The 114,028-nt window shown below is 50.9% G+C and carries 114 protein-coding genes, 1 tRNA gene and 1 pseudogene (2 of these 116 cut by a window edge); 64 read left to right on the top strand and 52 right to left on the bottom strand.

What is annotated here, in order from left to right; genetic code table 11:
* The 5 genes from AZF00_RS17545 to AZF00_RS17530 form a co-directional block, all read left to right on the top strand.
* A protein-coding gene (locus AZF00_RS17545) for a hypothetical protein (protein WP_197465683.1) crosses the window boundary here: on the top strand, window positions 1-542 show its 3' portion. Its footprint begins 490 nt before the window's first position; the window shows 542 of its 1,032 coding nt (coding positions 491-1,032); its start codon lies beyond the left edge, outside the window; its stop codon occupies window positions 540-542.
* Window positions 543-656: 114 nt separating this feature from the next.
* Window positions 657-965 (top strand): hypothetical protein, encoded by a 309-nt coding sequence (locus AZF00_RS19385; protein WP_156474875.1) that lies wholly within the window; start codon window positions 657-659, stop codon window positions 963-965.
* Window positions 966-1,094: 129 nt separating this feature from the next.
* Entirely contained in the window at window positions 1,095-1,493 is a 399-nt protein-coding gene (locus AZF00_RS17540; protein WP_062384459.1) for a DUF1398 family protein, read from the top strand.
* A gap of 75 nt (window positions 1,494-1,568) precedes the next feature.
* The gene (locus AZF00_RS17535; protein WP_062384455.1) at window positions 1,569-1,934 is read left to right on the top strand and encodes an MmcQ/YjbR family DNA-binding protein; all 366 of its coding nucleotides are present in this window, start codon (window positions 1,569-1,571) and stop codon (window positions 1,932-1,934) included.
* A 169-nt stretch (window positions 1,935-2,103) separates the two neighbouring features.
* Window positions 2,104-2,499: a septal ring lytic transglycosylase RlpA family protein gene (locus AZF00_RS17530; RefSeq protein WP_062384451.1), complete on the top strand. Its 396-nt coding sequence runs from the start codon at window positions 2,104-2,106 to the stop codon at window positions 2,497-2,499.
* Between the two features lie 114 nt (window positions 2,500-2,613).
* Here AZF00_RS17530 and argH read toward each other — a convergent pair whose 3' ends face one another.
* Window positions 2,614-4,014, bottom strand: coding sequence for an argininosuccinate lyase (gene argH, locus AZF00_RS17525; RefSeq protein ID WP_062384448.1), 1,401 nt, complete (start codon window positions 4,012-4,014; stop codon window positions 2,614-2,616).
* 196 nt (window positions 4,015-4,210) lie between these two features.
* Between argH and AZF00_RS17520 the strand changes: the two genes are divergently transcribed.
* From AZF00_RS17520 to tmpT, 11 genes are all read left to right on the top strand, one after another.
* The gene (locus AZF00_RS17520; protein WP_062384447.1) at window positions 4,211-5,845 is read left to right on the top strand and encodes a beta-helix domain-containing protein; all 1,635 of its coding nucleotides are present in this window, start codon (window positions 4,211-4,213) and stop codon (window positions 5,843-5,845) included.
* Between the two features lie 92 nt (window positions 5,846-5,937).
* Window positions 5,938-7,017 (top strand): sensor histidine kinase, encoded by a 1,080-nt coding sequence (locus AZF00_RS17515; protein WP_008252681.1) that lies wholly within the window; start codon window positions 5,938-5,940, stop codon window positions 7,015-7,017.
* Window positions 7,014-7,760 (top strand): LytR/AlgR family response regulator transcription factor, encoded by a 747-nt coding sequence (locus tag AZF00_RS17510; RefSeq protein WP_062384444.1) that lies wholly within the window; start codon window positions 7,014-7,016, stop codon window positions 7,758-7,760. Before AZF00_RS17515 ends, AZF00_RS17510 begins: the two co-directional genes overlap by 4 nt.
* 103 nt (window positions 7,761-7,863) lie before the next feature.
* Window positions 7,864-8,814 carry a hydroxymethylbilane synthase gene (hemC, locus tag AZF00_RS17505; RefSeq protein WP_062384442.1) on the top strand — a complete coding sequence of 317 codons (951 nt, stop codon included), beginning with the start codon at window positions 7,864-7,866 and terminating at the stop codon, window positions 8,812-8,814.
* Window positions 8,792-9,583: a uroporphyrinogen-III synthase gene (locus AZF00_RS17500; protein ID WP_062384439.1), complete on the top strand. Its 792-nt coding sequence runs from the start codon at window positions 8,792-8,794 to the stop codon at window positions 9,581-9,583. The genes hemC and AZF00_RS17500 overlap by 23 nt, the downstream gene beginning before the upstream one ends.
* Window positions 9,584-9,633: 50 nt before the next feature.
* Window positions 9,634-10,806: a uroporphyrinogen-III C-methyltransferase gene (locus AZF00_RS17495; RefSeq protein WP_062384436.1), complete on the top strand. Its 1,173-nt coding sequence runs from the start codon at window positions 9,634-9,636 to the stop codon at window positions 10,804-10,806.
* Window positions 10,803-12,029, top strand: a complete 1,227-nt coding sequence (locus AZF00_RS17490) for a heme biosynthesis HemY N-terminal domain-containing protein (protein ID WP_062384433.1) — start codon at window positions 10,803-10,805, stop codon at window positions 12,027-12,029. The genes AZF00_RS17495 and AZF00_RS17490 overlap by 4 nt, the downstream gene beginning before the upstream one ends.
* Before the next feature lie 9 nt (window positions 12,030-12,038).
* Window positions 12,039-12,359, top strand: coding sequence for a tetratricopeptide repeat protein (locus AZF00_RS17485; RefSeq protein WP_082793689.1), 321 nt, complete (start codon window positions 12,039-12,041; stop codon window positions 12,357-12,359).
* A gap of 41 nt (window positions 12,360-12,400) precedes the next feature.
* Window positions 12,401-12,949, top strand: coding sequence for a glycoside hydrolase family 108 protein (locus AZF00_RS17480; protein ID WP_008252644.1), 549 nt, complete (start codon window positions 12,401-12,403; stop codon window positions 12,947-12,949).
* A gap of 78 nt (window positions 12,950-13,027) precedes the next feature.
* Window positions 13,028-13,705 carry a YoaK family protein gene (locus tag AZF00_RS17475; RefSeq protein ID WP_062384430.1) on the top strand — a complete coding sequence of 226 codons (678 nt, stop codon included), beginning with the start codon at window positions 13,028-13,030 and terminating at the stop codon, window positions 13,703-13,705.
* Between the two features lie 39 nt (window positions 13,706-13,744).
* Window positions 13,745-14,383, top strand: a complete 639-nt coding sequence (tmpT, locus tag AZF00_RS17470; protein ID WP_062384427.1) for a thiopurine S-methyltransferase — start codon at window positions 13,745-13,747, stop codon at window positions 14,381-14,383.
* 983 nt (window positions 14,384-15,366) lie between these two features.
* On the opposite strand, the gene AZF00_RS17465 is transcribed toward tmpT, so the two are convergent.
* The 5 genes from AZF00_RS17465 to AZF00_RS17445 all read right to left on the bottom strand — a co-directional run bounded on the left by AZF00_RS17465 (window position 15,367) and on the right by AZF00_RS17445 (window position 20,870).
* Window positions 15,367-16,563: a multidrug effflux MFS transporter gene (locus AZF00_RS17465; protein ID WP_062384425.1), complete on the bottom strand. Its 1,197-nt coding sequence runs from the start codon at window positions 16,561-16,563 to the stop codon at window positions 15,367-15,369.
* Between the two features lie 53 nt (window positions 16,564-16,616).
* Complete coding sequence (locus tag AZF00_RS17460) at window positions 16,617-17,204, bottom strand: thermostable hemolysin (protein ID WP_062384422.1); 588 nt, start codon at window positions 17,202-17,204, stop codon at window positions 16,617-16,619.
* An 11-nt stretch (window positions 17,205-17,215) separates the two neighbouring features.
* Window positions 17,216-18,700, bottom strand: a complete 1,485-nt coding sequence (locus AZF00_RS17455; RefSeq protein WP_197465682.1) for an AMP-binding protein — start codon at window positions 18,698-18,700, stop codon at window positions 17,216-17,218.
* The gene (locus AZF00_RS17450; protein ID WP_062384419.1) at window positions 18,697-19,620 is read right to left on the bottom strand and encodes a TauD/TfdA family dioxygenase; all 924 of its coding nucleotides are present in this window, start codon (window positions 19,618-19,620) and stop codon (window positions 18,697-18,699) included. Before AZF00_RS17450 ends, AZF00_RS17455 begins: the two co-directional genes overlap by 4 nt.
* A gap of 302 nt (window positions 19,621-19,922) precedes the next feature.
* Entirely contained in the window at window positions 19,923-20,870 is a 948-nt protein-coding gene (locus AZF00_RS17445; protein WP_062384416.1) for a LysR family transcriptional regulator, read from the bottom strand.
* Window positions 20,871-21,093: 223 nt separating this feature from the next.
* On the opposite strand from AZF00_RS17445, the pseudogene AZF00_RS19835 reads away from it, so the two are divergent.
* Both AZF00_RS19835 and AZF00_RS17440 read left to right on the top strand, forming a co-directional pair.
* Window positions 21,094-21,350 (top strand): annotated as a pseudogene (locus tag AZF00_RS19835) (IS3 family transposase); the annotation flags it as partial.
* 618 nt (window positions 21,351-21,968) lie between these two features.
* Window positions 21,969-22,367: a hypothetical protein gene (locus tag AZF00_RS17440; protein ID WP_197465681.1), complete on the top strand. Its 399-nt coding sequence runs from the start codon at window positions 21,969-21,971 to the stop codon at window positions 22,365-22,367.
* A 113-nt stretch (window positions 22,368-22,480) separates the two neighbouring features.
* Here the strand turns inward: AZF00_RS17440 and AZF00_RS17435 are convergent, their stop codons facing one another.
* The 10 genes from AZF00_RS17435 to AZF00_RS17390 form a co-directional block, all read right to left on the bottom strand.
* Window positions 22,481-24,118 (bottom strand): TIGR03545 family protein, encoded by a 1,638-nt coding sequence (locus tag AZF00_RS17435; protein ID WP_062384413.1) that lies wholly within the window; start codon window positions 24,116-24,118, stop codon window positions 22,481-22,483.
* Window positions 24,119-24,256: 138 nt separating this feature from the next.
* Entirely contained in the window at window positions 24,257-24,922 is a 666-nt protein-coding gene (locus AZF00_RS17430) for a 2Fe-2S iron-sulfur cluster-binding protein (protein WP_062384410.1), read from the bottom strand.
* Window positions 24,922-25,533 carry an RdgB/HAM1 family non-canonical purine NTP pyrophosphatase gene (rdgB, locus tag AZF00_RS17425; RefSeq protein ID WP_008252635.1) on the bottom strand — a complete coding sequence of 204 codons (612 nt, stop codon included), beginning with the start codon at window positions 25,531-25,533 and terminating at the stop codon, window positions 24,922-24,924. Before rdgB ends, AZF00_RS17430 begins: the two co-directional genes overlap by 1 nt.
* A gap of 13 nt (window positions 25,534-25,546) precedes the next feature.
* Window positions 25,547-26,014: a DUF4426 domain-containing protein gene (locus AZF00_RS17420; RefSeq protein ID WP_062384407.1), complete on the bottom strand. Its 468-nt coding sequence runs from the start codon at window positions 26,012-26,014 to the stop codon at window positions 25,547-25,549.
* 22 nt (window positions 26,015-26,036) lie between these two features.
* On the bottom strand, window positions 26,037-26,627 hold the full coding sequence (gene metW / locus AZF00_RS17415) for a methionine biosynthesis protein MetW (protein ID WP_008252630.1): 591 nt from the start codon (window positions 26,625-26,627) through the stop codon (window positions 26,037-26,039).
* Entirely contained in the window at window positions 26,617-27,780 is a 1,164-nt protein-coding gene (metX, locus tag AZF00_RS17410) for a homoserine O-succinyltransferase MetX (RefSeq protein WP_062384405.1), read from the bottom strand. The genes metW and metX overlap by 11 nt, the downstream gene beginning before the upstream one ends.
* A gap of 49 nt (window positions 27,781-27,829) precedes the next feature.
* Window positions 27,830-28,129, bottom strand: a complete 300-nt coding sequence (locus AZF00_RS17405; protein WP_008252625.1) for a DUF167 family protein — start codon at window positions 28,127-28,129, stop codon at window positions 27,830-27,832.
* A gap of 12 nt (window positions 28,130-28,141) precedes the next feature.
* Window positions 28,142-28,729 (bottom strand): YggT family protein, encoded by a 588-nt coding sequence (locus AZF00_RS17400; protein ID WP_008252623.1) that lies wholly within the window; start codon window positions 28,727-28,729, stop codon window positions 28,142-28,144.
* A 5-nt stretch (window positions 28,730-28,734) separates the two neighbouring features.
* Window positions 28,735-29,553 (bottom strand): pyrroline-5-carboxylate reductase, encoded by an 819-nt coding sequence (gene proC / locus AZF00_RS17395; RefSeq protein WP_197465774.1) that lies wholly within the window; start codon window positions 29,551-29,553, stop codon window positions 28,735-28,737.
* A 121-nt stretch (window positions 29,554-29,674) separates the two neighbouring features.
* A complete protein-coding gene (locus AZF00_RS17390; protein WP_062384402.1) occupies window positions 29,675-30,388 on the bottom strand; it encodes a YggS family pyridoxal phosphate-dependent enzyme in 714 nt (237 codons plus the stop codon).
* Window positions 30,389-30,552: 164 nt separating this feature from the next.
* Between AZF00_RS17390 and AZF00_RS17385 the strand changes: the two genes are divergently transcribed.
* Together AZF00_RS17385 and AZF00_RS17380 are read left to right on the top strand one after the other, a co-directional pair.
* On the top strand, window positions 30,553-31,587 hold the full coding sequence (locus AZF00_RS17385) for a type IV pilus twitching motility protein PilT (protein ID WP_008252620.1): 1,035 nt from the start codon (window positions 30,553-30,555) through the stop codon (window positions 31,585-31,587).
* Window positions 31,588-31,624: 37 nt separating this feature from the next.
* Entirely contained in the window at window positions 31,625-32,788 is a 1,164-nt protein-coding gene (locus AZF00_RS17380) for a PilT/PilU family type 4a pilus ATPase (protein ID WP_008252619.1), read from the top strand.
* Here AZF00_RS17380 and ruvX read toward each other — a convergent pair.
* The 4 genes from ruvX to gshB are packed head-to-tail and all read right to left on the bottom strand — an operon-like array spanning window position 32,785 to window position 35,717.
* Window positions 32,785-33,204: a Holliday junction resolvase RuvX gene (gene ruvX / locus AZF00_RS17375; protein ID WP_008252618.1), complete on the bottom strand. Its 420-nt coding sequence runs from the start codon at window positions 33,202-33,204 to the stop codon at window positions 32,785-32,787. The genes AZF00_RS17380 and ruvX overlap by 4 nt on opposite strands.
* A gap of 57 nt (window positions 33,205-33,261) precedes the next feature.
* The gene (locus tag AZF00_RS17370; protein ID WP_008252617.1) at window positions 33,262-33,831 is read right to left on the bottom strand and encodes a YqgE/AlgH family protein; all 570 of its coding nucleotides are present in this window, start codon (window positions 33,829-33,831) and stop codon (window positions 33,262-33,264) included.
* A gap of 46 nt (window positions 33,832-33,877) precedes the next feature.
* Complete coding sequence (locus tag AZF00_RS17365; protein ID WP_008252615.1) at window positions 33,878-34,756, bottom strand: energy transducer TonB; 879 nt, start codon at window positions 34,754-34,756, stop codon at window positions 33,878-33,880.
* Complete coding sequence (gshB, locus tag AZF00_RS17360; RefSeq protein WP_062384399.1) at window positions 34,749-35,717, bottom strand: glutathione synthase; 969 nt, start codon at window positions 35,715-35,717, stop codon at window positions 34,749-34,751. The genes AZF00_RS17365 and gshB overlap by 8 nt, the downstream gene beginning before the upstream one ends.
* A gap of 245 nt (window positions 35,718-35,962) precedes the next feature.
* Between gshB and pilG the strand changes: the two genes are divergently transcribed.
* The 6 genes from pilG to AZF00_RS17330 all read left to right on the top strand — a co-directional run bounded on the left by pilG (window position 35,963) and on the right by AZF00_RS17330 (window position 45,346).
* Complete coding sequence (pilG, locus tag AZF00_RS17355) at window positions 35,963-36,358, top strand: twitching motility response regulator PilG (RefSeq protein WP_008252610.1); 396 nt, start codon at window positions 35,963-35,965, stop codon at window positions 36,356-36,358.
* 91 nt (window positions 36,359-36,449) lie between these two features.
* Window positions 36,450-36,812 carry a twitching motility response regulator PilH gene (pilH, locus tag AZF00_RS17350; protein WP_008252608.1) on the top strand — a complete coding sequence of 121 codons (363 nt, stop codon included), beginning with the start codon at window positions 36,450-36,452 and terminating at the stop codon, window positions 36,810-36,812.
* A gap of 29 nt (window positions 36,813-36,841) precedes the next feature.
* Window positions 36,842-37,381: a chemotaxis protein CheW gene (locus tag AZF00_RS17345; RefSeq protein ID WP_008252606.1), complete on the top strand. Its 540-nt coding sequence runs from the start codon at window positions 36,842-36,844 to the stop codon at window positions 37,379-37,381.
* Between the two features lie 48 nt (window positions 37,382-37,429).
* Window positions 37,430-39,463, top strand: a complete 2,034-nt coding sequence (locus AZF00_RS17340; RefSeq protein WP_008252603.1) for a methyl-accepting chemotaxis protein — start codon at window positions 37,430-37,432, stop codon at window positions 39,461-39,463.
* Window positions 39,464-39,503: 40 nt separating this feature from the next.
* A complete protein-coding gene (locus AZF00_RS17335; protein ID WP_008252600.1) occupies window positions 39,504-44,879 on the top strand; it encodes an Hpt domain-containing protein in 5,376 nt (1,791 codons plus the stop codon).
* Window positions 44,876-45,346 carry a hypothetical protein gene (locus tag AZF00_RS17330; protein WP_008252598.1) on the top strand — a complete coding sequence of 157 codons (471 nt, stop codon included), beginning with the start codon at window positions 44,876-44,878 and terminating at the stop codon, window positions 45,344-45,346. Before AZF00_RS17335 ends, AZF00_RS17330 begins: the two co-directional genes overlap by 4 nt.
* On the opposite strand, the gene AZF00_RS17325 is transcribed toward AZF00_RS17330, so the two are convergent.
* On the bottom strand, window positions 45,343-46,068 hold the full coding sequence (locus AZF00_RS17325; protein WP_062384396.1) for a 16S rRNA (uracil(1498)-N(3))-methyltransferase: 726 nt from the start codon (window positions 46,066-46,068) through the stop codon (window positions 45,343-45,345). The genes AZF00_RS17330 and AZF00_RS17325 overlap by 4 nt on opposite strands.
* Before the next feature lies 1 nt (window position 46,069).
* Window positions 46,070-47,380 (bottom strand): amino-acid N-acetyltransferase, encoded by a 1,311-nt coding sequence (gene argA, locus AZF00_RS17320; RefSeq protein WP_008252594.1) that lies wholly within the window; start codon window positions 47,378-47,380, stop codon window positions 46,070-46,072.
* Between the two features lie 210 nt (window positions 47,381-47,590).
* On the opposite strand from argA, the gene AZF00_RS17315 reads away from it, so the two are divergent.
* The gene (locus AZF00_RS17315) at window positions 47,591-48,259 is read left to right on the top strand and encodes a 2OG-Fe(II) oxygenase (RefSeq protein ID WP_050985245.1); all 669 of its coding nucleotides are present in this window, start codon (window positions 47,591-47,593) and stop codon (window positions 48,257-48,259) included.
* 69 nt (window positions 48,260-48,328) lie between these two features.
* Here AZF00_RS17315 and AZF00_RS17310 read toward each other — a convergent pair whose 3' ends face one another.
* Window positions 48,329-48,946, bottom strand: coding sequence for a class I SAM-dependent methyltransferase (locus tag AZF00_RS17310; protein ID WP_008252589.1), 618 nt, complete (start codon window positions 48,944-48,946; stop codon window positions 48,329-48,331).
* A gap of 201 nt (window positions 48,947-49,147) precedes the next feature.
* On the opposite strand from AZF00_RS17310, the gene AZF00_RS17305 reads away from it, so the two are divergent.
* Window positions 49,148-49,810 carry a glutathione S-transferase family protein gene (locus AZF00_RS17305; RefSeq protein WP_008252588.1) on the top strand — a complete coding sequence of 221 codons (663 nt, stop codon included), beginning with the start codon at window positions 49,148-49,150 and terminating at the stop codon, window positions 49,808-49,810.
* 16 nt (window positions 49,811-49,826) lie between these two features.
* Here AZF00_RS17305 and AZF00_RS17300 read toward each other — a convergent pair whose 3' ends face one another.
* Window positions 49,827-51,710, bottom strand: coding sequence for an ATP-binding cassette domain-containing protein (locus AZF00_RS17300; protein WP_008252586.1), 1,884 nt, complete (start codon window positions 51,708-51,710; stop codon window positions 49,827-49,829).
* Between the two features lie 33 nt (window positions 51,711-51,743).
* Here AZF00_RS17300 and AZF00_RS17295 point away from each other — a divergent pair, with 33 nt between their 5' ends.
* Complete coding sequence (locus tag AZF00_RS17295; RefSeq protein WP_008252584.1) at window positions 51,744-52,265, top strand: TIGR02444 family protein; 522 nt, start codon at window positions 51,744-51,746, stop codon at window positions 52,263-52,265.
* Here AZF00_RS17295 and AZF00_RS17290 read toward each other — a convergent pair.
* Window positions 52,262-53,026 (bottom strand): hypothetical protein, encoded by a 765-nt coding sequence (locus AZF00_RS17290; protein ID WP_143829477.1) that lies wholly within the window; start codon window positions 53,024-53,026, stop codon window positions 52,262-52,264. The genes AZF00_RS17295 and AZF00_RS17290 overlap by 4 nt on opposite strands.
* A gap of 206 nt (window positions 53,027-53,232) precedes the next feature.
* Between AZF00_RS17290 and AZF00_RS17285 the strand changes: the two genes are divergently transcribed.
* On the top strand, window positions 53,233-53,934 hold the full coding sequence (locus tag AZF00_RS17285; protein ID WP_008252580.1) for an FKBP-type peptidyl-prolyl cis-trans isomerase: 702 nt from the start codon (window positions 53,233-53,235) through the stop codon (window positions 53,932-53,934).
* 157 nt (window positions 53,935-54,091) lie between these two features.
* Here AZF00_RS17285 and AZF00_RS17280 read toward each other — a convergent pair whose 3' ends face one another.
* Window positions 54,092-55,561, bottom strand: coding sequence for an SDR family NAD(P)-dependent oxidoreductase (locus tag AZF00_RS17280; RefSeq protein ID WP_062384393.1), 1,470 nt, complete (start codon window positions 55,559-55,561; stop codon window positions 54,092-54,094).
* Window positions 55,562-55,796: 235 nt separating this feature from the next.
* On the bottom strand, window positions 55,797-55,919 hold the full coding sequence (locus tag AZF00_RS19715; RefSeq protein ID WP_257722005.1) for a hypothetical protein: 123 nt from the start codon (window positions 55,917-55,919) through the stop codon (window positions 55,797-55,799).
* Between the two features lie 361 nt (window positions 55,920-56,280).
* On the opposite strand from AZF00_RS19715, the gene AZF00_RS17275 reads away from it, so the two are divergent.
* On the top strand, window positions 56,281-56,679 hold the full coding sequence (locus tag AZF00_RS17275) for a hypothetical protein (protein WP_156474874.1): 399 nt from the start codon (window positions 56,281-56,283) through the stop codon (window positions 56,677-56,679).
* Here the strand turns inward: AZF00_RS17275 and AZF00_RS17270 are convergent.
* The 4 genes from AZF00_RS17270 to AZF00_RS17255 all read right to left on the bottom strand — a co-directional run bounded on the left by AZF00_RS17270 (window position 56,655) and on the right by AZF00_RS17255 (window position 64,069).
* A complete protein-coding gene (locus AZF00_RS17270) occupies window positions 56,655-57,806 on the bottom strand; it encodes an IS4 family transposase (protein WP_062383042.1) in 1,152 nt (383 codons plus the stop codon). The two genes, AZF00_RS17275 and AZF00_RS17270, sit on opposite strands and share 25 nt — an antisense overlap.
* A gap of 249 nt (window positions 57,807-58,055) precedes the next feature.
* Window positions 58,056-60,428: a TonB-dependent receptor gene (locus AZF00_RS17265; protein WP_008252574.1), complete on the bottom strand. Its 2,373-nt coding sequence runs from the start codon at window positions 60,426-60,428 to the stop codon at window positions 58,056-58,058.
* Between the two features lie 159 nt (window positions 60,429-60,587).
* Entirely contained in the window at window positions 60,588-63,374 is a 2,787-nt protein-coding gene (locus AZF00_RS17260) for a CehA/McbA family metallohydrolase domain-containing protein (RefSeq protein ID WP_008252571.1), read from the bottom strand.
* 227 nt (window positions 63,375-63,601) lie between these two features.
* Entirely contained in the window at window positions 63,602-64,069 is a 468-nt protein-coding gene (locus AZF00_RS17255) for a riboflavin biosynthesis intermediates N-glycosidase (protein WP_008252569.1), read from the bottom strand.
* A gap of 240 nt (window positions 64,070-64,309) precedes the next feature.
* Here AZF00_RS17255 and AZF00_RS17250 point away from each other — a divergent pair, with 240 nt between their 5' ends.
* Both AZF00_RS17250 and AZF00_RS17245 read left to right on the top strand, forming a co-directional pair.
* Entirely contained in the window at window positions 64,310-64,969 is a 660-nt protein-coding gene (locus AZF00_RS17250) for an alpha/beta hydrolase (RefSeq protein WP_008252565.1), read from the top strand.
* Between the two features lie 132 nt (window positions 64,970-65,101).
* Window positions 65,102-65,178 (top strand) — tRNA-Arg (locus AZF00_RS17245).
* Between the two features lie 432 nt (window positions 65,179-65,610).
* Here AZF00_RS17245 and AZF00_RS17240 read toward each other — a convergent pair.
* Window positions 65,611-66,801 (bottom strand): ISL3 family transposase, encoded by a 1,191-nt coding sequence (locus AZF00_RS17240; RefSeq protein WP_062382734.1) that lies wholly within the window; start codon window positions 66,799-66,801, stop codon window positions 65,611-65,613.
* A 45-nt stretch (window positions 66,802-66,846) separates the two neighbouring features.
* On the opposite strand from AZF00_RS17240, the gene AZF00_RS17235 reads away from it, so the two are divergent.
* Window positions 66,847-69,147 (top strand): TonB-dependent receptor, encoded by a 2,301-nt coding sequence (locus tag AZF00_RS17235; protein WP_082793688.1) that lies wholly within the window; start codon window positions 66,847-66,849, stop codon window positions 69,145-69,147.
* 145 nt (window positions 69,148-69,292) lie between these two features.
* Here the strand turns inward: AZF00_RS17235 and AZF00_RS17230 are convergent, their stop codons facing one another.
* Window positions 69,293-71,341, bottom strand: coding sequence for an NADPH-dependent 2,4-dienoyl-CoA reductase (locus tag AZF00_RS17230; protein WP_062384382.1), 2,049 nt, complete (start codon window positions 71,339-71,341; stop codon window positions 69,293-69,295).
* Between the two features lie 154 nt (window positions 71,342-71,495).
* Entirely contained in the window at window positions 71,496-73,091 is a 1,596-nt protein-coding gene (locus tag AZF00_RS17225) for an ABC-F family ATPase (RefSeq protein WP_040804026.1), read from the bottom strand.
* Between the two features lie 227 nt (window positions 73,092-73,318).
* Here AZF00_RS17225 and AZF00_RS17220 point away from each other — a divergent pair, with 227 nt between their 5' ends.
* The 12 genes from AZF00_RS17220 to AZF00_RS17165 all read left to right on the top strand — a co-directional run bounded on the left by AZF00_RS17220 (window position 73,319) and on the right by AZF00_RS17165 (window position 81,919).
* Window positions 73,319-73,573, top strand: coding sequence for a hypothetical protein (locus AZF00_RS17220; RefSeq protein ID WP_008252556.1), 255 nt, complete (start codon window positions 73,319-73,321; stop codon window positions 73,571-73,573).
* A gap of 43 nt (window positions 73,574-73,616) precedes the next feature.
* Window positions 73,617-74,366 (top strand): pteridine reductase, encoded by a 750-nt coding sequence (locus AZF00_RS17215; protein WP_008252554.1) that lies wholly within the window; start codon window positions 73,617-73,619, stop codon window positions 74,364-74,366.
* Window positions 74,367-74,481: 115 nt separating this feature from the next.
* The gene (locus AZF00_RS17210) at window positions 74,482-74,997 is read left to right on the top strand and encodes a DUF1993 domain-containing protein (protein WP_008252552.1); all 516 of its coding nucleotides are present in this window, start codon (window positions 74,482-74,484) and stop codon (window positions 74,995-74,997) included.
* A 175-nt stretch (window positions 74,998-75,172) separates the two neighbouring features.
* Entirely contained in the window at window positions 75,173-75,742 is a 570-nt protein-coding gene (gene ahpC / locus AZF00_RS17205; protein WP_008252550.1) for an alkyl hydroperoxide reductase subunit C, read from the top strand.
* An 87-nt stretch (window positions 75,743-75,829) separates the two neighbouring features.
* On the top strand, window positions 75,830-77,425 hold the full coding sequence (gene ahpF / locus AZF00_RS17200) for an alkyl hydroperoxide reductase subunit F (protein ID WP_008252549.1): 1,596 nt from the start codon (window positions 75,830-75,832) through the stop codon (window positions 77,423-77,425).
* A gap of 164 nt (window positions 77,426-77,589) precedes the next feature.
* Window positions 77,590-79,017 carry a vWA domain-containing protein gene (locus tag AZF00_RS17195; RefSeq protein ID WP_008252547.1) on the top strand — a complete coding sequence of 476 codons (1,428 nt, stop codon included), beginning with the start codon at window positions 77,590-77,592 and terminating at the stop codon, window positions 79,015-79,017.
* Window positions 79,014-79,835, top strand: coding sequence for a hypothetical protein (locus AZF00_RS17190; protein ID WP_008252545.1), 822 nt, complete (start codon window positions 79,014-79,016; stop codon window positions 79,833-79,835). The genes AZF00_RS17195 and AZF00_RS17190 overlap by 4 nt, the downstream gene beginning before the upstream one ends.
* The gene (locus AZF00_RS17185) at window positions 79,828-80,379 is read left to right on the top strand and encodes an RNA polymerase sigma factor (RefSeq protein WP_008252543.1); all 552 of its coding nucleotides are present in this window, start codon (window positions 79,828-79,830) and stop codon (window positions 80,377-80,379) included. The genes AZF00_RS17190 and AZF00_RS17185 overlap by 8 nt, the downstream gene beginning before the upstream one ends.
* A 241-nt stretch (window positions 80,380-80,620) precedes the next feature.
* Entirely contained in the window at window positions 80,621-80,875 is a 255-nt protein-coding gene (locus tag AZF00_RS17180; protein ID WP_008252542.1) for a type II toxin-antitoxin system ParD family antitoxin, read from the top strand.
* Window positions 80,875-81,171 (top strand): type II toxin-antitoxin system RelE/ParE family toxin, encoded by a 297-nt coding sequence (locus tag AZF00_RS17175; RefSeq protein ID WP_008252541.1) that lies wholly within the window; start codon window positions 80,875-80,877, stop codon window positions 81,169-81,171. Before AZF00_RS17180 ends, AZF00_RS17175 begins: the two co-directional genes overlap by 1 nt.
* A 245-nt stretch (window positions 81,172-81,416) precedes the next feature.
* A complete protein-coding gene (locus AZF00_RS17170) occupies window positions 81,417-81,659 on the top strand; it encodes a type II toxin-antitoxin system Phd/YefM family antitoxin (RefSeq protein ID WP_008252540.1) in 243 nt (80 codons plus the stop codon).
* Window positions 81,656-81,919, top strand: a complete 264-nt coding sequence (locus AZF00_RS17165; protein ID WP_008252539.1) for a Txe/YoeB family addiction module toxin — start codon at window positions 81,656-81,658, stop codon at window positions 81,917-81,919. The genes AZF00_RS17170 and AZF00_RS17165 overlap by 4 nt, the downstream gene beginning before the upstream one ends.
* Before the next feature lie 175 nt (window positions 81,920-82,094).
* Here AZF00_RS17165 and AZF00_RS17160 read toward each other — a convergent pair whose 3' ends face one another.
* A complete protein-coding gene (locus tag AZF00_RS17160) occupies window positions 82,095-82,769 on the bottom strand; it encodes an integron integrase (protein ID WP_008252537.1) in 675 nt (224 codons plus the stop codon).
* Complete coding sequence (locus AZF00_RS19670; RefSeq protein WP_008252536.1) at window positions 82,759-83,094, bottom strand: site-specific integrase; 336 nt, start codon at window positions 83,092-83,094, stop codon at window positions 82,759-82,761. Before AZF00_RS19670 ends, AZF00_RS17160 begins: the two co-directional genes overlap by 11 nt.
* Before the next feature lie 326 nt (window positions 83,095-83,420).
* Between AZF00_RS19670 and AZF00_RS17155 the strand changes: the two genes are divergently transcribed.
* Window positions 83,421-84,119, top strand: coding sequence for a hypothetical protein (locus tag AZF00_RS17155; RefSeq protein ID WP_008252535.1), 699 nt, complete (start codon window positions 83,421-83,423; stop codon window positions 84,117-84,119).
* Between the two features lie 81 nt (window positions 84,120-84,200).
* Window positions 84,201-84,608 (top strand): PaaI family thioesterase, encoded by a 408-nt coding sequence (locus AZF00_RS17150; protein WP_008252534.1) that lies wholly within the window; start codon window positions 84,201-84,203, stop codon window positions 84,606-84,608.
* A gap of 295 nt (window positions 84,609-84,903) precedes the next feature.
* On the opposite strand, the gene AZF00_RS17145 is transcribed toward AZF00_RS17150, so the two are convergent.
* Window positions 84,904-85,197, bottom strand: a complete 294-nt coding sequence (locus AZF00_RS17145; RefSeq protein WP_008252533.1) for a hypothetical protein — start codon at window positions 85,195-85,197, stop codon at window positions 84,904-84,906.
* 138 nt (window positions 85,198-85,335) lie between these two features.
* Here AZF00_RS17145 and AZF00_RS17140 point away from each other — a divergent pair, with 138 nt between their 5' ends.
* Entirely contained in the window at window positions 85,336-86,223 is an 888-nt protein-coding gene (locus AZF00_RS17140; protein ID WP_197465680.1) for a LysR family transcriptional regulator, read from the top strand.
* A gap of 22 nt (window positions 86,224-86,245) precedes the next feature.
* On the opposite strand, the gene AZF00_RS17135 is transcribed toward AZF00_RS17140, so the two are convergent.
* The 5 genes from AZF00_RS17135 to AZF00_RS17115 all read right to left on the bottom strand — a co-directional run bounded on the left by AZF00_RS17135 (window position 86,246) and on the right by AZF00_RS17115 (window position 92,266).
* Window positions 86,246-87,364 (bottom strand): helix-turn-helix transcriptional regulator, encoded by a 1,119-nt coding sequence (locus AZF00_RS17135; protein ID WP_008252531.1) that lies wholly within the window; start codon window positions 87,362-87,364, stop codon window positions 86,246-86,248.
* 769 nt (window positions 87,365-88,133) lie between these two features.
* Window positions 88,134-89,198, bottom strand: coding sequence for a succinylglutamate desuccinylase/aspartoacylase family protein (locus AZF00_RS17130; RefSeq protein ID WP_008252530.1), 1,065 nt, complete (start codon window positions 89,196-89,198; stop codon window positions 88,134-88,136).
* 9 nt (window positions 89,199-89,207) lie between these two features.
* Window positions 89,208-90,113: a 30S ribosomal protein S6--L-glutamate ligase gene (gene rimK / locus AZF00_RS17125; RefSeq protein WP_008252529.1), complete on the bottom strand. Its 906-nt coding sequence runs from the start codon at window positions 90,111-90,113 to the stop codon at window positions 89,208-89,210.
* Between the two features lie 85 nt (window positions 90,114-90,198).
* A complete protein-coding gene (locus AZF00_RS17120; protein ID WP_050985224.1) occupies window positions 90,199-90,660 on the bottom strand; it encodes an ATP-dependent zinc protease family protein in 462 nt (153 codons plus the stop codon).
* Between the two features lie 148 nt (window positions 90,661-90,808).
* On the bottom strand, window positions 90,809-92,266 hold the full coding sequence (locus tag AZF00_RS17115; RefSeq protein ID WP_008252522.1) for a coniferyl aldehyde dehydrogenase: 1,458 nt from the start codon (window positions 92,264-92,266) through the stop codon (window positions 90,809-90,811).
* A gap of 83 nt (window positions 92,267-92,349) precedes the next feature.
* Between AZF00_RS17115 and AZF00_RS17110 the strand changes: the two genes are divergently transcribed.
* A complete protein-coding gene (locus AZF00_RS17110) occupies window positions 92,350-93,063 on the top strand; it encodes an SIMPL domain-containing protein (RefSeq protein ID WP_081482725.1) in 714 nt (237 codons plus the stop codon).
* Between the two features lie 191 nt (window positions 93,064-93,254).
* Here the strand turns inward: AZF00_RS17110 and AZF00_RS17105 are convergent, their stop codons facing one another.
* On the bottom strand, window positions 93,255-94,037 hold the full coding sequence (locus tag AZF00_RS17105) for a DUF2889 domain-containing protein (RefSeq protein WP_008252518.1): 783 nt from the start codon (window positions 94,035-94,037) through the stop codon (window positions 93,255-93,257).
* 122 nt (window positions 94,038-94,159) lie between these two features.
* Here AZF00_RS17105 and AZF00_RS17100 point away from each other — a divergent pair, with 122 nt between their 5' ends.
* The 4 genes from AZF00_RS17100 to AZF00_RS17085 all read left to right on the top strand — a co-directional run bounded on the left by AZF00_RS17100 (window position 94,160) and on the right by AZF00_RS17085 (window position 98,072).
* Entirely contained in the window at window positions 94,160-94,549 is a 390-nt protein-coding gene (locus tag AZF00_RS17100) for a DUF4345 family protein (RefSeq protein ID WP_197465679.1), read from the top strand.
* Window positions 94,542-95,333 carry a DUF4126 family protein gene (locus AZF00_RS17095; RefSeq protein WP_008252514.1) on the top strand — a complete coding sequence of 264 codons (792 nt, stop codon included), beginning with the start codon at window positions 94,542-94,544 and terminating at the stop codon, window positions 95,331-95,333. Before AZF00_RS17100 ends, AZF00_RS17095 begins: the two co-directional genes overlap by 8 nt.
* A 180-nt stretch (window positions 95,334-95,513) precedes the next feature.
* Entirely contained in the window at window positions 95,514-96,353 is an 840-nt protein-coding gene (locus AZF00_RS17090) for an OmpA family protein (protein ID WP_008252512.1), read from the top strand.
* Window positions 96,354-96,437: 84 nt separating this feature from the next.
* Window positions 96,438-98,072: a ShlB/FhaC/HecB family protein gene (locus AZF00_RS17085; protein ID WP_008252510.1), complete on the top strand. Its 1,635-nt coding sequence runs from the start codon at window positions 96,438-96,440 to the stop codon at window positions 98,070-98,072.
* A gap of 9 nt (window positions 98,073-98,081) precedes the next feature.
* Here the strand turns inward: AZF00_RS17085 and AZF00_RS17080 are convergent, their stop codons facing one another.
* Window positions 98,082-98,570, bottom strand: a complete 489-nt coding sequence (locus AZF00_RS17080; protein ID WP_008252507.1) for a MarR family winged helix-turn-helix transcriptional regulator — start codon at window positions 98,568-98,570, stop codon at window positions 98,082-98,084.
* A gap of 131 nt (window positions 98,571-98,701) precedes the next feature.
* Between AZF00_RS17080 and AZF00_RS17075 the strand changes: the two genes are divergently transcribed.
* Window positions 98,702-99,892, top strand: a complete 1,191-nt coding sequence (locus AZF00_RS17075; protein ID WP_008252505.1) for a multidrug effflux MFS transporter — start codon at window positions 98,702-98,704, stop codon at window positions 99,890-99,892.
* Here AZF00_RS17075 and AZF00_RS17070 read toward each other — a convergent pair.
* Window positions 99,875-100,753 carry a LysR family transcriptional regulator gene (locus AZF00_RS17070; protein WP_040804333.1) on the bottom strand — a complete coding sequence of 293 codons (879 nt, stop codon included), beginning with the start codon at window positions 100,751-100,753 and terminating at the stop codon, window positions 99,875-99,877. The genes AZF00_RS17075 and AZF00_RS17070 overlap by 18 nt on opposite strands.
* A gap of 121 nt (window positions 100,754-100,874) precedes the next feature.
* Here AZF00_RS17070 and AZF00_RS17065 point away from each other — a divergent pair, with 121 nt between their 5' ends.
* The 6 genes from AZF00_RS17065 (at window position 100,875) to AZF00_RS17040 (ending at window position 107,576) form a co-directional block, all read left to right on the top strand.
* A complete protein-coding gene (locus AZF00_RS17065; protein ID WP_008252501.1) occupies window positions 100,875-101,648 on the top strand; it encodes a ferredoxin--NADP reductase in 774 nt (257 codons plus the stop codon).
* Between the two features lie 173 nt (window positions 101,649-101,821).
* A complete protein-coding gene (locus tag AZF00_RS17060) occupies window positions 101,822-102,961 on the top strand; it encodes an alpha/beta hydrolase family protein (protein WP_062384377.1) in 1,140 nt (379 codons plus the stop codon).
* Window positions 102,962-103,070: 109 nt separating this feature from the next.
* Entirely contained in the window at window positions 103,071-103,457 is a 387-nt protein-coding gene (locus AZF00_RS17055; RefSeq protein WP_008252497.1) for an MAPEG family protein, read from the top strand.
* A 7-nt stretch (window positions 103,458-103,464) separates the two neighbouring features.
* Window positions 103,465-106,209 (top strand): CehA/McbA family metallohydrolase, encoded by a 2,745-nt coding sequence (locus AZF00_RS17050; protein WP_008252495.1) that lies wholly within the window; start codon window positions 103,465-103,467, stop codon window positions 106,207-106,209.
* A 154-nt stretch (window positions 106,210-106,363) separates the two neighbouring features.
* A complete protein-coding gene (locus AZF00_RS17045; protein WP_008252493.1) occupies window positions 106,364-107,032 on the top strand; it encodes a YiaD family glycine zipper/OmpA-like lipoprotein in 669 nt (222 codons plus the stop codon).
* A 79-nt stretch (window positions 107,033-107,111) separates the two neighbouring features.
* Window positions 107,112-107,576, top strand: a complete 465-nt coding sequence (locus AZF00_RS17040) for an LEA/WHy family protein (RefSeq protein WP_008252491.1) — start codon at window positions 107,112-107,114, stop codon at window positions 107,574-107,576.
* Between the two features lie 20 nt (window positions 107,577-107,596).
* On the opposite strand, the gene AZF00_RS17035 is transcribed toward AZF00_RS17040, so the two are convergent.
* Both AZF00_RS17035 and AZF00_RS17030 read right to left on the bottom strand, forming a co-directional pair.
* Window positions 107,597-108,394 (bottom strand): ParA family protein, encoded by a 798-nt coding sequence (locus AZF00_RS17035; protein WP_008252489.1) that lies wholly within the window; start codon window positions 108,392-108,394, stop codon window positions 107,597-107,599.
* 139 nt (window positions 108,395-108,533) lie between these two features.
* Window positions 108,534-108,788 (bottom strand): DUF1145 domain-containing protein, encoded by a 255-nt coding sequence (locus AZF00_RS17030; protein ID WP_008252487.1) that lies wholly within the window; start codon window positions 108,786-108,788, stop codon window positions 108,534-108,536.
* A gap of 108 nt (window positions 108,789-108,896) precedes the next feature.
* Here AZF00_RS17030 and AZF00_RS17025 point away from each other — a divergent pair, with 108 nt between their 5' ends.
* Entirely contained in the window at window positions 108,897-109,517 is a 621-nt protein-coding gene (locus AZF00_RS17025; RefSeq protein ID WP_008252486.1) for a riboflavin synthase, read from the top strand.
* Between the two features lie 53 nt (window positions 109,518-109,570).
* Here the strand turns inward: AZF00_RS17025 and AZF00_RS17020 are convergent, their stop codons facing one another.
* Window positions 109,571-110,698: a nitronate monooxygenase gene (locus AZF00_RS17020; protein ID WP_008252484.1), complete on the bottom strand. Its 1,128-nt coding sequence runs from the start codon at window positions 110,696-110,698 to the stop codon at window positions 109,571-109,573.
* A 229-nt stretch (window positions 110,699-110,927) separates the two neighbouring features.
* Between AZF00_RS17020 and AZF00_RS17015 the strand changes: the two genes are divergently transcribed.
* A complete protein-coding gene (locus AZF00_RS17015; RefSeq protein WP_143829475.1) occupies window positions 110,928-111,128 on the top strand; it encodes a YdcH family protein in 201 nt (66 codons plus the stop codon).
* A 267-nt stretch (window positions 111,129-111,395) separates the two neighbouring features.
* Window positions 111,396-112,175, top strand: a complete 780-nt coding sequence (locus tag AZF00_RS17010) for a methyltransferase domain-containing protein (RefSeq protein ID WP_008252473.1) — start codon at window positions 111,396-111,398, stop codon at window positions 112,173-112,175.
* A 13-nt stretch (window positions 112,176-112,188) separates the two neighbouring features.
* Here the strand turns inward: AZF00_RS17010 and AZF00_RS17005 are convergent, their stop codons facing one another.
* The 4 genes from AZF00_RS17005 to AZF00_RS16995 all read right to left on the bottom strand — a co-directional run.
* Complete coding sequence (locus AZF00_RS17005; protein WP_008252471.1) at window positions 112,189-112,650, bottom strand: Mpo1 family 2-hydroxy fatty acid dioxygenase; 462 nt, start codon at window positions 112,648-112,650, stop codon at window positions 112,189-112,191.
* A 130-nt stretch (window positions 112,651-112,780) separates the two neighbouring features.
* Window positions 112,781-113,149, bottom strand: a complete 369-nt coding sequence (locus tag AZF00_RS17000) for a PPOX class F420-dependent oxidoreductase (protein ID WP_008252469.1) — start codon at window positions 113,147-113,149, stop codon at window positions 112,781-112,783.
* A gap of 328 nt (window positions 113,150-113,477) precedes the next feature.
* Window positions 113,478-113,603, bottom strand: a complete 126-nt coding sequence (locus AZF00_RS19710; RefSeq protein ID WP_257722004.1) for a hypothetical protein — start codon at window positions 113,601-113,603, stop codon at window positions 113,478-113,480.
* A 277-nt stretch (window positions 113,604-113,880) separates the two neighbouring features.
* A protein-coding gene (locus AZF00_RS16995; RefSeq protein WP_008252465.1) for a glycerophosphodiester phosphodiesterase family protein crosses the window boundary here: on the bottom strand, window positions 113,881-114,028 show its end. Its footprint extends 611 nt past the window's final position; 148 of the gene's 759 nt are visible here — the last part of the coding sequence; the start codon falls outside the window, past its right edge; it ends in the stop codon at window positions 113,881-113,883.

The following is a 114,028-nucleotide window of genomic DNA, read 5'->3' as shown; positions in this document are numbered from 1 at the left end:
CCGATGTGATGGTATATGACTTGCTCTATGTCGGCATAGCTAAAAAAGGCGATAGCTATGATCGCCTAATTGCAAAAGGCCATCACGCTCGTCAGGAGATACTGTCCAATGAACCTCAGCGATATCCTGGTGCTAGGGTTACAGACGAAATATTTCTTTTCCTATTTCGACCTGAACCCTTGTTTGTCACTTCATTTGGCGCAGATAGCGAAATAGATTTAGATTTTGGCTACGATCACAAGAAGATTGTCGCTGATGCTGAAAAAGCATTTGTAAGCTTGCTTCAACCAAACTACAACACGGTTAGGTTCAAGCAGTATCCAAGGGGAGCCGACGGGTTATATAGCTCTAAACTTGACAGGTATGGTTACTCTATAGGAGAAGCCATTACCTTTAACACTCCTCATGGTCAGATCAAAGGTGGTCGGAACGGGGATCTAGGTGGACTAAGCAATAAGGCGGATTTTATATCTGTGGATAAAGAGTCGGCCAAGCTCTTTATTTCTGGCGTTGATTTTCCCAATGATGAACCCAATGCCTAACAAACGGCTGCACCGGACAAATTTCCGCTGTCACCTTTTTTGCGCTTCGCAGCAAAAAAAGCCGCCATCAAAAATTAGCTCGGTGAGCCGGGCGTTATATTTTCCGAGTGAATTATGGATAATTGTAAAGGTTGTGGAGAAAAATATGACTATACAGATCGTGAAAACCTTGTTTCATTTGGAATAGTAAGCAATACCACAAGATGCCCTAATTGTGGTCATGAACATAGAACAGATTACTTATCCGCAGTAATAGTGGCAGCGTCTTTTGGTTTAATAGTTTATGCACTGTTCTTGCTAATAAGCACTGGCGGTGGTGATATTTATAAAAATACAAAGGAGTTATCAATACTTGCTATAGGCGTTATAGGTGTGTTTTTGGGGTTTAAATCAATAAAGTTAATAAGTAGCAATGAAACATAACAAAGCCATCAACCACCGCCACTTCGTGGCTGGATAGCCTAATGCCTGCTTCGCATAGGGCCGCCTCAAATGCGAGCGTTATGCGTTTTGCCCAATGGAAGATATCCATCATTTAATACGGAGAATTAAATGAACGCAGATATTATTACGAGTGCCGCACATGCTAGTCATGCAGGCCACGTATCGTTTCCAGAGTTTGTAGGAGTACTTATTGAGCAAGGCGTAGAGTATTACTACGTTAATTTCATTGCTTTGAAAACTTCTTTTTACAGTAGCGAAGGGAGTGCCGTTTCTGTGCCATTACCATTCGAGAGTTTGCCAGCTGTTTCGGCAGACTTTGATGCACGTGGTTTGAAGGCTGCTATTGTAGATAGTCAGAATAATAGCCAGTCTTACCGGCAGTTTTCGGAGCGTGCTATGCAATCTGGCGTACTAGGCTATTTTGCATTTTTACGTGGTAAGCGTGTTATATACATTGGTCGTCAAGGTGATCAGCACATTGAGTGGTTTCCTGGTGCAAACCCATAAAGCACCTAACAAACTGCTGCACGCGAATATTTTACTTTGTGGCAATATAGCGGAGCCAAATGCGGGTAAAAAGTAATGAGCTACGACGACTTTAATGATTTTTGTCGTGGGTTGCCAGCCAGTACCTACAGCCTTCAGTGGGGTGGTTCTCATGTGTGGAAAGTGGGGGCAAAGGTGTTTGCTGTTGGTGGCTGGCAAAAATCGGGACAAATGGGCTTCACGTTTAAAGCGTCAGACAATAATTATGAAATATTAAAAGAAGAACCGGGATACCGACCCGCGCCGTACTTGGCCTCTCGGGGGCTGAAATGGATACAGCAATGCGAGGTGTTTGAAAACTCAGAAGAGCAATTAAAATACTATTTAGCTGAGTCTCACCGCATTGTGTCTTTAGGCTTGAGTAAAAAAATGCAGCGAGAGCTGGGGCTTAATCAGGATTAGTCCTCGTTTCTGCATTGCGTCCGATTTGCCCTTATTTCTTTGGGTGGTCTAACAAATAGCGATTGTTATTGTCTTAAAATTGCTTTCTTTGGCCGTTTTCTCGCCGTCGTCTACATCACTAGTCGCGAGTTGTTGTGTTGATATCATTAAATTCTTGAGTAGCTAGCACATGGTCGTTTTATTGACGCGTATCACAATTATTGGTTTGTTCATGCTTGCGGTGGGCTGTACTACGGTTCAGCAAAACGACAGTAGTCATTGGCTTGGGTTTACGGAGTCTGGTGTGGCGTCTTTTTATGCTGATAAATATCAAAGTCGTAAAACAGCGAGTGGTGAACCGTATAAGCACGAGCTTAACACCGCGGCGCATAGAACATTGCCCTTTGGGTCCAATGTGAAAGTCACCAATATCAGTAATAGTAAAAGCGTGGTGGTTAGAATTAATGATCGTGGGCCTTTTGTGAAAGGCCGTATTGTTGATCTTTCAAAGTCGGCCTTTGACGCGATAGGCAATACGTATTCTGGTTTGATTGAGGTCGAGATTGAAGTGATACCATCGCGTTAATGTAGGGCGGTAACTGTTGGGCGAGTGCGATGCGTGCCAGGGTATTACGGTGAGTTTAGAGCAGGCAACCACCGAGAGACGTGTTTAATGTCAGTATCTCGGTGGTTATCTATATTAGCCGCGCAAATTAAGCCGCGCTAGCGCGCGCTCAGCCGCAGCCAGTACTTGCTTAGGTGCGGTGCCGCCAATGTGATCTCGGGCATTCACAGAGCCTTCTAGGGTCAGCACATCAAACACGTCGTGTTCAATATCGGTGCTAAAGGTCTGCAATTCCGCGAGGCTCATTTCTGAGAGGTCTTTGTTCTCAGCAATGCCGTAAGCGACTGATTTACCAACGACTTCGTGGGCGTCGCGGAAGGGCAGGCCCTTGCGCACCAAGTAGTCGGCGAGGTCGGTGGCGGTAGAGAAGCCGCGCATGGCTGCTTCGCGGGTTACGTCGCCGTTGACGGTTATTGCAGGCACCATATCGGCGTAAGCTTTTAGGCAGTCTTTCACGGTGTCGATAATATCGAACAAGGGTTCTTTGTCTTCTTGGTTGTCTTTGTTGTAGGCCAGCGGCTGTGACTTCATTAGGGTTAACAAACTGACCAAATGACCGTTCACGCGGCCGACTTTGCCGCGAATGAGTTCGGGCACGTCGGGGTTTTTCTTCTGGGGCATTATTGAAGAGCCGGTGCAGAAGCGGTCGGGCAGTTCAATAAACTTGAACTGAGCTGAGGTCCACAGCACCAGCTCTTCGCTGAAGCGCGACATGTGGGTCATCAACAGGCTGGCAGCGGCGGCGAATTCAATGGCAAAGTCACGGTCGCTTACTGAATCTAGCGAGTTTTCGGTGGGGCGGTCAAAACCCAGTAACTCGGCGCTGTAGTGGCGGTCGATGGGGTAGGTGGTGCCGGCCAGTGCTGCGGCGCCCAGCGGGCATTGGTTGAGACGCGCTGCGCAGTCTTGAAAACGGCTGTAGTCGCGCTCTAGCATTTCATTCCACGCCAGCATGTGGTGGCCAAAGGTAACGGGCTGGGCGGTTTGCAGGTGGGTGAAACCCGGCATAATGGTGTGCGCTTCGCGGGTGGCGAGGGTAATTAAACCCTGCTGCAGGCGGCTGAGCTCGGTTACGATTAAGGCTAATTCGTCGCGCAAATACAGACGAATATCGGTGGCAACTTGGTCGTTGCGCGAGCGGCCGGTGTGCAGCTTTTTGCCGGTGATGCCGATTTTGTCGGTGAGCCGCGCTTCAATATTCATGTGCACGTCTTCAAGGCTTACTGACCACTCAAAGCGACCACTGAGGATTTCAGCGCGAATCTCTTCTAAGCCTTCTTGAATTTTGCTGAGTTCGTCGGTGGTGAGTACGCCGACTTTGGCGAGCATGGCCGCGTGGGCTAGCGAGCCGTTGATGTCGTGGTGGTAAAGGCGCTGATCGAAGCTGACAGAGGCCGTAAAACGCTCTACGAACTGGTCAGTTGCCTCGGTAAAGCGGCCGCCCCAGGGTTTGATGCTTGGATCTTTGTCACTCATTGCGCAGTTGTTCCTGTATTGCTTGGCTGTAGGGCTTGCTCCCGTTGACGTGAACAGGTGATCTACAGACGCCTATAAAGGCGCCATTATAGCAGTTTTGCGTCTGACCGCCTGCGATCGAGCTTGTAATAAAATTGTCATATCCCGTCGCCATACTGTTTTTCCGTAAAATTGAGCCATTACGCAAGGAAGAACAATGAACGACGTCAGTTCCCCCCGCGCCAAATTAGTGGAAATGCTTTGGCAGTTAAAGCTGAGCTATGACAAGCAGGGCGATAAGGGCGTGCGTTATATCCATTTTAATACCTTGTTAAACGATCCGGCTTACCGCAAAGAGTTAATTGAGCAGGCGGCGGTGAGCAGCAATGCCGAAATTCGTGAGCTGGGTCTTGGCCTGCGCCGAATCAACATCAATACCGCATTAACTCAGGGGCGTCACGATCGTCGAGTGGCCGCCATGAATCCAGATATTGCTGAAACCATTGGCTTTAAGCAGCTTGGCGCGCCCGCAAAACCCCTGCGCAAATGGTTGTTGATTGCAGGGGTGCTTTTGCTTGGCGGCGTAGTCGGTGCGGCTTTATTTAGTGACGACTTAAAAAGCGTGTATAGCGGCAGCAAAGTAGTGAGTGGCTCTCTGCATGGGGAGCAGCTTTGGACGAGTGATAAAACCTGGGTGCTAGAAGGTATTGTGTATGTTGAGGCCGGTGCGCGGCTGGTGATTGAAGCCGGCACAGTGGTAAAAGGGCGGGAGGGCAGTGCCTTATTGATTACCCGCGACGCCTCTATTCTTGCGCGCGGCACAGCAGCTAAGCCAATTGTCTTCACGAGTGCGGTAGCGGCAGGTAAACGCCGCGCTGGCGACTGGGGCGGTCTGGTGATGTTGGGTAATGCGCCGGTCAATACCGCTGACGCGCAAATTGAAGGTCTCGATGCTGGCGACACGCGGGGCATGTTTGGCGGCGTCGACGCCAGTGACAATTGCGGGGTGCTGGAATATGCCCGTATTGAGTTTGCCGGTTACGAGGTTTACGCCAATAACGAATTAAATGGTTTGACCTTGGGCGGTTGCGGCAGCAAGACCATTGTCCGCAATGTGCAGGTGCACCGCGCCTTAGACGACGGCATCGAGATCTTTGGTGGCAACGTAGACCTTCGCCATATTTTGATTACCGGCGCCGCCGATGACTCCCTAGACTGGGATATGGGCTGGACGGGCCGCGTGCAGTTTTTGCAAGTTCAGCAATACCCCAGCGTGGGCGATAACGCCTTTGAGGCAGATAACGATGAAATTAATCACGAGGCTGGGCCGGTGTCGCAGCCCACGTTTTACAATGTCACCTTGCAGAGTATGAAGAGCAGTGAGCGTCATCAGCGCGCCATGACGTTGCGCCGTGGCACGGGCGGGCATTTTTACAATATGGTGATCGACGGCTTTTCAGGCGAGGCCATTGATATTAAAGACCGCAGCACGGTGGCACGCATCGAGCAGGGACTACTGAGCTTTGGCGGTTTGTTTATTGCCGATATTGGCCAAGGTGGCCGCAGTTATTTTGCCGCTGAGGCTGGCGATCAAGATGACGACGGTGGCTTTGATGAGGCCGCGTATTTTGCGAAGACTGCTGAACTGGGTAATAGCCCCCAATTTGTTCAACGCTTGCGCAGCGAGACCGACCACGACTTCAGTCTTGCGGCCAGCTCGCCAGCCCGAAACCATGCACAGGCAATTCCTCAGGGCGAATTTTGGGACGAAGCGGCAAACTATCGCGGCGCATTTCGACCAGGGGTGAATGTGATGTGGACCGATGGTTGGACTGACTACCCAATTAACTGATTGTATACGCACTCTTTTTTGAATATGCGCTCCGCGTTTTGCCTGCTATGCTCAGAGCTTACTAAGCTTAATTTTTGACATAGGCAGGCACTGTGCAACGACGCGAAGCGGATAAACCACTGGATTACCGAATTAGCCGAATTTCTTTTATTGGCGACCTTCTTAGCCCCCAAGCGCTATTGCTGATTGTATTGTTAGCGGTGCTATTGTCTCTTTCTTTGACCATTCTCAAATCGGGTTTGCAGCATTTTGACTGGTATCTGCTGGGCATGTCTGGCATGTATATTATTTGGTGTTTGCTGGGTGCGGCGACGATTTTGACCTGGTGCAAGCCGCTGTTTCAGCGCACCAGCACGGCATATACGGCGGGCATCAGTTTTGTTATTGGTCTTTGCTGGGTGGTAATTGTGACGGTGGTCGCGCAGTGGTTGGCCAGTGGCGTGATGCAAGGCGAAGCTTGGAATATCAATTTTTGGCAGATTGCCGACACCCTGGCGGTGGCGAGCCTATTGCTTGGCGTGGGTATGCGTTACGCCTACCTCAGCCTGCAATTTCGATTGCGTGAACAAAGTATTTTACATGCCCGACTCGACGCCCTGCACTCGCGGATTCGCCCGCATTTTCTGTTCAATACTCTTAATAGCATTAGTAGCCTGATTAGTACTGAGCCGGTGAAGGCCGAGCAGGCGGTCGAAGATTTAGCGGCATTGTTTAGGGCGAATCTACAGGGCGGCATGAGTATGGTGCCCTGGGTAGAAGAGCGCGATTTGTGTGAGCGCTATTTGCGCATTGAAAATGCAAGATTGGGTGACCGGCTAAAAGTAGATTGGCAGCAAGCGGAGCTTGGCGACAAAGTACTGGTACCCTCACTGCTTTTACAACCGTTGTTAGAGAACGCCATTTTGCATGGCGTGCAGCAGTTACCTGCCGGTGGCACGGTAGTGGTGCGCGCTAGTTTAAAAGGCGAAATGGTGGAAATTGATATTAGCAATCCATTGCCCACCAATGCGGATGCGCCAGTGGGCAATGGCATGGCGAATGAAAATATACGACTGCGCTTGCAAACCCTGTTTGGCGACCGCGCAAAATTTGGCGCCAGTCGAGACGGCGGTCAATATCGGGCCCACGCGTCATTTCCTTTAGCTTATGAGCGCAGGGCGATGGCGCGGTGAGAGTTCTGCTGGTTGATGACGAGCCCTTGGCACGCCAGCGTGCCGCCCGCTTATTGGCTGAATTAGACGATATTGTGGTGGTTGGTGAAGCCGCAAATGCCGAGCAAGCACTCAGTGAATTTGAGCGCTGTAGTCCAGATGTGCTGTTGCTCGATATCTCGATGCCGGGCATGAGCGGTATTGAGTTAGCCAAGAGGCTCGGTAAATATGAGCCCGCCCCCGCTGTGGTGTTTTGTACCGCCTACGACGAGTACGCGGTGGCGGCCTTTGAAACACATGCCTTGGGTTATTTACTTAAACCAATACAGCGCGACAAGCTCGCCGCCGTGTTTTCTCGCTTGTCACGCTTAAATCAAGCGCAGCTGTCGGCTTTGGCAACAATGACTGCTGAGGATCATGATCGCGGCCCGCGTCAGCAACTTTGTGTTAATAGCGCCCAAGGTATGAGCCTGTTGCCCGTGTCTGCCGTGCGCTATTTTTATGCGGACAATAAATACGTCAGTGCGGTTCACCCTGAGGGCGAGTTGTTGTTAGATGAAAGCCTCAAGGAACTCGAAGACGAATTTAGTGAGCAGTTTGTGCGCGTACACCGCAATGCCTTGGTCTCGCTGACGTATTTACAGGGTATTGAGCGGGTCGGCGTTGCCGCCTATCGAGTGCGCTTACAGGGCATGGCGGAAGGCCCGCAGATTAGCCGTCGCCATTTGCCTGCGCTGCGAGCGCGCCTAAATAAAAAATCCTAGGTTTCTATTATTGCCGTCGCCGCCGGGTCTGGCGGCCTTAATGGTTTTGTCAGCGCCGTCGCTGGCGTATCATGGTGGTCTACTTTGTCTTACGGAATGACTTATGTCCGATAATATTATCCGCATCGCCACCCGCGAGAGTTTGCTGGCCTTATGGCAGGCGGAATTCATTAAAGCTGAACTACAGGCCGCCCATCCCGGTTTACAGGTTGAATTATTGGGAATGACCACCCGTGGCGACCAATTGCTGGATTCGCCGCTATCAAAAATTGGTGGTAAAGCGCTGTTTGTGAAGGAGCTTGAGCAAGCTTTGCTCGAAGGTCGCGCCGACATTGCCGTGCATTCTATGAAAGATGTGCCAATGGAGTTCCCCGCAGGTTTGGGTCTGGCCATTATTTGCGAGCGCGAAGACCCACGGGATGCCTTTGTCAGCAACCATTTTAGCGCGGTTGAAGCTTTGCCCCAGGGTGCCCGAGTGGGGACGTCGAGTTTGCGCCGGGAGTGCCAACTGCGAGCTCAGCGCCCAGATTTACAGATTTCTAGTTTGCGCGGTAATGTGCAAACGCGTTTGCGCAAGCTTGATGAAGGCGAGTTCGATGCCATTGTTTTGGCGTCGGCCGGTTTAATTAGGCTGAAATTAGAGGCCCGAATTGCCTCGTATATGTCGGTGGAAACCAGCTTGCCAGCCTGCGGCCAGGGCGCAGTGGGTGTCGAAACCCGTATTGATGACGATCGCGTGAACGCGCTATTAAAGCCCTTGCACAACAGTGTTAGTGCAACGCAAGTTATGGCAGAAAGAGCCATGAATCGGCGCCTAGAAGGTGGCTGCCAAGTGCCGATTGCGGGCTATGCCATCGCCGATCCAGGCAACCCCGATCAACTTTGGTTGCGGGCCTTGGTGGGTGAGCCCAGCGGCGGAAAAATTCTTACCGCAGAGGCGCGGGGACCCCGGAGCCAAGCTGAAGCGCTCGGCGTGGCCGTTGCTGAAGACTTGCTGGCTCAAGGCGCGGGCGCTATTTTGCAGGCGGTGTATGGCAACAGCAAGCCAGCCTGATCTTGCCAGTTTGCGGGTTTTAGTAACGCGTCCGGTAGAGCGCAGCGCTGAATTGGTCGCTGCGCTAACGGCGGCTGGAGCCAAGGTCTTAACCCAGCCCTTGCTTAATATTGCGCCGCTCACCGCGCCGCGCCACGAGGCAGAGTTGCAGCGCAGCCGACAGCTGTTTATGAACTTAGATTGCTATCAACATCTAATCTTTATCAGCGTGAACGCGGTGAGCTACGGAATAGAGGCAATCGAGCAGTTTTGGCCCCAGTGGCCCGTTGGCGTGAAGGTTCACGCCATAGGTGCAGCTACTGCGGCGGCCTTAGCTGCGCGGCAGATCGACGTTGACACAGTTGATAACGTTGCGATGAACAGTGAAAGCTTGTTGGCTACGCCAGTCTTACAGCGTCTACAAGGCCAGAAAGTACTTATAGTCAGAGGCCTTGGTGGCCGTGAGTATTTGGCAGAGCAGCTTGCGGCACGAGGCGCCCAGGTAGACTATGCTGAATGTTATCAGCGCCTTAGTCCGGAGCTAGATCGCGAGCAATTCCATACGTTACTGCGCAGGCAGGACATTAATATTGTTTGCGTAAACAGTGGCGAAACCTTGCACTATTTTCATTCCTTGTTGCAAGACGCGGCATTGAGCTACAGGGTGTTAGTGCCCGGCGAACGGGTAGCGAGTTTGGCTGTAGCGTTGGGTTTTACCCAAGTAATACAAGCCGAAAATGCCGGTACAGCAGCAACCTTGGCCGCTTTAAGGGGCTTTGTGAACAAATAAATTGACCGTGAGCATGCTATTAATCAGTGAATTTGAGCAGAGAGAAAATAATGAGCGGTGACAAACCGGAAGATAAAAAAGACGTAAATTCCGAATCGGCCTCAGCGGTGCCAGTGCCACCTGAACCTTCGGTGAGCAAGAGCCAAGATGCCAAATCGGCCCCGCCGCCAGCACCCTCTAAATCAAACTCGCCAAAAGATAAAGCAGCTAAACCCAAACGCTCTGGTGTGGTTATTGCCTTGCTCGCCTTACTGATTGCGATACTGGCCTTGGCGCTGACGGCGTGGCAATACCAGCAGGAATATCTGCTGGCGAAAACCGAGGCCTCGGCAACCAGCGACTTAAAAGCCGAGCTGCAAACCTTAAGCGCCTCTCAGACTGAGCTAGTGGCAAGCTTCGCCGCACAGCGCGAAGCCTTGGCACAATTACGGCTAGACAATAGCAGCCAATTGAACGCGCTCAGCCGCCGCAGTCAGGAGCTGGAAACCAAAATGCAGTCGCTGACCACCGTCGACCGCCAAGATTGGTTGCTTGCCGAAGTCGAGTATTTACTCCGCCTAGCGAATCAGCGTGCGCAATTGAGTCACGACCCTCGGGCGGCGGCGCAATTACTTAGTAATGCCGACTCCATATTGCGGGAGCTTGACGACGCCGCCTTACACCCAGTGCGCGCTGAGCTAGCCAAAGAAATTAGCGCCTTGCAAAACAGTGCAGACGTCGACATTGAGGGGGTGTATTTGACCCTGCAGGGCCTAGCCACTGAAGCTGGGAAACTGAAGTTATATCAGGCGCCAAGTTACAGCGCCGAAGAAGTAGAAGAGACATCTGAAGAGTGGCAGCAGCGGCTTCAGAGTGGCTTAGACAATGCTTGGGCCAAGTTGCGCAGCTATATCCGCATTCGTCACCACGACCAAAACTTTAAAGCCCAGTTGGCTCCCGAGCAAGAAGCGGCGTTGCGGGCGAGTTTGCGCTTAATGTTTGAGCAAGCGCAGTTGGCGCTGCTGGCGAACCGACCGGTTCTATACCAGCGGGCGCTGGATAAGGCTGCGGCGTGGTTGCAAGAGTATTATCAGCTCGACGACCACCGCGACGGCTTATTAAAGCAAATTAGCACGGTGCGAGCGATGCCCGTCAGCCCAGAGATGGCTGATATCTCTGGTTCACTGCGTAGCTTAAAAGTGTATTTAAAGAGCCACCGTTGGCAGCAAGAGGCGCGTAAATGAAAATTTTCATTGCGGTGCTGCTGGCCCTTGCCCTCTCGGCGGGCTTGGCGGCGGCGATACAGCAGGATTCGGGCTATATTCTGATCGCGTATGGCCAAACCACCGTCGAAATGACCATTTGGGTTGGTGTCGCGGTGTTAACGGTATTTCTGATATTGGTGATACTGATTTTTATGAGTTTGCGGCGCGGCGCCAAAGTCTCAGACAGCATTGGTTCCTTTTGGACTGTGCGGCGCGCGGTGCGCGGACGCAGTCATACCACCTTGGGTATGATCGCCTTCATCGAGGGCAATTGGGCCAAGGCGCGCAAATTACTCACCGATTCGGCCAAAGACACCGAAACGCCTCTCATCAATTACTTGCTTGCCGCTCGGGCCAGTCATGCCCTAGGGGATGCGCCAGGCAGCCGTCATTATTTGGGACTGGCCGAGCAAACCAGCAATAAGGCAAGTATTGCGGTGGCCTTAACACAGGCTGAAATGCAGGTAGAAAATGGTCGTCTTGAAGAGGCGCTCGCGACCTTAACGCGGGCCCGCCGCAACGCCGAACGCCATCCCTCGGTGCTGACGCTGCTGAAAAAAGTGTATATCGGCCTGCGCGACTGGAACTCGCTCTTGGCTCTAATTCCGGATTTGCGCAAGCACGGCGGTATTAGCGAGGAACGCTTGGCAGAGTTAGAACGTGAAGCCTTAATGGGGCAGCTGGAACACACCGCGCAGCAGGGTGATGCGGCGGCATTACAACAGTGGTGGAAACACGTGCCACGCACTTGGCATCGCGATAACGGTCTGTTGTTAAGTTATTGTCGCGTACTCGTTGCGGCGGGAGATTCTGCCAGCGCTGAAAAATTACTTCGCCAGTCTATAAAGCTTAGCTGGCACAGTGACTTAGTGAAACTATATGGTCTGATCGCCGGTAGCGATGTAGCGCGCCAACTCAGTGCGGCGGAGTCGTGGCGTAAAGACCATGGCGATGATGCGGTCTTGTTACTGACGCTTGGGCGTTTATCGCTGCGCAATGAGTTGTGGGGTAAAGCCAGAGAGTATTTTGAGCAGGCTTACCAGCTGAGCCCTAATAGCGAAGTGTGTTTTGAGTTGGGGCGACTCATGGTTAATTTAGATGAGCCTGCTGCGGCAGAGCGTTTTACGCAAGAAGCCCTGCAGCTGCAAGGACAGTCGCTGCCGAGTTTACCGCAGCCCTCGTTAAGCAAGTTAAAGGAGTAGACGCGCGCAGTGAATATCGCCGCACTAGAAAAAATGTTGGCCAAAGGCAATGACAGCGCAATATTGCGCTTTGGCCTCGGCAAGGCGTATCTTGATGATGACAATGTGGAACAAGCCATTGAGCATTTCCAGCAGTGCGTCAGTATCGACCCGAGCTATTCCGCGGCCTGGAAGTTGCTCGGTAAAGCCCTGCACAATATTGGTGAACCCGAGAAAGCAAAGGCGGCCTGGCAACAGGGTTTAGTCAGCGCCCAGGAAAAAGGCGATAAGCAGACCGAGCGAGAAGTCACCGTGTTTTTAAAGAAATTGAGTAAGGTGGTAAAGGAGTAAAACCACCAGATCTACGGTATTTGTTTACAGGGAGTAAGCTGATGTCTGATATAGAAAAAATGATTACAGCGGTCATCCGCCGGGAAGGCGGCTACGTCAACCACCCCGCAGATCGCGGCGGCCCCACCAACTACGGAATCAGTCAAAACGCCCTGTCACACCACCTTGGCCGATCTGCGAGTCAAAGTGATGTTGAACAGCTTGACCAGGCTGTTGCCCGTGAGATTTATAGGCAGACTTACTACCTTGCACCAGGCCTAGATCAGTTGCCTGAGCTTATACAAGAGTTTGCTTTCGACAGTGCAGTTAATCATGGCCCAAAACAAGCCGTGCTGTTTGTGCAGCGCAGTTGCAATTTACTGGGCGCTAAACCGCCACTGCGAGAAGATGGTTTAATGGGCGATAACACGCGACGCGCCGCCAAAACCGCAGCGCAGCGATTTTCAGCTCGTCTAGTCAGAACTCTGCTCGCCGAGCGTCGTAATTTTTATTTTAAATTGGTTGAAGCAAAGCCGTCCCAGCAAGTGTTTTTAAAAGGTTGGTTAAATCGACTCGCAGAATTCGACGACGGCGATACACGCATAGTGTGAATAGCATTAGTGTGTTAGAAATAGAGTTTGCGCGGCACTCTAAATTGGATTGCGCGGTATTTGTTGTGAGATGTGCTAATGATTTCCAAGCTACCTCGGTGGGTGGAGTACGGGGCTTTTGTTCTGGCGTTTGTCGCCGGAAATGTGAATGCCGTCGGCCTTATGGGGTTTCAGCACCAGTCAATTTCCCATCTTTCTGGAACGGCAACATTGCTCGGCACGGGTTTAGTCAGCGGCACTTTAAACAATGCCATGCACTTGCTTGGGGTCCTGCTCAGCTTTCTTTGTGGCGCTGCTATTTCTGGTGTTTTTCTGTCTAGCGGCGCCCTCAAATTGGGTCGGCATTACGACTCCTTGCTGGCGCTAGAGGGAGGCTTGCTACTGCTCTCAATTTATTTTCTTAACAACGGTTCATTGCTGGGCCATTATACGGCGTCTGCCGCGTGTGGTTTGCAAAATGCGTTAGTTTCAACCTATAGCGGTGCGGTGGTACGAACAACCCACGTCACGGGGATTTTTACCGACTTAGGATTGATGTTAGGCGCGAAGTTGCGAGGCGCCGGTTTCGATCGACGCAAGGCACTACTTTTTATCTTAATTATCTTCGGTTTTATTCTCGGCGGCTCACTCGGCGCTTATTTGTTCAGTCAGTGGCAGTTTTTCGCCCTCGGTTTACCGGCAGGGATGTGTTTAATTCTGGCTCTTGGCTATCGAGTTTATCGTGTTGCTGCGCTCCAAAAATTACGTGCATCATAAGCCGAATATTAGTGGCATTAAAGAAACAGCGGGAAGAATATGGACGAGCAGTTTTGGCACAAGAAATGGGAAAGCAAAGACATTGCATTTCACGCGGCGACGCCAAATCCCTTATTACTAAGCTATTTTGATCAGCTGGGTCTCGCGAATAATGCGAGGGTGTTTTTACCGCTGTGCGGGAAAACGCTGGATATCGGCTGGCTGCTGAGCCAGGGCTATCGCGTGGCGGGTGCCGAGCTAAGCACCATCGCCGCCGAAGAATTATTTTCTGAGCTGGGTTTTACGCCCATGCGATCTGAACTTGGCGCAGTGCAGCGTTATCAGGCCCACCATTTGGATATCTTTGTTGGCGATATTTTTGCGCTAACTTCAGAATTACTTGCTCCGGTAGACACCATCTACGACCGCGCAGCTTTAGTGGCCTTGCCAGACACCCTGCGGGCGGCCTATACCGCGCTGCTAAAAGAAATAACGCACACCGCGCCTCAGCTATTAATTAATTATGACTACGACCAAACCGCACAGGCAGGGCCACCGTTTTCAATTAGCGACGCGGAATTGGCAAGCCATTATCAAGCGGCGTATCACGTGCAATTACTCAGTAGCGACGCTGTGGCCGGTGGATTGAAAGGCAAGTGCCCAGCCTTAGAGAAGGTTTGGCTGCTTCGGGCTCGGTAACTATCCTTGAATATGTGCCCACCTCTCCGGTAGGCACTGACAATTCCTTTGTTTCTATCATTTGCTGACCAGGCATGTTCATCTAGGGGTTTCAGTATCTGTCGAAGCTGAGATGATGGAGTTTCGCGCAGTGCTTTACTAACCCCTATCAGCCACAGCTGTATCCAAAGAACTGCTTCGTTTATGTGAACTTGATTTTCCAAGAATTGCCGTGGCGACGGCTGCAGCCTCCCCCTGGAAAAATTGATTTAGCGCAGTTTTTCGGCGACTAAAATTATCCAATAGCATGTTAAGCAGTCCCTTGCAGTACGGACCATGCCCGCCCATGTACCGGATTGCGCACGATGTATCGGGATATTTCCACCAGATATAGTCCCTTTTTAAAGAGAATAGCTTAGTAGCGACCATGAAAAATATGTCCTACTCGACGATGAACGCGATTATAGGTTTGTGTATAAGCAACATTGAGTTGGCGCAATCCTATGGAGAAGTCTGTACATTTGAGCCACAATTTTGATGAGATAATTGAGGGCTGCGCCACGAAATGAATTTTGTATTGCATGCTAAAAATTATTTTGAAAAATATTCGTAGCTACGACAGATTTGTACGTGATTTTCCATTTCTCCTGCGGGTTATTTGATGAATTTATTCATGCATCGCAGTAAAAGAGAATTTGTAAGAAAAATAAGGCTTAAACGAATGAGTTTGGTAGATCCCTATGCGCCCCATACACAAAAGCTACCGTCGACCTATATGATACCGGACAACAATATTACATATTCGGCGATGTTACCTATAATTTCGACGAATAAAATTAACTAACAAGTAAATAATTCTTTCAAAAAAATCTGATGCAAATGTAACGCCACTAAATGTACACGAACTATTTAGGGGCGTTACATATTGTTTCGGCTGGAAGAATTCCAGCAGTGGATTCTCATCTTTAGGCTTTACTGCCATTTACAGAGTCGTTTAGAGCCAACTAAGCCTTTCTACTGACCGAAGATAGCAAAAAGGTTAGCCTTAGTATGGCTGACAATGATACGACCATTAGGAAGAGGAAAAAAGATGCGATTCGTATATTCTCGTCGAGGGGAAGGTAGCTGGCTAGAGCTGATGCTAAAGCGCCGCAGATTAGCATTAGGCAACCTTGTAAACTTGCAGCCACGCCGGCGCGATCCGGAAATAGCGACATGGAGATGGCAAGTGCATTTGAAAAAATGAACCCTTGTCCGAGCGCAACCACCATTATACCCGCAAGCAATGAAACTAAAGAAAGGTGAAATGCAGATAGTGACATTATTACGACGCCGGCAAGAGATATAGATCCACCAAGCCACATTAAGGTTGACGGCGAATATCGTTTAACTACCACTCGATTTAGTAGCGTTCCAACAAAATAGCACAAACCTACTGCAAGCGCTGTTTTGCCAAAATAGTCAGCAGTATGCCCAAGTCGTTCTTGTATGATATATGGCCCAATCACATTCCAAATAAGAAATGCTGAGAAGCTAGTGCCTAGTATAATGACGGAGCATCTATATCTTGAATCTTTCAATATCGTTGAATAGCTAGAAATAGTATCAACAGGTTTTATTGTATTTTCTGCCGGTAATGATTCTTTTAACCCAGGGCAAATAAAGGCTAGTACTATTGCACCATAAATCGCATACAGGACAAAGTTATAACGCCAGCCAAGATTGACTTCAATAACCCCGCCAATATATGGAGCAACAATAGGCCCTATACCAAACGCTAGACTTAGATAAATGATGGCAACCCTGAATCGGTCTCCTTTTACATTATCTACAAGGATTGCCCGGGCAACGACTTGGCATGCACCTATAGCGAAGCCTTGTATGCCGCGGGCCACTAATAGTATTTCTATTGAGGTAGCTGTTGTGGCGAGTACACTACCAATAATAAACAGCAACATCCCAAATAATATCGATGATCGCCGACCTTTCGAATCAGCCATGATTCCAAAAAATAATTGTCCAATTGCGTAGCACACGAGGGTAATAGTGATTGTGTTCTTCATCAACATAGGGCTAGCGTCAAGCTCTAGACCAATTGAAGGAATGCTTGGTGCATAAAGGTCTATCGCGATGCCCGCAACGCTATTGATCAGCGGTGCGAGAAACACGATATAGTTTTCATAGCGCTTCGTAATATTCATCGTTCTGCCTATTAAATGAGATAAACCGTCTTTTTCTTTAATTAACTAAGCCCTTATGCGGTTGATAGGACTGGTAGCGCTTTCGGGACTGTAGAGCTATTCCAAACTTTTTCATTTCGAAGCCGAAATACAACTACTCTTGGATCATGGTTGTAATAGGTACCCCAATTTGTATTTGGGTCTTCCACGCGCTCTATTGTCGCAGCACCAAGATCGGTTACTTCAGCCACGATGGAGTGTAATATTGCTCTAACCTGTTTGGTCGCCGTAAGCACAACAAGGTCATAATTGTGTAAAGTAAGTGTTTTTATAATCAGATCTAAGAGATATTTCCCGGCACCTATGCCGCGTGTGAATGAAGAAAAGGCACCAATTTCTGCAATTTTAGATCGTTCAATTGAGTATATTTCATCAAGTTTCTTGTCAATATAGTACTCGCTAAATAGTTTTCCGGTATCTCCGAAAGTGACTCCCGCGCATGCATGTCCAGGACCCTCTACTAAGGTGTTTGTCAAAGAATAAAATAAGTCGGGTTTCGGGTTAGGCGTTGCTCCATAGTGACTGCTGTAGTGTAAACAGACCGATCTTTGAAGGTATGTGTATTTAGGTACTTCCTTGCAATAGATTCGCACGATATACATACGTCCATCCTTTATGAATACAACAATTCAATGTATTTAGATTCAATAACGCCACGACGAGGACGTCCAGTTACGGTATAGAAATCATGCCTGAATGTTGGTATATCAGAGATCTGAATATACTTGCGAATACGTGCAAAATTAGCTAGCCGGCTTTCAATGCGAGTTAGCTCAGCCCGAATAAGATCGGGATCGGATTCCGATAGGATGATGGCTGACGGCTCATCTTGGCCCTCACCCATAACGATGATGTCGTCAATGTAAGGGCTTTCTTTGTAAATGCTTTCAACCCACTCTGGAGAAATATTGCGTGAGGTTGATAAAATTATGACGTTCTTTTTCCTCCCTGTGATGTATAAATACCCGTCGCGAATCTCGGCAATATCGCCAGTGTGCAAAAATCCATCAGTCATTTCGCACGAAGTATCATCTGAGCTGTAATAACCTGCACATAAAGTTGGGGTGTTGATTAATAATTCACCATCAACAAACTTTGGAACTATTCCTTCAAGTAAAGTGCCTGACGAACCAATTACACGCTGCTCTACTGAGTTCATGCTGATGATCGATGAATTTTCACTTAAACCATAAGCTTCGAAAATATTGATACCCTGCGCGTCCAATGCTTCGAGTATCTTCATCGGTACCTTTGCACCTCCAGTAATAATATGTGGGTTATCATTGCCGAGGATTTGTGAACATGTCTTTGTTTGTAGTAACTGATTTGCCTCTTCTAATAGTTTTGGTGGTAGATACAGAAAGTTAGGGTTATTAGGGGCAATTAAATTAAAATACTCTACAGCGTTACCGCTTGCAGAGCCGTACTCAGTCATCATTGACGGCATAAAGGTTAGTGTTCCGCCAGAGAGAATTGGTATAAAGATCCCCAAGACTTGCTCAATAAGTAAGCTCATTGGGACTATGGATACGTAATTTAAAGGTTTTGCAGGCAGGCGATTCATAACATTACACACCAACAAGCCGACGGCCTCATCACGGATCATTACACCCTTCGGCTTCGAGGTCGTTCCTGAGGTATGTATGATCCCTGTTATGTCGCCCTCAATTCGCTCTCCTAATAGGCCCGTGTATGGGCCAAAAGGTGTTTGTCGCACAAGCTCGGGTGTGAGGCATAATTTGCCAGGAAGAATGGTGCTAATTCTTTGTTCGAGATTTTTATTCTGGACAAATATCGCTGTGGCTTTTGCCAGCAGGCTATTAATCTGGTCATCTGAGAATTCAATTGGCACCGGGAGAAGTACAGCATCTACCTTTTGTATTGCCAGCAATGTAGCTACCCATTCGTAACTGGATCTCATGGCAACGCCAAAAACCAGACCGTGGCAATTCCCAAACTGTCCTTTAAGACCGATAGCCATTTTATTAATATCATCTAGCAATTGAGAAATTAAGTATGAGCGGCCATCCATCTCGTGCATTACTACGCGATCAGGTGTGCTATTCAGATAATTGATCATTAAGTTACGAATACTCATATTGAACCTCCAGCTTTGTAGCTTTGGGCGCCGAATATTCTTCTATTTGTATCTTCCAGACGGCAACGTCCATGCATCACTCTAGTGTTGTCAATAACGACAATATCGCCCCTTCGCCAGAAATGCTTATACGTATATCTTGAGGTGACGTCCTTAACCTCGTCCCAAATATAGAAGGGTATTTCTTCACCATCTTCCCATGTAATATGTGGCGGATCATAATTGAAGCTGGGGCCTAATAGGGAATTGCAGAAGCTACGCTTGTTTGAAAATCGACTTACTTCTAAAGCAGAAATCACTAGCTCTGAATATATGAGATTTTTATCTAATCGATGGTATTTTTGGCCCGGAATATCTTGCATGACCTGATGCATATGCTCATCGGATATGGACTCGAGCTGAAGCTCAATACTGAGAAATCTCTTCACATTGTCCCAAGGTATCCTTCGGGAGTATTTGATTTTCCTGTTGATAAATTGGTTTCTAGTTTTGGGAGATAGGTCAAAAAAAACGCGTTGGCCGTCGCACATCGTTGTTTGTGATCCTATAGCCGCGGGCTCTAAACAGAAAAACCACTGGATGTCGGGATGGAACGGCAGGTTGCCATTCTCTCTGTGTAGCCCCATCTCATATATGCCAGCATTAATCTCTGCAGTATTAGATGTGGCAGAAAGGCGAGCTGGGTCAAAGGTCACTTTTGACGAGCATATGCTAACAAGTTCGTCGAAATCGTTTAGGGAATCGCTAAAACCTTGGTATATGATGACTCCGCTATGAGAAAGATCAGAATATAGCTCATCACAAGTAAAGGTAGACAGAACCTTTCTGTCTGGGATGATGGATTGAATGCACTCAAAGCCATAGCCGGGTACGGGGTTGCGAAGAAACGGTTGCTCATTACAGATTGCTTGGGATTGCATTGTATTCCTCCTTGATTTGATAAGACACTGTTGGGTGCCATATCAATATAGAAGGAAAAGGTGCTTAGTAAGTTTTAAAATTTAACTAAGGCATATTAATATTTGAATAACTGAATGAGAATATTGGTTTGTCAGTGTATTGATTGCCCCATGAAGAGCAGGCTCAATAGAATTTGTTAAGTGACAATTAAAGTGCAGCAACAGATAGCAAAAGGGGGGTGGTTAGTAAAGCCTGATTATTACGCTGCAATTTTTTCTATATGAGTAATTGTGAGCTTTTGGTATGAGATTTTAGTAGCATTTCATGCATCCAATTGATCATCAATCACATGCTTGGCGGACATCCGTATTAGGTCCTTAAGTTTAGTTAGCTCGTTGCTATTAGATTTTTCACTAGCCCAAATTATATCTAGAGAAAAGCTAGGAAATCCGTGTGGCGGCTGACAAATTTTTACGTTATCTGGAATTTTTAGTAACTTAATTAGTGTTTTTGGTAACGCCAATGTTGCCGGGACTTTATCCAGAATGTTTATTGCCGCCTGGTATGTATTAGCATTCGCCAATACATTACGTGACTTGCCAATCTTATCCAGCCAGCTATCAACCATATTTTTTTCAGACAACCATGGTGTAGGATAGACATTTGGAATGGAACAAAACTCATCGATGCTAAATGGGGCTGTATAGTCATACCTGTGGCAGCTAGTCAAGCAGATAAAAGTGTCAGTGAGTATGGATTCCCACTCTAAGTCTGGGTGCAACTGGTGGTAGCCAGGGCCGAATCCAATAGCGAGATCAATATCACCGCTGATCAATTTATCAACGGGTATTTGGCGCATTAATTTCTCGAGATTCAGTATCACTTTGGGGCTTTGCTTAACTATGTTGTATAAAGCAAAAGGCAGAATGCTTAATTCAAAGTATTCTGGTGCACATATATGCCAAGCTTTAGCCACCGACCCTGTATTACTTTCCGAGTCATATTCGGCACAACGATTTATAGAATCTACTACATTTCTCAGGTATGGAACTATTGCTTCAGCCTTTGCTGTAGGCACCAATGCACCTTGGGAAGAAGTAAACAATCGGTCATCGAAGCAGCTTCTTAATCGTTTCAGGCAGTAACTTACGGTTGGCTGACTAATGTTCATTGTTTCAGCAGTTTTACGAGCACTCAGTTGCTCGTACATATTCAAAAAAATAACAATGTCTTGCAGGTCGAGTTGCTTTAGATAGTTACTACTCAGCATATAATTTCCATTTCACTGCGGCATGTCGAGATTGCCATAGTGCTTCTTAATTTCGTAAGATTATATCAGATTTAATCTGCTGGAAAGGCTACGCGACTATCTAATACCGAAATGGACTTCTCTGGGAAAATAGATAGTGCAGTGCTATTCTTGGGGCTCAGGAGAAAGGCGTATGAGTAGTTGACACTATACACCAGAATTTAAAGACAAAGCCGATCTACATGTGGAGCGGGTTATTCTGTCGCTGAAGTATCAGAGCGTTTTGGTGTCTCTGCCTACAATTTTTATAATTTGGTTAATGTAGTTAAACCTGGTTAATCGGGAGTTCACGCTAATGAACTTCGAGAAGCCAAAACTGAAGTTCCTGAATCGCGCGCCCTGCTCCTTCGTATTAAGGAAAAGCGAGATATGCTAAAAATGGCTGTAGATTCAAGTAATCATCGCATGGTACTTTCTGAACCAGCCAGAGTGAAGTTCCAATGAGTTAGTGTCAAATCTCCGGTGGCAAGTATTGGAAAGTGACTTCTGTTTTGTTTTTCCTATAAAATCTTGTTGCCAAGGAACAGGAAATTAACATATATTCTCTAGCATTATAGATATTTTTTTGTCGCCGCTTGCGAGACGTTTGATTTTTAAGTTAGCAAGGTTGCTAGGTTAATACTAATCACTAGGATGTGAGATGTGAAATTTAAGTCCCTTCCAATAGTATATTTTTCATAAATTTATTTTGATAACTGATCGTCTGTTCGGCTAAGCGATAGAGTTGGATATTAGACGTTGATTCCTATAAGCCTAACAATATTTTTTTGCTTTTAGATATGAGTAATGACAAGGAGAAAAGATGAAAAGGAATTTAATTTTAGCATCAGGATTGGTTTTTTTGATCGCGGGGGTGCGGCACAGTCAATAATGCTCTTGTAGAAAAAAAAGAAGACGGTAGAGTATTACCGAATATTCGATATTAAAACCAATGCGGATAGGTACAGTGTAGCTGATGCCGCAAGCGCAGGTTTAGGGCGGAATGTAAATAATGCTACTGAAGCTAGGCCGATTCCTAACTCCTCTGAGGTGCCGCAGCAGCCTGGTCGATTCAATTTAGTGAACCCCTTTGAAGGCTCTAAGCTTGCCGCATTGGCAGCGTCAGGAGGTAGTATTGGGTTTAAAATAGCGACATGTGAAGGTGCATCATGGACTGCTAATGCAAATAGAAACACTCCTGGCTCGTCAGATTTAAGGCTGACTGCCTGCCTTTTTCCTTATAGCGAGGGCTATCATTTAGATTTGTATGCAACCTTTGTTAAAAAGGAAGGAGGCATTTTGGAGTTAAGTCGTGCGGCGGCTGGCGTCATGGTCGGAACTCCAGAGGAGTGGACGGAGAAAACCTTCTTAGATATTGTGAGGCAGATCGTAAAAGAAACAAATTCAAAGGCGAGCTATATTGAAGGCTATCCTAAATTAGAAGGTACCCCGTGGCTAGATTCTGGGCAGGCGATTTGAGCCACCATAGATTGATGAATAGATAGCCCAGGAAGAGGTTGTTAAGGCCTTCAATCGCGCGCGAGAGAAAGTCAGGGCGCCCCTCTTATGATGGGCGCCTTCCTTTACAAAATTTAAATCATTTCCTTCATCAAGGCCTGCAAGGCCGCTTCGCGATTGCCCAGCAATTCTTGATACTCGCCAAGTATGTTTTGCTTTTCTTTCAGTTTGGCCATTTGCGGGCCATAGTCGCTGCTGAGTTTGGTTTTTAGTTCGTCTTCGACTTCGCTGAGCTTGGCTTTGATTTCAGCGCCAAGCACGCCGCCTAAAATACTGTCGAGGTTGGATTTGAGTTTGATCGCGGGCTCATTCACTGTGCCGTTAACACTCAAATCCATGACGAGCTTGCTGACGTCTTCCAGCGCGGCAGCCAATAGTTGCGCGTTTTTGTTGTCTGCGGCGGCGTTGGCAACCAACAGTTTGGCTTGATTTATAAGGCCTTTGGCTGAGCCTTTTAAGGTATCGCCGTCTATGCCGAAGTTAGCGCTAATATTGGCAATGCCTTTTTCCAATTGCAGCGGCAGCTCTGGGCTTTGGGACAGGGAAACACCAGATAGCGCCAGCTCCTTTAATGCCATATTGAAAACGCTTTTTAAGGTGTTGTTGCGCTGGTCAAATATGCCGTCAATCACGAGTTGGGATTTCTGGTCCATGCCGCCACGCAGGGCCATGGTGATGGGTTTGTTCCAGTAGTCTTGCTGGTCGGTGACGTCGTTGATTTCACCTGAGTAGGCCAGTTTTTCACCGCCAATGACTTGGTAGCCGTCGATCAGGATTTGGCGGATGAGCAGTTTCACTGGCAATTCGGTTGGTGCTTCGGCGGGAGCGCTTTCTTTTGCCGCCATATTGCCCATGGTTTCTTGGTAGAGGCTTAGGCCGCGCTGTACAAAGGTATTTACTTCGTCGCCAAGCAGGAAGCGCAGCATGCCTTCGCTGCCTTGGTCTAATCCGTATTTGGAGAGCATGCGCTTAGACTGATCGGCGGGCAGATTGGCGGCCCGCAGCGTCAGGCTCTTCACTTCGGCAGAATCAGTTTTGATGTCTTCGTTTAAGGTTTTAAATTGTTTGAGATCGCTTTTAATGTCGTCGCGCAATTGCTTGGCACCTGCGATACGCTCGATCATGTTTTTCTTTTTAAGCTCATTCCAGCGGGTTTGGTAGGCTTCTATTTTGGCCTGCTCGGGCAGCTCGGTGGTTTTGGTTTCCCAGCGATTTTGGATAGTGCTAAAGCCGTTTTGAATTGCGTCGACCTCGGCTTGAATGGTGGCCTGCTCCTCGGCGAGTAGCGCGCTGGGGTCAGGCATGGTGATGCCGGGCAAACTGCTTTCGCTTTCAGGTTTTGCTGGCGGTAGCTTGCCGTCTAAGGTGCCGGGTGTGCTGCGCTCGGTGTACATTTGCAGGCCAGACAGCACAACTTGGTCGGCAATAAACTGCATTTTTAACAAGGCCTTGGTGTCGACATCGGCAGACACTTTGGCGCTTTGCAGTAAATTACGCATGGGTTCTTGGGGGTTGGCGACGGTGAGGCCATTTAGCGCGACATGGGTGGGATAGAGCTTAATATCGACGCTGTCGACATCGACCCGCGCGCCAACTTGCTTGCTGCCCTCGTGCTCAATCATAAATTTGGCGATGGGTTCCAGCGCGAACACCACGCCAATAACGGTAACGGCCAGCAGGGCGATAACGCCGCGAAGAATCCATTTGAACATACCAGTTTGTCTCCAGGTTTATCGTTGGTGCATAAGATTGTAGCGCTGAGCACGCTACTTGGGATTTTTTATACTTGATTAGAAAGTCTCAGACCAGAATAGTGTTGAAAAGTGCAATTAGCTATACAAATTAAAGGCTTACTGTGAATTTAGCTTGCGCAATTGGTAGTCGTCACTATTGTTGGCATGGCGGTAGGCGGCCTGAGCGGCGAGGCCGGTCGCCTGATTAATACCTCGCCAGAGCAGCTGCGTGTGCTCATTGCTATTACCATGACACCATAACGCGAAGTCGCCATGGTGTTCACGGTCTATGTTGAGCAAGCCAATACTAAGCTGCTTGTTTTTGTGCTGTTCAATGTCTGGGCAAGGGGCTTGTAGGGTGATGATTCGGCCTGCAAGCGCCTCCACGCTATTGATCAATACGCTATTACGCAGTAGTAGCGCGACCATATCTCCGCGCTGGGGTGGGCTTTGTCGTCCGGCGGGTAGCTGCAATTGGCGGAGGTTCAAACCCTCACAGCGCCAGTGCTGGGCGATGCTGTTAAGCGGCATTTTTGCGATGCGCAGGTCACTGCGGGCGTGGCTGATACACAGTGCAATTGTTGCGGGCGCGGTGATGACCTTGCCATTGCGCAGGGCCACCGTGCCGGATTCAAGCTGGCAGTCACAGCGGCCGCAATTGCCGTTGCGGCAGCTGCGGGCTACTGGTAATGCTGCAGCGAGGCATTGCTTTAGAAGATCGTCGCTGTCGTTGATATTTAGGCTAAGCGCGGTGTCAGCCACCGTTAAGCACAAACTCGCCATTAGCCTTTGGTCAGGTATTCGGCATGCAGGCGAGGTAATAATTGCTGCAGCGCCAGCGCGCGGTGACTGATTTGGTTTTTTTCGGCCTTATTGAGCTCCGCCGAACTTTTAGCGAGTTCGGCAATAAAAAACAGCGGGTCGTAGCCAAAGCCATTGTCGCCGCGTGGCTGTTCAAGAATAGTGCCCCGCCACTGACCTTCGCAGACGATAGGGGCGGGGTCGTCGGCGTGGCGGACAAAGGCCAGCGCACAGTGGAAGTGAGCGCGACGTTGGGTGTTGCCAGTGAGCGCGAGCAAAAGCTTGGCATTATTGCTGGCGTCGTCGGCGTTAGTTCCGGCGAAGCGCGCGGAGTAGATTCCCGGTGCACCGTCGAGGGCGTCGACACACAGGCCAGAGTCGTCGGCCAGCGCAGCACAGCCACTTTGGCGGGCAGCATTGCGGGCTTTTAAAATGGCATTTTCGATAAAACTGAGGCCGGTTTCCTCCGCCTCTTCCACCTTGTAGTCGGCTTGGCTGCGCAGTTCAATACCAAGTCCGCTCAGAAGGTCATTCAGTTCCTGGAGTTTACCTCGGTTGCCGCTGGCGAGAACGACGATGTGCTTGGTTGTCACGTTGTTACTCCGCCTATTTGTCTACGTATAGCATTTTAATGAATTGAACGTCGTAGCTGGGCTTGTCGTCGACATTGACTTGGAGACGAAAATCTCGGCGCTCGTCATTGCTAATGGCGAACTCGGCAATATAGTAGATGGCGTCCTGTTCTATGACTTCACGAAAATCTAATGGGGTCCGGTGGATTAGATCCGACTGAGTGCCGTTGATGGTGGCGCGCAGGGCAATATTGTCAGGGCCACTCTGGCGGCGCACCGACACGTTGATCAGGAATTTGTTTTTACCGCGCACAATGCCATAGCTGCGGGCGACCTGGGGCGTGAGGAAGCTGGTGTTCAGCACGCTGAAATGGACAGTGTCATTGCCAAACTGCTTGCTGGTTGCCGTCACCGGTGGGGTTTCTTGGGCTTGGCTGGCTGCACTAAAGCAGAGTAGCAAGCCAAGACTGATGGCGGAGAAAACGCGATATGCAAAATTCATAATGAATACTCTATTGGCCGGTTCATTTACTGATGTGATAGACCGCGGTAACGCCAAGCAAGTTCGGGAAGCGGTCGGCGAGTGAGCTTTGATTATTGTCGGCGCCGATCACTGCGCTATTTAGCACGCGGATCTGCTTGTCGGCACACAGTGCTTCAAAATCTTTTACGGTACAAAAGTGAATATTGGGGGTGTCGTACCAAGTATAGGGTAAGAATTTTGATACTGGCATTTTGCCGCGCTGGCTTAAATACCAGCGGCTGCGCCAGTGGCCAAAATTAGGGAAGGTGACAATACATTCACGGCCGACACGGAGCATTTCGTCGATGACCAAGTGCGGGTAGCGCAGGGTTTGCAGGGCGAGGGTCATCACCACCATGTCAAAACTATTGTCGCGGAAATTGCCGAGCCCAAGGTTAAGGTCGTGCTCAATGACATTCACACCTTGCGCCAGTGACTGGGTAATATTCTCAGGGTCGATTTCAAGACCAACCCCAGACACATTTTTTTGCTTGGCGAGGGTTGCTAGCAGCGTGCCGTCGCCACAGCCCAGGTCGAGCACGCGACTACCTTCATTAATCCACGGCTGAATCAGGGTAAGGTCAAAGCGCATGGCCAAGCTCCTGTTTGAGGCGTTTCATATAAGCGTGGAAGACATCCATATAACGCGGGATCGGGATTAAAAACGCATCGTGGCCGTGGTCGGCTTCGATTTGGGCGTAGCTCACTGGTTTATTAGCAGCGACCAGCGCGTCGACGATTTCTCGCGAGCGGGCCGGGGCAAAGCGCCAGTCGGTGGTGAAGGAGATCACCATAAACGAACACTTGGCGTGGCTAAAGGCCTCGGCGGGATCGTCGTTATATTCCCGAGCCAGGTCGTAGTAGTCCAATGCCTTGGTCATCAGCAGGTAAGTATTGGCGTCAAAGCTGCCGGAAAAGGCCTCGCCCTGATAGCGCAGATAACTCTCTACCTCAAATTCTACATCGCTGTCTGAGCCGGAGCCGAGCGTCAGGTTGCCGGTTTTTAATTCCCGGCCAAACTTTTGCTTCATGCCATCTTCAGACAAGTAGGTGATATGGCCAACCATGCGGGCCAGCGCCAAACCCTGACGAGGCAGGGTGTTGTGTTCTAGGTAGCGGCCCTCAAAGAAATTGGGGTCCGAGGTAATGGCCCTTCGAGCAATTTCGTTAAAGGCGATATTTTGGGCTGACAATTTCATGGCCGAGGCAATCACAATGCAGTGGCGCAGGGCATCGGGATGCTCCAGCGCCCAACGCATGGCCTGCATGCCGCCGAGGCTGCCACCGATTATCGCCGCCCACTGAGTGATGCCAAAGTGCTGCATCATTAGGTATTGGCTCTCTACCCAGTCGCGACAGCGCAGCGGTGGAAAGTCTGGCCCCCAGGGCTTGCCGGTCTCCGGATTGATGGCTGTTGGGCCGGTTGAGCCATTGCAGCCGCCAATATTATTAATGCTCAGAACAAAGAACACATTGGTGTCGATGGGTTTACCGGGGCCAATACAGCTGTCCCACCAACCCGGTTTGCGGTCGTCGGGATGGTGAATGCCCGCTGCGTGATGATGACCGCTGAGGGCGTGGCAGATGAGTATGCCATTGGATTTGTCGGCGTTGAGCTGGCCGTAGGTCTCGTAAACAATATCGTGTTCGGGCAGTGCACGCCCACAAGCCAAGGTCAGGGGCGTATCGAAATGCAGGGTTTGCGGCACCACAATGCCGACGCTGCCATTTTGTTCCTGTGTCATCTAGACCGTTTTCCTTATAGTGCTTGGGCTTGGTACTGGATTGCGCCGTTTATTTTACGGTGTCGGCTAGGGCTTCGGGAATACTCGTCGGCGCCTGAATTTTCAGTGTTTTTTGACGGCTTTGGCTGCCCGCGCTGAGGCTTACACGCTGCTTGCTTACGCCAAAGGCGGCGGCAACAAATGCGATCAAACCGGCATTGGCTTTGCCGTCTGTTGCCGCTGCGGTAATTCTGATTTTGAGCCGATCACCGTGTTGCCCCGCGAATTCATTGGCGCTGGCCTTGGGCTGAATATGGCAGAATAAAACTAAATCGCCATCCTGCCATTGGTAGTACTGCGCGCTGACCACCGTGTTGCTGCTTTATAGCCCCATAACCAGTGCCGGGTGCAAGCCGGCACTGGCCGCCATATGCCGCAGTAGCACCTCTAGCACATTGATAATTAAAAACACAAATATTGGCGATAGATCGAGACCGCCCATCGGTGGCACGAGTTTACGAAATGGCGCCATGACCGGTTCGGTGATTTGAAAGAGCAGGCGTGCGGCGGGGTTGCTGCCGCCTTGGGCAACCCAACTCATAATGATATTGCCGATAATGGCGAAGAAATAGAGGTTGAGCAGGGCACTGCAAATGCCAAGTACCGACCAAATAAGCAATTGGCCTATATTGGGCAGGCGGCCGCCGTAAATCTGAAACAGGATGGCAATACCAACCGCTTGCACCAGCAGGGCTAAAAGTAAGGAGGCGGTGTCGACCTTGCCGACACTGGGAATAATTTTTCGCAGCGGCAGTACCAAGGGGTTACTGACTTTCACCACAAACTGCGAAATAGGGTTGTAATAGTCTGCCTTCACTAACTGTAAAATCATGCGTATCAAAAATAAGGCGATACCAAGGCTGACCACGGTATTGAGTAGCAGTGTCGTAATTTCGTTAACAGCACTCATTAAAACTATTCTCCATCCAGTTCAAGGGCGAGTTCTTCGGCGCGAAGGCGAGCGCCTTCTAAGGCTTGGTCGAATAATCCCTCCAAACCGCCGTCTTGCAGCAGCTTAATTGCACGTTCAGTTGTGCCTTTGGGTGAGGTCACTCGACGGCGTAATTCAGCGGCGTCGACATCGCTGCTTATGGCCATTTGCGCGGCGCCTAGCGCGGTTTGCTGGGTGAGCTGCTTGGCAACCTCGGGGCTAAGCCCCATTGCCACGCCTTTGGCCTGCATGGCTTCCATCACTAAAAAGAAATACGCCGGGCCGCTGCCAGACAGGGCGGTAACCGCGTCTAATTGGGCTTCATCGTCTACCCAAAGGGCCAGTCCTACCGCTTGCAGAATTTGCTCCGCTTGTTCGCGCTGGACGGGGTCTACCTTGGTGTTGGCAAATAAACCGGTGGCACCGCTGCGCACAAGCGCAGGGGTGTTGGGCATGCAACGCACAATAGCGGTATTGCCACCTAACCAGTTGTTTAAACTGCTGCTGGTAACACCGGCGGCAATGGTGATGATCAGCGGTTGCTGCTTTTGCACGCTGGCGGCGATGTCGCCAGCGACGATTTTCATGATCTGGGGTTTCACTGCCAAAATGACAATATCAACCGCCGCAATTAAAGCGTGATTGTCGCTGCCGGTGTGCACGGGTGCGACATCGCGGAGTTTATCTAAGCTTTCGGTATTTGGGTCACTGGCCCAGATTTGCTCGGCAGCAAAGCCGCTGGCCACAAGGCCGCCAATGATACTGGCGGCCATATTGCCGCCACCGATAAAGCCAATACGCATTGTACTCACCACGTTAATCCTTGTTTTCTGATGCCCGCTGCCACACCGCTTAAGGGTGACGCGGGGAATTTGCCGACGGCAGTATATCAGCCCTGTTTTGATACTGGCAGTGAATGCGCCTTCAATCGGGCTTTGCCGCTGCGCGCGGGCCAAAAATATCACTGCCAATGCGCAGTATGGTTGCGCCTTCGGCAATGGCCGCTTCCATGTCCCCAGACATGCCCATCGACAGCGTATCGAGCTGTGCTCTCGGAAAACGCTGGCGCAGGGTATGAAGCAGTTCGCGCACGGCGGCAAAATTGCGGCGTTGCTGCGCCGGATCGCGGGTATTGGCGGGAATCGCCATTAAGCCGCGTAAACGCAGGCGGGGCTGGTTTAGGACTAATTCGGCCAGCGCCGGAATCTCTTCAATGGTGGCGCCCGCTTTACTTGCCTCGTCGTTAATATTGACCTGCAGGCAAATATTGAGCGGTGCGAGCTGCGATGGCCGCTGATCGTTAAGGCGGGAGATGATTTTGGCGCGATCAACGCTATGTACCCAGCTGAAGTGCTCGGCAATATCGCGGGTTTTATTGCTTTGTACGGGGCCAATGAAGTGCCAACAGATGGCGTTGTTTTGGAGTTCCGCTTGTTTGGCCAAGGCCTCTTGCAAATAATTTTCGCCGATATGTTGGATGCCCGCGCTCAGTGCAAGCTGGATTTCCTTAGCGCTGCGGGTTTTGCTAACGGCCATCAGGGTGGCTTGCGGTGCGCTGGGGCAGAAAAGATAATGAGCTGCCGCGATCCTCGCCTGAATCGCTGCTATATTACTTACTATGGTATTGGTTGCTGTCATTGGGAGATTATGCCCGATCTCTGTCTAAGCGTCGCTTTTGAGGACCTTGGACGGCAAAATAAAAACATTGTGCTGTACGCCACCGCCGTCGCATTATAAGGTTTTGAATCTGTTGCTGCCTGCGCAGGCGGTGCTGTGCGGTTTTGATGTGCTTGAGGAATTTCATGGATATTACCGAATTATTGGCTTTCAGTGCGAAACAAAATGCATCTGACTTGCACCTTTCGGCGGGTTTGCCGCCGATGATCCGGGTAGACGGCGATGTCCGTCGTATCAATTTGCCGCCCCTTGAGCACCGTGAAGTTCACAGCCTGATTTACGAAATAATGAATGACCGGCAGCGTCGGGATTTTGAAGAATTTTTGGAAACAGACTTTTCCTTTGATGTGCCTGGTGTGGCCCGTTTCCGGGTAAACGCTTTTAATCACAATCGTGGTGCCGGTGGCGTATTTCGGACGATTCCGTCCAAGGTTTTGTCTATGGACGACCTTGGCATGGGACAGGTTTTTAAAGATGTCTCGATGTTGCCTCGAGGCTTGGTATTGGTTACCGGGCCAACGGGTTCCGGTAAGTCGACAACCTTGGCGGCGATGATTGATTATATCAATGACAATAAATTCGACCATATTTTGACCATTGAAGACCCAATTGAATTTGTGCATGAATCCAAAAAATGCCTGATTAACCAGCGTGAAGTGCACCGCGATACTCACGGCTTTAATGAGGCCTTGCGCTCGGCGCTGCGCGAAGACCCCGACATTATTCTGGTTGGCGAATTGCGTGATTTGGAAACTATTCGCTTGGCCCTGACTGCCGCAGAAACGGGTCACTTGGTGTTTGGCACCTTGCACACCACCTCCGCAGCCAAGACTATTGACCGGGTTGTTGATGTGTTCCCTGGTGATGAAAAATCCATGGTGCGTTCCATGCTGTCGGAATCTTTACAGGCGGTTATTTCGCAAACCTTGTTGAAGCGGCCAGAGGGCGGTCGAATAGCCGCGCATGAAATCATGATTGGTACGCCGGCAATTCGTAATCTGATTCGGGAAGACAAAGTGGCGCAGATGTACTCGGCAATTCAGTCTGGTGCAGCGCTGGGTATGCAGACCATGGATCAGTGTTTAAAAGAACTATTGGCCAAGCGCAAGATCAACCGCGATGCCGCCCGCCTGAAAGCGCGTTTCCCGGAAAACTTCTAATGGCGCGAATAAAACGACGTAGCCTGGGGATGGCAAAGTGGAAATAGAAAAACTGCTAAAGATTATGCAGGATAAAGGTGCCTCGGATTTATTTATTTCGGCGGGGGTGGCGCCATCGATTAAAATTAATGGCCAAATGATCCCCATGAGCAGCAATGCTTTGAGTCCCGAGCAAGCGCGAGAAGTCGTGCTGGGGGTGATGAACGATCAACAGCGCCGGGAGTTTGTGCGGGACAAAGAATGTAATTTTGCCATTAGCTCTCGGGGCATTGGTCGCTTCCGGGTTAGCGCATTCTACCAGCGCAATTTGGTGGGGATGGTGCTGCGGCGTATCGAGACCAAGATACCCACAAGCGATGAGTTGGGCTTGCCAGAGATTGTTAAAGAGCTGGCAATGACCAAGCGCGGTTTGATTATTTTTGTTGGCGCCACCGGCACTGGTAAGTCGACGTCACTGGCGTCAATGATTGGTCACCGCAACGAGAACTCGCGGGGGCATATTATTACGGTAGAAGACCCTATTGAGTTTGTGCACCAGCATCACGGCTGTATTGTAACTCAGCGCGAAGTGGGTATTGATACCGAGTCTTTTGAAGTTGCCTTGAAAAATATGCTGCGCCAAGCGCCCGATGTCATCATGATCGGCGAAGTTCGAACCCGAGAAGCGATGGAGCAGGCGATCACCTTTGCTGAAACCGGCCACCTCTGTCTGTGTACCCTGCACGCCAATAATGCCAACCAGGCCTTAGACCGAATTATTCACTTCTTTCCCGCCGACCGTCACCCTCAGTTGTGGATGGATTTGTCGCTAAACCTCAAAGCAATGATCGCCCAGCAGTTGGTCCCAACCCGTGATGGTCAGGGCCGCCGAGCCTGTGTTGAGGTGCTGCTGAATACACCGCTGGCCTCCGACTTGATTCGTAAGGGCGATGTGACGGGCATTAAAGACTTAATGCGCAATTCTACCGAACAGGGCATGCAAACCTTTGATCAAGCCCTCTACGACCTCTATCTGGCGGGCGAAATCACCTATCAGGATGCGATTGCCCATGCTGACTCGGCCAATGATTTGCGCTTATTGATTAAACTTGGAGCCGACAATGACCCAGAAAAAATGAGGTCGATGGCCGGTGGTTTAAGCATGCAGGAAGACGAAAACGACAACCGTCCGAGCTCGGGCAATAATGTTAGGCGGCGTTAGCCCCGCATCCAGCTTTCTAAAATAATCACCGCGCTGCGACTGTCGACGCCTTGTCCTTTGAAGTCGCGGGAGCCGCTGTCGGCAATAATATCGCCTTTGGCTTCGAAGCTGGACAGGCGTTCATCGGCAAAGTGCACGGGCAAACCGAAGCGGCCGTGAAGGCGGTTGCCAAATTTGCGGGCGCGGTGAGACATCTCTGATTTGCTGCCATCCATATTCAGCGGTAGGCCGACTACGATGGCATTGGGTTGCCAAGTTGCAAATAAGTTGTCGATGTCTTCCCAGCGCGGTATGCCGTCTTTGGCGGTGACCGCGCCCTGTGGTGAGGCGGTGCCTGTCAGGGTTTGACCCACCGCGCAGCCGATCCAGCGTAGGCCGAAATCGAAACCGATCAGGGTTTGGGGTTTTGCTGTCATGAAGCTGTTCCTGGCGAGGGTGGCGTTTTGGCCATATTTCGGTGGTGAAAATACCTGCTACGCGTGACCACTATCTGAGCCGAGCTGGCTGAAGGTGATTCCGAGTACCGCCAGCGCCGCGTCTATTTTCTGATCTGAGGGCACATTAAACAGTACTTCTTCACTGGCAGGTAGGGTCAGCCAGGTATTGCTTTGAATTTCCTCTTCTAGCTGGCCAGCGTCCCAGCCGGCGTAGCCAAGCGCAATTAGGCATTGGCTGGGGCCACGGTTAAGGGCAATGGCCTCAAGAATATCCAGTGAGGTCGTCAGGGCAACGGTGTCGGTAACTTCTATACTTGCCTGCCACTGGTGGTGGTCGCGACGGTGAAGGACAAATCCCCGATCAGTGTGCACCGGACCACCGGCGAATACGGGGTCGCGATGTTCAAAAATTTGACCGTCGATCTCTAGTTGCTCAAGTATTTCGTCTACCTCCATGCCGAGGGGGTGGTTGATGACAATTCCCATGGCGCCTTGGTCGTCGTGTTCGCAAAGATAGGTAATACTGTGGGTAAAGATGCCATCCCTCAAGCCGGGAAGGGCAATAAGGAAGTGGTTTTTTAATGACGGGAAGGCGCTTTGATTCATGTTACTGAGTATGGTTTAAGTTGTGGTAAACACAAGAATAAAGCCCTTAGTTCAGGCTGGCCTTTAGTCCTTGGCGCTCAAAACGCCAGGTGCGAACGATGCCGAGGCGGTTTTTACCATCTAACACCTCTGCGGGAATCGCCTCATAAGGCGCGGCTTTACGGACAATACGATGGGCCGCTTGGTCGAGTACCGCACTGCCTGAGCTACTGAGAATCCGCACTTCGTCGATTCGGCCGTCCGGCATAAGCATTAGCAATACGCGCAATTCGCCCTCTATACCCTTGCGCCGCGCTTCCTCCGGATAATTGGCGTTGCCAATGCCTTCTATTCGCTGTTCCCAGCGGTTTAGGTAGAGCGCGTCCGGTGAGCCTTTGGTGGCTACTGAGGTAATGAATTTTGGCCTCGGCATACGTGCATAAGACTGATTAAGCTTGTCGAGTTGAGCCTCTAGGGAGGCAATATTGTCGCTTAACTCTGTGCTGTCGTCGCTGCCCTGCCATTGCTGCTGTTGCAGAACCATACGGGTATTGCGCTCGGTGCTACTGCGGGTGTTGTTCGCGGTGCTCGTTAGCTCCGGCGACGGTGAGTGCTGCGGGGTGTTTTTGGCAAGTTTAAGTGCATTTTCGCTCGCGGTGACGTCGTGAAAAGCGCTGTCAGACATGCTGCGGAGCTCTGCTTTTTGGTCGAGGCTGCCGCTGCCGATTTGATCGTATTGGGCAAGATAATCGGCTTCAACAGGCGCGTCTTTGCTGCGGTACTGCGCTAAGGTGATCTCCAAGCTGGGTAGTTTTATGCGGGCGTCTGCCGGGGCGAAATTTAAGCCCAGAATGACGGCCAAATGCATGGCGGTGGCGACGACAATGATAAAACCAAGCCGCTCTGGCGGCGGCTGATCTTCAATAAAAACAAGCTCATTACCCATGCGTTGGGGCCGACGCAGCTAATTTGGCGGCGATGCAATCCATAAGCTGGCCCGCGATATCGGTGCCGAATTGATCGTCAATTTCCCGGATACAGGTGGGGCTGGTGACATTAATTTCGGTAAGATACTCGCCAATCACGTCTAAACCAACAAACAGCAAACCTTTTGCCTTGGCAATGGGGCCGACTTCAGCCGCAATGCGGCGATCGCTGTCACTTAATGGCTGTGCGCGGCCGGTGCCGCCGGCGGCCAAGTTGCCACGGGTTTCGCCCTTGGCTGGAATGCGGGCTAGGCAATAGGGCACGGGCTCGCCGTCAATTAAAAGAATACGTTTGTCGCCCTCTTTTATTTCGGGCACATAGACTTGGGCCATAATGGTGGTTTGGCCGTGATTGGTGAGGGTTTCCAGTATCACCCCGACATTGGCGTCGTCAGCGCGGAGCCGGAAAATAGAACTGCCACCCATGCCGTCCAAGGGTTTCATGATCACATCGCCATGTTCGGCATGAAACGCGCGTAGGCGTTTTTGATCTCGGCTAACCAAGTGGATCGGTCCGAGCTGCGGAAACTGCAGGGCAAACAGTTTTTCGTTGCAGTCGCGCAGGCTCTGGGGCTTGTTTACCACCCAGGCACCCTGCGTTTCGGCCAGTTCTAGGATGTGGGTAGCGTAGAGAAATTCATTGTCAAACGGCGGGTCTTTGCGCATCAGAATAACGTCGAGTTCGCCGAGGCTAATATCTTTGCTGTCGCCTAGCTCGTAGAAATGCTTGGGGTCTTTAAATACCTGAAGTTGACGGCTGGTGGCGCGGGCCTGGCCACCACTGACGTATAAGTCGGCAATGGTCATGTAATGTATTTGCCAATTGCGTTCAGCGGCAGCCCATAACATGGCGAGTGTAGAATCCTTTTTGTACGTAATATGATCAATGGGATCCATTACAACACCCAAACTAATTGTCATTTTGATACCTATGTCGAAAACTTCGCGGAAAGGGGTTTCTTATACGGGCCTGCTGAGCTAATAATTAGCCCTCACAGAATACCGCTAAAATAGCGCATTATCGCAAGTTCAGGCAATTTTGCATTAGTGACCTACTTTGCGATGATGGTGTCAGAGCGAATTCCGTGTGAAAATCAAATGAGTGTGCGCTCGAATAAGGGAATGTTAGTGCATAAATTGAAACCTGCAAAAGGTTCGCATTACCTATGGAAGTCAATTTCTCAAGTTTAAAGGTTATGATTATTGATGACAGCAAGACTATCCGTAGAACCACTGAAACCTTGCTCGCCAAAGAAGGTTGCACCGTGGTTACTGCCGTTGATGGTTTTGATGCTTTGGCAAAAATAGCTGATACTAAACCCGATATCATTTTTGTTGATATTATGATGCCGCGTTTAGATGGCTATCAAACCTGCGCCTTGATAAAAAATAATACTGAATTCAAGTCGACGCCGGTGATTATGTTGTCGAGTAAGGACGGCTTGTTCGATAAGGCGAAAGGCCGTATTGTTGGCTCAGATCAATACCTTACAAAGCCATTTAGTAAGGGTGAGTTGCTCGAGGCAATTCAGACCCACGTACAGATTGCGCACGCGCAATAATTGTTAAACTCACTGTTGGAGCTAGGCTATACGCCGCTGCTTTTGGCGGTGTTATGTGCCGTATTAACGCGGTGCGAGCGAGGGAAGCAATATGCCACGGGTGTTAATAGTCGACGATTCGCCGACTGAAATTTTTAAAATATCGCAGATCCTCAATAAGAGTGGTTATGAGGTATTGACTGCTGACAGCGGCGAGAAAGGGATAGAGCTCGCGAAACAAGAAATGCCAGATGTGGTCTTGATGGACATTGTCATGCCGGGATTGAATGGTTTTCAGGCCACTAGGCAGCTAAGTCGCGACCCCGAGACCAGTGGTATCCCCGTCATTATTGTTACGACCAAAGATCAGGAAACAGATCGGCTGTGGGGCCAGCGTCAAGGTGCCAAGGGTTATTTGACAAAACCGGTGGACAGTAAAGGCTTGTTAAAGGCGATTGATGCCGTACTTAATTAAATGCGCAATTAACTACGGTGAACGGAAGCATGTCTGACACCTCGTCGTTTGATTATTTAGTCGCACTCTCCCAACGCTGCCAATTAGGAATAAGTGGTCTACCCAGTGGCCGGGACCAAGTGGCTGCTAACTGGAGTGGCGTCGGTTTTTTATTGGGAGAGCATTACTGCGTGGCGGCTATGGATGATATCGCCGAAGTGCTCACCGAGCCTGCGAGTACTCGTCTGCCAGGGGTAAAGCCCTGGGTGAGGGGCGTGGCGAATGTTCGCGGTCGATTGTTGCCGCTTATCGATTTAACTGCTTTTCTTGGCGAGGTCAGAACCACTGAGCAGCGTCAGCGTCGCGTTTTGGTTATTGAAAAAGGCGACATCTATCTTGGCTTGATTGTTGATAATGTCTTTGGCATGCAACATTTCCCTGTTGATCAATACCGTCTTGACTCAGTTCATGCCAGCGCGAGGCTGGCAAAATATGCTCAGGGTGCTTATCTGCACGCGGATCGTTTCTGGGCATTGTTCAGACCAAGCCAATTAATTAATGACACAGATTTTTATACGGTTGCCGCTTAATAAGGCAGCGATTAACACATCTATTTTAAATGCTGGGAGTTGGGGTAAATGAAAGCAGGTAATCAAGGAGCGATGGCGCGACTACGAACCAGCCGTGCAGTCAGTGTTCTCGTCTTATTTATGCTGGTCGGTTTTGTTGGCGCGGGGTTTAACACGTATATCATTCTACGAGACGCCGATCATGATCAGCGTTATTTAGAACTCACCAGTGAAATGCGACTTTACGCTCAGCAATTGGCTAATAATGCCCGCGAAGCGGCATTGGGTGATCAGAGCCAGTTTGACTCCTTGGCGCGGGCGCAGCGAAACTTCGAAACAGCGCGCAGCCAATTGGTGTCGGGCAGTAAAAGCCTGCCATCCCCGGCGGCACTCTTAGGTAGCAATGTTGACGAACTCAACCGTCTTTGGGCGCAAGTGAATAGCGCGACGGAAACCATCGTCAACAACCGCGAGCGGATTGTTTTTCTCTACGAGGTCGCCGAAAACCTCAACAGGCTGATTCCTCAGCTGCAAGTGGGCAACAATAAACTCGTTGAAATTTTTCTAAAGACCGGCGTGTCTGCGCAACAAGTTGCCATTGCTCAGCGTCAGTCGTGGTTGGCAGAGCGTATTGCGCGCAATGTTGACAAAATGATTGGCGGTACCGATGCCGCGACGTTGGCCGCAGAGCAATTTACGATTGATGCCAGTGAGTTTGCCACGGTACTGCGAGGCATGCTCGGCGGCAATAGCGCGATTGGCGTTGATAAAGTCAGCAATAAAGATGCGCGGTTAATACTCACCGAAATGTCGACCTCCTTCCAAATGATCAGTGGCTCGATGGAAGAGATTTTTCAGGTCTCGCCTGAACTCTTAAAATCGTCGGAAGCGGCGGCATTAATAGCAGCGAACGTGCCACAAATCACTTTGGTCACCAGTAAGTTATCTGCCGAGATCGCCACGCTCGATGAGCAGCGGTCTTGGTCGGTTGCGACGGCAATGATGTTTGTCGGCTTAATTCTTGTTGCCCTGAGCCTATTGGCTTGGCAGTCCATGCGCAGCACCAATTTACGCTTGCGTGAAACAGCCGACGCGAATGAACGCAATCAAACGGCCATTTTGCGCTTGTTAGACGAACTTGCCGATCTCGCCGACGGTGATTTGACAACCTCCGCCACCGTAACCGAAGACTTTACTGGTGCCATCGCCGACTCGATTAACTACACCATCGACCAATTGCGGGTATTGGTATCGCAGATAAACGAAACAGCGGTGCAGGTTTCTTCGGCGGCTCAGAACTCCCAGTCTACGGCCTTGAACCTGGCTCAGGCCTCTGAAAGTCAGGCCAAGGAAATTGCTGGTGCTTCCGCCGCGATCACTGAAATGGCGCTTACCATTGACCGAGTCTCTTCCAATGCGCGGGAATCTGCCGCGGTGGCGCAGCGCTCGGTAGCCATTGCCAACACCGGTGCGGAAGTGGTGCAGAACACCATTAAAGGTATGGATAATATTCGTGAGCAGATTCAAGAAACCTCGAAGCGAATCAAGCGCCTAGGTGAATCGACTCAGGAGATTGGTGATATCGTATCTTTGATTAACGACATTGCCGATCAAACCAATATTTTGGCACTGAACGCCGCGATTCAGGCCTCGATGGCTGGCGACGCCGGACGCGGCTTTGCGGTGGTTGCCGACGAGGTTCAGCGTCTTGCTGAGCGCTCATCTGGCGCGACAAAGCAGATTGAAGCACTGGTTAAAACCATTCAGTCGGACACCAATGAAGCGGTTATTTCCATGGAGCAAACGACCTCGGAAGTGGTTCGCGGTGCGCGGTTGGCCCAAGATGCAGGTACGGCCCTGACGGAAATCGAAGCGGTATCTCAGGAGTTGGCTGAACTCATTGAAAATATCTCTAGCGCTGCTGCCGATCAGGCAACGTCAGCCGGACAAATCTCTTCAACCATGCGGGTTATCCAAGAAATTACCTCGCAGACCTCGGCGGGTTCAACGGAGACGGCTCGTTCAATTGGTGCGCTGGCGGAGATGACTAACGACTTACGTAGCTCGGTTGCCGGTTTTACCTTGCCAGAGCAGCAGGCTTAGCGCCCAGCCAGGCGGGCACTGAATATCAGAGTTTAATGACATGACGGATCGCCGAGATTATATCGCGCTGGAATGGGTTTCCGGAGAAATAGCGGAGTCCCTAGGCCAGTGCGTGCTGTTGCTCAAGGACGTGCTGCTAACCGGAAATGAAGCGGCTCTAGAGCGTGCGACGGCAATACTGCACCAGGTGCAGGGCAGCTTGCGGATGATTGAGTTCAGCGGCCCAGCCTTGTTAGTAGAAGAAATGGAGGAAGCGTTGCTGTCTTTGCAAGATGGCAGCATGCCCCGTTCACAAACTGATATCGTTCAGGCTGTATTGAATAGCGCCCGCGATTTACCCACCTATTTGCAGCGTTTAAGTGATTCCCAGCGGGAGTTGCCGGCATCCTTAATTCTTATTTTTAACGATTTACGTGCGGCTACCGGCAATACCCTTTTATCGTCATCGGTGCTATTTAATCCGCGCTTGGCACTGGTGAGCGACGACAACGAACGGCATCAGCAGCTGCCTGAGGCAACTTTTTTGGAGTTGACGGGCAAGCTGTTGAAAATGTACCAAATTGCCATGGCCGCCTATATCCGTGGCGGCGACGATCAGCAAAACCTCGTTTACCTCGGCAAGGTGTGTGGTCGAGCGGCAAAATTGTGTGCTGGCAAGGAACAAAAATTTCTTTGGCTCGCGGCGTTAGCCTTAATTGAAGGCTTGGCCAATAAGTCTATAGCGCGTCACTTTGCTATTCGGGATTTATTGGCGCGCCTCGAAATTGAGCTTTCAGCCTTTGCCCAGCTGGGTGCGTCTGCCAGTGATCGCAAAATAGGGCGTTCTCTATTTAAAGATATTCTCTTTTATGTGGCCAGCAGTAATGCTGAGACGCCGTATATTGCCGAGGTATTTGCAAGACACAATCTACAGGGGGTCTTCGACGAGCAGGAGACCAGCGGCGCAGAGTCGCTTGCCTTTACGATTGAAACACGGCACGTGGTTGAACAGGAGCTGCGCAGTATTGCCGAACAGCTGTCTGGCGATGCCAATCACGTCGAGATAAGCCAACGCTGTAAGCAGCTCAGCGATACCTTGGCGGTGGTGGGCATGATCGAACCGCTTTATTCCCTGCGGGCAATTGCCGATGGCTTAGAGCAGGGCTTGAGCGCGGGGGGGAATCAAAGTCTCGCGAATTCTCTGCGGCGACTTGCGGAACGCTTAATTGAGAAGCCCGAGGCTGAATCCTCTGAACCTAATATTGCCCCGTCGTTTACCGACGATGCCCATTCTGCGGTAAGCAAAAAAAGTAGGGCGGTATTATTTGACGCTCAGGAAGCAATCATTGTTTTTGTCGCTGAACAATGGCAAAGCAGTCATTTGACCAATGTTCCCGGCCAGCTGAAAGAATTAGCAATCGAGTTAACTGCGGCGGATTACGCTGACTCCGCCGCGATACTTGAAAGCTGTGCGGATTACATCGCCAATGAAATCATTGCTGGGCAGACGGTGCCCCAGTGGCAAATGTTGGATGCACTGGCGGATTCGCTAACGGCCGTCGATTATTATTTAGAGCGCAGTGCCAAGGGGCGGCAATACGCTGATCAGGGATTGTTGACGGGTGCCCAGCTCGGGGTTGCGCGTTTAGGTTACCCGGTTGCGGGTGCCGATACCGCCCTATCTGCAACCGTGTTGAACTGGCCAAGCCCAAGCCCAAGCCCAAGCCCAAGCCCTGAAGCTTTTGCGAGTTATTCGCCAGAAAGTTCCGAAGAGCGCGACACCACGCTAGATCTTGATCCCGATATTCTTGAGGTATTTTTAGAAGAAGCTGAAGAGGTACTTGAGTTACTCACTGAAACCTTGCCGCAGTGGCACGCCGAGATTACTTCTACGGAACACTTGGCCACAGTGCGCCGCGCCTTTCACACCCTCAAAGGCAGTGGCCGTATGGTGGGGGCTGAGCAACTTGCCGAATTGGCTTGGTCAGTCGAAGCGATGCTGAATAAAGTTGTCGATGGTCGCTTGAATATGGACGATCATCGACTGGCATTAATTGATCAGATTATTGATTTGCTACCGGAAATGACCACGGCTTTGGCCGCAGGGCGTGAGATTTCAAGTACGGTTGTAAATGGTTTGATGAGCTTGGCGAAAGTGCTCACTGACAGCCAATTGCCACGTGCTGACGGCGCTGGCACAAGCGCTGACGACGAAGGCCTGACAGCTGTTTTCATTGGCGAAGCCGATAATCATCTTCGCGTATTAGAAGCCTATATTGAGAGTGTGGACAGTTATCCAGTGCGTCTGACGGATGATGTGCAACGCGCTTTACACACCCTTAAGGGCTCGTCGAAAATGGCCGAAGTTGGGCCAATAGCCGCCATCATTACGCCGCTAGAAGGGCTGGTGAAGGAGCTGCGCTCGATGCGCGTTGCCGCTGAGCAGCGCTTAATTGCCTTGATGTCTGACGTCATTCGCGAAGTGCGGGCGACGATTGCAGAGATGGCGACTACGCCAGTGGCAGGGCTGAGCACGGCTGATGAATTAGTCCGCCGTATTAATAGTTTGGCAGTGCAGTTGATTCACGAGGCTGAGTTCTCAACAGATCGTGATAATAGCGGCGAGTTGGCACCAGGCGCGCTAAACGCGTTTTTGGCCAGTAATAGCGACAGTATTCAAGCCTTAAGTGATTTACTGAGTGAACCAGCAGAACTGCGGGCTGCAAAATTAATTGATTATGCGCCGGTGATGGGCGTTTTTGCTCAGCGGGCGGAAGAGATTAACAGCGAAGCGATTGCTGAACTTGCACAGGCGGTGCAAGTCTTGCTTAGCCACGCACAAGATCCAATTGCGCAGAACTTTATCGCGCTGTTGGACGCTGCGCTCGATCAGCTAATGGAGTACCTGAATCAATTGGCCGGTGAGCAGACCGTGCTAGAAAATTCTGGGCTTATTGACCAAATACGCAACTTTGAGGCCGGCGCCAAGCTGCCCGTGGTGGCGCCGAATGCGTCTGGTGAGGAGGCTCTTGAGGGCGAGTCTGCGTCAGTTGCGACGCCAGCTGCATCAGCATCGGAGCCTGAGTCGGATGTTGAGCGTGATGTTGATCCAGAAATAATCGAAATATTTATGGAAGAAGCCCATGACCTAATTGAGGGCATGGACGAAGCTATTCAGCAGTTTTCGGAAAACCGCCAAGATCAGCGTCAGCTCGACGATATCCAGCGCTATCTGCACACCTTAAAGGGTGGCGCACGCCTATCCGGCATAAAGAAACTGGGTGATCTCAGTCATGATTTTGAAACCGCCATAACGACTGCTGTGGCGAAATCGACCAGCGATAGCGATGCGTTTTTTAATACCTTACAGGGTTTTCAAGATCAGCTTGTTAAAGAGCTTGGCCATATTGGCGCGGCCGATACCACTGCGCAGAGTACCCCGGAAAATGAATTGCCTGTGCTTGCCAGCAACACAGTCAGTGATGACGATTTACTGGGCCAAGTAGCCGAGCTATTGCCAAGCAATGTTACTGGTCGCCCGGCTCCGCCGGTAGAGAGTGACTCGGCGAGTGGATTGGCCAATAGCGGCGGCCGTGCTCCGCAAGAAATGATTAAAGTGCCTTCGATTTTGCTGGAGCGCTTGATTAACCTTGCAGGGGAAACCTCCATTGCCCGTGGCCGGGTTGAAGAGCAGGTGAGTGAGATCCATTACTCTCTTGAAGAAATGGAAATCACCGTTGAGCGTTTGCAAGAGCAAGTGCGACGTTTGGACATTGAAACCGAAGCGCAGATAGTCTTTCGCCAAGAGCAGGTTGAGAGCGAAGGCGCCGATGGTTTTGACCCCCTGGAATTTGACCGCTACTCCCAACTTCAGCAGTTATCGCGCTCCTTGCTTGAGTCGGCATCGGATCTGACCGACTTGCGGGGCACCTTGGTTGAAAAAAGCCGAGATATGGAAACTCTGTTGGTACAGCAGTCTCGGGTCAATACTGAGTTGCAAGAGGGCTTGATGCGCTCGCAGATGGTTCATTTTGCGCGCATGGTGCCGCGCCTGCGGCGTGGCGTGCGCCAGGTAGCAAGTGAACTCGATAAGCCTATTGATTTTAAAGTGTATAACGCCGAAGGAGAGATGGACCGCCGGGTGCTTGAGCGCATTATCCCGGCCCTTGAACACATGCTTCGCAACGCCGTTGACCACGGCATAGAGTCCCCGGCGGAACGGATAGCGGCGGGTAAAAACGCCGAGGGCGAAATTACCATGCGTTTCGACCGGCAAGGTGGCGACGTCGTTATTGTCATTAACGATGATGGTGCGGGTATTGATCTGGCCGCGGTGCGCACTAAAGCTGAAGCCTTGGGCTTGGTCAGCACAGATGCCGAACTCAGTGAGCGGCAGTTGTTGGAGTATATCTTTCACGCGGGTTTCACTACCGCCAGCAACGTCACGCAGATTTCTGGTCGCGGTGTGGGCATGGACGTGGTGCGCAGCGAAATTAAACAGTTGGGCGGCGCGATTGATATTCAAACCAGCCGTGGTCAAGGCTCTCGGTTTGAAATTCGTCTGCCCTTTACGGTCTCGGTTAACCGGGCCCTGATGGTCAGTGTCGGTGGCGAAATCTTTGCGGTGCCCCTCAATAATATCGAAGGGATCGTGCGGGTCAGCCCCTATGAACTAGATGTTTACTATCAGGATAACGGGCCGGATTTTGAATACGCGGGTCAGGACTATAAATTACGCTACCTCGGCAATTTACTGGGTGCGTCAAAAGCACCTAACCTAGAAGGCCAAACCGAACCTCGGCCAGTGCTGTTAATTCGCAATGCCGAGCCTGCGACCGCAGTACAGGTCGATTCGCTATTGGGTTCTCGTGAGGTGGTAGTAAAAACCTTGGGGCCGCAATTTGCCGCGGTGCCGGGCTTGTCTGGCGCGACGGTACTGGGCGATGGCAGCGTGGTGGTGATACTCGATATGTTGGCTAGTATCCGTGCCGATACCGCTAGGCAGTTACTAAGCGATAATACCGAGCCGGTAGCGCAAGTTGAGCAGGGTAACAATCGCTTGGTGATGGTGGTTGATGACTCAGTGACCGTGCGCAAGGTTACCTCACGGCTATTGGCTCGCCAGCACATGGAAGTTGCCCTAGCGAGAGATGGCTTAGACGCGATGAATCAGCTGCAAGACAGTGAGCGTTTACCCGATGTTATTTTGTTGGATATTGAAATGCCCCGTATGGACGGCTTTGAAGTAGCAAATCGGGTGCGCAGTAATCCCCGTCTTAAAAATATCCCCATAATTATGATTAGCTCGCGAACTGGGCAAAAGCACCGTCAGCGTGCGTTTGGTTTGGGCGTACACAATTTTCTCGGCAAGCCTTATCAAGAAATCCAGTTATTAAAGGCAATTGATGACGTGACTTCTCCCGTGGTGACTGTATGAAAGCCTTAGAATCGACTTCTGCGGTACTGGCGAATATTGTTTTGCCCTTGATGGACGGCGCGCTGTTAGTTCCTAATGCGACGGTGGCCGAGGTCACGATAGCGGGGGGTTTGAACTCGGCGATCGCCTCGCCGTTTATACTTGGTACGCTAGCGTGGCGAGAGCAAGATATACCGGTATTTACCTTTGAGGGGCTGCGCGATGGTGCGCTGCCAAAAGACTTGAAAATTCGCCATATCGCGGTGCTTTATGGCATTAGCAATCGCGCCAAGCTACCGTTTTTTGCGGTGGCGCTCAGTGGCATGCCTTATATTGAGCGCTTGATTAGTGCCGATTTAGAGCCGCTGGAAATTCAGCCGCAAGCTTTGATTCACAGTGTGGTGCGCTTGGTGGAACAGTCTTTGACGATACCTGACTGGGATTATATGGAGCAGCAAATAATTGCCGCCCTCGCTACCCCCGATTAAGCCATATCGCCCCAGCGGTATTGCAGAATACTGATTGCTGCAATGGGGGCGGTTTCAGTGCGTAGCACTCTAGGCCCAAGTTGCAGCGCGGCGAAGCCTTGGCTTAGGCATTGTTCGATTTCACTATCACTTAGACCACCTTCAGGGCCAACCAAGAGCGCTATGCTTTTGGCGGTGTCATCGGCAATGGCGCCCGCTACAGCGGGACACAGCACCAGCTTTAATTCTGCGCTTAAATCATTGCGCCATTGCGCGAGCGCTTGGGCTGGCTTGATGGCGACTAAATCGTTGCGACCGCACTGCTCGCAGGCGCTGATCATAATTTGCTGCCAGTGCCGCTGTTTTTTCTCTAGTCGTTCGCCACTGAGTTTGACGTCAACGCGCTCGGTAAACAGCGGAGTGATACTGCTCACCCCCAGCTCCGTGGCTTTTTGAATGACCAAATCAAAGCGGTCGCCTTTGGATAGCGCAATGCCCAATTCAATTTTGAGAGGTGAGGCGGCGATGGCTGTTTGAGGCGCGGTGTCGAGCTGGCATAAAACGTGTTTTTTAGCGGCTTCAATAATGGTCGCCGCATAAGCATTGCCGTCACCATTAAAGAGTATTAATTCCCGCCCCGCACGCATCCGTAAAACTTGGCCAACATAGTGGGCGGCGCGTTCATCCAAACTCAGCTCGCCACCTGTGAGTGGCTGGTCGACATAGACTCTAGGTACCCGCATCTTAATTGAGCGCCTTTAGGAAGGCCTTGGAGTTACGCTGAAAATTGTACAGCTGCTTTTTAGCCGGGGGCAGGTCGTCAATTTTACACTCCACATAGCCCTGTTCTTGGAACCAGTGCGCGGTCTGTGTCGTGAGCACAAACACCGAGTCTAGGCCCTGCTGGCGAGCTTCTTTTTCCAGCAATTCGAGCAGACGCTCGGCGCGATCGGCGCCGCGATAATCTGGGTGGGTGGCGACACAGGCAATCTCGCCGCTGCGCTGTTCCGGATACGGGTACAGTGCTGCACACGCGACGACCATGCCGTCGCGAACCAAAATTTTGAAATGGTTTATTTCGTTTTCGAGAAGTTCGCGTGAGCGTTTTAATAAGACGCCTTTGGCTTCCAGCGGTTCAATAATAGCAAGCAGGCCGCCGACATCGTCGATATCGGCAGTCATAAATTGCTCGTAATGCTCCTGAGTAATCAGTGTGCCTGCGCCGTCGCGGGTGAATAATTCTTGTAATAGCGCGCCGTCTTGTTGAAAAGACACCATATGGCAGCGATTGATGCCGATATCTCCGGCTTCGACCACCGCCTGCACAATACTGTCTTGTTTTAGTAGTGGCTGCTTAATTAGTTCACTGTCGACATCGCGGTATTCACACTGACGAATTAGCTGGCCATCGCTGTTGAGCAAGCCCTCATCACAGGTGAATAAAATTAGCTTGTCGGCCTTGAGGGTGGCGGCGGTGTGCACGGCTACATCTTCCGCGGTGAGATTAAAGACCTCGCCAGTAGGCGAATAGCCAATCGGTGACAGGATCACAATATGCTGATTATTTAATTGCTGCTGAAGCGCCGAGGCGTCAATTTTACGCACCATGCCGGTGTGCCGAAAATCGACGCCATCGACTACGCCAATGGGCCGCGCAGTGACGTAATTACCGGAACACACCCGAATGGCTGCGCCGTGCATGGGTGAGTTAGCTACGCCCATCGACAGCAGGGCTTCAATGTGGGCGCGCAGTGAACCGGCGGCATCGGTGACACAGCGCAGCTCAATATCGTCAGTAACCCGCAAATCATTGTGGTAGCGGCTTTCTATGCCCGCGTCCATGACGCGCTGCTCAATTTGCGGACGGGCGCCGTGTACCAGAATTAGACGCACCCCCAGGCTATTGAGCAAGGCGATGTCATGCACAATATTGGCAAAATTAGGGTGTGCCACGGCTTCGCCGCCAAACATCAAGACAAAGGTTTTACCGCGATGGGCATTAATATAGGGCGCAGAGTTGCGGAACCATTTAACGTAATCGGTTTGTGCAGACATGGCAGTGGCGTATGTTATGGGCGAATGGCTTTATTTTGTTTGGAATGTCATAGGCTTACAAGCCATTTTTACACTGCTTAGTTGCTCGAAGAATTTCAAGGCCACAGGGTATGGCGTAGAGCAGTAAAATAAATAGGCTGCGCCAGCAATTAATAGATGACAAGGTGGCACATTTGGCGCTACAAAGGCGCTTTTTTGTGGGAGCAGTGCGTGACGGCAGAATTATTAGTATCAGCCCCAAGTGCGGAGCTGATCTTTGATCAAATAGCGGATGCCTTGGTCGAGACTGGCTACGCCGTTTTGCCGCTTGCACTGCCGCCTAGCATCAGCGAGGCTATGTTTCTGCGGATTGCGTCTTTTGAAGATGAAGTCTTTCAAGCTGCGGGGGTGGGGCGCGCCGAAGAGTTCCAACTTAATCCCTTTGTACGCAAAGATGAGATTCGTTGGTTGTCGGCCCAAGATCCAGTTGAAGCCAGTTATTTAGCGTGGATGGAGCAATTGCGCCTAGGCCTAAACAAACGACTTTTTATGGGATTATTCGATTACGAGGCCCATTTTTCGCGCTATTGCGAGGGTGCATTTTACAAAAAACATGTCGATGCATTTAAGGGGCGTACTAACCGAGTTTTGTCTACGGTGTTCTATTTAAACCCGGGCTGGGCATCGGCTGACGGCGGCCATTTGCTCATGTACAGCGACGAACACGGCGCGTCGCTAGAGCCCATTGCGAGAATAACGCCATTGATGGGTAGCTTGGTGGTGTTTCTCAGTGATCGCTTCCCCCACGAGGTCACCGCGGCAAATCGCCTGCGCTATAGTATTGCGGGTTGGTTTAGGGTGAATGCGAGTCTTGGCGCCCACCTTGATCCGCCACGCTAGCGAGGGCTGTATTCATTATTGTGGTGGGCCGGCGGCGACTCATCGGCGCCGCTTTTATTTCTAAGCAGCCTACAGGCGGCGGAGTAAACCTAGGGTGTTAACGCGAGCAATTTCTTCAAACAGGCCCGAGGCCAGGGCCAATTTGTAAATAGCATAAGGGGCTTGGCCACCTTCTTCTGGCGCTGGGAATAAGTCGTGAATGGCGAGTATGCCACCCTTCATGATGTGTGTGGCCCAGCAGCGGTAATCGCAGAGCGCGGCGTCGAGGCTGTGGCCGCCATCAATAAACACCATCGCTAACGGAGTCTGCCAGTGACGGGCACTCACTTCAGAGGTAGCGACGAGGGGCACAACGGTATCTTCTAATCCGGCGCGGCGGATATTGCGTCGGAATGCTTTAAACGTATCAAAGCGCGCTTCGCTGGTGTCATAAAGTTCGGGGTCGTGAAACATCTCCCCGAGCTGATGCTCCTCTGAGCCAATATGGTGGTCGACGGCGTAGACAACGCCCTGCTTTTGTTGGCAGGCAAGGCCTAAATAAATAGTGGATTTACCGCAGTAGCTGCCCACCTCCAATACCGGCCCGCGTCCAGCCATACTCAGCGCATAACGATACAAAGCCTCGGCTTCGTCGTCGGCCAAAAAGCCTTTGATGTCGGTCATATCTAGGGGGAGCGCAATGGTCATGGTGTACTCGGTGTGGCGGTAAAGGAGTGGTATAAAGCACCTTAAGCTGGGCACCTTAGCCAATATAAGGCGCTTGGGCAAATTACCATCTTGTCAGCTTGGCGATGCTGCGCTGGAAGTGGCAATGGTGTATGTTGCTGGTGGTAACATTGTCGCCTTGCCGGAACGGGTTGGATCTAATTAAAACGAGAGGGGAATGCCATGCTCAAATTATACGGTTTTGCAGTAAGTAATTACTTCAATATGGTCAAACACGCGATGCTTTATAAGGGGCTCGCGTTTGACGAAATTACGACTTTCCCCGGTGCAGATCCTGCGTACATTGATAAAAGCCCCATGGGTAAGGTGCCGTGTATTGAAACTGAGCAGGGCTGCCTAGCAGAGACCAGCGTTATTCTGAGCTATTTGGAGGCCGCTTACCCAGAAAAGCCCCTCTACCCTGCGGACGCGTTTCAGCGTGCCAAAGTAAATGAAATTATGAAGGTGGCGGAGTTGTATATTGAGCTGCCTGCGCGGCGCTTATTTCCCGAGGTGTTGGCGGGCAAAGCGGTGAGCGATGATATTAAAGCTGAGTCGCGGGAAACCCTGACCAAAGGCTGTAAGGCCTTGGCGGCGTTGATTCAGTTGCCGGACAGTCCCTACGTGGCGGGTGATAGCATGAGCATGGCCGATATTGTGCTGCGTTACGCCTTAATTCCCGCGGGCATGTGCGCCCATGCTATTTATCAGTGGGATCTTGTCGCCGAGGTGCCGGGCTTGGCGCAGTGGAGCAAGCGTATGGCAGGTCAGGATATTTCACAACAGCTCGACAAGGCCAACCAAGAAGGTATGGCGGCGTTTTTGCAGGCGATGAAATCTAAGTAACAAACTGAGCCGGGGCTTAAACCCCGGCTTCCAGTAGTTCTAACTCTTCTTGCAGTGCAAGCCACTGCTCCTCGGTGTCATCGTTCTTTGTACGCAGCTGCGTTTGCTCGGCGAGTACCTGTTTAAGCTTATTCTTATTCGCTTCATCGTAAAGGCTAATATCGGCAAGTTGCGCTTCAATCGCGGACATCTGTTCGCCGAGCTTACTCATTTGCTGTTCGAGTTTTTTGATTTTTGAGGTCAATGGCGCGAGTTGCGCCCGGCGGGCGGCGGCGTCTTGGCGAGCTTGCTTTTTGTCGACCAAGGGCGCGCTGTTGTCTAGTTCGCTTGCAGGTGCGCTTTTATCGCGGTTGAGCAGCCAATGGCGGTAATCGTCCAAGCTGCCGTCAAAGGGCTCCGCTTTGCCACTGTCGACCAGTAAAAATTCGTCCACGGTATTACGCAGTAAATGGCGGTCGTGGGACACGAGAATTACCGCGCCCTCAAAATTTTGTAAGGCGCTGGTGAGCGCGTGACACATTTCCAAGTCTAAATGGTTGGTTGGCTCGTCAAGCAGCAAGAGGTTCGGTTTTTGCCAAACAATGAGTGCCAGTGCCAGTCGGGCTTTCTCGCCGCCCGAGAAATTTTCGCAGCTCTGTTCGGCGTGGCTGCCGTGAAAATTAAAGCCACCAATGAAATTGCGAATTTCCTGTTCGCGGGCAGTCGGCCGCAGACGTTGCAATTGCAGTATCGGGCTGGCGGCTAAATCCAGTGACTCGAGCTGGTGCTGGTTAAAATAACCCATGTACAGGTGCTCGCCCTGTTGGCGTTGACCATGCAGAGGCTTGAGGCTGCCAGCCAGGGTTTTCATCAGCGTCGATTTGCCCGCGCCGTTGGCGCCAAGTAAGCCCAGGCGCGTATTGGGGTGAATACTTAAATTCAGTTTTTTAACAATGGCGCTGTCGTAGCCGAGATCGGCTTGCGACAAACTCAGCAGGGGGTCTGAGAACTGGGTGGCCTCGTAAAATTTAAAATGAAAAGGCGAGTCGATGTGCGCTGGTGCAATATCGGCCATGCGCTCTAATGCTTTAAGACGGCTCTGAGCCTGTTTGGCCTTGGTGGCTTTGGCGCGGAAGCGACGAACAAAGTCCTCCATATGGGCGCGGACGACTTGCTGCTTTTCAAAGGCCTGCTGTTGCTGGGCCATCCGCTCGCCGCGCTGGCGCTCGAAGGCTGAGTAGTTGCCGCGATAGCGAGTTAGGGTTTCGCGCTCAAGGTGAACAACATGGTCGCAACAGGCGTCGATAAAATCACGGTCGTGAGAGATCAATAACAGGGTGCCCTCGTAGCGGTGCAGCCACTGCTCCAGCCAGAGGCTGGCATCAAGGTCGAGGTGGTTGGTGGGTTCGTCGAGCAGCATCAGGTCTGAGGGGCACATCAGCGCCTGAGCCAAATTGAGACGAATACGCCAGCCGCCAGAAAAATCAGTGACCGGATTTTCTAGCTCATTCAGCTTAAAACCGAGGCCGGTAAGGAGGCGCTCGGCGTCGCTGCGAATCTGATAGGCGTTTATCAGATCGAGTTCGCCGTGAAGCTCAGCCAGTTGGTGGTCGTCGCGGCAAGCGGCAATACTTGCCTCTATTTCACGGAAGCGATGGTGCCCGTCGATCACATATTCAATGGCAGGCTGATCGCTGGCATCGACTTCTTGGCGCATTTGGGCAATCTGCCAATTGCTGGGCAGGCGCAGTTCGCCACTGTCGGCGACAAGTTTGCCGCAGAGCAGCTGAAAAAGGCTGGATTTCCCGCTGCCATTGGCGCCAACTAGCGCAATATGCTCGCCGGGATTCACTCGGAGGTCGACGGCCTCTAGCAAGGGTTTGCCGCCGCGTTGTAAGCTGAGATTCAGGAGTTCTATCATGATGGGCCGCGATTATAGCGTGAGTAATTCCTAATGGATGAAAAATTTGTCGATGACCGACCCCAAGGCGCGTTGCAAGATTACCCGCTCTGGGATTATGCGCTGGCAGTGTACTCGCAACCGGCGATCCAAGCCCAGTGTTTAGTCCTGCAAGATCGCTATGACTTGGATGTGAATTTGTTGTTGGCGGCCGGTTATTGGGCTTGTGCCGAGCGTTGTTGGTCGGCGACCCAGGTGGCTGAGTTGGTGGCGGTATCGGCCGAATTGCGCGAAAGCTATGTGCTGCCGCTGCGGGCATTGCGCCGTAAAGCCGAAGGGCCTAAGCGACAAGACTTGTACCGCGCTTTGAAAAACGCTGAATTGGCGGCCGAGCGCTTGCAAATTGAGGCGCTGGCTCAGCAGCTAGGTGGGTTTTCTGGTAATGCCAAGCCTAAGAGCCAAAATCGCTATTTGGCCAATTTAACGATGTATGCCAAGCGCTATAAAGGCAGCGAACAACTTAAATTGGCAGCTTGCCTCAGCGAACTGGCAGCGTCGCTGGCGGCTGCGACCTAAAAATCATCAAATAAGCTGGCTAAGCGATCTGCCGCTTTATCCGGATGGCTGGGTATATCGCTCATGCGTCGAACCCGACGCTTGGGCTTTGGCAGTTTTACTGATGTCTTGTCTTGCGCTGTCTCGAGCGTGATTTTGGCTAACTCGGCCTTGATCGCGGGCATCGCGCCAGTTTCGGCAGTTGTAGGCGGTGATTTGGGCTCTTCAGGCTTGGGTTTTGCGGCCGCTTGGGGCTTGGCTTTGGGAGCGGCGGCTGGTTTAGCTGCCGCTATTTTTGCTTTTGCCGGGGCGGGTGTTTTTGGTACAGGCGCCGCAACTTGCTTGGCTGGACTTGCTTTGGCTGCGGGCTTATTGCTCGTTTTACGGAGTGATCTGTCGGTCTCAAGCATGGCTTTGAGCACGGCTTTTTCTTTGCGAAGAGCTAAGCGCTGTTCAATGATATTGCCACGTAGCTGAGCCAGTGTGGCTTGGTCGCTGTCAAAATTGCGTTGGGCACTCGCTAAACTGGCTTTTAGCCGACCTTGGGCGCTAGGTTTGGCATTTTTGGGGTCTTTTAGCCGATCTTGGCATTGCTTGAGCTGCGCGCGGGTCTTATCGAGTACGGCTTTTTGTTTGTCCTCTTCTTTTTCTAATGCTGCCAGGGCTATTTCAAGGGCGTGAATATGCTTTTCTCTGAGTTCATATAACTCAGATTGGAGTTGGTTTAACGCTATTATTGGGCTGCTTGTGGATGCGCCCTTGTTATTATTACTACTGGCCATGAGTTTAACCCTGTAAGTGGTTAAAATAACATCAATCTTCATTATACAAACTTGTCGCGGAGAATCTATCTCTGTAACGTTCACTGCTGCTAAGTATTTATTGGTCTTGCCACTGTGTCTGTTGGAACGCTTGTGGCAGACTATGGTCTGATACTCCATGTCGAATCCACGACGGTTTTTTTTACCCATAAAATTAAGGTAGTTACATGAATAAAACACTGGTATGTGCGGTGGTAATGAGTGGTCTGCTGACGGCTTGCGGCGGTGATAAGTCATCAAAAGCTGATTTAGGTAGCGAAATTGGCAAAGTAAGTTACGGTATTGGCGCGAACATTGGCGCTCGTTTCGGTGAGGATCTGCCTTTGGATGTTGACGCCTTTAGTGCCGGGGTTCGCGATGCCCTCGCTGGTGGCGAAATGCAAATGACTGAAGAAGAGATTATGAGTACCCTGCAGGCTTACCAACAGAAACAGTTGGCCGAGCGTCAGGAAGAGGCTCAGGCTGCGGGCGGTAAAAACCAGGCAGAAGCAGATGCCTTTTTCGCTAAAAACGGCAGTGTTGACGGTGTAACGACGACTGAAAGCGGCCTGCAATATCAGGTTTTGGTTGAAGGTAACGGCGCTAAGCCAACCGCAGACGACACCGTTGAAGTCCACTACCACGGCACTCTGCTCGATGGCACTGTGTTTGATAGCTCCTATCAGCGCGGCGAAACCGTGAGTTTCCCAGTGGGTGGTGTTATTCCGGGTTGGACTGAAGCCCTGCAACTGATGCCAGTAGGCTCCAAGTGGAAGTTGTTTATTCCGCCATCACTCGCTTATGGCGCCGGTGGTGCAGGCCAAATGATCGGCCCGAATGCGGCGTTGGTGTTTGATGTAGAGTTGATTTCGATTGCTGGCGCTGAGTAAGCTGCTGCTAGAATGAAAAAGCCCCGCGAGTCGGGGCTTTTTTTCGTCAGCGTATAGCTCAATGTACGATGCTCGCTGAAAGAATAAGTGCCGACCCAATGAGTCGGCGAGTGGTGCCGCACATCCCTGTATGCACCAATGTCATCCTTGACGAAAATTAGTTTACTCCCTTCACCCTACTTAGAAACTGGAAATCTGCACTCTCTTGTGTAGGAAATTGCCCATGCTCTTTTGGTTTAAGGTACTTGAATAAGGCGTCATTGCTCCATTGCCGAAGTTTTTCGATATCGCTCTTTGTACTGCGAGTACCTGGTAACACCGCATCGGTATGGACATGGCGGTCAAACCATAGCTTGGTCTGTCGATAGTTGGCTAACTCTGGCGCTGAGGCTAGCCATACCATGGTGTCTGCTCCCATTCGGCTGTCTCGGAGCAGTGGGCTTAGGGCTTTGTTAAATGCCGGCAGCGATTTTGCGAGGCCGGGTGTTGCTGCCCAGCCAGGATGCATATTGTGAACAATAGCAGCAGTTTCCGTGTGCTCGCTCATGGTGAGGAGCGCGCGTTTGGCGCGGGCATAGGCTTTGCTGCCATTGTAAGGTGGCTTGCAAAACTGCATATCCTCGAGGGCAAGTCCTTGAGTATAAAGCCCCCCAGACACCACATTAATTACGCGGCTGTCTTTGTGCAGGCTGGGACTGAGTACTTTTGTGAGCAGTATGGGGGCTAGAAAGTTTACTGCGATACTGCGTTCAAAGCCTTCATTGCTCACTTCCCGTTCATTAAATAGTGCCCCCGCATTATTTATCAATACGTCAATACAGGGGTGTTCTGCGCTGATTTGGCGGCCAATATTGGCTGTGTCATTGAGGTCGGAGAAATCGGTTTCATAACGGCTAAGTTGATTCTTTCTGCAACCACTAAAATCCATTATTTGCTTGGCTGATTGAATTAGGCGCGAGTTGTCACGGCCGATTAAAATAAGCGTGGCGCCAAGACGGGAGAGTTCACTCGCGGCACTAAGCCCCAGTCCGGCGGTAGGGCCGGTAATGGCAATGACTTTGCCGTCGAGTCGATTTGCGTGGGATTTTCGCGCTTGTCGTAAGTAGCCACGACGGCCAAAATTCAGGGCGGCGGGTAAAAGGAGGTGGTCGCTGATGCGGTCTTTCAATCTCTGTTTTGGGGTGTCGGGAATTTCAAGTGCCTGTTTTAAGCCCCGCGCGGCGTTTTTGCCAATGCGATTAAGAATAGGTTTAAGCAAGGAATAAGCTGGCGACGATAAACCCTGAAAATTTAACTCTGCTCGATAATGAATTTCGGTGGTGTCAGCGGTAATGGCCTTAAAGTGTAGGGTGTCTAGGGCCGTAAAATTGGCTCCGCGCCCTTCTAATACGAGTAATTTTTGTTCTTTAATGGCGAGCTGAGTGTAGCGCATTGCGATCTGTTGGCCGCCGGGCATTTTTAGCTCAAGCTGGTACTGACAGCCAATAGCTATCGGGCCAGCGGTGAGTTTATGGGCACTGAATACGCTCGGGTCCCATTGCTCAATGGTAGAAAAATCGCGCAAGTAGGCGAAGCAATCGGCGAGCTTGCGCTTTACGGTAATGCGTTCATCTAGCGTATGTAGCATGGCGAAATATCCTGTGTACTTCGCTGCCTTTCAAGACGCGGAGTTGATTTCAATGTACTCCTTGTACGGGTAATGAAAAGACTCCGATCAATAAATAGTCGGCTTAGAGAGGAATTTACTTATAGAGATAATAGACTGATACCAACACGCACTGCCGGGTGTTGGCCTCTAAATAGTGGCTGTTGCGTTGCTAATACAGCGAATAGCTCAGACGGTCGGGCGCGGTTATTCCGGCTTAGCGAATTTCCGGTATAAAGAGCATTAAGACGAACATTGCGCCCAGTAATAGTGCAATGTGAGTGCTGAACAGATCGTTATTGTTACTGGGGGTCATAGCGTCATCCTTGCTATTAATCATCGCCTTCTCTCCTGTTGAAGTGCTGTGAGTATAGTATTGATAAGCTGGAGGTGCATCGCCAGAAAATATTTTGGTAGTAATTCTCTGGCATTAATAGATTTTCGCTCGAGACATAGTGGTTAGCTATAAGGGCAAGCCGCAGCTTGTAAATTTGGAATATGCCTTCAGTTCTACCTGTACCGTTTAAGGCGGTAAAATTACCGAATCACAATAGAGACCTCTGGAAAATAAGACACTACCTTTAATGTAAAACGCTATTCTCTCGAGGGTATTACGAGTGGTGTTATTCCGCTTGGCGATTGCTCAACGCGATGAGACCAATATAATGGCGCAAGGAGATTACGTTAATAAGGAAATAATAATGAAATTATTTTTAATCATCATATCCTCCATTTTTATTCTCGGCTGTGGTAGCTCGACATACTTTGATAATGCTCCTGGAGAAGGAAAAATTGCCTTTTTTAATTATAGCTACGAAAAAGTTTGGGGGGCAGCGATTGGCGCGGTAAACGAATTGCAACTTGAATTAAAAACGCAAGATCGCGACCAAGGAAAAATTATTGCAATCAGTACATCTGCAGAAAGTGCTGGTGATAATGTGGAGATTATTATTGCGAAGGTCGAAGAGGTGAGTGCGACGGTTGAGGTAATTTTTATACTAGAAAATAAGCGTCGAACGGAGACTGTTGATTGGAGTGATATTATTATTAAAAAACATTGCTGTCCCATAAATATTCACATCAAGCATAGTTGCGGATGAATGTTGTTGTCGATTGGCTCCGGTGGATCACCTCTTAGCAAAGGCAGCAACTCTCTGCGCTCAAATAAATTGAGCTGCAAAAGGCGAATCATTTGCTGCAGGCTGCGATCAATTTGGCTACTGAACTTAATCCAAGCCAGCAGTAGATAGGCGCACATAGCAATCCAAATCTGGGTCATGACCGCGTTCTTGGACGTGCCGACAAAGGATTTGATTTTCAGGTTTTGCTTGATGCATTTGAAGAACAATTCAATTTTCCAGCGGGATTTGTAGATATCAGCAATGGTCTTGGCGGCAAGATGGAAGTTGTTGGTCAGAAACACATAGTGCTTGCCGGTTTCAGCATCACGGAAGCCGATCCGGCGCAAAGGAATTGGGCAAGTCTTTGCCTTTGCCCCGGTGATCAGTATGGTCTGATCACATGTCAGGCCTTTGGATTTAATGACCTCGCGGCGTTCGATAATACGGTACGTGGCATTACGTTTTTGTCGAGTAACGAAAAATATTCCTTTGTCATTCAGGGCCTTAAACCATGTGTAATCGGTATAGGCACGATCCATTACCACAATGCTATCAGCAGGGAATTCAAGGACGCGACCGACAGTGACATCGTGCTTTTTGCCATCGCTAATGCTGACAAAGCTGGGAAGTAGTCCGTCATGATCTAGGCCAATATGCACTTTTACTGCTCCTTTGGCACGACGGAATTTTGCCCAAGGGAACACGGAAAGACACAGGTCAATAGTTGTGGAATCGAGAGAATACAGTTTGTTCCCAAAGCGAAATCCATGTTTGGGCGCGACGCCTTGGCAGCGAGAAAGCAGTTTATGAAACAGCGCTTCGTAAAGCGTATAGGGCTGACTTTCATTCACGCGGGAAAGAGTGCTTCTCGACACATTACCGGTACCGAGGTGGTAAAGCCTGGCCGCTTGGGCAGACAGATTGCTGACGATATCGCGTAAGCTGGATCGGCCAGAAAATTGCGCCAAACTCAGCGCGACGAACTGAGACCAGCGCGACATTTTGCGCAGTTTTTGACCCTCGTGATGCTGTTTGGCGAGATTCTCAAATTCATGTCTCGATACGAGTTTTAACAATTGAGAAAATACCGTGTTATGATGTGCCAAGGCTTGAATCTCCCTGTTTTTACAGTGTTTGGTCGCACATCCATTGTAACAACTTGTTGGGATTCAAGCCCTTTTTATGTCAGATTTATGGGACAGCAATGATTAAAAAAATAAGAAAAATATTGCAGTGATCGAAATCACTGCCGGTAGTGTAGGTAATTACTGATGCGGAAAATCGCCTAATAAGTAACGTTTTTTATTTTTTTAAATTGGGCAATGCGAAATTGCTTGCCCGATTGTTAATGCCTGTTAAAAACTAAATCGAACATCCATTTGATAGATCGTTTGGTCGGGCAATGGGGCTTTGGTGTAATTACCCGGAATTAAGGGTTGATCAAGAATTAAAACAGAGTCCTGCTCTCGGCTCAAATTGCGCGCTTGAAAATTAACAGACCATTGGTCGCGTTCTGAGCGCAATCCCAGACCAGCATCAATACGTGTAATTTCATCCTGCAAGGTGTTGGGGTCAATATCTGAGTCTTGGTAGCGTTCGCCAGTGTACGAAATATTCATGCGAATACTGCCGAGTAGGTGGTCACTACCAAACAAGGGTATTTCCCAGCGGGGTGATAATGAGCCCGACCAGCGTGGCGCATAGGGTAAGGGCCTGCCGCTGAGGTCTTGGGTTTGATCTTGTTCAGGTGTGAACAGCGGTGGGCCTTCTGGAAAGTAGACATAGTTGGCGTCTAAATAGGCGAGGCTCCCCGCTAAGCTTAAACCGTCGATGGGCGGCAGCCAGAAAAAGTCCATTTCGGCGCCGCGACTGGCCGACTCTGGGGCATTAAAGGTCGTGAGGGTAACGCCAGAGAAGGTGCGGATTTGAAGGTTTTTAACATCACTATCAAATACCGCCATATTGAGCGTGAGTGATCCACCCAGCAGGCGAGATTTTATACCCGCTTCATAGGTGAGTGTTTCCTCGCCGTCGTATTCTAAATGATCGTCGTTGAGCGGGGCGGGGTCGAAGCCACCGGCCTTAAAGCCTTTAGCCGCGTTCATATAGACATTCACATCGGGCAATACGGCGTAGTTTAAAGCGAACTTGGGCGAAACATTGGTTTCTTTGCGCTTGAGGTTCGGCGCGTCAAAATTGCGCTGATTGAGCGAGCCGCCGGAAATGCTGTTGCCGTCAGCAACTTGGGAAAAAGACGCGCCACTGGATTCGTCTGCGCCGTAACGCAAACCAAAGGTAGCTGTTAAGCGTTCCGTGAACGACCAGTTAAATTGCGAAAATAGCGCAAAAGAGTCGGTTTCGGCATCTGTTCCAGAAATATAGCGCTCCCTTTCTAAACCACCAATAATGAGGCCGCTGGTATCGACCGGTAGGCCGATCAATATTGGATCAAGGGGGAACTGGATGTTTTGCACTATGGCCCCTGCGCGGCCAAAGGCGATAAGGCCGTTTAGGTCGACATCAATTTCTTGAAAAACACTATTGGTCGAATGCTGGGCAAATACCCCAACGACCATGTCGAGGCTTTCGCCTAAGCCAAATGGCGGCGCTATCTCACCTGCGAGTCTCACCTCCAGTGAGCTAGATGAGTAAGGGTTTCCATCTGGTGGCTCATTAAAGGCAACTAAGTTTACTGGGGAGTAATCAACGTCTAAAGAGTAGGGAATAATCACTTCAGACCAGGCTGCAATGGTGGTGAGTTCCGGAGTCTGAATGCCAAATAAACTATCTGGTCGCCAGATGAGGCTGAGTGATGCCGCATGAACTTCGCGATCTGAGCGAGTCGGTGAGTCAGTGGAGGTATTTTGGTCGTAGGCGTCCGCTTCAACATTTGGGTCGTATTCGCGAAATACTCGCAGGCTCCGTTCGCTAGCCTTGGTTAACGATTGGGTGTAGCCCTTGGTCAGTGACTCCGCGTAGAGGCCGGTAAAGTTAGCCGAGAGTGAATCGCTAATGAGCCATGCTAATTTTAAGCGCAGCGCCTTATCGTCTTGGGTCTGTTGCTCATTTCGTGTGCTGTTAAATTCCAAGGTGTCGGCGGCGCTGACACGCATTGCGATGCGGGCGAGTAAGCTATCGCCTACTAAGGGGCCGGACAGGGCGGCCTCTGCGGTACTGCTTTCGATATTTTCGCCACGCCCGAGCTTAATAAAGCCTTCAGGTTCTGCGCTTGGGTCCATGGTGTGGAAGTTGAGCACGCCACCTAAGGTGTTTTTCCCGAATAAGGTACCTTGCGGGCCGCGTAATACTTCGAGGCGATCAATATCAAACACCGCATCTTGGGCGAAGGTCGATCGCCCATAGGGTACGTCGTCTATGACTAAACCAATTGACGGTTCAAAACCAACGCCCAATGGCGGTGTGCCAAAGCCGCGTATGGTGATGGTGGTGTAAAGGGCCAATGACGCATCAAAGGTGACATTGGGGATGTAGCGGGTAATTTCGCTGACGTCGGCAATGCCCGACTCCTGAATGAAATCAGCGCTAATAACCGATATCGATAAGGGCACGTCCTGTGCGCTTTCGGCCTTTTTGTTGGCCGTCACAATCACTTCTTCGATCACTCGCGGGCTGGCTGCCCACGCCGATACGCCTAGCACCGAAATGAGTACACCAAATAGGGTGCTGCGGGCCTGTATAGAGCGCGACATTCTCTCGTGCTTGCTCATTAAATTCCCTATGTATTTTATTGTGGGGGATATAGCAGTTAACGATAGTGTGGCGTGCTAGCTAAGTGATTAGCTTGCCCCGCCATTATTGTCCGCAGGCGACAAAATTCGCTCGGGGCGGGCTTTCTTTGTTTTGACTGTTTGTCGCTGGATATGGGGCTAGGGCACAGTGGGATAAAATACGCTATCACCGCGCCATATTTCAGGTGGCAGGCAAGGGGGCAGCGCATCTTCTCCCGGCATGATCCATATCGGTGCGGTGAAAACGATTGGTCGGTTTTGTGCAGCGGTATCCATAATGCGTAAAAACAAGTAGGTTTTGGTGTCGGGGGCGGTGACCTCGGTCTGCAATATTCCACCCTTTGATTCTGCGAATACTTTATTGCCTGGGCCAACCAGTTGGATGAGCGCGGTTGTCATGGTTTGCCCTGCGCGTAAAACCTCTGCGTGAATTGGCATGGCCGTCCCGCTACTGCGACGCAAACGCGATCCCATAGGTTTATTGTCAATATAGAACCTGGCCCTCACATCGTCGTAATTTTGGGCGAGGGCATAGGCGCGTCGTGCGAGCATCGCTTCCCGCAAATCGTCGAGGCTGCGTGAACGGGATATCAGTACGGTTTTAGGCAGGCTTTTGTCTCCCCAAGCTAAGCCGTGGTGATCTTCTGAACTGATGGGGGCGAGATGCCAGCCTTTGTCTAAGGCGTGAGCTAGCCAGCTGCCATTGGGGCCGTCGCTATCGTATTCGCTGCCCTTGCCGAAAACCTCCAATCCTATTGCGCGGTAGTCAGCGGCCGGGACGTAGCGAAAGTCGTTAAAGGTGTAGGCGGGGTCGCCGCCCAAAGATTCAAAGACACTTTCTATCGCGTCTTCACGGCCAGGGTGGTTAAAACTTAACAGGCCGTCGTTGCCGCCGCCAAAGGCTGCGGGGTAAGAGAACCACTGCCAGAAATCAAGCATACTCACGGCATAGCCCATCCCTGTTTTCGCGTTGATAAAGTTTCGCGAAAAAAACACATTGGCATGGCCAAAGCGGTCAGATGTCCATTCAAAGCCACGAATGGCTGTAAATTCAGGGGTACTTGCGGTGGTGGTTTGGCTTAATGTAGCCGCCCATTTTGCGAGTGCGTCCTGAGGGCGTATTTCATCAACAAGAAATACGCAATATAGAAATTTCTCCGGTGGGCACTCCGCGCGATCTAGACCCAAAGAAAGAGGTACTTGCAGCGTGTCTGAATGATCGGATGCCGCGGCAAAGTCATAGCCTTTGTTGCGCACTTCACGAAATACGTCAGCAGGCTTGGTCATGGGCACGCCGTCTGAGTAACCGGTATGTTCATGCAAGGCGCCGATATAGTGCTCAAAACTTTGTTTATCATAGGCTGGAGTGCAGGCGTCTGCCGGATGTTCGGTGCCCAGTTGTTCCAGAACGTAACTTGGGTCATAAAGTTGCTGAAGTCCGTCACGGCAATCACTTGGGTCGTTTTCATTTAAACACTGTCGCAGTGCGGGACCAATCAGATCGCCAAGTAAACAGCTCTCGTCTAAGGGGTTACGACAGGATGTAAAATCTTGAGCATCCAAAAGTGCCGCGACGGGGTATAGCGGACAACCCTGTTGCAATGGCGCGATTAGGCAGGACACGGAATCAGGCTGGGATTGTTGACGGGGAAGTAATTGAACATTGTAGGTTTGGCGGCTGATGGCGCGACCGTCGCTGACGTCGAGCACTACCTCTGCGTTGTAGGCATTATCGAGTTGCGGAACAGTAAAGCTAGCCTTGGGGGTATGCTCGTTGCGCAGCGCGATCGCGGCGCTCGCCCCGTCATGAAGGATCTGCCATGAGAAGCGCAAATCATCGCCATCGGCATCGTTGGCGTCGGCGTACAAGTGGACGATTTCATCATTATAAGCGACGCCGGGATCTACTGAAAATACCGTAATTGTCGGGGCCGTATTAGCGCCAGGCAGTATTGTGATAACGGTATCGGCTTCGCTATATCCGTTCTCATCATCACTTGCTCGCAATCGCAGTGTTAGCTCAGTGGCTTCTGCGACATTAGGCGCAATAAAGCTCGCTTGAAACTGGTCGGCGTTTTCAATCGCTATGTGCTCAAATGGGGCAAGTACACGCCACTGCACATCGATGATATCGCCATCAGGATCAATAGCCTCACCAGTGAGATGAACACGTTCTCTGCCCATTGCTTGCTTCGCAGGACCGGCATTTACTTCGGGAAGCTGATTGGCCAGGCTGTTGCGGATGAAAACCACTGTTCTAGCTTCACTGTGAAAGCCCCCGCTATCGCTGGCCGTGAGGCGGAACTGCATCTCGTCAGCGACTCGTACTTGGGGTAACAGTAATGAAAGTTGATCTTGATCATTTGCGCCAATAATTTGCGCCTGTGGCCCGGAAATTTGCTGCCACTGGAGTCGTCGAATACTTCGGCCCCCTTGGGCTCGGGCTCGGCCCTGAAGTGTGATCGCGCTGGCTTCATCGGCTGTGAATGGGTCGCCTGCGGATACTAGAGGAGCCATCGTCTCGTCATCGGCGGGATGCAAGAATAGTGATTTGCTGGCACTTAAGCGGTCTTCGTCTTTTGTATATATTACGGAAAAGCGGAGTCGATGTGTTGCGTCGGTTGCCAGTGGTGTAAAGCGCAAAACATGGCCATCCACCTGCAGGTTTTGCAGCAGCGACTCACCCTCATCTACTGACCAAGTCCATTTTCCAGAAGATTGCTCTGTTGATTCGGTGCTGGCGTAGAGCCGGTGTTCAAGTGCGGGGGCGATGTGATCTTCGCCGGAAATGATTACGCTATTGTTGGGAGGGCTCGGAGGCGCCGAAATGTCAGCATTACTCTTAGGGGCCGTCTTGGATGTACCGCCTCCGCACGCGCAAAGCAGAAAGCATGATAGTAGCGCAATTGATTGTAATTTATGCATGGTACACCCCGACGAAAATACAGGCGGCGAGTTTACGCAGATTACATGACGGTAAAATGACGCGGGACTTTGCGAATTTTTCCATGTGTTCATTAACCAGCTATTTGTTATTTTTATTTTGAATAATTACTTAAACGAAGGTGATTCAACCGATACGTCAGTGATTCGCGGCTTGGTAAGTAATGTGTCGGCTTAATACTGTTTGGCGCTCTAACACTATATACGAATTATTTTACCAGCTCTTCCCTCAGTTTTTTCCGAACACCCATCAGCATCTTCCCAAAGGCGTTCTCACCGCGCAGGTCGCGCCCGCTGCCCCAGAAGTAGTCATACTGACTCAGGTCCTTAATTTCCATGTCGCCGGAATCCAATAGCATCTGAGCAACATCAGTATGGCTGCGGGCTTTAATATACGTGGCGCGGGTCATATAGGTTACGCTGTTTTTCTTCCAGTCTTTGCGCTTTTGGTGTCGACGGCTTTTACCAAGTTTAGCGGCATCCGCTGGGTGGGCGGCTAGACGAATCTGCTCGCGGTACTCGGCGTCGTCAAATTTCATCGCCTGATAGTAGTGCTCTACCGAGGGCCACTCATAGCCGTCCAGCTCAAATCCTCTTTTTGCGTAAGAAGCTAAAGGGTTGCTCGGATCATCACGTGTGAGAGTGAATAGCGTCTTCTCTTTTTCGTTAAACAGCATCGGCTTTATCCAAATTCAGCAGCGTAAGAGGAATTAGTATATAGGTTTCGGGCAGGGACGAGTGCTTGTTTTACTAGTCTCTATAGTGGCGCTTGATAATGCCGAGGGAAATCAGATCCATGTCTAATTCAGCACAGCACTTTCGTGGTGTCGTACCCGCCCGGAATCTGGTGGGGAGAGGCTTGAGAAGGCTGACCGTGATATTCTAACTCAAACTTATCAATGCTATGGAGTGAGACCGTGCTCAAATGTGAAGTAATAGAACCGAAAGGCGCGCACGATGCGAGCGTAATTTGGCTACATGGGCTGGGCGCCAGCGGCCACGATTTTGTGCCTGTAGTGCCTCACCTAGGCTTGCCTAGCAATCACGGTGTTCGTTTTGTGTTCCCCCACGCACCAGAGATACCCGTCACCATAAACGGTGGCATGGTGATGCCCGCGTGGTACGACATACTGGCTATGTCGATAGAGCGCGAAATAGACCTAGTGCAGATAGAGTCATCGGCTGCCGCGGTGGGCGAATTAATACAGCGCGAATTAGATGCCGGTATAGCGAGCGAGCGCATCGTACTGGCGGGCTTTAGTCAGGGCGGCGCAGTGGTGTATCACGCGGCACTTTCATACCCCAAACCCCTGGCGGGTTTAATGACCATGTCGACGTATTTCGCCACAGCCAAAGAAGTGAAACTCTCGGAAGCGAATAAAGCGCTACCAATCCATATATTTCACGGCAGCCAAGACCCCATGGTGCAGGAGTCGATGGGGCATACCGCTAATCAAATATTGCAAAGCATGGGCTTTAAACCGAAATACCGTAGCTACCCTATGCAGCACGAAGTCTGTGGCGAGGAAATAGTCGATATCGGTAACAGCCTCAAAGAGTGGCTAAAGCTGGCTTAAAGGGATGGATGAAAGGGGTTAGTTTTGATTACTAATCGGATTTCGGCCAATATTGATAAGTAAATAGGCGAGGCTGATTGAGGCGGGAAACCCTCTCTGTTATAGTGTCGCGCTTCGTGAAGTACCCATTTCGCGCCCGTAGCTCAGCTGGATAGAGCGCTGCCCTCCGGAGGCAGAGGTCAGAGGTTCGAATCCTCTCGGGCGCACCAAAACCAAAAAGTCGGCCTTGTGCCGGCTTTTTGGTTTTGGTGCGTTTGATCGGAGCCTCTCTAGGTTCGATACATTGTGCCCGCGGCGCAATTTAAACAAGGAGTGAAGCGACGCAGCCCCAAAGGGGTCAATACAGCCCTAAACCTCTATTGATTAATCCTTTTTCAGCACTCGCGCCAAGTGAGCTCAACGCGGCTGGCAGTGTCGGCTTTCCCGTTTTAATTCATCGTTTCTCTGTGTAACTCCCAGCTTCTGTCGCTACACCTTGAATTCTAGGTCATTAATACACAATTCGACAAATTAGTGGCGTAGTGCAATACTCGAATTGTTTTCCCCATTCGCATACCAATAATGAATAACAGCGAGGCTAAACAATGCAAAGAACGCTTGTCAGTGTGTGGCTCTACCCCATTATCGGGGGATAGCACTCATCAAACCCTGTTAATCACTCCGTCCCACCCGCAGTGGGCCAGCACTCTCATCCTGTAATTTTCAAAGTTTCTAAAACCATACGCTCGTCGTGTCATCATTTCCATTTTGTTGTGGAAGCCCTCAGTTATTCCGTTACTTTTACTAAATCGCCACATGGCCACAATGGGCTTCAACCAGGAGCGCAATGTGTTAGCTAGCGCTCGTAGCGGGCTCTCAGCTAGCTCATCAAGCAATTTCATGAATACCGGCAACTTGATGCTGGCTTTCTTGCGCGTCAGGGTCTTGAGCAACACAAATCGGATTAATCGTTGCTTGGCCACATACAGTGCTTGCAGCACTGGGTACTCAGCCAAATACTGCATAAGGTTGGCGTGCTGCTCATCCCGCAAATTCCATTGATGGCGACGCATTAAACTGATCAAACCGCGGTTCTTTCTGCCCTCAGGATCATGCTGCTTCCAGACACTTAAAAAGTGCTGGTTAATAAGCCTGACCACATGGAATCGGTCAGCCACGATCGCGGCATTGGGAAAGTAGCGGCGGGCAATGCTGCGGTACGTTTCCGAGAGATCCATCACCACAACCTGAACGCGCTCTCGTCCCTCAAGGGCCTTTAAATAGCGGCGCAAACTCAATTCTGATCGTCCTAGTTGGACATCAAACACTTTGTGATTCTTGAGGTCGGTAAGCGTGGTCGCATAACCCTTTTTACGGGTAAAGAAATGCTCATCTATCCCTAATACGCGAGGGCAATATCGGCGATCCCCCTCGGAACGCTTTTGCTTAATATGGTGCTGATACCAACGCTCTACCGTCGCTGGGCTGATTTGATGGGTTCGAGACAACTTGCGCTGCGTTACACCGCCATCGTGGGCTTCGAACACTTCCAGTCGATAGGCTTCTGAAGCGCGAAAACGCGGACGAATACCGGTAAAGGCGTGACGAAAATAGCGCTTACACTCCTGGCAATGGTACTTGGGTACTCGAAGGTGCAAGGTCATCACTTGATTCCCCTGACGAGTGTGCTTCACCGTCCTGAGATGCGTGGCTTTAATCCTCAGGCCATTGCCCTGACAATGCTTACAAGGCGGCCTGTGCACAGGCTTTGCCCAGACTTCGATCCCTTTCCTGCGGACTACCCGTTCAATCTCAAGGCCAGGTATGCCTATAATTCTTCCTGCGTGGGACATCGGTATTCTCCATCAAACTGTTTCTTCGCAAATTCAGTTTAATGAATGCCGGTGTCCCCCGTTAATGATGAAGAGCCCAGTGTGTTATCCCTTGGGTCACTTTTGAGTTTGACGACGCCTGCTCTGGCTCAGACGGAAGCGAGTACTGGAAAAAAGCTGCAGTTAGAAGAGGTGCTGGTTACGGCTCAGAAGCGGGTTGAGTCGCTGGGTGATGTACCGGTGTCGGTTACCGCCCTAGATGGTGATAAATTACAGAAGGCGGGAATATCAAACCTGAGCGACCTGTCTGATTACACGCCCAATTTCAAGATGGTTGAGGGGGGGCTATTGCCCAATGTGTATATGCGGGGTGTTGGTTCGGGCTCTAATCAGGGCTTTGAATTGTCGGTAGGCATCTTTTCTGACGGTGTCCATCTTGGGCGTCCGCACCAAACACGCGGCGCGTTTATGGATCTTGAGCGTGTTGAGGTATTGCGCGGGCCACAGTCTATTTTGTTTGGCAAAAATGCCATTGCTGGGGCCTTGAGTCTGATTTCTGCCAAGCCGGGCGACGAGGTCGAGTCTCATTTTAGCGGTATGACTGGCGGCCCTGACGATACTCAGGAGTTTAATGCCATGGTGTCGATTCCGCTGTCGGACACTTTTGGGGTGCGTGCCGCCTTTCGCAGTCGCGATGAAGAGGGGTATATGTTTAATGAAAACCCCGCGCGAGACCGCAATGAGCCGGCGGTGGAGGAGTTTTCGGGGCGAGTTACCTTAGGCTGGGACCCAACTGACACTATTGCGTCTACCTTAAAGCTAGAGAAGACCAATCGGGTGCAGCGCGGCCGACAGTTTGAAACTACGCATGCTAGCGCGCTTACAGGCTGTAGCGGCGAAAATGTAAAGCTCGACGGTATCAAAAATGCAGACTCCGACGAGTACGCGGAAATCGACAATTACAATGCCACGTTGAATGTGGATGTTGATGTAGCTGGCGGTACCTTTAGTTCGGTGACGGCGGCTACCGGATTTGATTCAGAAGATTTGTTTGATGGTGATTCCAGCAGCTTTAATACGGTGCCGTTACTGGGTATAGAAGAATATGACCAGCTTAGTCAGGAGTTCCGCTTTACGTCTCCAGGCGGCGAATTTATGGATTACATCTTTGGCGTATTTTATCAGCGCGGCGAGATGGTCTTTGATGAGTCGACACCGCTGACTATCCGTAACGGCGCGCTCGCTGACGCCGGTCGAGATCCTGTCGGCTGTTTGATTAATATGCAAACCAATGTGACTGCTGATCTTGAGAAAGATTTTTATATGAACAGCGATGCTTGGTCGGGTTTTGTGCAGTTGACCTTTAACTTAAGTGAAACCTTACGCACTACCTTGGGTGTTCGCTATGTGCGCGAGGAGAAGGAAGGGTTCCGAGAGTTATTCCTTTATCAGTCTGGCACCAAGAATGATGTCGACCCGGTGACCGGCGCGATTCTCGGGGCGCTGAATATTGAAGCGCATCAATTGGATCGCGTTCGCGACGTGGGCGTCACCTTGCCATCGGTTAACGTGCAGTGGGATGCTACGCCAGATGTGATGACATATCTTACTGCCACTCAAGGCGCCAAATCAGGTAGCTTCGACGCGCGCAATAACAATGCTAGTTATGGGCCTGGCGGCGGCGGCAGTAATTTTGAGTTTGAAGACGAGCTGGCGACGGCCTATGAGTTGGGCGCCAAAATGACGCTGGCCGATGGCGCGGCCGAACTGAACCTAGCGATTTACCACGTTAAGTACGAAGACATGCAAGTCAGTGTGTTTGATGGCGTTGCGGGCTTTGTGGTGTCTAATGCCGGCAGTGCCCTGACCCAAGGTATTGAGCTAGATAGCCGTTGGCTGTTGAGCGAGTGGTTTATGTTGAGTGGTTCTCTTGCTTATCTCGATTTTGAATGGCTGGACTACCGTGAAGGGCCATGTGTGGCTACCGCCGAGGAGGATATTTGCGATTTGAGCGGCAAGGAAAATCAGCAAACACCAAAGTGGACTGCGGCGGTGTCGGGCACGTTTAGCTATCCTTTGAGCAGTGATATTATGCTCGATTTCACCGCTGATGCCTCTTATAAAGATACTCATTTTACCTCGGGGGATCTCGATCCGCGCGGCATTCAAGAAGCCTATACCAAAGTGAATGCGCGTCTTGCCGTCGGCGAAGCCAATGGCCGGTGGTCGGTGGCCTTGGTGGGTAAAAACCTTAGCGATGAAATGACGATTGGAATTGGTTCACCCACGGTATTGGATGTTGGGGGATTTCGAGGCACCCTTGAGCCCTTGCGTTCGTATTATTTAGAGGGCCGAATGCGGTTTTGATAACAGAAATGCAAAAAGCCGGTCTTGTACCGGCTTTTTGCATTTCTGCGTTTGGCTTTTAGCGAATTCTTTGATGCGCCAAACCACGAATTAGGCAAAGGAACTGGCGTGAGTCATGGTACTCGCGCCAGTTTTAACCACTGCTTTAAAGGCTCGCCGCTAACTCCGCGCCTTCGCGGATCGCGCGCTTGGCGTCGAGCTCAGAGGCAATATTGGCACCGCCAATGAGGTGGTAGCGCAAGGTGGTGTCAGCGTCTTTCTCTGCTTCTGGGTTGTATAATTCGCGCAGTGGTTCCTGACCCGCACAGATAACAATATGGTCGACGTCCAACACCCGCTGCTCGCCGTCTTGGCTAATATGCAGGCCGTGGTCGTCAACGCGGTCGTAGCTGCAGCCCGCAAGCATGTCCACGCCTTTGTTCTTAAGCGTGGCTCGGTGCACCCAGCCCGAGGTTTTGCCTAGATCTTTGCCGAGGGCGGTGGTCTTACGCTGGAGCAAATAGATTTGGCGCGGTGATGGCTCGGGTTTACCCGCTACCAGTCCGCCACGCTCACTGCTGTTTTGGTCGATACCCCACTCGGCCGACCAGCTGGCGAGGCTTTGTGGTAGCGTAGTTGTGTGATCGTGGGCGAGGTATTCGGCAACGTCAAAGCCAATACCACCGGCGCCAATAAGGGCGACGCGCTGGCCGATGGTGACATTGCCCTTTAATACGTCGATATACGACACCACTTTGGGGTGATCTATGCCGGGGATATTTAGCGCGCGGGGGCTAACGCCGGTGGCGACGACAACATCGTCGTAGCCGCCGCTGAGTAGCTCTGCTTTTTCTACGCGGTGATTGAGCTTGAGCTTTACCCCAGACAGTTCAATTTTCTTGCCGAAGTAGCGTAGCGTTTCACCGAATTCTTCTTTGCCGGGAATGGTTTTGGCTAAATTGAACTGGCCGCCAATTTTGTCGGCTTGATCAAATAAATGCACTTCGTGGCCGCAATCTGCCGCCGCTGTTGCGCAAGACAAGCCGGCTGGGCCCGCGCCAATAACCGCAATTTTCTTGGCTTTAGGGGCGGGTTTAAAGACCAGCTCGGTTTCGTGGCAGGCACGGGGGTTGACCAAGCAGCTGGCGCGCTTCAATTGAAAGGTGTGGTCTAGGCAGGCTTGGTTGCAGGCAATACACGTATTGATCTCGTCGCTACGGTTGTCGGCGGCTTTGTTTACCCACTCGGAATCGGCGAGCATGGGTCTGGCCATCGAGACCATATCGGCCTGACCGCTGGCTAAGATATTCTCGGCAATATCTGGCATATTAATGCGGTTAGAGGCAATAACCGGAATGTTAACGACTTTTTTAACGGCTGCGGTGGCTTCGCTAAATGCGGCGCGGGGTACCGAGGTCACGATGGTTGGCACTCGTGCTTCGTGCCAGCCTATACCGGTGTTAATCAAGGTCGCGCCAGCGGCTTCGATCTCGCGAGCGAGGTCTAATACTTCTTCGCGGGTGCAGCCGTCGGGGACTAAGTCGATCATCGACAAGCGGAAAATAATAATAAAATTGGGGCCGACTTTTTTACGGGCCGCCGCCACAATTTCTACCGCGAAACGTCGGCGGTTCTCTGGGCTACCGCCATAGCGGTCTGTGCGCTTATTGGTGGCGGGGGCCAAAAACTGGTTTATTAAATAACCTTCGCTGCCCATGATTTCAACGCCGTCGTAACCGGCTTTTTGCGCCAACCATGCCGTGTGGGCAAAATCTTTGACGGTGCTGGCCACGCCGCGAGTGCTTAAAGCGCGAGCTTTAAAGGGATTGATGGGCGCTTGGCTGGTTGAGGCAGTTTTCGACAGCGGGTGATAGGAGTAGCGACCGGCGTGCAGAATTTGCAGGCAAATTTTGCCGCCTTCGGCGTGTACCGCCTTGGTGACTTTGCGGTGGTTATGAATATCTAAACGCGAGTTAAAGGTACTGGCGCCGGGATACAGCCAACCGCTGCGATTGGGGCTGTAGCCGCCAGTGATCATCAGACCAACCCCACCTTTTGCGCGCTCGGCAAAATAGGCGGCCATTTTCGGAAACTGCCAAAAACGGTCTTCTAGGCCGGTGTGCATAGACCCCATTACAACGCGATTTTTGAGGCTGGTGAAACCCAAATCTAAGGGGGTAAACAGCTGCGGATAGTGTTGGTTTTCAGTTTTCATGGCTCGGCTCTCGCTATCTAGACGGTGTCAAGATAACGAGATAAGTTGACGGTGTCAATATTTGAGCAAATTGTGACTATGAGGAGCGGGGCTGTGGGGGAGGGGATCTGGCGGGTGACTAAGAAGCGCGTAGACACTTCTTAGTCACAGGAGGTCAGCTGGCTTTGCTTAATTCGTGGGCCAGGAACTCGTCGTAAGTGCCTTGGAAGTCGTTAAAGCCTTGGTCCTTGATTTCAAGCACGCGAGTCGCGAGGGACGATACAAACTCACGGTCGTGGCTGGCGAAGATCAAGGTGCCGTCGTAGTGCTCCAGCGCCAAGTTAAGGGCTTCGATGGCTTCCATGTCCAAGTGGTTGGTGGGCTCATCCATGATCAAGACATTGGTGTCCATCATCATGAGTTTGCCAAACAGCAGGCGGTTTTTCTCACCACCGGAACATACCCGCGCCTTTTTATTGAAGTCGTCTGAAGAGAACAGCAGACGACCCAGGGTGGCGCGCACAATCTGGTCGTCGTGGTGGGGCTTGCGCCACCGGCTCATCCAGTCAAACAGATTGAGATCATTGTCGAAGTCATCGGTGCTGTCCTGCGGGCAGTAGCCGAGGCTGGCGTTTTCGGCCCATTTAACCACGCCTTCTTGAGCTTCTAGTTCTTTCATTAGGCAGCGTAAAAAGGTGGTTTTACCCGCGCCGTTTTCACCAATAACCGCGAGGCGAGTACCGGCGTCTAAGATCATGCTGCCTTTAGCGAACAGCGGCTCATCAAAACCGTGACCGATGTTCTCAAGAGTCAGTGCCGCGCGGTGCAGCTTCTTGTCTTGCTTAAAGCGAATATACGGCGAGGTTCGGCTAGAGGCTTTGATCTCGTCGAGCTGAATTTTGTCGATCTGCTTGGCCCGCGAGGTGGCCTGCTTGGCTTTAGAGGCGTTGGCCGAGAAGCGGCTAACAAACTGCTGCAGGTCGGCGATTTGCGCAGACTTCTTGGCGTTCTGAGACTGCAGGCGCTCACGCGCGGCGGTGGCTGCCGTCATGAAGTCGTCATAGTTGCCGGGGTAAACCCGCAGCTCGCCGTAGTCGATGTCGGCCATGTGGGTGCACACCGCGTTTAAAAAGTGACGGTCGTGAGAAATAATTACCATGGTGCTTTTGCGTTGGTTGAGTACATCTTCCAACCAGCGAATGGTGTTGATGTCGAGGTTGTTGGTAGGCTCGTCCAGCAGCAGTATATCTGGATCAGAGAACAGCGCCTGAGCCAGCAATACTCGCAGCTTCCAGCCCGGGGCGACTTCGCTCATAGGGCCAAAGTGCAGGCCAAGCTCAATACCGGCGCCCAGTAAGAATTCGCCAGCGCGGCTCTCGGCGCTATAGCCGTCCATTTCCATGAACTGAGTTTCCAGCTCGGCTACCTTCATGCCGTCTTCTTCGGACATCTCGGGCAGCGAGTAAATGCGGTCGCGCTCTTGCTTGATTTCCCACAGCTCGGTGTGGCCCATGATGACGGTATCGATGACCGAATACTGCTCAAAGGCAAACTGATCCTGGTGCAATTTACCGACGCGCTCATTGGGGTCGATAGACACGTTGCCGGAGCTGGGCTTCAGGCTGCCGTCGAGAATCTTCATGAACGTGGATTTGCCGCAGCCATTCGCGCCAATAAGGCCGTAGCGATTGCCGCCGCCAAATTTAACCGAGATGTTTTCGAATAATGGCTTGGCACCAAATTGCATGGTGATATTTGCTGTAGAGATCAAGAGGCTATTCCCGGACGCGTTAAACGTAATTTGTGATGGAGCGTGAAAAGAAGGGGGCCGTATTGTAAGGGTTTCGGGCCAAAAGGTCGAGGACGACAGTGCTGGTCAGGCGCGCCCTAGGCGATTAATCCGAGCCTTTGTGGAAAATTTACTGAATATTTCAGAATGTCTTGGAATTCAGGTATGTTGTGTAAAAAATGGCGTACACCCGATTGAGAAGCGTAAGCATGTCTGAAAATAGCGAAATTAAAAAGTCTCCCCTGTGCAGAACCATTGAAAAAGACGGTAAATCCGTGCGAGTTGATATTTATCAAGACGGTGATGGCAGCTGGGTTCTCGAGGTCTTCGACCAGTTTAATAACTCCACAATCTGGGAAGACGCTTTTGAATCAGATGCCGACGCGCTATTTGAGATAGAAGCTACGATTAAAGAAGAGGGCATAGACTGCCTGATTGGCCCTGTTGATGGCGGTGTAGTGTGATTGCAGTTTTCGCTAAGCGAATGCGATTGGGAGGCATAGGGTAATGGCGACAACCTTTCAGCCTGTTGCCCTCGTGACCGGTGGCGCCCAGCGAATTGGCGCCGAAATTTGCCGCCAGCTTCACAGTCGCGGCTATCGCGTTATTATTCATTACCGCCACTCTAGCGCAGCGGCCGAGCAGCTGCGCGATGCCTTAAACGATCTGCGCGCAGACTCGGCGACGGCAATGGCCGCCGACATGACGTCCTTCGCCGAGGTGCAGGCGCTGGCTAAAAATGCCCTTGGGGTTTGGCAGCGTGTTGACGTGCTAGTGAACAACGCCTCGGGCTTTTACCCCACGCCCATAGACGAGGCGACCGAGGCGGACTGGGATGCGCTAATGGGCAGTAATATCAAAGGCCCGTTTTTTCTGTCACAAGCCTTGGCGCCAGCACTACGGAATAGCGCTGGCTGCATTATTAATCTGGTCGATATTTACGCCAAAAACCCCCTGCCCAGTCACAGTATTTATTGCATGGCCAAGGCGGGGGTGGCGATGATGACCCAGTCTTTGGCGCTGGAGTTAGCGCCCGCTATTCGCGTGAATGGCATTTCGCCCGGCAATATATTGTGGCCCAATCACGCCTCAGCCTATTGGGAGCAAGAAAAACAAGCATTAGAAGAACGAGTGCCGCTTAAGCGCGAAGGGGAGGCTGGCGACATCGCCAAAACAGCGGTGTTTTTGGCGGCGGATGCCCCCTATATCACCGGCCAGATCATTGCCGTCGACGGTGGTCGCAGCCTAGCAATTTAGGCCAATAGCGGGTACAAGAGTGGGTTAAACCAAAATAGGTGCAGAATCCAATTGAATCTGTAAACCCAGTCTCCATATCTAGGTTGCTGGCTAATTATACTAACGAGGTGTGTCCATGCTTTACGATCTAACTGTCGTGCAGTTCAGTACTATGTTGTCTAATTTAAGCGTAATTTTAGATAAAGGCGCCGCATTTGCTGAGAGCAAAAAAATTGATGTCGACGCCTTGCTGACCTCGCGTTTGGCGCTGGATCAATTTAATTTAATCCGCCAAGTGCAAATTAGCTGCGACGCCGCCAAGCTGAGCGTGGCGCGCCTAACCGGCAAGGCCGATAGCGCCCCTAAGCATGAAGATTTTGAAACCACCATGGCTGAGCTTCAAGCGCGAATTAAATCGGTTCAGGACTACTTGGCGGGGTTTAGCGAAGCCGACTTTGACGGGGCCGAAGAGCGCAAGGTGGTATTGCCGTGGTTTGAGGGCAAGTACTTGCTTGGTAAGGATTTTGCCCAACGTTTTGCGATACCCAATTTCTATTTTCACGTCAGTACGGCCTACGCGATTCTTCGCCATCACGGCGTAGAGCTGGGCAAAATGGACTACCTTGGTGCAATCCCCTTCCAAGATTTGTAATAGCTTTTCATAAGGTGGGTGGCGTGTACGCTGCTCACCTGCAAATCAAGTATAGCTAAAACCTATCTATTCTATAATAACGATTGATTGGAGCTAATCTCACTGTTTCCCTAGTATGGTCACTGAGCTTAAGGCGCACAGCCTTTTTTATTATGACTACACAAGGAATCACAGCATGTTCCCAACGATTATCAATACCAAGGTTCAGCCCTTTAAAGCCACTGCCTACCACAATGGCGATTTTGTCGACGTCAGCGATGCTGATCTGTTAGGCAAGTGGTCTGTGCTGGTCTTCTACCCCGCTGACTTTACCTTTGTCTGCCCCACTGAGCTGGGCGATATGGCCGACCACTACGCGCAGTTGCAAGAAATGGGCGTAGAAGTTTACTCAGTGTCTACCGATACCCACTTTACCCACAAAGCGTGGCACGACAGCTCCGACACCATTGGCAAGATCCAATACCCAATGATTGGTGACCCAACGGGCAAGATCTCGCGCAATTTTGGCGTAATGATCGAGGAAGATGGTTTGGCACTGCGGGGCACGTTTGTTATTAACCCCGAGGGCGAAATTAAAGTCGCCGAGCTTCACGATCTTGGCATTGGCCGCTCAGCCAAAGAGCTAGTGCGTAAGGTGCAAGCTGCTCAATACGTTGCCGAGCACGATGGCGAAGTTTGCCCCGCAGCATGGCAGCCAGGTGAAGCGACACTGTCTCCTTCTTTGGACCTAGTTGGCAAAATTTAATACCCCATGTTGGCCCCGTTAGCGGGGCCTTTTTTACCAATTGAATATGTAAATTAAAACCGAATTCTAAGGTTCACGGGAGTCACCATGTTAGACGCGAAAATGAAAACCCAGTTGGAGGCGTACCTCCAAAATCTAAAAACACCGGTAGAGCTGGTCGCGTATCTCGATGGCCAAGATAAATCCCGGGAACTTGAAACCCTGATGAACGAGGTGTCTGCGCTATCGCCGCTGGTATCACTGGTTGAGGGTGACGATCAAGATGCACGTCGACCCGCTATGGGCGTGCGTTCCGTGGCCAGTGGCACCGAGATGCGTTTTGCTGGTGTGCCGCTTGGTCACGAATTTACCTCATTGGTGTTGGCGGTGCTGCACAGCGGCGGCCACCCCATGAAGATAGATAAAGAGCTGATTGAACAAGTGCGCAATCTTGACGGCGAATACCGTTTTGAGACCTACATTTCTTTGAGCTGCCAGACCTGCCCAGAGGTGGTTCAGGCGCTGAATATGATGGCGGCGATCAACCCCCAGATTCGCAATGAAATGATCGACGGCGCGATGTTCCAAGACGAAGTGGAAGCGCGAAAAGTGCTGGCGGTGCCAACCGTGTTTATGAACGGCCAACAGTTTTCTCAGGGCCGTATTAGCTTGGCCGATATCTTAAAGAAGATGGACAAAAACGCCGGTGCGAGAAGCCTTAAAAAACTCGCCGAGAAAGACATATTTGATATGTTAGTGGTTGGCGGTGGCCCCGCTGGCGCCTCGGCGGCAATCTACGCGGCCCGTAAAGGAATTCGCACAGGCGTGTTGGCCGATAAATTTGGCGGTCAATTATTAGATACCGTGAGTATCGAAAACTTTATTTCGGTGAACGAAACCGAAGGGCCAAAATTGGTCGCCAATCTCGAGGCTCACGTTGGCGCTTACGATGTGGATATTATGGCGGGCCACCAAGCTAGCGGCTTATCGGTAGCTGACGACGGCAGCATCGAGATCAGTGTCGAGGGTGGCGCGGTATTGCGTAGCCGTTCGGTGTTGCTGGCGACCGGTGCTCGCTGGCGCGAAATGAATGTGCCGGGCGAACAAGAATACCGTGGTAAGGGCGTGGCCTACTGCCCGCACTGTGACGGCCCGCTGTTTAAAGGTAAATCGGTTGCGGTGATTGGCGGTGGTAACTCGGGTATTGAGGCCGCCATCGACCTTGCGGGAATCACCGGCCACGTCACCGTGTTGGAGTTTGACAGCAAGCTTCGCGCTGACGAGGTTTTGCAGCGCAAGGCGCGCTCACTAAAGAACGTCGATATTATCACCAGCGCCCAAACCACCGAAGTGCTAGGTGACGGCGACCGAGTGATTGGTTTGGCGTATACCGACCGCCAAAGCGGCGAGAGCAAAACCATTAGTCTGGCGGGTATCTTTGTGCAGATTGGTTTGGTGCCCAACACCGAGTTTTTAAAAGGGGTGGTAGACCTTAGTCCGCGGGGCGAAATTGAAATTGGCGCACGCGGTGAAACTTCGGTGGCTGGTGTGTTTGCCGCTGGCGACGTCACCACCACGCCCTTTAAGCAGATTGTAATTGCAGTGGGCAGTGGCGCAACCGCCGCCTTGGGCGCCTTCGACTACTTGATTCGCCAGCCGGTGTTGGAAAACAGCGCCGAGCAAATTGCAAACCAAGCTGCTTAACCTCTATTTGGTATAAACACCCTGTTGCCCCTCACCGAGGGGCTTTTTTTTGACTAAACTCCACCCCCAAAAATATTTTAGCGAATACCCTGACAATTGCCTTGGCGGCGCGTTTATAGATATGACGATTAGCAAAACCTATCTTGCGACACATGGAGAGCCACATGAAATACGCCGCCAGTTTGTCACTACTTATTATCTTTGCGATAGCTTTTATATTTTTACGAGGGCCACAAGATTCACTCTTAGAAAGTCAGGGCACTTCAGAAATTTCCGCCCCAAATGAATTCGAACACCACGCGATAAACGAGCTTGCTGAGCCGCAGCGGAATGCTGTAAAGGACGAGGCCTATACATCTGCTATTGGCCTGGCAGCTCCCAAACCGGCATCTGAAAAGATGCTTGCGGAACATTTTGCTGGCGCTCAGGCAGCGGCTGCGCATGCTAAGCAAATAAAGGAGTCCGCCATGCTGGTCAGGCAGCGATCTCATTTTATCGCGGATACGGATTCCTCAATGAGCATCGCCCCACGAGATAGAGAAGGCTATGCCGCCAAAACCGAGAACCGCTTTTTGTCGGTGGCGCTATCGCCGCTATCCACCTTTGGGCTTGAAGTAGATTCGGCGAGTTACGCTAATATGCGTCGTCAAATCAATAACGGCCAAATCCCCGTGCCCGCCAGTGTGAGATTAGAGGAGCTGGTAAATTATTTTAATTACAACTTCCCTGCGCCAACAGGCAAGCATCCTATTGCGGTGATGTCAGATTACGCGGTAGCGCCGTGGAACCCTGCGCACCGCATTGCCATGATCGGCGTGAAGGCGGTGGACACCACCGCTAGCAGTGAGCGCGGCGCACGCATCACATTTTTACTCGACACCTCGGGCTCTATGAATAGCCCCAATAAATTGCCGCTGCTTATCCGCAGCTTTCAAACCTTGCTCTCGAATTTAAAGCAAGATGATCAGGTTGCGATTGTGACTTACGCGGGGAGTGCCGGAGTGGTATTGCCGCCCACGCCAGTTACCGAATCTAATCGCATTCAGCGGGCCTTGGCCAATCTTAGCGCACGTGGCTCTACCGCCGGTGGTGCAGGCATCGCCTTGGCCTATGATGTTGCCCGCAAGCAGTTTGATAGCAAGGCCACTAACCTAGTGATTCTCGCCACCGACGGCGACTTTAATGTTGGCGCCAGCAGCGACGGCGAGCTAAAAGCAATGATCGAGAAGCAGCGCGCCAGCGGCGTATTTCTGTCGGTGATTGGCATGGGCACTGGCAATTATCAAGACGCGAAAATGCAGGTCTTGGCCGAGGCCGGTAACGGCGTTGCGCATTATTTGGATTCCGACGCAGAAGCCCAGCGCTTGTTTGGCTCCGAGCTAAGCCGCACCCTACACATTGCGGCTAAAGACGTGAAAGTGCAGGTGGAGTTTAGCTTGGTACTGTCGCAGTCTGAGCATGCTGGTTCAGCCAGCTACGCGGCAGCCCTGCGCCGCGCAAGAGCGGTATTGCCGCTTATGCCAGATGACAAACGCAGCGAATTTATTGGTCTAATAGAAAGGCTCACCACTACTAGGATCGCCCAAGAGTGAAAGAAAAAGATATCGAAGACTGGCTCACCCAGCTTAAAAATCCGAGCGAGTGTGAGTCAGATCGCGAACAAGCGGTTATGGCCGCAATCAAGTCTGGGCTTAGTGCATCGCAGCAGTCTAGCGAGCTAGACCAGCTGGCTCTGCAGCGCCTGCATCGACGTATCGAGCAAGAAGGCCTTTACCAGCAGGCTAAGTATCAGCAACCTAAGGTGAAACGTGGCCGAAATTTACATCGCTATGGCTATGCTGCAGCGGTGTTAGCTGGCTTAGCGATTATGCTAGATCTGTCTGTTTTCAACGGCCCAACACGGCAGGCACTGCGCAGTGCAGCCGATTCCGACTCTGCGCAATTTAAGATGATGGCCGCCGCGCCACAAATGCGTAAAGACATCGCGGAAGAGGAGATGATCGAATCTAGGGCCGAGGCAATGTCTGGCGAGCAGTATCTGGCGGACGCTGCTAAAAATGAAGCGGCCGAAATGAGCAGCGCAATGGCGAAACGCGATCGCGTTGCCGCGGCGCCGTTAGCGAATGAACAACAGCAGGCTGCCCGCCAGAAAGGGGGCGTTGTCGCACACCGCCTAGTGGTAACTGACAAACAGTGGCAGGCACTAAGGGAACTTGCGGGTGAGGGCATCTCGTTAAAGCAGGGCGCCAACGCCGGTCATTGGCTATTGCAGCTTAATAGCGAAGCAGATGCACAGCGCTGGCAGAAAGCCTTGCCAGAGTCTGAGCGGAATAAACCGTGGCCAATTGCTCAGCGAATTGAATTTAAATTAGAGGTAGTCGAAACGCTGCGCGGTGACCGCAATGAATAATGCCGAGGTCGACGCGCTTATTGTGGATCTTCAGGCCGGAGGTGCCCAGCGCAAACACGCCGTAACCCAGCTCTATACAGAATTTTCTGGAAAATTTACCCGCTTCTTACAACTCCGTGGTGTGCCAGAGTCCGAGTCAGAAGACCTGATGCACGACATCTTTCTCGCCTTTATTAGACGCTGCGATGGCTTCACTCCGAGTGGGCAAGGGCGAGGCTGGCTGTGGTCAGTAGTGCGCTCAAAATTGGCGGATCGTTACCGGCAAGCGAGTAGAGAAAATACAGAAACCTATGACGATAACTGGGAGATCGAATCTGGAAGCTACGACGAAGCGCGACTGCAAGCCTGTATCGCAGGCCAAATGTCGGTATTTACCCGAGACTACCCCGAAGGCGCCCAAGCGCTATCGTGGGTGATTGATGATGAACTAGACCTGCGCTCAGTAGCAGAATTACTCGGCCGCAGTTACGGCGCTACCCGAGAATTTATGTCGCAAATACGGTCGCGGTTACGAGCCTATATAGACCCGTGTTTGGTGGGGTGAACTCTCTAGAATGTTAAGTATATGTGAGTTGGCATTGGCCCATTCCCCCTCTACCGTCACCCTGAGCGTGATTCAGAATCCAATACCGCCTAACTTGTTCTCAGACACGCGATCAGATGCCGTGACAAGTCCTGGATGACGGCTTTGCCATAATAGCGGACATAAAATCAAAGCTAGTTTGATTTGTGACTAGGTATTAGTATGATATTGTCATACCTTTCGAGCTGACGTAGGATCCGCCATGAGTATGCATCGGAAAACTATCACACTAACGGAACAACAAGAAAACTGGGTGAAGTGTCAGATTGATGGTGGGCATTTCGGCAACGACAGTGAATACATCCGCCATCTCATCAGACAGGATCAGCATTCCCAAGAGCGCCTTTTAGAGCTTAGGCAGGCGCTTAAGAAGGGTGAGGCCAGTGGCAAATCCCGTCCGCTAGATATGTCTGCTGTTAAAAGGGCTGGGCGTAAACTTATCAAGGCTGCTGAGTAGTGCTTGGCCTTGAAATAACGCCGGAGGCGGAATCCGATCTCGTCGATATTTGGGTCTACACTTGCAACGAGTGGGGTGTTGATCAGGCGGATAAGTACTTGGATCAATTGGAACGTGGCATCAATCAACTGATCGCTCATCCTGAACTGGGACTCGATTATAGTCACGTACTCCCTGGGTATCGCCAGCTTCACCAAGAGCACCATTTGGTATTTTATCGACTAGAAAAACACTACATTCTTATCGTTCGGGTGCTGCATGAGAGTATGGACGCACCTCGTCGAATTGCGGAATAGATATTAAGGGGCGTCTGAGATCGATCGACCAAGGGGCGCCATGATAGAGCGTCTGCCTACCAGTTCCGGAAATGCGCGCTTAGAGTAGTAATATGAAAGGCTCTAGCGTCACATAAGCGGACATTGGAAATGCTCTAATACATATACAAGCAGGCATTCCCTGACATCGCGGTCGTACGCGGAGCAATAGGTCGGATTGACGCTGCGTACGTAACGGCGTACGCTTAGGCCATATGGAGGAAGCTATGACCACACTTAATGCCACAGAAGCTCGTTCCAAGCTTTACGCGCTAATAGATGAAACGTCTAAAAGTCACCAACCTATTATTATTACTGGCAAGAGGGGCAACGCTGTTTTGCTGTCGGAAGACGACTGGAATGCCGTCAATGAGACACTTCATCTGCTATCCATTCCCGGTATGCGCGAATCTATCCGAGAAGGTATGGACGTCGAACTCGACAAGTGTAGTAAGAGCCTTGATTGGTGAGCTGGACTCTTTATTTCACTAAACAGGCTCAAAAAGATGCTCGAAAACTAGCGTCGTCCGGGCTAAAGGATAAGGCTCAGGAGCTGCTGAAAATTGTCGAAAGGAACCCGTATCAAAATCCTCCTCCCTATGAAAAATTAATTGGGGATTTAGCGGGCGCCTATTCTCGCCGAATAAACATCCAGCATCGCTTGGTATACCAAGTGTTGGAAGAGGAAAAAGCGATCAAAGTATTGAGGCTATGGACTCACTATGAGTAAAGCCTAAAACGGTAGAAATATCCCTAATAACGAAATACTGTTACTTCCAAACCTCCGCTTTCGATCAATTGGCGTCATGATTGAACGTCCACTTAATTACCAGATCAGGAAGTGGCCCCTTACATGCGCAGTGTTGATGGCCCTGGGGTCACAATAGCGGTCAGTCGCTGACTTTCTAATCATCAACGCGACTGCTCGAAAATAGGCGATCTGCTGGGCTCAAAACGCCTTTCCCACCTCGATTTACAACATGAGTATAAATTTCCGTTGTTGAAATGTCAGAATGCCCTAACAATTCTTGAATAGTGCGCAAATCATAACCCGCTTCCAAAAGGTGTGTCGCAAAACTATGCCTAAAGCTGTGGGCCCGCGCAGGCTTATTGATTGCGGCTGCCCGTACAGCATGACGAATATGTCTTCCTAGCGCTGTCGGGTGCAAGTGATGCCGTCTAAAAACACCTGATCGCGGGTCTTTGCCAATGCGACTAGCGGGGAATAAGTATTGCCAAGCAATTTCCTTCGCTGCGCTAGGGGATTTTCGATTTAAGGCGTTTGGTAAATACACCTCACCAAAACCATCTGCCAAATCTTCCTCGTGCAGTAACTCGACCCGTGCAATCTGGCGCTTCAGCTCCGGTATCAATTGATGCGGTAACATGGTGGACCGATCTTTATCGCCTTTACCTGAGCGCACGATAATGTTGTTGCTACTAAAATCGATATCTTTGATGCGAAGCGCCAATAACTCAGCACTTCGTAAACCACTTCCATAAAGTAACGCCACCATTAATTTTTGGGGGCCGCGAAGCTGAACTAGAATTGATTCTATTTCGCCACGGCTATAGACCACCGGCAATCGCCTTGAAGCGCGTGCTTGCGTCCTCTAAGGCTAATCCGAAAAATCGTCTGTATAGATATATCAGTGCATTCAGTGCAACTTTCTGCGTCGCCACTGCGCAATGGCGATTTATTGCCAAATGACTTAAAAACGCTTTGATATGCCGCGCACCAAGGTCTTTGGGGTGCTGTTTGTTATGGAAATAAATGAAGTGCTTGACCCAATAAACATAGGTTTGCTCGGTGGGGTAAGACAGCCCTACGCTCCGAATATGGTACCGTAATTGGTCAATAAAACGCGCTGGGCGTTCTGGTATGTGGTGCCTGATGTCATCCATAACAAAGCTCCAAAATACTGATCATATGTACAGTAGTTGAGAGTATCAGAGCTGTCAAACCCGTATTCAACAGCATGGCGCTCACTAAACGCGATATGGTTCTCTTAAGTAATTGATTTTTATTTAGAAGTGATTATGATCAGAGCCAAAGGATTCCACATCAAATGCAGGATGCACGCAAATGAAAAAATCATTTCAGACTTACTATCGCCCTGATTCAAATAGAATTATCCTCCTTAATCATCTCAATACTTAGACTCGCTATGTACACGAGTTATAAAGCACAACGCATTTGAATTCACTGTTAGAGATGGGGGTTCCAAATCATGTATCGGCAGTATGATCTTGATGCTCAAGCTGGCGCGGAAGCATTCGATCGAGACCTAAATGGGCTGTCCTACACGTATGGCTTTGGGTTCTCCGCCGTTTCCGTAGAGGCGGCCTTTAAAAACTACTATGAACAAGATCGACTGATTTACTACATGGCGGTTGACTTAAAGCTAAATCTCTACAATTTGTTTAGTACTATCAGGGAATTGGAAGCGTTGCGTTCGCGTAGCTGTATGCAGGAAATGTTCTCCTTTCATAATAAGTGGGTTAACTTTGTCGCGGTTTATCGATCTTTCTACGATAAATTTATGAATGTCGCGGTTAAAGCGGGATACCCTGAAAAATACGATTCGTTTGATCGGGCAAGAAGTAAAGCGAAGACATTTCGAAAGATTGCTCTCGAAAACGGCGCAGTTTATTTAGAGAAGGTTGAGATGTTCTTAGCGTTCCCAGAAGAGTTTGTCTTGTGGACTAATGAATTCATCAACAAGATTAATGACCAGTACCGCACTGCAGAACTACATGGGAGTGGCAAGGCAAGAAAGTGGGTGTTTACAGAAAGCGACCTGTCTCGAACTCCCTACGCTGACCTTCAGGATCTTGTCAATCATATGGGGCAGTTTATCAATATATTGGGATGTATATTCTCAGGCCGAGAATTTGCTGAACTTCTGGAGAAAGAGCTTGCGCCGTAATATTTCTAACAAGAAAAGGCAGAGCGACGCCAAAAAGCGGCGCGCTTGCTTTTGGCGTTATGCGCATGGAAAAAGCAAACTATGAGTAATATCCCAGAAGGATTTGAGCCAATTTTCAGAAGCAGTCCATATTTGGAGTTATTAGGCCCTATATTTAATAAGAAAACGGAAAATGGATTGGTAATAGGATTACGAGCTGAAGAAAAGCATTGTAATGCTAGAGAACAAGTACATGGTGGAGTTTTTAGTAGCCTCGCCGATATTGCTCTTGGGTATAATGCAGCTTTTTCAGGTGATTCTCCTGTTCCAATCGTTACGGCAAGTCTCACTATAGATTATGCTGGGTCAGCTAAACTAGGTGATTGGATTGAAATAGAAACTGACTTACAAAAAGTTGGTCGTAAAATGGCGTTCGCTAATTGCTATTTTATTGTAAATACAAAACGTATTGCGCGGGCTAGTGGTGTATTTACAGTCATCAGCGCATAACAAACGGCTCAATCGGAAAAATGTTCGCTGTCACCTTTTATGCAAAAAAACGCATAAAAGCCGCCATCAAAAATCTGCTCGGTGAACCGAGTGTTGATGCTGTATAAAAATCTACAGACTTCTATCTAGTTCGGAATTTTTGGCCGTCCGCTTTTTACCAGTAGCAGCAATGTATCAATCTGCAGCAGCGCTGATTTTAAACCGAAATAGCCACTCTGCGGGGCTATAACTATATCTCCAGGTAAACAAAAAAGGCGAGGGCCCGAAAGCGCTCGCCTTTTTAATAACTAACCGCTTAGCTTGCTTTTTCAATGCTGATAATTTCTTGGGTTTTGGCATTGATAAAGCATTCGGCGCGATAGGCGGATTGCTCTGGAGACTGAATCAGCAATTGTACTTTACGGGAGTTTGATGGCCCGCTAATGCCTTTGAAGCGCGCGCGAACGGCGTCGCCGTTTTCACTGAATTTCTCCACGGTGCTGTCTTTGCAGGCGGCGACTAAGTCTTTGGTGGCTTCACCGGCGTGGGCGCTATTCAGTGCGCCAATGACTAGACCAAAGGTAAGCAGTATGTGTTGGATTGTTTTCATGATGGCATTCTCTTGTCAGTGTGGTTTCTGCCGTGGCAGGTAATTTGGTAACAAATTGCTTTGTATTGGTAACGTGGTCAGTGTAGGTTGTGCGTATATAATGGTAAATAGCCAAAAACACACATGTATGGTGCAAATATGCAGGCGATGGATTGGAGTGATGTGCATTACTGCTTGGCAGTGATCCAAGAGGGTTCGGTGACAGCCGCGGCGAAGAAGCTGGGTGTTAATCACACCACGGTGTCTCGGCGTATAAGCGCGTTGGAGAAAACCCTGCACGCGTCTTTGTTTGATCGCTCTACCTCGGGTTGGTCGGTGACCCCGGTGGGGGAGTCTATTTTGCCCAATCTGGAGCAGATGCAAGAGGCCGCGAGTGCCATAGAGCGCAGCGTGCATGCCGACCGCAAGGACCTTAATGGCACGCTGCGGATTACGGCATTGGATGTGTGTATTCAGCGCATTTTGTTGCCGGGCCTGAAGGCCTTCAGCGAAAAATACCCCAGTATTCATGTGGAGCTATTGGCGTCAGAAGAGGCCTTGGATTTGTCGGTGCATGCGGCGGATATCGCTTTTCGCACTACCAATAATCCGCCGCCGAATGTGGTTGGCAAGAAAATCGCCGATTTCAATTATGGGGTTTATGCCACCAAAAGCGCGTGGGAGGATTATATGGCGGGGCGCGGCGATGTGGGCGCGATTTCGTGGATGTTAGACGGCAATGCAATTCCCGAATGGCTGCGGCAAAGCTACCCTGATATGCCGATTCGCTATCGCTCTAACTCCTTGAATGTGATTTATGATTTAGTCAGGCAGGGCAGCGGCTTTGCTGAAATACCCTGTTCTCTGGGCAATAGCGATCCCGATTTAATCAAAATTCCCGCGCAGGGTGTCATGGAGCCGATGGGCTTTTGGTTGCTGACGAACCTTGATTTGCGCACTACTGCCAGAATTCGAATTTTTCGCGACTTTATGCTGGATTACTTACAACCCATAGTCGAGCGATTCGAGTCGCAGTCTGCCTTGTGAGGTATTTTATTTAGAAGGGGTGTTAAACGATATCTATTTGGGTTCGGGCTAGCGATGCCATGACTTTGCTGAGCAATTCGGGTTGTGAGCGCACGCCAAGCTTGGAGAAAACTGCCTTAAGGTGGGAGCGTATGGTGCTGTCTTTTACGCCCATTGCCTCTGCTATTTCTTTAACCACTAGGCCCTTACAAAGTAAGCGTGTTACACCGGCTTCGGTACTGGTTAGTTCGTATAAAATTTCCAGCCCCGCTAGGTCAATATTTACATTAGCATCGCTATTCTTTATTTGCAGGAGCACGCCAAGCTCCTGGGTGCCGGGCACGAGGCTCGGTAGCAGATGGGGCTCTACACTAATTTGATATTGCTCGGTACGGGCATAATTTCGGCAGGAGGCTGCGCGATTATGAGTGAAGTCCTGCAAATTATTCATAAGCTGGGCTACGGTGTTGCGCAGTTTATGGGGCCGAAAAGACAATTTTCCCCCAGTTATACACGCCACGTCTTGGCGTAATAGGTCTTCTGCCAGTGTATTTTGCGAGACAATCGACGTGTCTGGGCGCAGCAAATAGGCCGCGCTGTCCATAATATTGGTGATTGAGTCGAAGCCACTTTGCAGTGATTCTAAGGCGATATTGCGTTTGTATATGGCCAGCGCATTTTGTAAGTGGGGAACAAAGAGGTTGAGGGTTTCAAGCTCTTTGCTGTTAAAGGGTTTGTGCTGGTGACCGCGCTGAATGGTCACGCGAAAAGCTTGGCCGATTTTGGGGCTTTCAATATAAGCGCCACAGGCGTAACGGATATCGAGGGGCTTGGTGTAGTCTGCGTAAAACTCGGAAGATAAAAAGTGACGATCTGGGACGATATCACTGCTATGAAACTGGAATAGCGGCATATCAGCCATGGCCTCTGCCCAGATATCGGTATGAATATAATGCTCACCATATACTTGAAGTTCGTCATCGTTCAAATGACGCGATAAAACCATGTCGGTCGCGTGGGTTTGAATCTCTTCAAACATCAGCGTTGTGGAGCGCGATGGGATTTCGGTTTCGAGCATGGCAAAAAAGGCCATCCAGCCTTCGGCTTGGTGGGCGTGTCGATAAAGTTCACCGATCAGCTGGGATAATTTACTGCTCTGCATTATCTTTTGTTGGCTGTCCCCACAACTTTTAACTCACTTCCTGTGGGTCGCTACAGCTGCTGTCCGTTGCATCTCCCCAATCTAGGGGAGGCATCAAATAAACTATACCGTTAGATTACAAGCTGAGCAAATTTAGTAGGTGCTATCAAAGCTCGCTGGCTCGCAGGGATGTGGATATCTGGTGTGTTGATAATGCCCCACTGGATTTGCGTATGGAAAAGCATCTGATTATTCAATGCTGCTAGCACGGAAGCTCCCTATTGTTTAACAGTTGATGCGCCAGATATTGAGCGTTGTGGTCGCTAAAACTTATGAAATTCAATTAGGATATATTGTGAAAAGAAGAAAGTTTATATTGGCTGTTTCTGCGCTACCCGCTGCGTTTTTGCCCGTTTCAGCGGTCGCTGGTTGTTTGCAGTATCAAACCTCTACAGTGAGGTGCGGCACCTGCGGCGGCGATGGTCGCGAAGACTCCGGAAGTAGAATTGGCCTGCCTCGCAGTGAATGGAAAAACAAGCATACCTGCCGGGCCTGCGGTGGCAGTGGGACTATCCAGAAAAGAAGGTGTGTAAGCTATGATAGGCCGAAATCTTCAGGTGGCTATCAAAAATAGATGCCCTTAAAAAGGCGGCGCACTAGTCTAACGACTGCATCGCTGCCTTTTTAAGTCTCTGCACGTACACCCGCGGCTTTTGATAAGTGCGGATCAATGTGTTGTCTAATCATTATAAAGCGCTATAAAAATGCTTTTAAATGACCGCTTTCGAACTTACCCGGCAATTGGTGGATGGTCTTCCGTGTCGTCGGATGTAGAGTAAGGCTCGGGCTCAAACTCTTCTCTAAACGCAGTAACGTGCTCTAGGGCTTCGCCGATATTGGCTTTGTATTTAGCCACGTGAAACAAGGCGTCGCCTTCGTATACCAGCGGTAAAAACGTGCGTCCAATAACGATGCCGTCATCGTTGGCGAGAATCTTGGTATCGGCGTTGTTATTCCCCATAGGGTCAGAAATCAACGCGAGAACATCGCCCTTGGTGACAAACTCGCCGAGCGGTACTAGCGCACGCAACACGCCGCTGCTCGTTGCTCGTATCCAGCTCGATTGGCCGGTGATCATGCTTTTGCGTTTTGGCTTTTTGCTGCGCGACGCGGGTAGCATGCCGATATGGCGCATCACATTAATAATGCCGCTGACGCCCGCGCGAATCGCAATTTCATCAAAGCGCAGTGCTTCGCCAGCTTCGTAAAGCAGTACCTGAATATTGTGATTGCTGGCGATTTCGCGCAGTGAGCCATCTCGGGTTGCCGAGTGCAGAATAACAGGTGCGGCAAAACTCTCGGCCATGGCGCGGGTTGATTCGTCTTTAATATCGGCGCGGATTTGAGGCAGATTGCTGCGATGCCGAGCGCCGGTATGCAGGTCAATGCCGTGGGTGCATTGCAGTACAACTTCATTGAGAAAGGTGTGCGCCATGCGCCCGGCTAGCGAGCTTTTGGGCGAGCCGGGAAAGGAGCGGTTGAGATCGCGGCCGTCGGGAAGGTAACGGCTATTATTGAGAAAGCCGTGCACATTCACTATGGGGATCGCCAGCAAGGTGCCGCGCAGTGAGCGCAGGGCCTTGTGCTGCATTAGTCGCCGCACAATTTCAACGCCATTGATTTCGTCGCCGTGAATCGCTGCGCTAACAAATAACGTTGGCCCGTCTTTGCGGCCGCGAATCGCTTTAACGGTCATCGACAGTTCGGTGTTTGTATAAAGCTGTGCAACCGGCAGTTCAATCTGGGTGCGGCAACCGACGGGGATGTCGGTGCCAGCGATGGTAAGTTTCTTCATGTTGTGGTGTTAACCCCTTCCTCGGGTTTTATTCTTGTTCGGGCCTGCGTTTTCTTCAATAAATTTTACGATTTCGGCGGCGACATTTTTCTTGCTGGCGGTTTCTATGCCCTCGAGGCCGGGTGAAGAGTTCACTTCCATGACCAGCGGCCCACGTGATGAGCGCAAAATATCCACACCCGCTACATTCAGGCCCATGATTTGCGCTGCTTTTACTGCGGTTGCACGCTCTGCTGGGGTTAGGCGAGTCAGCTCGGCGGTGCCGCCGCGGTGTAAGTTTGAGCGGAACTCGCCGCTGGCGGCGGTGCGCTGCATGGCCGCGACCACTTTTTTGCCGATGACCAAGCAGCGAACATCGGCGCCGCCAGCTTCTTTAATAAATTCTTGCACGAGGAAGTCAGCCTTTAACTCGCGAAAGGCGTCGATAACGCTCTCGGCTGCTTTAGCAGTTTCGGCCAATACCACGCCGCGACCTTGGGTGCCTTCAAGGAGTTTGACCACCACAGGGGCGCCGCCCACCAGTTTAATAAGTTCTTTGGTGTTGTGGACGTCGTGGGCAAAGCTGGAGATCGGCATGCCGACGTTTTTGCGTGACAGCAGTTGCAGGGCGCGCAGTTTGTCGCGTGAACGGCCGAGCGCCACGGATTCGGTGAGGCTGTAGGTGCCCAACATTTCAAACTGACGAATAACCGCGAGGCCATAGGGCGTGATTGAAGCGCCAATACGGGGGATGATTGCGTCGAAGCCCTCGAGCCGTTCGCCTTTGTACCACACCACCGGCTCGCTGGAGTTTAATTCCATATAGCATTTTAAGGTGTCTAAAACGCGCACTTCGTGGCCGCGTTCAGTACAGGCTTCTACAAGGCGGCGTGTGGAGTAAAGACGTCTGTTGCGGGACAGTATGGCAATTTTCATTGTAGGGTATTCTCTTTGTTATCGGCTGCTAGGCGGATTGTTCAGATTGGCTTGGCTAAGATTTAGTTCCGCGAATTAGTCGGTGCTAGCTCGGTACTATTTGGCTAGGCGACTTTGCGGGTTTTTGACTGGCGCAATAGGATCGGCTGGGGTCAACAATGTAGCGATTCTTCATGGCGGTTCGTCCTAATAACATGCGAAATAGCATTTGCGAGCGGTCGGCGAGGGTCATTTCGGCAAGAAATTGTTCGCCGCCAATACAAATGCTCGTCTCTATAACATAGCGCATGCTGCGGTGACCGCCAGAATCAGTAACCTGTCGGTAGTCTTTTATCGGTGCACGGCAGGCAACGAGCTCGGTGGTCTCGTGTTGTTGGGGGTTCACTTTAAACTCTACCCACTGCTCGCCGTCTACTTCAATTGCCTGGATGTCAAAGGCGTGAAGTGAGGAGCTACGGGCGCCAGTATCAATTTTTGCCTTAATACCGTTTATGCCCAATGCGGGTAGGGTGACCCACTCTCGCCATCCTAATGTTGTCTGTGGCAAATGTGGCCTCGCAATGTCATTAGACTAAGTTTGGCAGCATAGCCGCTATGCGGCTTGGGGAGTAGCTTTTAAGTGGCTTATTTTTGCTGAAGAAATTGGCTGACACGCCCCTATTGCAGGGGCGTGGTGGAAATTAGCAGGCTAAGTGCTATTTCCGGATCATGGCTTTTAGGGTTTTATCGGCCTTGTCGCCGTAGGGGGGGATCATGCCGCCCAGTTTCTGGAAGTTAATATTGCTTTGTTTATAAATCGCTTTGGCATGGCTGAAGGTTTTGAAACCGTCTGCACCGTGGTAATTGCCCATGCCACTAGGGCCAATGCCGCCAAAGGGCAGGTCTTCGCAGCTAACATGGAAGATAACATCATTAATGGTAACCGCGCCTGACACGGTGTGATCCAGTATGTGTTGCTGCTCGGTTTTATTTTTACCGAAGTAATACAGCGCCAATGGCCGTGGGCGGGCATTGACGTAGTTAATGCAATCGTCGACTTGGCGATAGGTTTTAATGCAGATAATCGGGCCAAATAACTCTTCTTGGATTACCAGCATGTCGTCGCTGGGGTTTACCACCAAGGTGAGGGGGATCTTGAATGTGCCTTGTTGCTGGCTGAAATCTTCATTGGCGGGGTTAAGTTCACGAACATCGGCGCCTTTTTCCCGCGCGTCTGCTAGGTAACTCTGCAGGCGCTGATAGTGACGTTCGTTAACCACCGAGCTGTAATCTGGGTTGTCACGCACGGTGGGGAACATGGTGGCGATATAGGCGCTAGCGGCTTCGGTGAATGCCGTCAATTGATCTTCCGGCACAAACACATAATCTGGTGATAAGCAGACTTGGCCAACATTCAAAATTTTGCCACCAAAAATGCGCTCTACGGCCTCTTGAATTGGGTAGCTCTCGCTGACAATTACCGGTGATTTGCCACCGAGTTCTAGAGTGACGGGGGTTAAGTTGTCACTGGCTGCACGCAGTATATGACGGGCAATGCTGGTGGCACCGGTAAAGATAATGTGGTCGAAGGGCAATGCTGAAAATTGTGCGCCTACATCTGGGCCGCCATTGAATACGGCAATCTCGTCAGAGGAGAAATATTTGGCAGTTAATGTAGCAAGTAACTCGCCGGTTTTAGGTGTAACTTCAGAGCACTTAATCATGGCGCGGTTACCGGCCGCCAACACGCCAGCCAGTGGTGAAAAGACGGTGTTCAAGGGGAAGTTCCAGGTGCCGATGATGCCGACTACGCCTTTGGGCTGAAACTCTACCCGCGCTTTAGCGCCCATTAAATTCATAGGGAAGGGCGCGCTGCGCTTCTCGGCTTTCATCCATTTTTTGACGTGTTTTTTACTGTGTTTAAGGCACTCAATGGTCGCGTAAATGTCTGACATCAGAGATTGATGGCTGCTGCGGTGGCCAAAATCTTGGGTTAGCGTGTCGACAATGATGTCGCGATTATCAAAAATTAAATCGATTGCCCGGCTGAGGCGATCGATACGCAGCTCTGCGCTAACCGCACCCTCTTCGGTACACAGCTGCCGCTGGCGGTTTAGGGTAGCGCGCATATCGTCTAATGCTGGGTTAGCTGGGGTGATATTGAGATTGGTCATTGAGCTCTCCGTGATTTGTTGTTGTTATGCTGAAAGAAAAAAGTGCTAAAAAGCCATTTGGGAATTAAATCAAAAGGAATCAGATGATGAAAAACGCGAAAAGCCTCATTTTGAATTGTGCGGCGGCCTTTGTATTGTCCGCTGCGCTGCCCATTTTTGCCCATGCCGCCACCTTGCCAGAAGCACCTCATGTGGTGGTTGCCGCCCGGGGCGAAGTGGAGGCTATGCCAGATATTGCGCGCCTGCAGCTGCAAATTTCCGAGACGCAAGACAGCGCGGTAAAAGCCAAAAGCGCGGTAGATCAGCGCAGTGCCCAAGTCCTGAATGCCGTGGCTGAACAAGGTGTACCCGAGCGTGATATTCGCGCCTCGCAGATTCGCATTTACCCCGATTACGAGTGGCACGACGGTAAGCGTGTCCTGCGTGGCCAGCGGGTTGAGCGCAGTATTGACATTACCCTGACAGATTTGTCGCGCTACGGTGGCGTGCTTGACGCCTTGGTTAACGCCGGTATTAGTGAATTGGGTAATGTCAGTTTTGATCTGTCGCAAAGGGAGACATTGCAGGCTGAGGCCGTCCAGGCCGCCATTGCGGATGCCAAGGCCAGAGCTGAGGTGCTCGCGGCAGGCTTTGGTCGCAAACTCGCTGGTGTTTATCACATTGACGAGGGCGCTAATGCACCGGTTGTGTATGAGCGGGCTATGATGATGGACGCCAAGGTTGGCGGGGCGGCGCCGATGCTGATTGGTAAAGAGACCGTTAGCGCAAGTTTGACGGTGGTGTTTTTGTTGAAATAAAGGGCGGTGGGCGCTCAGCTTTTGGACATAAAAAAAGCACCCAGAGTGTGGGTGCCAAGCGGGGGTGTTACTCCTGAGACCGTTGTTAGGAGCAAGGGTCAATGAAACTGTTGCCATAGTAGCGCTCAGCTGACCAGGTATATATTCGTAATTGTGCGTATCAAGACGCTGGCGGTAACGCGGCAGCATTTCTAGTTAACTTCTTGAAATTTAAGAAGAAGGTCTGGGGTGTTGCTGAAATCGCGGGTGCTGTCGGCGGTGCGTTTAGCGACCTCAATTTGCGGCGTGCTGTAACTGAAGCAAACACCGAGCATAACGTCACGATGCTCATTGGCGGCTTGGCCGACTTGAGCATCAATGTTATAGCGACGAGCGCTCGCGACAAAATAGCCTTTTTGCAGGATAAAGGCGGCCTCCCGCTCCTCGCCTGTAAAGCACGCCGCCGCCCACTTGCTAAAGCCTTTGTAGAGTACTTTTTGTTTAAGCTCGTCTGGCCCGGTAATTTCCCAGTTACAGGTTTGCCAGCGGTGGACGAGCTTGCCGTTGGCGTAGACTTCAGCCGCCGCGGAGCTGTTGTCATCGGCCTGATCTTCTACACAGATGTCGTAAATTAACTCTGCTACGCTGCGCCTGCTGTGGCGAATGGCCAATAGTGCTAAATCGAGTAGGTGGGTGCAGTTAGACGACGAGTCGGTGAGGGGAATCAAGGTTTGAATATCGTCGCACAGTGCTAAGCCGATTAATTTGCGCAGCGGCTCTACCGCGCCGGGGCAAGTATCAAACGGGATGCGCAGCACTTCGCTTTGGATATCAGTGACTTTTTCGCCATCGTGAAAAATAGTGCAGCGAAAGCCATGATTAGTGTCTTCGAGTTCGCCGTGAACCAGTCCCGGTTCAGATGTGAGGCGAATACGGCGCCGATAGCGGCCGTGGCCATAACCAGGGTTTTTCGGGTAGTCTTCCACAGTCGACATATCGCTCTCCACAATGAACTAGAATAGTAGCGAGTTTGTATTGGAAGAGTATGACCTTAGCGGTCTAAATGAGTGACGGTTTCGGTCAGTCTGAATCGTTCTGCACACAGCGTGGGTATGTAATGCGAATTTTTTTGAGTTATTTGGCCTTGGCGTGGTTGGGTATTGGTGGCTGGCTCTTGCTCGAGCCCGCTGCCTTAGACGCCTACGCCGGGGTGGCGGCGACGTCGGTTGATGGCACAATTGAATTGCGAGCAATGTATGGCGGTATGGAGCTGGCGGTAGGCCTAAGCGCGCTTTGGGCGCTGTGGCGTCCGCGCTGGGCCTGTCATGTGTTATTTTTGAACGGTGTTATTGCCGGTGGTATTGGTGCTGGTCGCTTATTCGGTGCAGTGGTGGCAGGTAGTGCTTCGGTCTACACCTTGTCTGCGCTGTCATTTGAGTTGAGTGCGGCGGCGTTATGTTGGGTATTTGCCAAGCGCTTGCGTAGCGGAGATCAAAGCAGTGGATGAGTATCAGCAACTAATTAGTGTGATATCCCTAACGATGGGAGTGGCTTGGGCCAGTGGCTTAAACTTATATGCGGCCATTTTGGTGTTGGGTTTAGGTGGCTCTGTAGGTGGCATTGAATTGCCCGAAAGCTTGGCCGTGGTGCAAGACCCTGCGGTTATTTTAGCGGCGGGCTTAATGTATGCGGTGGAGTTTTTTGCCGACAAAATTCCGGGGGTGGATACTGGCTGGGATGCGCTACACACCTTTATTCGGATTCCTGCTGGCGCCTTGCTTGCAGCAAATACCGTGGGTGACGTTAGCCCGGCCCTGCAATTGGCGGCGGGCATTGTTGGCGGTTCGGTAACCTCGGTTACCCACGCGGCAAAGGCGAGCACCCGAATGTTAATCAATACCTCGCCGGAGCCAGTGAGTAATTGGCTGGCCTCGATTAGCGAAGATGTCGCCGTTTTTGGTGGTTTGTGGGTGGCATTAAATCACCCCGTACTGTTCTTAATTGGTTTTGTCGTTTTTTTATTGTTGCTTATTTGGTTGCTCCCCAAGTTATGGCGGGGTATCGCGCGTATTTTCCGCAAAATTGGGCAGTGGTTGGGCTTAAGTAAAGAAACCAACGCGGCGTTGGCGGGAGCTGGCGAGGCGACAACGGAGTTGGCGAAGCCGAGCCCCCTCGTCGATGCATTGCAGGGCTTGGATGCGCTTCATCAATCGGGCGCGCTAAGTGATGCCGAGTACGCGACGGCGAAGGCCTCGGTTATTGCCGAGCACAGCAGTGCAGGCGCGAGTTAGTCTGCGCTACTAAAAACTGTGCGGTGTCGGGCGTTCTCAGCACAAACCCCATGCGCTGGCTGAACAAATGCGTTTTAATCTGCAGGCAGATAAGCGCGGCAGGTCAGCCTCGCGCCTTGGAATAGACAGTTGAGTGGCTAAATACGTGCGAATAATGGATTTTTACAGGTGTTAGTGCCAATGAGCTTTGCCCGAAATATGTGTCGTTTTGTTCTGTGTTTGTCGCTAACGATGAATGCCGCACACGCTGGACTAGTGCAAGATTTGCTTGAGCAGACGGGTATTTTGGCTGCTGTTAGCCCAGTTACCACGGCTGTTGGTATTGATCTTAACGACAGTCTGGGTGCGCTTGATGCTGGTCTGGCTGGCAATATACAGCCACTGGCAGACGAGTTGACTAGCCTCGCCGTGACAGATGACTTATTGGCGATGGATCAAGGCATATTGGCCGCGGACGAGGGTGGCGGGGCTGTGGCCATCGATGCGCTGGGTTCAGCCAAAGATCAACCCGCGTTGATACCTCTGGCGAATATCGATCCGGTTTTTGCCGCAGGCCGAATTCAGGCCGATGCTTACGCCTGCGCCGATGGCGATGGTGACGGCGTCTGTGATCAAGATGACCAATGTTTAAAAACCCCCCGTGGTATTAAAACCCTAGCCAATGGTTGTTATATCGATGGCCCTCAGGCCCAGCCACTGGACGGGGTGTTTTTTGCCCACGATAGTTCGCGGCTGAGCCTTGCCGCCAAAGCCGTTTTGGCTATGGTGGTTCCGGTTATTCAGCAATCCGATGCCAAGCGTATTGAGGTGGGTGGTCATACCGATTCACTGGGGGCCGGTGAGTATAATTTGCGTTTGTCTGAGGCCAGAGCAAATGCCGTGCGGAGCTATTTGTTGAGTCGGGGTGTGAGTGCTGAGCGTTTGGTCGCCAAAGGGTATGGTATGTCGCAGCCCCGTGCCGACAATAGTACTGAGGCTGGTAGAGAGACGAACCGACGCGTTGAGTTAAAGCGTCTGTAAACTGTGTATTCAACAAAAACCCGACATTACGATTAGCTGAATTGCCGGGGCCGATGTCCCGGCAAATATTTGAGGAGAGTTTGAATGGCAATTGATCTGCCACCGGTAATGCCCCCCCAGCTTGCGAGTCAAATACAAATAGAGGCCGCGGCGCGTGTTGAGACTGCGGCGATAACGGCGGTGATCGGCGGGATTAATATTCGCGTTGTTGGCAATACGCAGCTCTCTACCGCGCAAATTGAGGCGCTCTTAGCCGAGTCCGAGTCACCTTCAGACGCCATCACCTCGCTGACGCGGCGCTATTATAATGCTGGGCATTTACTGGTGAGTGTAAGCTATTACCGTGTTGAGAATACGGTCACGGTACTGGTGAGCCAGGCTGCGGTGAAAGGTGTACGCGGCAACCCGCAAGTCACCGCGCATTTCGCGAGCTTGGTTGGCGATCGCGATTTAAGTTTGGCGGAGTTTGATCGGGCGCGGGTTTTGGCCGATTTGCAAGCCGAGCGCGCGGGCTTGGCTTATAGCATTGCCTATGAGCAGCACTATGATAATCAGGTCATTCTTGATTTTCGAGAGCAAGTGCTTGTCGATCACGATGCCACCGATCTTGTTTTGGAAATGAGCAACAAGGGCAGCCGCTTCCTTGGTCGTTATTTTGGTCTTGCCGGCATTAAGCATCAATTTGCTAATGGCGCAGAGCTCAATGTGGCCTACCGAACTATTTTTGACGAGCTGGGTGAGGCGGGAGATGGCGACGATTATCAGCAGTTTGATTTTGGTGTTGAGCATCCCTTCCGCTTTGGTCTTTATGGTGTTGAAGCCAGTCATATTGAGTATCAGCGTCGGCCCCAATTCACGAGCAGCAGTACGGGTGGTGGCCTATGTTTGCCGCCGCTACTGAACTGCCCTGTTGTGACGAGCAGTGAAACACTGCATTTGGATGCAGAGATAGATAGTGTTGCGCTGTCGGGTGAGCAGCTGCTGTACAGCAACCCAGTGCGGCGCTGGACGGTATTTGAGCGGCTGGAGCACGTGAGTTCAGAGCTGCAATCGGCGGCTCAGGATGCGCCATTACTAGCGGAGCGCTATCAAACGCTGGAGCTCGGTGCTAAGTATTCCGTGCGGGGGCATTTGGTCGAGGCACCGTCTTATCTCAAGCTTCAATTGTCACTTAAAACCGGATTTGGCGACGGTGGCAGTTTTGCGACCGACACTGGCGAGGGCGTGAGCATCGGTAAGCGCGAAGCGGAGTTTTTCTTGCTGCAGCCAAAGCTGGGTTATAAGTTTGCCGTGGCGCCAGGCTATGAAGTGGCCTTGAATTTCAACGCTCAGTTTGCCGACAACACTCAGCTGCCTCAGCAACAACAGTTTGTCCTTGGTGGTATCAGCAGCATGAGTGCCTACTTGCCCGGCGTATTAATTGGCGATGACGGTTACTTTCTGCATCTCGCTGCCAGCGCCAAACCTCAGTGGTTGGGTTTGGCTTGGGAGTCGTCCTTGTTTGTTGAATACGCGGCGACGCACTTCAATAATGCCAGCGGTGACTTGGCGTCTACTCAGCGCTTGGCCGACGCCGGTTTCCGGCTCGCCTTGAAGCCGGGTTATGGCATTGAGACGGAACTACTGGCCGCCGTGCCGGTTATGGATGACGTCGTCGATGAGCCGCGTTTAGCGGCATTAGAAGCGGATTTTTTTTGGCGTCTGCGCTGGGTTTTTTAGGCGCCGAGCTTAATCGGCGAAGGCCTTTTCTAGTAGCTGGGTTAGGCTTGCCTGTTCTGCGGCGCTAAGTTTGCTAACGCGTGCCTGGTGCAGTTCGCTAATGCTAGCGCATAATTTTCCCGCCAAAGAGATACCCTCTGGGCTGAGTTGCACAAGTAGGCTACGCCCGTCATTGGGGTTTTCGGGGCGTAGAATTAAGTTGGAATGTTGTAAGCGATAGAGCACTTTCGTTAACCCCCCAGAGCTAAAGAGCATCGCTTTACACAGCTCAGTTGGGCTGAGCTGGTAGGGCGGGGCTTGGCGGCGCAAGGTCGCCAGTACATCAAACTCGGCGCTCGTTAATTGGTGGGCCTGCAAAGCGGCGCCCGACTCTTTCATAAAGCTGTCTGCTGCGCGAATAATGTATAAGACGGCGGGACTTGCGGCCCGGTGCATTTCTGGCCAGTGCTGCTTTTGCTGCTGGCGCAATTCTTTAATACTGATGCGTTTGTCATCCATGGCAGTAACTTATTTGCGGGCGAAGGTTTGGCTTCATGTTTGGCGCTGCGGTTCGAGGTGGTGACTGAATATTATCTTGCTAGCAAGGCAATTTCCAGCTATTATCTTGCTGGAAAGATAAAAGGTGTTTTATGTCCTCCACGCTTCCTCCCTTGCGGCTAATATTGCTGCTGGCTTTGATTTTTGCGCTCTCGCCCTTGGCAATTGATATGTATTTGCCGACGATTCCTGCGATTGCGGCTGAACTGGGTGTGCCAGCCCAAGACATTGCCGTAACGGTAAGTCTGTATATTCTCGGCTTGAGCTTTGGCCAGTTTTTTGGCGGGCCGATTAGTGATTATGTTGGTCGCCGCCCGACACTGTTTTTTGGATTGGCGCTTTTTGCGGTCGCGAGCTTAGTTATCGCTTCTACTGAGACGCTGTCGGTGTTTTGGGCTGCGCGGTTTTTTCAGGCCTTGGGTGGCGGCTTTGCCTCTGTAGTAGTGCCAGCGATTATTCGTGACCACACCGAGGGTCAGGATACGGCGAAATTGTTCTCGCAAATCATGTTAATTACCATAATTGCACCCGCACTGGCGCCCAGTATTGGCACCTTGCTTTATAGCTTGAGCGGCTGGAAGCTGGTGTTTTTGGTCTTGGCTGCCTACGCGCTTACGGTCTGCTTTCTGGCGAGTATTATTATTAAAAAGCGCGGCACTGATTCGCGCCCACCGCTAGTAGACAGCTTGCTCACCCGCTATAAATTTGTGCTGACCAATCGCACTGCAATGGCGTACCTGGTGGCGCAGAGCTTAGGTTTTAGCGTCATGATCACCTTTGTCGCCAATGCGGCGCTGGTGTATATCGACTTGTACGGCCAAAGTGAGGCGGTGTTTTCGATGTTGTTTGCGGGCAATATTGTCACCCTGGCCATCGCTAATCGCATTAATAACCGTCTGCTAAATACCGTTCCCGCTGAGCAAATTTTGCCTCGGGCGATGCTACTTTTGTTTGTTTTTTGTACGGGGCTTTTGTTGGTTACCGCTTTTTCACCACCGCTCTGGGTGGTGGTGCCCTTGGTCATGTTAGCCGTGGGTGCGCTCGGCGGCATAATGGGTAACTCTCAGGCTTGTGCCCTGCAATTTTTTCCCCAGCACAGCGGCATTGCCTCGGCATTAATGGGGAGTGCCCAATACCTTATTGGCGGCCTTATTAGTGGATTGTCGACGCAGTTTCACAGTGATTATATGTGGCCAATGACGTTAACGATGTTTCTTGCATCGGCTTTGGGCCTGTATTTTGTGCCAAAGTGGGACAAAAAAACCTTAGCTGTTTCGGCATAGCTCCAGCCACCGGAGTATGCCCTCACTGCGGTATTTTTGGCGGTGTAAAATAAAGTAAAAGAAACGTTTAAAATCTCGAGACTTTGCGTCGAGCGCAACAAGCCGTTTAGTTTCTAGGGCGGATTGCAGTGAGACTTTAGATAAGCAGCCTATTCCTAAGCCGGTTTCTACCGCGCGCTTTATGGCCTCAGTATGCTGCAGCTCTAGACGTATATTGAGGTCGGGTAACAGATCGTGCAGGGCGCGGTCAAAAGCCTGTCTGGTGCCAGAGCCGGGCTCTCTTAGTATCCACTGGGCTGAGAGTAAATCGGCATTGCTGAGGTTTTTCTTTGTTGCCAGAGGGTGGCTTGGGCTACAAAAAATTTGCAGTTCATCTTCGCGCCATTTTGTGACCTCAAGGTCGGGGTGGTGTAGCTCGCCTTCAATTAATCCCACATCTAAATCAAAGTTAAGTACTTGCTGGCTGATGGCGGCGGTGTTGGCGACATTGAGGGCGACCTTGGCCGCAGGGTGACGGCTAATGAACTCTGCCATGATGTCGACCGCAAGGTAATTGCCAATGGTGAGGGTGGCGCCAATTTTTAGCTCACCGACTTGATCGTGACGGCGAAAACCTTGTTCTAGCGCTTGGGCCTGATCTAACAGGGCCTCGGCCTGGGGGCGCAGTGCCCTGCCTAATTCATTGATTTGCAGGCGCTTACCAATACGGTCAAAAAGTTGGATGGAAAATTGCTGTTCCAGGTCTTTTAGGGCGCTTGACGCCGCCGACTGCGACATTGACAGTTGCTCTGCGGCGCGAGTGATGTTCTCGGTATGGGCGGCGGCGAGGAAAACTTCAAGTTGGCGAAGGGTATAGTGCATATTTATAAAACCGATATGAAAAATCATAATAAGTCGTTTTGCCGATAGCATAGCGCTCCCGTAGACTATTGGCAAATCGGGATTAAGGGGACGGCGCCCATCGCCGCAAGAGAGGTTAGCAGTGAGCAATATTATTCGTGAGCGAGTGACCAGCGTACACCATTGGAACGAGACTTTGTTTAGCTTTAAAACCAGTCGCGACCCGTCGTTTCGCTTTGAAAATGGCCATTTCACCATGATTGGCTTGCAGCAAGGTGATCGCCCATTAATGCGCGCCTATAGCATTGTCAGCGCGAATTACGAAGATGAATTAGAGTTCTTCAGTATCAAGGTTGCCGACGGCCCTTTAACCTCTAAATTGCAGCAGATTAAGATAGGCGATGAGGTGTTGATTAGCCGTAAGCCAACCGGCACCTTGCTGGCCGATAATTTACTGCCGGGTAAAAACCTGTACCTGCTCAGTACCGGCACTGGCTTGGCGCCATTTATGAGCATCATCAAAGATCCTGACGTGTACGATAAGTTTGAGAAAGTGGTGCTGGTGCACGGTGTGCGTTACGAGAGCGAGTTGGCCTATCAGGGCTTTATTCGCGAGCATCTGCCCAGCCACGAATATTTTGGCGAGGTAGTTCGGGAAAAATTGATTTATTACCCCACCGTGACGAGAGAGAAATACGCTAATCAGGGGCGCTTGACGGATTTGATTCGCAGCGGGAAGTTGATGCGGGACGTTGGTCTTCCCGCACTGAATACTGATGACGATCGCTTCATGATCTGCGGAAGCCCGAGCATGTTAAAAGACAGCTGTGCTTTACTGAATTCTGCCGGGTTTCAGGAGACCCGAGCGGGGGTTCACGGCCACTATGTAATTGAGCGGGCGTTTGTTGAGCATTAATGATGTGAATGCCCTATGGTTTTAGCGCAAAAAAGCTCCGAAACGGGGCTTTTTTTGTTTTGCGCAGCCTAAAGTACTTATTTTTGATCTGGGCGAGCGCTAATGGTGGAGTCCTAGCGGCGGCCTTGTTAAGTTAGTGCTCTTGAAATTCCATTTGTAATTGAGCGCCCAAGATGATCAAAAAAATTCTGTTGCTAATCGTCGTATTGATCGTAGCAGTGATGCTGTATCTGCAATTTGGTAATTTGCCAGAGCCCTTACCTGCCGACTCCCAGAGTAGCAAATGGCTGGAAAAGGGGATTTACGATGTTGATTATTTTGATGTGGAGCTGGTCGATACAACCCGGCCTAGCCAAGCCAATGGCGATTTTGCAGGGAGCGATGAACGACTGCTCAAGACACGTATTTGGTATCCCGAAGGTATTGCTGCGCCAGCTCCCTTGTTGATTTACAGCCATGGTTTTATGTCGACGCGAACCGGCGGCAGCTATCTTGCGGAACATTTTGCCAGTCACGGCTATATTGTTGCGGCAATGGATTACCCCTTAACCCATATGGGAGCGCCGGGCGGCCCCTTGGTAAAAGATGTGGTGAACCAGCCTGGTGATATTAGTTTTTTAATCGATCAGTTTTTGACCTGGGATAGCGATAGTAGCAGTCAGTTTTTTGAGAAAATTGATGAAAACCACATTGGCGTTATGGGTTTGTCCTTGGGCGGAATGACGTCGACCTTGGCGGCGTTTCACCCTGAAAACGCCGACTTAAGGATTGCGGCGGCGGTATCTATTGCTGGGCCGGTTTTTGTATTTGGCCCGGGTTTTTATGAGTCGCGGGATATCCCCTTTATGATGATTGCTTCACCTATCGACGCAATGATCGATTACGACACCAATGCCGCCACTATTCCGAAATATGTCAAAGGTTCGCTTTTGGTGACCATGCAGGACGCCTCGCACACCGCCTTTGCTACCCCTGGCCGCTATTTCCGCTGGCTGGACAATGCCGACATGGTGGGGTGCAGCATGGTGACACGTGGCCTTGCCAAAACCGACGATGAGGTTTGGTCTGATGCCTTGGGTTCGCCCGAACAGGGTATTATCACCGTGCCCCAGACCGCGTTATGCACTATGGACCCTTTGCCTAAGGCCATGAATCCAATTCGCCAGCAGTGGCTGACGACCCTGTCGGTATTCCCGTTTTTTGAGGCGCAATTTGCGTTGAGTGAACTGCGTCGTCAAGACGCTCGAGATTATTTGCTGAAAACATTGGCGACTGAGATTCCAGAGATCAGTGTGCAGCGCGGCACAAAATAATGCTCGTCGCAAATAAACAGCTATAGGCTACCTGCACGTGGTGTAGCCAGTTATATTAGAATGGCGAATAAAAACAAAATAAAACAAAAAACATAGAGGGGATAACAGAATGACAGTGGCTTTTTGGTGCGTCTTTATTGCGTGTTTACTACCAATTGTGAGCGCTTGGATTTGCGGCTATTTTCGCGCCAAGCAATTGGGCAGTGTTGATAATAAACATCCACGAGCACAGTACGCCCAATTAGAGGGTGCGGGTGCGCGGGCTTACGCGGCTCAGCAAAATGCCTGGGAAGCACTGCCGATTTTTATCGCAGCGGTTGTGATTGCTCATTTGGCAGGGGTTGCGCCTGAGCGCTCGGCAATTGCCGCTGAAGTGTTTATTGCGGCGCGCTTGCTTTACCCCATTTTTTATATCGCCAATAAAGATATCTTGCGTTCTTTAAGCTTTATGGTTGGCATCGGCGCCTGTGTTTCGCTCTTTATTATGGCGGCGTGAACGGTTTATGGCGTTAGCAAAATGGGTGTATAGCCTGCCGCTAGTACTATCTATGGCTACCATAGTCACGGCGGCACCAAAATCAACAAAAGCTGAAACGGATGAAGGTTTCGCTCCTCAATTAGAAGAGTTTTTACCGGTTGAGGAGCTTGCGCCGCCGCCGTCGCTGTTGCGTGCTGAACAAATTAAACGTGAGACCCTCGACAGTTTTCCCAGGGGAGGGCCAGATAGCATTGCTGGCTTGGGTGACTGGTGGTTGTCGAATGGCAAACTTTGTGTCGCGGTAAGCGATGTCGGCCACGACGCCGGAATTGTTGCTGGCGGTGGTACATTGATCGACGTGGCGCACTGCGACGCGGCGAATGATCAGTGGACGTACGCCAATATTTTAACTGGCCTCGCGAAAGAAACTGCGATTCCAGTGGCGAAGGTGAGTGCGGCGGTGCGCGATGGCAATGGCGAAATCACCACCGTGGGTGAGGCTGACGGCATTCGCCAAACTGTTATCTACCGTTTGCCAGAAGGTGCCGATAGCCTTGATATCGAGGTGGTTATTGAACGCCTCGGCAAAGGCAAGGCCGTGCATATGAGCGGCTTATTTACCTTGTACTCCCAGCGTTCGCTGACCCCGTTTAGTTTGTCTAGCTATGTTCCCGATGCGACTTTGGGCTTTGCCCATCCCGTAATTGACCGGAATAAGGTGTCGTCGTTACTCGCCGGAATGCTGCCGAGCGACTGGAATATTTTGGTTGGTGCAAATAGTTATGACAGTGAAGTGAGTTATGGCGTGCAGTTGCAATCTGCCGAGCTCATTACCAAAAACGGCAGCCGTCAGCCCTTGCCGCGATTTTTGGCGGTATTTCCTAATTACAGTTTGCATGGCTGGATGAGTCGACCGCTGTGGATTCAGAGTGAACGCTTGAATTGGCTTTCTATGCTGCAAAATCAATTCATGGATATTGAGCCGGGTGAAAAGCTGCTGTCAAAATTTAGGCTGATGGTCGGTGCCCGCAGTGATGTTGCGGCGATCACTGATCAAATATACCAGGGACCATTGCTGCGCGGTTACGTTAATGACAATGCGGTGTCGGTGGCCATTTGGGATCAAGATGACCGCCCGGTAAGCCAAGGTCGGGTTGCTGCCGACGGCAGCTTTAATATTCGACTACCCAAACATGCTCAATGGGTAAAAGTGCAAGCCAGTTCGCCCTGGGGGCAGAAGATAACCCGCGAGCTCTCTTTAATTGATGCCAAGAATGACAGCGGTCGCTGGGTATTTAGAAAGAAAGGTTTGCTTAAGTTGCCCAGTGGCAGTGCCATGAGCCTGCATTTTTTTGGTATTGGCGATACCGCAAATCCGGAGTTTGGCAATGATTTACTGGGCTATACGCAGGCCGGGGTATCCCTGCCTGGTTCGCTGCGGCGCAATAGAATTGATTTGGCGGGGGTGGCTTCTGATCCGAGTCAAATAGATTTGCCGCCGGGTCAGTATCGGGTGTTGGCGAGCCGGGGCCTAGAATACGATGTTAAAGAGTACTTGCTCACCATTGTCGCCGGAAAAACCAGCCACTTGCCGATTATTCCGCCGCGTCGGATTTGGCGGAGCGACGACTGGCGCTCGGCAGATTTACACGTGCACAGCGGCGCGAGTTTTGACGCAACTTTACCTTTTGATGAGCGGCTGCGCAGCTTTGTGGCCCAAGGTGCCGAGATTCTGGTTGCCAGCGAACACAACCGCCTGGTGGATCATCGGGATCGCGTGGCGGCGCTGGGTTTGACTGGGCAGGTGCAAGTCATTGTTGGCGCTGAGTTGACCGGCATGGCGCGCACAGCCAAGGCGCCGTTTACAGTGGGGCATAGCAATGCTTTTCCGCTGGATGCTAGCCCAGAGAGATTTGCTGGTGGTATTCCCGGGATCGAGAATCGCAGCTTGCGTGAAGTTATTGCAGGCGTGAAACAGATGGCGCCCAAAGCCTTGTTTCAGCTCAACCACCCTCGGGCTGCGGACCCGCTGGATGCCGACCTCGCGTTTTTCGACCATTTGTCAGTTGGGCGATCTTACGACCCGACCCAAGCTTTGGACAGTGTAAACAATGAAAGTCTGCTCGGTCCTGACCCAGTTTCTGGGTTTCGCGACATTGATTTCGATGTCCTAGAGGTGGTCAATGGCTCAGAGTTTGCGGTGTATAAGCAAATTCGCGACGATTGGTTTTCGCTGCTGAATCAGGGCGCGCGCCGCGCCGCTACCGGTAATAGCGACTCCCACGGTTTGCGCAGCGTAGTCGCTTCGCCCCGCAATTATGTGTATTTACCGGGGGCGGGCACTCTTCCCTTAGATGAACACTTGCTGACCGAGGCGATTCGAGGCGGCAGAAGCTTTATGAGTACCGGCCCGTTTTTGGCGGTAACGCTGCGCAGTGACAGCGAAGATATTGGTTTAGGTGGTTTGTTTCGCGGCGGGCGAGGCGAATTGCACGTGCAGATTGATGCCGCGCCCTGGGTGTCTGTTGAGAAGCTGACGGTGTGGGTGAACGGTAAAATATACCGGCAGTTAAAGGCCTCGGCGGGAGATCACAAAGTGATTGATCTCATCACCGATGGCGACGCGTATGTAGTCGTGGAAGTGGAAGGCTCGCCGGGGGCGGTATACCGAGCGTTAATGCCGGGCTTGGCACCGCTGGCTTTGAGCAATCCTATTTACATCGATGGCGACAGTGATGGTCAGTGGCGAGCGCCCTTAGCAATGAACTAGTCTATGCTTGATACTGTCATAGTCGTCATGTTGAATATAAAGTAAGTTCATAGCAGGCGTGATTTATTGCCGTGAATAGTGGCGTGTTTTTTTGTCTGATGCCTGTGTCATCATAAGGCAATAATGATTTGACCATAAACAAGGGGGTTCACTGATGAATATTTCTATTAAGGCTGGCCGTTGGAGTGCATTGTTAGTCGCGGCAGTCTTTGCCACGGCGTGTAGCATTGACCCATACACCGGTGAAGAAAAAACCAGTAATACCGCCAAGGGCGCAGGTTGGGGTGCTTTGGGCGGTGCAGTACTGGGTGCAGCCGTTTCCAGTAAAGACGACCGTAAAAAGGGTGCCCTGCAGGGTGCTGTGGTTGGTGCCGCGGCTGGCGGTGGCTATGGCTACTATATGGATCGCCAAGAAGCGAAGTTGCGTGCTCGCCTCGAAGGCACGGGTGTTCGCGTTGAGCGGGTTGGCGACAGCATTAAGTTGATCATGCCTGGCAATATCACCTTTGATACCGGTAGCTCGGCCATTAAAGGCGGCTTCCACAGTGTCTTAGATAGCGTGGTTTTGGTAGCGAAAGAGTTTGATAAGACGTTGATGCAAATCAATGGCTATACTGACTCTACCGGTTCATTCCAGACTAACCAGAGCCTGTCTGAGCAGCGTGCTAACAGCGTCGGCCGCTACTTTATGAATCAGGGTGTGGCTGCAAGCCGAGTTCGTACCACTGGCTACGGTCCGCGTGACCCCATTGCTGACAACAGCACTGCCTCAGGTCGCGAGCAAAATCGCCGCGTAGAAATCGAAATGCTGCCAACGCAATAAGCGCATTTTGATGAAGCAGGGGCGCCGACTGGTGCCCCTTTTTTATGTCAATAAATCGTGTTTTAAAGGTGCTTTGTGCATGAGACTTACAACTGTTATCACGGTACTTTTCAGCCTGCTGCTCTCGGCCTGTGCGGCGTTTAACCCTATTGAGAAGCCTCAGGTGGCCATTACCCATATTAAAATGGCACCCGGCAATGGCTTTCAGCAACAGTTGCTGGTGGGCTTGCAACTGGATAACCCGAATAGTTTTGCGGTGAATTTGGGCCGCTTACGCTATCAGCTCAGTTTGCAGGGGCAGGCCTTGGCGGGGGGGAGCTTAAATGAGTCGTTCAGCTTGCCGGCCAATGGTCGCACCCAAATCGTGGTGCCCGTTGATGTTAATTTGCTCAGTGGTATCGGTGTGTTACGGGCCGTAATGAACAGTATGCAATCTGAGTTGGATTATCAGTTGAGTCTGACGGCGGCGGTTGAGAATTTTGGCTTGGGTGATATTACGATAAACAAAAATGGCAAGGTGGGTATGGGCGCCGCAGCGCCCTAATTCATCCCGTTTGGCTGGTCTCAGGCCGTGAGCGCTGCGCTGGCGGAGTTGGTGCCGCCTAAGCTGTCATGTAAGCAGAGCAGCTGCTGAGTGAGCTTGTGGGCGGGCGCAAAATGGATCATTGGGCTCTGCCGGCTGCGAGATTCCTTCATTTTTACTGAACTGCTCAGGTACTGCTCAAAAATGGGCAGGCCATTTTGCTTCATGCTTTCAATCAACTGGGTGGGCAGGGTGGCTTGCGCTTGGAATTGATTGACGACAATGCCCTCCAGCTTGAGGTTTTCGTTGTGATCCTCGCGGATTTCCTCGACGGTTTCCATCAGCCCCATTAAGGCGCCCTGGGAAAAACTGTCACAGTCAAAGGGGATTAGCAGTGCGTCAGCGGCAATGAGTGCTGAGCGGCTGTAAAAATTCAGGGCTGGCGGGGTATCAATATAAATATGCTCGTACTCAGCCTGTAACTTATTCAAGGCGTCCCGGAGTTTGTATATTTTGTGGCGAGTTTCCAGTTCCCGTTCTATTACCGCGAGTTCGGGGTGTGACGGCATTAGGTACAGATTTTCGAACTCGGTTTCATAAATGCAATCCGCCGCTTCTTTGCTTTTGCCGAACAGGGACAGTTTCTGTTTAAAGAAGTCGGCTGCGTTGTCTTCCAAGTCGCGGAACTGGGCGCCAATCAGGTATTCGCTGCTATTGCCCTGAATATCGAGGTCGATAACCAAGGTTTTGAAGCCTTTCCAAGCGCTGATAGCCGCTAAATTACAGGTGATACTGGTTTTGCCAACACCGCCTTTTTGATTAAAAATCACCCGCTTCATGAGTCTGTCCTGACGTGTATCGCTGAAAAGAGAATCCTAGCAGTTCTCGTGCCATGGTGCTATGACCCTCAGTCAGCAAGTAAGCTGCGGTGGGGGTCATTGCACTATTGGGGGAATATTGCCCAGGGCTTGCTGAGGCTTATGCCTTTTTACGCATCCATTCTCCGGTGCGCAGCGCGCCAAACAGCATAACGATGGCATAGCCTTCGACAGGCGCGGTGTAGCTGGCGTGGATCTGTTTGCGAAAAATAATACACTCAATTAAATGGGCGACGACAATGGCTAATCCACCCCATTGCAACCAGAGGCTGTATTCACCCAGTAGCGGAAAGAAAAAGTTAATGGCGAAACTTAACCAAAAAGCGAGCATAAATATTTTGCCGAAATTATTCATAGTAAGGGGAGCCTTTGTCCTTATTGTTGATGGAGGCATAATGCGGCATTGGCCGCAGCGCTTCAATATAAGTTAATATTCTGTAACGCAAAAACAGGTAGAAAAACGATGTATACGGGAATTGTTCACGGCGCTTACCCACTGACGTCGGTAATACGAAAGACCGGGCTCAGCCAGTTGTCACTAGAGTTGCCTCAGGCCTTATTAGAAGATATCAGCATTGGTGCCAGCGTCGGCTTAGACGGTGTGTGCATGACGGTGACTGAAATAAAGGGTCAGCAGCTTAGTTTTGACGCCATGCAAGAAACCCTCACGCTCACCACCTTGGGGGGCTTGGAGGTTGGCGATTTAGTTAATGTAGAGCGTTCCGCTAAGCAGGGCGCGGAGATTGGTGGTCATAATATATCGGGTCATGTTGATGGCTGTGCGGAAATTGTTGCCGTTGAACAAACCGAAAATAACTGCAGTCTGCATTTCCGTTTACCGCCGAAATTGACAAAATACGTATTTAAAAAAGGCTTTATTGGCGTGAATGGCTGTAGTTTAACAGTTGCCGATTATCAGCGCGGGGAGGGGTGTTTTAGTGTGTGTCTGATTCCCGAAACGCTGCGGGTGACCAATTTAGGGCAAAAGGGCGTTGGTGACTGGGTGAATATTGAGGTAGATCGTCAAACCCAGGTGATTGTGGATACGGTAGAGCGGGTATTGGCTGAGCGGTTTAGTGATTAGCAGCGCCTGATAACCAGCGACCAAAGTGATCGCTGGTTGGCAAGGCCTGACTTTTAGCTTTCAGGCATTAAGTTATTGACCCGTTCAAGGGCGTCTACGTACTCATTGATCAGTCTGAAGATCACGCCACGGGTCGATTCGACGTGATTCATCTGGCCGACGACTTGACCGACGGGGTTAAACGCGATTTTCTGGCAATCACCAACCGACGCATAGCGAGCGGTGCGGCGAATACCGTCGCCACTGACCAAGCCCTGCAGAGGCATGCCAAGTGGGTCTGGGGTGTCGGGGCGATCCCAGGCTTCAGTCCATTCATTTTTTAGCATGCGACAGGTTTTTCCCGTCCATGAGCGTGAGCGTACAGTATCTTCGCTCGTTGCTTTGAGTAGCGATTCTTTTTGTGCGGGCTCGGCGTGCGCTTCTTCAACCGTCAGCCACAGTGAGCCTGTCCACACCCCTGCGCAACCCATGCTCATTGCGGCAAGCATTTGCTGGCCACTGCCAATGCCGCCCGCCGCGAGTACGGGTACCGGCGCAGCCGCTTCCACGCACTGAGGCCAAAGCACCACAGATCCAACGTCACCGGCGTGACCGCCACCTTCGCCGCCCTGGGCAACAATAAAGTCTAGGCCCGCTTCTTTGTGGGCCTTGGCCTGTTTAACCCGGCCGCAGAGGGCGCCGACGAGACGACCGCTGTCCTGAATCATTTTCACCTTATCTGCGGGTGGGGTGCCTAGTGCATTGGCGATAAGCTTGCACTTTGGCCGGGTGAGCGCTTCAACGAGCAGTGGCGTGGCGGTGGCTTCTGTCCAGCCGAGTAAGCCCATGCTGTGACTGCCGTCAGGCCACTCTGGCACGCCAGCATCGGCGAGTAATTTTTGAGCGAAGTCGATGTGTTCTTTCGGCACCATTTTCCACAATTCTTTTTCAAGGTCTTCTGGGCTCATATCGCCCATGCCTTCATATTTTTGCGGAATTACGATGTCAACGCCGTAGGGTAGGTCGCCGATATGCTCATCTATCCAGTCCAGTTCCGCCTTTAGCTCTTCTGGCGAAAAGCCTACCGCACCAAGAACACCAATGCCGCCGGCCTTGCTGACCGCTACAACCACGTCACGGCAGTGAGTGAATGCGAAGATGGGATACTCGATGCCGAGCTTTTTACATAAATCGGTATACATTATTAGCCTCTGCCTACTAGCGGGGTGCAATTTGAGCGCACCCTAAATTGATGACATTAGTATTGCGGAGGGGATGACCGGTAACAATGACGGAAGCAATCAATTGCTAATGACGAAAAAGATCAGCCTAAATCCCTTTAGCGTTGGCGAGGTACTTGTACATAGCGCTTGCGCAGCGTAAAAAGTGAGGAGTAGGCTCATTGTTATTCTTACTGGAATGCTGCTAAAAATGGACCATATTAAATCTATTAGCGCTCGTATTTTGCTTTTGCAGATTCGTCATCGGGCATTGGACGAAGAAATAACGCAGTTGGCCGCGAACCCCTATCAGAATCAGTTACTACTGCAGCGACTTAAAAAGGAAAAATTACGTATTAAGGATGATATCGAGTTACTCAAGGACGATCTGATTCCCGATTTAGATGCATAATTGCTCACTACTACACGAATTTATTTTTTTAGTGCGTTGTTGTGAGATATATCGCACGTGCCGTGCTGGTGTTTTCCCCTATTGAATCTTTCAAATAGGGGGATAATAGCCCTTGTCTGGAAGGCCAAGGCATTCAACGGATTGGGTGCGACATCGGATGTCGAAATTCTAAAAACCGGAGCAAGTAATTGCTCCGGTTTTTTTATGCGTTGAGCTTTGCTCTGGGCTTGCTTATGCTCGGCATCTTTTCTTTAGGCTTGGGTCAATATGAGCGACCGCAACTTCGACGGCATTGCAGATCGTTTCCGCAAAAATATTTATGGCAATGCCAAGGGTGAACTGCGACTAGCGCTGTGTTGGCGTGAACTATTGGCGCAGCTACCGGCGCTGAGTCAGCGCTCAAGCTTGGCGGTGTGGGATGCGGGTGGCGGCTTGGGGCAGATGAGTATCCGGCTGGCCGAGCTTGGCCACCAGGTACTGTTGAACGATATCTCCGCCGATATGCTCGCAATTGCCGAGCAGGATATCGCGGTGGCTGGGGTAGCGGATCAGGTTTCTTTAGCGCTGGCGCCAATTCAGCAGGTGGTCGTGAATCCGGCTAAGCAGCAGGCGTTTGATTTGGTGCTTTGCCATGCCGTATTGGAGTGGGTGAACGACCCAAAAGAGGTGATTGCTGCGCTGGTTGCGGGAATGCGTCCCGGTGGCTACCTGTCGCTGATGTTCTACAACCTCAATGCCTTGATTATTAGTAATATGGCGAAGGGCAATTTGTATAAGTTGCGCGACCGGGATTTTGCCGGTCACCCCGGAGGGCTTACACCACCAGCGCCTCGGCAACCCGAAGAAATGATTGCTGCGCTTGAAGCCGCTGGGCTGGAGCTGGTCGCCAAGCGCGGAATTCGCCTTGTTTACGATTTAATGCCCCGAGCGGTGCGGGCCGAACGCAGTGTGGCTGATGTCTTGGCGCTAGAGTGGCAATACGGCGACCAAGAGCCTTTTTGGGCGCTGGGTCGCTATGTGCATTTGCTGTGTCGATTGCCTGGGTAAACTTAAGCACTCATTAAGCGTTGCGAAATTGAATTCCGAGCTTTTGGTAAACCGAACCGAGTATCCACAGTGGGCCAATCAGTAAAAATAAAATATTGGTAAAAAACGAGGGCTGTTGGGCTTCGGCTTTGTGGCCAATAAACTGCATTACCCAGGCAATAATCCAAATTGCCCCAGCGGGAATCCACAGCGCTAAAGGTACATAGGCCTGGTAAAGCATAATGCTAGCGGCGAGTAGTATGACAAAGGGCAGCATGCCCAGGGCTAAACGGACAGATAGATAGCCGTAGAAAAACATCGCGGCAATGAGCAATATTTGGCCAAGATTGACCGTGGTGTAAGGAATGTTGACCAGCCACAGTAGGGCTACGGTACACACTGCGATGGCCGGTACACACCAAATATGGATGCTTTTGTTACGGGGGTTTTGGTGAGAGGCGTCGTATTCGTCTAGCCACTGATTCAGGGTGCGCACAGCGGGTATCTCCAGCAGGGGGTTAAAAACCGTAAACTAGGCCAAGCGTTGCACATCGTCAATGGCCGAATTGACGATGTAAAATGGCATTTCGATTTAAGTCTTAAAATATTAGCTGGCGGCGTGCAGCCTAAGCGAGCTCAATACGCATGAATGCTCGGGTCTTTTTGCGACCTGCCAAGGTGGCGCCTAGGTCCAATAAGCGCATTTGCAATCCATATTTTTCCACAAGACTGCGGTGGGCGATCACGCTTTCTTCTGCGTTAAGCAAATAGGCTGAGGCACTGTGATCTTCACCAAGACGTTTACCTAAAACGGTGCAGGCAGCAATTTTGCACTCGCTGAAGTTACGTAGACGCTTTACTTTACCGGCATCGCCAGCTGAAAAAGCGTAAATGGCATGTTCATCACCCGCGCACCACACCGGCGTGGCGACAAAACTGCCGTCGCGTTTTTTGGTACTTAATAAAATATAGTTCGCTTTGTGTAGGGGCTTCATGGTGTGTTTTTCACGGTGATAGAAATGACACTAGTGTGGCGTGTGCCACTAAGGCTGGCAAGAGCGGCTTAAAACAGCCCTGCAGTGTGAATGGTTTCGTTCTTATTTGCCGCCAGTGCTGGCGGCAAATAGGGCATCTAAATTTAAGTAAGCGGTGCTGGAGTTGTTTTCCGGCTCACTTAATACAGTGCTGCGATACAATAAAATAGCCCGGTCAGTACGATGGATATTAGGCTAAATTTTGCACCCTGTTGCGCAAACGAATTTAAAGTGTCGCTGTTTGTGCGCATATCGGTTTTCATATTGCTCTCCTAATAGAGATCGTAAATTATGCTAGACCAGCAAAGCTAGCGACTATGCCAATGGTAACAATTGCTAATAGGCTGTATTTGGCAGCGAGTTCAGCAAAAGAATTGAGGTCTTGGCTTTCGATAGCGGCTTGTAAATGGCTCATGGTGTTTCTCCGGTATATGTTTTGTTGTCTGTCTTGATGACGTAGCCAGTATACGAAGAATCAATCTTTTATTGGGTTACTGATGAGGCGGGCGTTTCGCGGGTGTTGGGCAGATTTAATGGCTTTTTTAATTTATTGGTCATGTGTCTTAGCGTGGTAATACAAGGACTTAGGGCTTGTATTACCTATAGTTTAGCTGGCGGTTAAGGCCCGGTAATCATGGCGCCGGGGTTAAATCCTTGTAATACAGTGATTTTTTCCGGCTTTCGATTACAAACTAGGCGTAATTCACCGGGGCGCTGTTTGCTAAATTAAAGTCTCGGAGCATCTCGCCCACTAAAAATGTCTCTACTGCCACAGTGCCGCGAGCAAACCAGTCTTTGGCCTCTTGCAACGTGCCCACCTCGTAAACCAATAAAGGCCAG

It is taken from the genome of Zhongshania aliphaticivorans (genome assembly GCF_001586255.1).
GTDB classification, from domain to species: Bacteria; Pseudomonadota; Gammaproteobacteria; order Pseudomonadales; family Spongiibacteraceae; genus Spongiibacter; species Spongiibacter aliphaticivorans.
Note: the sequence above shows the minus strand (reverse complement) of the source record. Positions and strands in the feature narration are given on the sequence as shown.

Bases quoted from the DNA above. Each gene is read 5' to 3' on its own strand.
- AZF00_RS19385 (WP_156474875.1), top strand. From the start codon at position 657: ATGGATAATTGTAAAGGTTGTGGAGAAAAATATGACTATACAGATCGT.
- AZF00_RS17540 (WP_062384459.1), top strand. From the start codon at position 1,095: ATGAACGCAGATATTATTACGAGTGCCGCACATGCTAGTCATGCAGGC.
- AZF00_RS17535 (WP_062384455.1), top strand. From the start codon at position 1,569: ATGAGCTACGACGACTTTAATGATTTTTGTCGTGGGTTGCCAGCCAGT.
- AZF00_RS17530 (WP_062384451.1), top strand. From the start codon at position 2,104: ATGGTCGTTTTATTGACGCGTATCACAATTATTGGTTTGTTCATGCTT.
- argH (WP_062384448.1), bottom strand. From the start codon at position 4,014: ATGAGTGACAAAGATCCAAGCATCAAACCCTGGGGCGGCCGCTTTACC.
- AZF00_RS17520 (WP_062384447.1), top strand. From the start codon at position 4,211: ATGAACGACGTCAGTTCCCCCCGCGCCAAATTAGTGGAAATGCTTTGG.
- hemC (WP_062384442.1), top strand. From the start codon at position 7,864: ATGTCCGATAATATTATCCGCATCGCCACCCGCGAGAGTTTGCTGGCC.
- AZF00_RS17500 (WP_062384439.1), top strand. From the start codon at position 8,792: ATGGCAACAGCAAGCCAGCCTGATCTTGCCAGTTTGCGGGTTTTAGTA.
- AZF00_RS17495 (WP_062384436.1), top strand. From the start codon at position 9,634: ATGAGCGGTGACAAACCGGAAGATAAAAAAGACGTAAATTCCGAATCG.
- AZF00_RS17490 (WP_062384433.1), top strand. From the start codon at position 10,803: ATGAAAATTTTCATTGCGGTGCTGCTGGCCCTTGCCCTCTCGGCGGGC.
- AZF00_RS17480 (WP_008252644.1), top strand. From the start codon at position 12,401: ATGTCTGATATAGAAAAAATGATTACAGCGGTCATCCGCCGGGAAGGC.
- AZF00_RS17475 (WP_062384430.1), top strand. From the start codon at position 13,028: ATGATTTCCAAGCTACCTCGGTGGGTGGAGTACGGGGCTTTTGTTCTG.
- tmpT (WP_062384427.1), top strand. From the start codon at position 13,745: ATGGACGAGCAGTTTTGGCACAAGAAATGGGAAAGCAAAGACATTGCA.
- AZF00_RS17465 (WP_062384425.1), bottom strand. From the start codon at position 16,563: ATGAATATTACGAAGCGCTATGAAAACTATATCGTGTTTCTCGCACCG.
- AZF00_RS17460 (WP_062384422.1), bottom strand. From the start codon at position 17,204: ATGTATATCGTGCGAATCTATTGCAAGGAAGTACCTAAATACACATAC.
- AZF00_RS17455 (WP_197465682.1), bottom strand. From the start codon at position 18,700: ATGAGTATTCGTAACTTAATGATCAATTATCTGAATAGCACACCTGAT.
- AZF00_RS17450 (WP_062384419.1), bottom strand. From the start codon at position 19,620: ATGCAATCCCAAGCAATCTGTAATGAGCAACCGTTTCTTCGCAACCCC.
- AZF00_RS17445 (WP_062384416.1), bottom strand. From the start codon at position 20,870: ATGCTGAGTAGTAACTATCTAAAGCAACTCGACCTGCAAGACATTGTT.
- AZF00_RS17435 (WP_062384413.1), bottom strand. From the start codon at position 24,118: ATGTTCAAATGGATTCTTCGCGGCGTTATCGCCCTGCTGGCCGTTACC.
- AZF00_RS17430 (WP_062384410.1), bottom strand. From the start codon at position 24,922: ATGGCGAGTTTGTGCTTAACGGTGGCTGACACCGCGCTTAGCCTAAAT.
- AZF00_RS17420 (WP_062384407.1), bottom strand. From the start codon at position 26,014: ATGAATTTTGCATATCGCGTTTTCTCCGCCATCAGTCTTGGCTTGCTA.
- metW (WP_008252630.1), bottom strand. From the start codon at position 26,627: ATGCGCTTTGACCTTACCCTGATTCAGCCGTGGATTAATGAAGGTAGT.
- metX (WP_062384405.1), bottom strand. From the start codon at position 27,780: ATGACACAGGAACAAAATGGCAGCGTCGGCATTGTGGTGCCGCAAACC.
- AZF00_RS17400 (WP_008252623.1), bottom strand. From the start codon at position 28,729: ATGAGTGCTGTTAACGAAATTACGACACTGCTACTCAATACCGTGGTC.
- proC (WP_197465774.1), bottom strand. From the start codon at position 29,553: ATGCGTATTGGCTTTATCGGTGGCGGCAATATGGCCGCCAGTATCATT.
- AZF00_RS17390 (WP_062384402.1), bottom strand. From the start codon at position 30,388: ATGACAGCAACCAATACCATAGTAAGTAATATAGCAGCGATTCAGGCG.
- AZF00_RS17385 (WP_008252620.1), top strand. From the start codon at position 30,553: ATGGATATTACCGAATTATTGGCTTTCAGTGCGAAACAAAATGCATCT.
- ruvX (WP_008252618.1), bottom strand. From the start codon at position 33,204: ATGACAGCAAAACCCCAAACCCTGATCGGTTTCGATTTCGGCCTACGC.
- AZF00_RS17370 (WP_008252617.1), bottom strand. From the start codon at position 33,831: ATGAATCAAAGCGCCTTCCCGTCATTAAAAAACCACTTCCTTATTGCC.
- AZF00_RS17365 (WP_008252615.1), bottom strand. From the start codon at position 34,756: ATGGGTAATGAGCTTGTTTTTATTGAAGATCAGCCGCCGCCAGAGCGG.
- gshB (WP_062384399.1), bottom strand. From the start codon at position 35,717: ATGACAATTAGTTTGGGTGTTGTAATGGATCCCATTGATCATATTACG.
- pilG (WP_008252610.1), top strand. From the start codon at position 35,963: ATGGAAGTCAATTTCTCAAGTTTAAAGGTTATGATTATTGATGACAGC.
- pilH (WP_008252608.1), top strand. From the start codon at position 36,450: ATGCCACGGGTGTTAATAGTCGACGATTCGCCGACTGAAATTTTTAAA.
- AZF00_RS17345 (WP_008252606.1), top strand. From the start codon at position 36,842: ATGTCTGACACCTCGTCGTTTGATTATTTAGTCGCACTCTCCCAACGC.
- AZF00_RS17340 (WP_008252603.1), top strand. From the start codon at position 37,430: ATGAAAGCAGGTAATCAAGGAGCGATGGCGCGACTACGAACCAGCCGT.
- AZF00_RS17335 (WP_008252600.1), top strand. From the start codon at position 39,504: ATGACGGATCGCCGAGATTATATCGCGCTGGAATGGGTTTCCGGAGAA.
- AZF00_RS17330 (WP_008252598.1), top strand. From the start codon at position 44,876: ATGAAAGCCTTAGAATCGACTTCTGCGGTACTGGCGAATATTGTTTTG.
- AZF00_RS17325 (WP_062384396.1), bottom strand. From the start codon at position 46,068: ATGCGGGTACCTAGAGTCTATGTCGACCAGCCACTCACAGGTGGCGAG.
- argA (WP_008252594.1), bottom strand. From the start codon at position 47,380: ATGTCTGCACAAACCGATTACGTTAAATGGTTCCGCAACTCTGCGCCC.
- AZF00_RS17310 (WP_008252589.1), bottom strand. From the start codon at position 48,946: ATGACCATTGCGCTCCCCCTAGATATGACCGACATCAAAGGCTTTTTG.
- AZF00_RS17305 (WP_008252588.1), top strand. From the start codon at position 49,148: ATGCTCAAATTATACGGTTTTGCAGTAAGTAATTACTTCAATATGGTC.
- AZF00_RS17300 (WP_008252586.1), bottom strand. From the start codon at position 51,710: ATGATAGAACTCCTGAATCTCAGCTTACAACGCGGCGGCAAACCCTTG.
- AZF00_RS17295 (WP_008252584.1), top strand. From the start codon at position 51,744: ATGGATGAAAAATTTGTCGATGACCGACCCCAAGGCGCGTTGCAAGAT.
- AZF00_RS17290 (WP_143829477.1), bottom strand. From the start codon at position 53,026: ATGGCCAGTAGTAATAATAACAAGGGCGCATCCACAAGCAGCCCAATA.
- AZF00_RS17285 (WP_008252580.1), top strand. From the start codon at position 53,233: ATGAATAAAACACTGGTATGTGCGGTGGTAATGAGTGGTCTGCTGACG.
- AZF00_RS17280 (WP_062384393.1), bottom strand. From the start codon at position 55,561: ATGCTACATACGCTAGATGAACGCATTACCGTAAAGCGCAAGCTCGCC.
- AZF00_RS19715 (WP_257722005.1), bottom strand. From the start codon at position 55,919: ATGATTAATAGCAAGGATGACGCTATGACCCCCAGTAACAATAACGAT.
- AZF00_RS17275 (WP_156474874.1), top strand. From the start codon at position 56,281: ATGAAATTATTTTTAATCATCATATCCTCCATTTTTATTCTCGGCTGT.
- AZF00_RS17265 (WP_008252574.1), bottom strand. From the start codon at position 60,428: ATGAGCAAGCACGAGAGAATGTCGCGCTCTATACAGGCCCGCAGCACC.
- AZF00_RS17260 (WP_008252571.1), bottom strand. From the start codon at position 63,374: ATGCATAAATTACAATCAATTGCGCTACTATCATGCTTTCTGCTTTGC.
- AZF00_RS17255 (WP_008252569.1), bottom strand. From the start codon at position 64,069: ATGCTGTTTAACGAAAAAGAGAAGACGCTATTCACTCTCACACGTGAT.
- AZF00_RS17240 (WP_062382734.1), bottom strand. From the start codon at position 66,801: ATGTCCCACGCAGGAAGAATTATAGGCATACCTGGCCTTGAGATTGAA.
- AZF00_RS17235 (WP_082793688.1), top strand. From the start codon at position 66,847: ATGCCGGTGTCCCCCGTTAATGATGAAGAGCCCAGTGTGTTATCCCTT.
- AZF00_RS17230 (WP_062384382.1), bottom strand. From the start codon at position 71,341: ATGAAAACTGAAAACCAACACTATCCGCAGCTGTTTACCCCCTTAGAT.
- AZF00_RS17220 (WP_008252556.1), top strand. From the start codon at position 73,319: ATGTCTGAAAATAGCGAAATTAAAAAGTCTCCCCTGTGCAGAACCATT.
- AZF00_RS17215 (WP_008252554.1), top strand. From the start codon at position 73,617: ATGGCGACAACCTTTCAGCCTGTTGCCCTCGTGACCGGTGGCGCCCAG.
- AZF00_RS17210 (WP_008252552.1), top strand. From the start codon at position 74,482: ATGCTTTACGATCTAACTGTCGTGCAGTTCAGTACTATGTTGTCTAAT.
- ahpC (WP_008252550.1), top strand. From the start codon at position 75,173: ATGTTCCCAACGATTATCAATACCAAGGTTCAGCCCTTTAAAGCCACT.
- ahpF (WP_008252549.1), top strand. From the start codon at position 75,830: ATGTTAGACGCGAAAATGAAAACCCAGTTGGAGGCGTACCTCCAAAAT.
- AZF00_RS17195 (WP_008252547.1), top strand. From the start codon at position 77,590: ATGAAATACGCCGCCAGTTTGTCACTACTTATTATCTTTGCGATAGCT.
- AZF00_RS17185 (WP_008252543.1), top strand. From the start codon at position 79,828: ATGAATAATGCCGAGGTCGACGCGCTTATTGTGGATCTTCAGGCCGGA.
- AZF00_RS17180 (WP_008252542.1), top strand. From the start codon at position 80,621: ATGAGTATGCATCGGAAAACTATCACACTAACGGAACAACAAGAAAAC.
- AZF00_RS17170 (WP_008252540.1), top strand. From the start codon at position 81,417: ATGACCACACTTAATGCCACAGAAGCTCGTTCCAAGCTTTACGCGCTA.
- AZF00_RS19670 (WP_008252536.1), bottom strand. From the start codon at position 83,094: ATGGATGACATCAGGCACCACATACCAGAACGCCCAGCGCGTTTTATT.
- AZF00_RS17155 (WP_008252535.1), top strand. From the start codon at position 83,421: ATGTATCGGCAGTATGATCTTGATGCTCAAGCTGGCGCGGAAGCATTC.
- AZF00_RS17150 (WP_008252534.1), top strand. From the start codon at position 84,201: ATGAGTAATATCCCAGAAGGATTTGAGCCAATTTTCAGAAGCAGTCCA.
- AZF00_RS17145 (WP_008252533.1), bottom strand. From the start codon at position 85,197: ATGAAAACAATCCAACACATACTGCTTACCTTTGGTCTAGTCATTGGC.
- AZF00_RS17140 (WP_197465680.1), top strand. From the start codon at position 85,336: ATGCAGGCGATGGATTGGAGTGATGTGCATTACTGCTTGGCAGTGATC.
- AZF00_RS17135 (WP_008252531.1), bottom strand. From the start codon at position 87,364: ATGCAGAGCAGTAAATTATCCCAGCTGATCGGTGAACTTTATCGACAC.
- AZF00_RS17130 (WP_008252530.1), bottom strand. From the start codon at position 89,198: ATGAAGAAACTTACCATCGCTGGCACCGACATCCCCGTCGGTTGCCGC.
- rimK (WP_008252529.1), bottom strand. From the start codon at position 90,113: ATGAAAATTGCCATACTGTCCCGCAACAGACGTCTTTACTCCACACGC.
- AZF00_RS17115 (WP_008252522.1), bottom strand. From the start codon at position 92,266: ATGACCAATCTCAATATCACCCCAGCTAACCCAGCATTAGACGATATG.
- AZF00_RS17110 (WP_081482725.1), top strand. From the start codon at position 92,350: ATGATGAAAAACGCGAAAAGCCTCATTTTGAATTGTGCGGCGGCCTTT.
- AZF00_RS17105 (WP_008252518.1), bottom strand. From the start codon at position 94,037: ATGTCGACTGTGGAAGACTACCCGAAAAACCCTGGTTATGGCCACGGC.
- AZF00_RS17100 (WP_197465679.1), top strand. From the start codon at position 94,160: ATGCGAATTTTTTTGAGTTATTTGGCCTTGGCGTGGTTGGGTATTGGT.
- AZF00_RS17090 (WP_008252512.1), top strand. From the start codon at position 95,514: ATGAGCTTTGCCCGAAATATGTGTCGTTTTGTTCTGTGTTTGTCGCTA.
- AZF00_RS17085 (WP_008252510.1), top strand. From the start codon at position 96,438: ATGGCAATTGATCTGCCACCGGTAATGCCCCCCCAGCTTGCGAGTCAA.
- AZF00_RS17080 (WP_008252507.1), bottom strand. From the start codon at position 98,570: ATGGATGACAAACGCATCAGTATTAAAGAATTGCGCCAGCAGCAAAAG.
- AZF00_RS17075 (WP_008252505.1), top strand. From the start codon at position 98,702: ATGTCCTCCACGCTTCCTCCCTTGCGGCTAATATTGCTGCTGGCTTTG.
- AZF00_RS17070 (WP_040804333.1), bottom strand. From the start codon at position 100,753: ATGCACTATACCCTTCGCCAACTTGAAGTTTTCCTCGCCGCCGCCCAT.
- AZF00_RS17060 (WP_062384377.1), top strand. From the start codon at position 101,822: ATGATCAAAAAAATTCTGTTGCTAATCGTCGTATTGATCGTAGCAGTG.
- AZF00_RS17055 (WP_008252497.1), top strand. From the start codon at position 103,071: ATGACAGTGGCTTTTTGGTGCGTCTTTATTGCGTGTTTACTACCAATT.
- AZF00_RS17050 (WP_008252495.1), top strand. From the start codon at position 103,465: ATGGCGTTAGCAAAATGGGTGTATAGCCTGCCGCTAGTACTATCTATG.
- AZF00_RS17045 (WP_008252493.1), top strand. From the start codon at position 106,364: ATGAATATTTCTATTAAGGCTGGCCGTTGGAGTGCATTGTTAGTCGCG.
- AZF00_RS17040 (WP_008252491.1), top strand. From the start codon at position 107,112: ATGAGACTTACAACTGTTATCACGGTACTTTTCAGCCTGCTGCTCTCG.
- AZF00_RS17035 (WP_008252489.1), bottom strand. From the start codon at position 108,394: ATGAAGCGGGTGATTTTTAATCAAAAAGGCGGTGTTGGCAAAACCAGT.
- AZF00_RS17030 (WP_008252487.1), bottom strand. From the start codon at position 108,788: ATGAATAATTTCGGCAAAATATTTATGCTCGCTTTTTGGTTAAGTTTC.
- AZF00_RS17025 (WP_008252486.1), top strand. From the start codon at position 108,897: ATGTATACGGGAATTGTTCACGGCGCTTACCCACTGACGTCGGTAATA.
- AZF00_RS17020 (WP_008252484.1), bottom strand. From the start codon at position 110,698: ATGTATACCGATTTATGTAAAAAGCTCGGCATCGAGTATCCCATCTTC.
- AZF00_RS17015 (WP_143829475.1), top strand. From the start codon at position 110,928: ATGGACCATATTAAATCTATTAGCGCTCGTATTTTGCTTTTGCAGATT.
- AZF00_RS17010 (WP_008252473.1), top strand. From the start codon at position 111,396: ATGAGCGACCGCAACTTCGACGGCATTGCAGATCGTTTCCGCAAAAAT.
- AZF00_RS17000 (WP_008252469.1), bottom strand. From the start codon at position 113,149: ATGAAGCCCCTACACAAAGCGAACTATATTTTATTAAGTACCAAAAAA.
- AZF00_RS19710 (WP_257722004.1), bottom strand. From the start codon at position 113,603: ATGAGCCATTTACAAGCCGCTATCGAAAGCCAAGACCTCAATTCTTTT.